The organism is Nonomuraea cavernae (assembly GCF_014646355.1).
Classification (GTDB): Bacteria; Actinomycetota; Actinomycetes; order Streptosporangiales; family Streptosporangiaceae; genus Nonomuraea; species Nonomuraea cavernae.
On the sequence record NZ_BMNH01000012.1, the window covers coordinates 1 to 113,399 of the forward strand.

106 protein-coding genes and 2 pseudogenes (1 of these 108 running past the window's edge) are annotated in these 113,399 nt (G+C 71.4%); 38 read left to right on the forward strand and 70 right to left on the reverse strand.

The window, feature by feature from the left end:
* Positions 1–758: 758 nt before the first annotated feature.
* On the reverse strand, positions 759–1,184 hold the full coding sequence (locus IEY82_RS19965; protein ID WP_189125685.1) for an HAD family hydrolase: 426 nt from the start codon (positions 1,182–1,184) through the stop codon (positions 759–761).
* Between the two features lie 154 nt (positions 1,185–1,338).
* Between IEY82_RS19965 and IEY82_RS19970 the strand changes: the two genes are divergently transcribed.
* Entirely contained in the window at positions 1,339–2,634 is a 1,296-nt protein-coding gene (locus IEY82_RS19970) for a glycosyltransferase family 39 protein (protein ID WP_225263402.1), read from the forward strand.
* A gap of 156 nt (positions 2,635–2,790) precedes the next feature.
* On the opposite strand, the gene tyrS is transcribed toward IEY82_RS19970, so the two are convergent.
* Positions 2,791–4,056, reverse strand: a complete 1,266-nt coding sequence (gene tyrS, locus IEY82_RS19975) for a tyrosine--tRNA ligase (RefSeq protein ID WP_189125687.1) — start codon at positions 4,054–4,056, stop codon at positions 2,791–2,793.
* 131 nt (positions 4,057–4,187) lie between these two features.
* Between tyrS and IEY82_RS19980 the strand changes: the two genes are divergently transcribed.
* Complete coding sequence (locus IEY82_RS19980) at positions 4,188–4,544, forward strand: PH domain-containing protein (RefSeq protein WP_229697621.1); 357 nt, start codon at positions 4,188–4,190, stop codon at positions 4,542–4,544.
* Here IEY82_RS19980 and IEY82_RS19985 read toward each other — a convergent pair.
* The 9 genes from IEY82_RS19985 to argC all read right to left on the reverse strand — a co-directional run bounded on the left by IEY82_RS19985 (position 4,481) and on the right by argC (position 13,655).
* Positions 4,481–5,182: a DNA-3-methyladenine glycosylase gene (locus IEY82_RS19985; RefSeq protein ID WP_189125689.1), complete on the reverse strand. Its 702-nt coding sequence runs from the start codon at positions 5,180–5,182 to the stop codon at positions 4,481–4,483. The two genes, IEY82_RS19980 and IEY82_RS19985, sit on opposite strands and share 64 nt — an antisense overlap.
* Positions 5,164–6,561 (reverse strand): argininosuccinate lyase, encoded by a 1,398-nt coding sequence (gene argH, locus IEY82_RS19990; protein ID WP_189125846.1) that lies wholly within the window; start codon positions 6,559–6,561, stop codon positions 5,164–5,166. The genes IEY82_RS19985 and argH overlap by 19 nt, the downstream gene beginning before the upstream one ends.
* A gap of 124 nt (positions 6,562–6,685) precedes the next feature.
* Positions 6,686–7,885: an argininosuccinate synthase gene (locus IEY82_RS19995; RefSeq protein ID WP_189125690.1), complete on the reverse strand. Its 1,200-nt coding sequence runs from the start codon at positions 7,883–7,885 to the stop codon at positions 6,686–6,688.
* A 52-nt stretch (positions 7,886–7,937) separates the two neighbouring features.
* Positions 7,938–8,507 carry an arginine repressor gene (locus IEY82_RS20000; protein ID WP_189125691.1) on the reverse strand — a complete coding sequence of 190 codons (570 nt, stop codon included), beginning with the start codon at positions 8,505–8,507 and terminating at the stop codon, positions 7,938–7,940.
* The gene (argF, locus tag IEY82_RS20005) at positions 8,504–9,427 is read right to left on the reverse strand and encodes an ornithine carbamoyltransferase (RefSeq protein ID WP_189125692.1); all 924 of its coding nucleotides are present in this window, start codon (positions 9,425–9,427) and stop codon (positions 8,504–8,506) included. Before argF ends, IEY82_RS20000 begins: the two co-directional genes overlap by 4 nt.
* The gene (locus IEY82_RS20010) at positions 9,424–10,602 is read right to left on the reverse strand and encodes an acetylornithine transaminase (RefSeq protein WP_189125693.1); all 1,179 of its coding nucleotides are present in this window, start codon (positions 10,600–10,602) and stop codon (positions 9,424–9,426) included. Before IEY82_RS20010 ends, argF begins: the two co-directional genes overlap by 4 nt.
* On the reverse strand, positions 10,595–11,473 hold the full coding sequence (argB, locus tag IEY82_RS20015; RefSeq protein WP_189125694.1) for an acetylglutamate kinase: 879 nt from the start codon (positions 11,471–11,473) through the stop codon (positions 10,595–10,597). Before argB ends, IEY82_RS20010 begins: the two co-directional genes overlap by 8 nt.
* Positions 11,470–12,621, reverse strand: coding sequence for a bifunctional glutamate N-acetyltransferase/amino-acid acetyltransferase ArgJ (argJ, locus tag IEY82_RS20020; RefSeq protein ID WP_189125695.1), 1,152 nt, complete (start codon positions 12,619–12,621; stop codon positions 11,470–11,472). Before argJ ends, argB begins: the two co-directional genes overlap by 4 nt.
* A complete protein-coding gene (gene argC / locus IEY82_RS20025) occupies positions 12,618–13,655 on the reverse strand; it encodes an N-acetyl-gamma-glutamyl-phosphate reductase (RefSeq protein ID WP_225263459.1) in 1,038 nt (345 codons plus the stop codon). The genes argJ and argC overlap by 4 nt, the downstream gene beginning before the upstream one ends.
* Before the next feature lie 212 nt (positions 13,656–13,867).
* Between argC and IEY82_RS20030 the strand changes: the two genes are divergently transcribed.
* From IEY82_RS20030 to IEY82_RS20045, 4 genes are all read left to right on the forward strand, one after another.
* The gene (locus IEY82_RS20030) at positions 13,868–15,529 is read left to right on the forward strand and encodes a class I adenylate-forming enzyme family protein (RefSeq protein ID WP_189125696.1); all 1,662 of its coding nucleotides are present in this window, start codon (positions 13,868–13,870) and stop codon (positions 15,527–15,529) included.
* Positions 15,530–15,710: 181 nt separating this feature from the next.
* On the forward strand, positions 15,711–16,112 hold the full coding sequence (locus tag IEY82_RS20035) for a hypothetical protein (protein ID WP_189125697.1): 402 nt from the start codon (positions 15,711–15,713) through the stop codon (positions 16,110–16,112).
* A gap of 50 nt (positions 16,113–16,162) precedes the next feature.
* The gene (locus tag IEY82_RS20040; RefSeq protein ID WP_189125698.1) at positions 16,163–16,522 is read left to right on the forward strand and encodes a nuclear transport factor 2 family protein; all 360 of its coding nucleotides are present in this window, start codon (positions 16,163–16,165) and stop codon (positions 16,520–16,522) included.
* A gap of 92 nt (positions 16,523–16,614) precedes the next feature.
* On the forward strand, positions 16,615–17,904 hold the full coding sequence (locus IEY82_RS20045; RefSeq protein ID WP_225263405.1) for an MFS transporter: 1,290 nt from the start codon (positions 16,615–16,617) through the stop codon (positions 17,902–17,904).
* Positions 17,905–17,994: 90 nt separating this feature from the next.
* Here the strand turns inward: IEY82_RS20045 and IEY82_RS20050 are convergent, their stop codons facing one another.
* The gene (locus tag IEY82_RS20050) at positions 17,995–18,228 is read right to left on the reverse strand and encodes a hypothetical protein (protein WP_189125699.1); all 234 of its coding nucleotides are present in this window, start codon (positions 18,226–18,228) and stop codon (positions 17,995–17,997) included.
* A 90-nt stretch (positions 18,229–18,318) separates the two neighbouring features.
* Between IEY82_RS20050 and IEY82_RS20055 the strand changes: the two are divergent.
* Positions 18,319–18,941 (forward strand): annotated as a pseudogene (locus tag IEY82_RS20055) (Uma2 family endonuclease).
* A 48-nt stretch (positions 18,942–18,989) separates the two neighbouring features.
* Here IEY82_RS20055 and IEY82_RS20060 read toward each other — a convergent pair.
* The 16 genes from IEY82_RS20060 to IEY82_RS20135 all read right to left on the reverse strand — a co-directional run bounded on the left by IEY82_RS20060 (position 18,990) and on the right by IEY82_RS20135 (position 35,670).
* Complete coding sequence (locus IEY82_RS20060; protein WP_189125700.1) at positions 18,990–21,545, reverse strand: phenylalanine--tRNA ligase subunit beta; 2,556 nt, start codon at positions 21,543–21,545, stop codon at positions 18,990–18,992.
* Entirely contained in the window at positions 21,545–22,585 is a 1,041-nt protein-coding gene (gene pheS, locus IEY82_RS20065; protein WP_225263462.1) for a phenylalanine--tRNA ligase subunit alpha, read from the reverse strand. The genes IEY82_RS20060 and pheS overlap by 1 nt, the downstream gene beginning before the upstream one ends.
* 127 nt (positions 22,586–22,712) lie before the next feature.
* Positions 22,713–23,792: a sensor histidine kinase gene (locus IEY82_RS20070; RefSeq protein ID WP_225263407.1), complete on the reverse strand. Its 1,080-nt coding sequence runs from the start codon at positions 23,790–23,792 to the stop codon at positions 22,713–22,715.
* A gap of 50 nt (positions 23,793–23,842) precedes the next feature.
* Entirely contained in the window at positions 23,843–24,646 is an 804-nt protein-coding gene (locus tag IEY82_RS20075; RefSeq protein ID WP_189125702.1) for a TrmH family RNA methyltransferase, read from the reverse strand.
* A 119-nt stretch (positions 24,647–24,765) separates the two neighbouring features.
* On the reverse strand, positions 24,766–25,149 hold the full coding sequence (gene rplT, locus IEY82_RS20080; RefSeq protein WP_189125703.1) for a 50S ribosomal protein L20: 384 nt from the start codon (positions 25,147–25,149) through the stop codon (positions 24,766–24,768).
* A 24-nt stretch (positions 25,150–25,173) separates the two neighbouring features.
* Complete coding sequence (rpmI, locus tag IEY82_RS20085; protein ID WP_189125704.1) at positions 25,174–25,368, reverse strand: 50S ribosomal protein L35; 195 nt, start codon at positions 25,366–25,368, stop codon at positions 25,174–25,176.
* 121 nt (positions 25,369–25,489) lie between these two features.
* Positions 25,490–26,161 (reverse strand): translation initiation factor IF-3, encoded by a 672-nt coding sequence (infC, locus tag IEY82_RS20090; RefSeq protein ID WP_229697622.1) that lies wholly within the window; start codon positions 26,159–26,161, stop codon positions 25,490–25,492.
* A 242-nt stretch (positions 26,162–26,403) separates the two neighbouring features.
* Positions 26,404–27,267: a shikimate dehydrogenase gene (locus IEY82_RS20095; RefSeq protein WP_189125851.1), complete on the reverse strand. Its 864-nt coding sequence runs from the start codon at positions 27,265–27,267 to the stop codon at positions 26,404–26,406.
* A gap of 67 nt (positions 27,268–27,334) precedes the next feature.
* Positions 27,335–28,492, reverse strand: coding sequence for an endolytic transglycosylase MltG (gene mltG, locus IEY82_RS20100; protein ID WP_225263409.1), 1,158 nt, complete (start codon positions 28,490–28,492; stop codon positions 27,335–27,337).
* Between the two features lie 247 nt (positions 28,493–28,739).
* Positions 28,740–29,807 carry an endolytic transglycosylase MltG gene (mltG, locus tag IEY82_RS20105; RefSeq protein ID WP_225263411.1) on the reverse strand — a complete coding sequence of 356 codons (1,068 nt, stop codon included), beginning with the start codon at positions 29,805–29,807 and terminating at the stop codon, positions 28,740–28,742.
* Between the two features lie 46 nt (positions 29,808–29,853).
* Positions 29,854–30,336: a Holliday junction resolvase RuvX gene (gene ruvX, locus IEY82_RS20110; RefSeq protein ID WP_189125706.1), complete on the reverse strand. Its 483-nt coding sequence runs from the start codon at positions 30,334–30,336 to the stop codon at positions 29,854–29,856.
* Position 30,337: 1 nt separating this feature from the next.
* Positions 30,338–33,010 carry an alanine--tRNA ligase gene (gene alaS / locus IEY82_RS20115; RefSeq protein WP_189125707.1) on the reverse strand — a complete coding sequence of 891 codons (2,673 nt, stop codon included), beginning with the start codon at positions 33,008–33,010 and terminating at the stop codon, positions 30,338–30,340.
* Positions 33,011–33,027: 17 nt separating this feature from the next.
* Positions 33,028–33,258 carry a hypothetical protein gene (locus IEY82_RS20120; RefSeq protein WP_189125708.1) on the reverse strand — a complete coding sequence of 77 codons (231 nt, stop codon included), beginning with the start codon at positions 33,256–33,258 and terminating at the stop codon, positions 33,028–33,030.
* Positions 33,255–33,629 carry a DUF948 domain-containing protein gene (locus IEY82_RS20125; protein ID WP_189125709.1) on the reverse strand — a complete coding sequence of 125 codons (375 nt, stop codon included), beginning with the start codon at positions 33,627–33,629 and terminating at the stop codon, positions 33,255–33,257. Before IEY82_RS20125 ends, IEY82_RS20120 begins: the two co-directional genes overlap by 4 nt.
* Before the next feature lie 238 nt (positions 33,630–33,867).
* Positions 33,868–35,121 (reverse strand): replication-associated recombination protein A, encoded by a 1,254-nt coding sequence (locus IEY82_RS20130; RefSeq protein WP_263648304.1) that lies wholly within the window; start codon positions 35,119–35,121, stop codon positions 33,868–33,870.
* A 69-nt stretch (positions 35,122–35,190) separates the two neighbouring features.
* A complete protein-coding gene (locus IEY82_RS20135; RefSeq protein WP_189125711.1) occupies positions 35,191–35,670 on the reverse strand; it encodes a DUF2231 domain-containing protein in 480 nt (159 codons plus the stop codon).
* Between the two features lie 186 nt (positions 35,671–35,856).
* Between IEY82_RS20135 and IEY82_RS20140 the strand changes: the two genes are divergently transcribed.
* The gene (locus IEY82_RS20140) at positions 35,857–36,735 is read left to right on the forward strand and encodes a peptidylprolyl isomerase (protein ID WP_189125712.1); all 879 of its coding nucleotides are present in this window, start codon (positions 35,857–35,859) and stop codon (positions 36,733–36,735) included.
* A 70-nt stretch (positions 36,736–36,805) separates the two neighbouring features.
* On the opposite strand, the gene aspS is transcribed toward IEY82_RS20140, so the two are convergent.
* The 3 genes from aspS to IEY82_RS20155 are packed head-to-tail and all read right to left on the reverse strand — an operon-like array spanning position 36,806 to position 40,475.
* The gene (gene aspS, locus IEY82_RS20145; RefSeq protein ID WP_189125713.1) at positions 36,806–38,539 is read right to left on the reverse strand and encodes an aspartate--tRNA ligase; all 1,734 of its coding nucleotides are present in this window, start codon (positions 38,537–38,539) and stop codon (positions 36,806–36,808) included.
* Positions 38,536–39,795 carry a histidine--tRNA ligase gene (gene hisS / locus IEY82_RS20150; protein ID WP_189125714.1) on the reverse strand — a complete coding sequence of 420 codons (1,260 nt, stop codon included), beginning with the start codon at positions 39,793–39,795 and terminating at the stop codon, positions 38,536–38,538. The genes aspS and hisS overlap by 4 nt, the downstream gene beginning before the upstream one ends.
* On the reverse strand, positions 39,795–40,475 hold the full coding sequence (locus IEY82_RS20155; protein WP_189125715.1) for an MBL fold metallo-hydrolase: 681 nt from the start codon (positions 40,473–40,475) through the stop codon (positions 39,795–39,797). Before IEY82_RS20155 ends, hisS begins: the two co-directional genes overlap by 1 nt.
* A gap of 139 nt (positions 40,476–40,614) precedes the next feature.
* Between IEY82_RS20155 and IEY82_RS20160 the strand changes: the two genes are divergently transcribed.
* The 3 genes from IEY82_RS20160 to IEY82_RS20170 all read left to right on the forward strand — a co-directional run bounded on the left by IEY82_RS20160 (position 40,615) and on the right by IEY82_RS20170 (position 43,298).
* Positions 40,615–41,481 carry a peptidylprolyl isomerase gene (locus IEY82_RS20160; protein ID WP_225263413.1) on the forward strand — a complete coding sequence of 289 codons (867 nt, stop codon included), beginning with the start codon at positions 40,615–40,617 and terminating at the stop codon, positions 41,479–41,481.
* A gap of 62 nt (positions 41,482–41,543) precedes the next feature.
* A complete protein-coding gene (locus IEY82_RS20165) occupies positions 41,544–42,773 on the forward strand; it encodes a DUF349 domain-containing protein (RefSeq protein ID WP_189125717.1) in 1,230 nt (409 codons plus the stop codon).
* Positions 42,774–42,911: 138 nt separating this feature from the next.
* Entirely contained in the window at positions 42,912–43,298 is a 387-nt protein-coding gene (locus IEY82_RS20170) for a hypothetical protein (protein ID WP_189125718.1), read from the forward strand.
* A 23-nt stretch (positions 43,299–43,321) separates the two neighbouring features.
* Here IEY82_RS20170 and IEY82_RS20175 read toward each other — a convergent pair whose 3' ends face one another.
* From IEY82_RS20175 to pgsA, 21 genes and pseudogenes are all read right to left on the reverse strand, one after another.
* A complete protein-coding gene (locus IEY82_RS20175; RefSeq protein ID WP_189125719.1) occupies positions 43,322–45,514 on the reverse strand; it encodes a RelA/SpoT family protein in 2,193 nt (730 codons plus the stop codon).
* Positions 45,515–45,688: 174 nt separating this feature from the next.
* Positions 45,689–46,207, reverse strand: coding sequence for an adenine phosphoribosyltransferase (locus IEY82_RS20180; RefSeq protein WP_189125720.1), 519 nt, complete (start codon positions 46,205–46,207; stop codon positions 45,689–45,691).
* 143 nt (positions 46,208–46,350) lie between these two features.
* On the reverse strand, positions 46,351–47,340 hold the full coding sequence (secF, locus tag IEY82_RS20185; protein WP_189125721.1) for a protein translocase subunit SecF: 990 nt from the start codon (positions 47,338–47,340) through the stop codon (positions 46,351–46,353).
* A gap of 1 nt (position 47,341) precedes the next feature.
* Positions 47,342–49,105, reverse strand: a complete 1,764-nt coding sequence (gene secD / locus IEY82_RS20190; RefSeq protein WP_225263415.1) for a protein translocase subunit SecD — start codon at positions 49,103–49,105, stop codon at positions 47,342–47,344.
* A gap of 42 nt (positions 49,106–49,147) precedes the next feature.
* Positions 49,148–49,507 carry a preprotein translocase subunit YajC gene (gene yajC, locus IEY82_RS20195; RefSeq protein WP_189125722.1) on the reverse strand — a complete coding sequence of 120 codons (360 nt, stop codon included), beginning with the start codon at positions 49,505–49,507 and terminating at the stop codon, positions 49,148–49,150.
* Positions 49,508–49,718: 211 nt separating this feature from the next.
* Positions 49,719–50,750: a Holliday junction branch migration DNA helicase RuvB gene (ruvB, locus tag IEY82_RS20200; protein ID WP_189125723.1), complete on the reverse strand. Its 1,032-nt coding sequence runs from the start codon at positions 50,748–50,750 to the stop codon at positions 49,719–49,721.
* Positions 50,751–50,808: 58 nt separating this feature from the next.
* Entirely contained in the window at positions 50,809–51,429 is a 621-nt protein-coding gene (ruvA, locus tag IEY82_RS20205) for a Holliday junction branch migration protein RuvA (protein WP_189125724.1), read from the reverse strand.
* Positions 51,426–51,968, reverse strand: a complete 543-nt coding sequence (ruvC, locus tag IEY82_RS20210; RefSeq protein ID WP_189125725.1) for a crossover junction endodeoxyribonuclease RuvC — start codon at positions 51,966–51,968, stop codon at positions 51,426–51,428. The genes ruvA and ruvC overlap by 4 nt, the downstream gene beginning before the upstream one ends.
* Before the next feature lie 180 nt (positions 51,969–52,148).
* Positions 52,149–53,300 (reverse strand): GNAT family N-acetyltransferase, encoded by a 1,152-nt coding sequence (locus tag IEY82_RS20215; RefSeq protein WP_225263416.1) that lies wholly within the window; start codon positions 53,298–53,300, stop codon positions 52,149–52,151.
* Between the two features lie 10 nt (positions 53,301–53,310).
* Complete coding sequence (locus IEY82_RS20220; protein ID WP_189125726.1) at positions 53,311–55,059, reverse strand: ABC transporter permease family protein; 1,749 nt, start codon at positions 55,057–55,059, stop codon at positions 53,311–53,313.
* A 71-nt stretch (positions 55,060–55,130) separates the two neighbouring features.
* Positions 55,131–55,883 (reverse strand): YebC/PmpR family DNA-binding transcriptional regulator, encoded by a 753-nt coding sequence (locus IEY82_RS20225; RefSeq protein ID WP_189125727.1) that lies wholly within the window; start codon positions 55,881–55,883, stop codon positions 55,131–55,133.
* A gap of 4 nt (positions 55,884–55,887) precedes the next feature.
* Positions 55,888–56,466, reverse strand: coding sequence for a pyridoxal 5'-phosphate synthase glutaminase subunit PdxT (gene pdxT / locus IEY82_RS20230; RefSeq protein WP_189125728.1), 579 nt, complete (start codon positions 56,464–56,466; stop codon positions 55,888–55,890).
* Between the two features lie 220 nt (positions 56,467–56,686).
* Positions 56,687–57,100 (reverse strand): alkaline phosphatase D family protein, encoded by a 414-nt coding sequence (locus IEY82_RS39230; RefSeq protein ID WP_225263417.1) that lies wholly within the window; start codon positions 57,098–57,100, stop codon positions 56,687–56,689.
* A 17-nt stretch (positions 57,101–57,117) separates the two neighbouring features.
* A complete protein-coding gene (locus tag IEY82_RS39235; protein WP_225263418.1) occupies positions 57,118–57,387 on the reverse strand; it encodes a PhoD-like phosphatase N-terminal domain-containing protein in 270 nt (89 codons plus the stop codon).
* 88 nt (positions 57,388–57,475) lie between these two features.
* Positions 57,476–57,592: pseudogene (locus tag IEY82_RS40540) on the reverse strand (hypothetical protein); the annotation flags it as partial.
* A 76-nt stretch (positions 57,593–57,668) separates the two neighbouring features.
* The gene (gene pdxS, locus IEY82_RS20240) at positions 57,669–58,598 is read right to left on the reverse strand and encodes a pyridoxal 5'-phosphate synthase lyase subunit PdxS (RefSeq protein ID WP_225263419.1); all 930 of its coding nucleotides are present in this window, start codon (positions 58,596–58,598) and stop codon (positions 57,669–57,671) included.
* Between the two features lie 95 nt (positions 58,599–58,693).
* The gene (locus tag IEY82_RS20245; protein ID WP_225263420.1) at positions 58,694–59,713 is read right to left on the reverse strand and encodes a DUF3048 domain-containing protein; all 1,020 of its coding nucleotides are present in this window, start codon (positions 59,711–59,713) and stop codon (positions 58,694–58,696) included.
* 61 nt (positions 59,714–59,774) lie between these two features.
* A complete protein-coding gene (locus IEY82_RS20250; protein ID WP_189125857.1) occupies positions 59,775–60,305 on the reverse strand; it encodes a LemA family protein in 531 nt (176 codons plus the stop codon).
* An 8-nt stretch (positions 60,306–60,313) separates the two neighbouring features.
* Complete coding sequence (locus IEY82_RS20255; protein ID WP_189125729.1) at positions 60,314–61,444, reverse strand: glycosyltransferase family 4 protein; 1,131 nt, start codon at positions 61,442–61,444, stop codon at positions 60,314–60,316.
* Positions 61,441–62,349: a phosphatidylinositol mannoside acyltransferase gene (locus IEY82_RS20260; RefSeq protein ID WP_189125730.1), complete on the reverse strand. Its 909-nt coding sequence runs from the start codon at positions 62,347–62,349 to the stop codon at positions 61,441–61,443. Before IEY82_RS20260 ends, IEY82_RS20255 begins: the two co-directional genes overlap by 4 nt.
* Positions 62,346–62,948 carry a phosphatidylinositol phosphate synthase gene (pgsA, locus tag IEY82_RS20265; protein WP_189125731.1) on the reverse strand — a complete coding sequence of 201 codons (603 nt, stop codon included), beginning with the start codon at positions 62,946–62,948 and terminating at the stop codon, positions 62,346–62,348. Before pgsA ends, IEY82_RS20260 begins: the two co-directional genes overlap by 4 nt.
* Before the next feature lie 244 nt (positions 62,949–63,192).
* Here pgsA and IEY82_RS20270 point away from each other — a divergent pair, with 244 nt between their 5' ends.
* From IEY82_RS20270 to IEY82_RS20280, 3 genes are all read left to right on the forward strand, one after another.
* Complete coding sequence (locus IEY82_RS20270) at positions 63,193–65,331, forward strand: elongation factor G-like protein EF-G2 (RefSeq protein WP_189125732.1); 2,139 nt, start codon at positions 63,193–63,195, stop codon at positions 65,329–65,331.
* A gap of 173 nt (positions 65,332–65,504) precedes the next feature.
* Positions 65,505–67,070, forward strand: a complete 1,566-nt coding sequence (locus IEY82_RS20275; RefSeq protein WP_189125733.1) for a glycoside hydrolase family 10-like protein — start codon at positions 65,505–65,507, stop codon at positions 67,068–67,070.
* A 92-nt stretch (positions 67,071–67,162) separates the two neighbouring features.
* On the forward strand, positions 67,163–68,056 hold the full coding sequence (locus tag IEY82_RS20280) for a hypothetical protein (protein WP_189125734.1): 894 nt from the start codon (positions 67,163–67,165) through the stop codon (positions 68,054–68,056).
* 42 nt (positions 68,057–68,098) lie between these two features.
* Here IEY82_RS20280 and IEY82_RS20285 read toward each other — a convergent pair whose 3' ends face one another.
* Positions 68,099–68,629 (reverse strand): HIT family protein, encoded by a 531-nt coding sequence (locus IEY82_RS20285; protein ID WP_225263422.1) that lies wholly within the window; start codon positions 68,627–68,629, stop codon positions 68,099–68,101.
* An 84-nt stretch (positions 68,630–68,713) separates the two neighbouring features.
* Between IEY82_RS20285 and IEY82_RS20290 the strand changes: the two genes are divergently transcribed.
* A complete protein-coding gene (locus IEY82_RS20290; protein ID WP_189125736.1) occupies positions 68,714–69,286 on the forward strand; it encodes an Asp23/Gls24 family envelope stress response protein in 573 nt (190 codons plus the stop codon).
* 41 nt (positions 69,287–69,327) lie between these two features.
* Here IEY82_RS20290 and IEY82_RS20295 read toward each other — a convergent pair whose 3' ends face one another.
* Complete coding sequence (locus IEY82_RS20295) at positions 69,328–71,781, reverse strand: tetratricopeptide repeat protein (protein ID WP_189125737.1); 2,454 nt, start codon at positions 71,779–71,781, stop codon at positions 69,328–69,330.
* A gap of 509 nt (positions 71,782–72,290) precedes the next feature.
* Here IEY82_RS20295 and IEY82_RS20300 point away from each other — a divergent pair.
* Positions 72,291–72,494 carry a TM2 domain-containing protein gene (locus tag IEY82_RS20300; protein WP_189125738.1) on the forward strand — a complete coding sequence of 68 codons (204 nt, stop codon included), beginning with the start codon at positions 72,291–72,293 and terminating at the stop codon, positions 72,492–72,494.
* A gap of 46 nt (positions 72,495–72,540) precedes the next feature.
* Here IEY82_RS20300 and thrS read toward each other — a convergent pair whose 3' ends face one another.
* Genes thrS through IEY82_RS20315 form a run of 3 tightly spaced genes read right to left on the reverse strand, consistent with a single transcriptional unit; the run spans position 72,541 to position 76,101 of the window.
* Positions 72,541–74,508, reverse strand: coding sequence for a threonine--tRNA ligase (thrS, locus tag IEY82_RS20305; protein WP_372459738.1), 1,968 nt, complete (start codon positions 74,506–74,508; stop codon positions 72,541–72,543).
* A gap of 43 nt (positions 74,509–74,551) precedes the next feature.
* Positions 74,552–75,148 (reverse strand): glycoside hydrolase family 25 protein, encoded by a 597-nt coding sequence (locus IEY82_RS20310; RefSeq protein ID WP_189125739.1) that lies wholly within the window; start codon positions 75,146–75,148, stop codon positions 74,552–74,554.
* 59 nt (positions 75,149–75,207) lie between these two features.
* Positions 75,208–76,101 carry a TIGR03564 family F420-dependent LLM class oxidoreductase gene (locus IEY82_RS20315; protein WP_189125859.1) on the reverse strand — a complete coding sequence of 298 codons (894 nt, stop codon included), beginning with the start codon at positions 76,099–76,101 and terminating at the stop codon, positions 75,208–75,210.
* Between the two features lie 124 nt (positions 76,102–76,225).
* Between IEY82_RS20315 and pgm the strand changes: the two genes are divergently transcribed.
* The 4 genes from pgm (at position 76,226) to IEY82_RS20335 (ending at position 80,565) form a co-directional block, all read left to right on the forward strand.
* Positions 76,226–77,854, forward strand: a complete 1,629-nt coding sequence (gene pgm / locus IEY82_RS20320) for a phosphoglucomutase (alpha-D-glucose-1,6-bisphosphate-dependent) (protein ID WP_189125740.1) — start codon at positions 76,226–76,228, stop codon at positions 77,852–77,854.
* Positions 77,855–77,978: 124 nt separating this feature from the next.
* Positions 77,979–79,220: a hypothetical protein gene (locus tag IEY82_RS20325; RefSeq protein ID WP_189125741.1), complete on the forward strand. Its 1,242-nt coding sequence runs from the start codon at positions 77,979–77,981 to the stop codon at positions 79,218–79,220.
* Positions 79,217–79,936, forward strand: a complete 720-nt coding sequence (locus IEY82_RS20330) for a DUF2786 domain-containing protein (protein ID WP_189125742.1) — start codon at positions 79,217–79,219, stop codon at positions 79,934–79,936. Before IEY82_RS20325 ends, IEY82_RS20330 begins: the two co-directional genes overlap by 4 nt.
* The gene (locus IEY82_RS20335) at positions 79,930–80,565 is read left to right on the forward strand and encodes an HD domain-containing protein (RefSeq protein WP_189125743.1); all 636 of its coding nucleotides are present in this window, start codon (positions 79,930–79,932) and stop codon (positions 80,563–80,565) included. Before IEY82_RS20330 ends, IEY82_RS20335 begins: the two co-directional genes overlap by 7 nt.
* On the opposite strand, the gene IEY82_RS20340 is transcribed toward IEY82_RS20335, so the two are convergent.
* From IEY82_RS20340 to IEY82_RS20350, 3 genes are read right to left on the reverse strand one after another with little or no spacing between them, the layout of a single operon-like run.
* On the reverse strand, positions 80,515–80,778 hold the full coding sequence (locus IEY82_RS20340) for a DUF4031 domain-containing protein (protein WP_189125744.1): 264 nt from the start codon (positions 80,776–80,778) through the stop codon (positions 80,515–80,517). The two genes, IEY82_RS20335 and IEY82_RS20340, sit on opposite strands and share 51 nt — an antisense overlap.
* Before the next feature lie 52 nt (positions 80,779–80,830).
* Positions 80,831–81,586, reverse strand: coding sequence for an HAD family hydrolase (locus IEY82_RS20345; protein WP_189125745.1), 756 nt, complete (start codon positions 81,584–81,586; stop codon positions 80,831–80,833).
* Positions 81,587–81,605: 19 nt separating this feature from the next.
* A complete protein-coding gene (locus IEY82_RS20350) occupies positions 81,606–82,775 on the reverse strand; it encodes a cytochrome P450 (protein ID WP_189125746.1) in 1,170 nt (389 codons plus the stop codon).
* 405 nt (positions 82,776–83,180) lie between these two features.
* Between IEY82_RS20350 and IEY82_RS20355 the strand changes: the two genes are divergently transcribed.
* The 9 genes from IEY82_RS20355 to mtnB all read left to right on the forward strand — a co-directional run bounded on the left by IEY82_RS20355 (position 83,181) and on the right by mtnB (position 92,027).
* Positions 83,181–83,876, forward strand: coding sequence for a DUF4142 domain-containing protein (locus IEY82_RS20355; protein WP_189125747.1), 696 nt, complete (start codon positions 83,181–83,183; stop codon positions 83,874–83,876).
* Between the two features lie 187 nt (positions 83,877–84,063).
* A complete protein-coding gene (locus tag IEY82_RS20360) occupies positions 84,064–85,101 on the forward strand; it encodes a BMP family lipoprotein (protein WP_189125748.1) in 1,038 nt (345 codons plus the stop codon).
* Between the two features lie 2 nt (positions 85,102–85,103).
* On the forward strand, positions 85,104–86,732 hold the full coding sequence (locus IEY82_RS20365; protein WP_189125749.1) for an ABC transporter ATP-binding protein: 1,629 nt from the start codon (positions 85,104–85,106) through the stop codon (positions 86,730–86,732).
* Positions 86,729–87,862, forward strand: coding sequence for an ABC transporter permease (locus tag IEY82_RS20370; protein ID WP_189125750.1), 1,134 nt, complete (start codon positions 86,729–86,731; stop codon positions 87,860–87,862). Before IEY82_RS20365 ends, IEY82_RS20370 begins: the two co-directional genes overlap by 4 nt.
* Complete coding sequence (locus tag IEY82_RS20375) at positions 87,859–88,749, forward strand: ABC transporter permease (protein WP_225263423.1); 891 nt, start codon at positions 87,859–87,861, stop codon at positions 88,747–88,749. The genes IEY82_RS20370 and IEY82_RS20375 overlap by 4 nt, the downstream gene beginning before the upstream one ends.
* The gene (locus IEY82_RS20380; RefSeq protein WP_189125751.1) at positions 88,746–89,774 is read left to right on the forward strand and encodes a s-methyl-5-thioribose-1-phosphate isomerase; all 1,029 of its coding nucleotides are present in this window, start codon (positions 88,746–88,748) and stop codon (positions 89,772–89,774) included. Before IEY82_RS20375 ends, IEY82_RS20380 begins: the two co-directional genes overlap by 4 nt.
* A complete protein-coding gene (locus IEY82_RS20385) occupies positions 89,771–90,727 on the forward strand; it encodes a nucleoside hydrolase (protein ID WP_189125752.1) in 957 nt (318 codons plus the stop codon). Before IEY82_RS20380 ends, IEY82_RS20385 begins: the two co-directional genes overlap by 4 nt.
* A complete protein-coding gene (gene mtnC / locus IEY82_RS20390; protein WP_189125753.1) occupies positions 90,724–91,410 on the forward strand; it encodes an acireductone synthase in 687 nt (228 codons plus the stop codon). The genes IEY82_RS20385 and mtnC overlap by 4 nt, the downstream gene beginning before the upstream one ends.
* Entirely contained in the window at positions 91,407–92,027 is a 621-nt protein-coding gene (mtnB, locus tag IEY82_RS20395; protein WP_225263425.1) for a methylthioribulose 1-phosphate dehydratase, read from the forward strand. Before mtnC ends, mtnB begins: the two co-directional genes overlap by 4 nt.
* Before the next feature lie 48 nt (positions 92,028–92,075).
* Here the strand turns inward: mtnB and mtnK are convergent, their stop codons facing one another.
* From mtnK to IEY82_RS20415, 4 genes are read right to left on the reverse strand one after another with little or no spacing between them, the layout of a single operon-like run.
* Positions 92,076–93,299, reverse strand: coding sequence for an S-methyl-5-thioribose kinase (mtnK, locus tag IEY82_RS20400; protein WP_225263466.1), 1,224 nt, complete (start codon positions 93,297–93,299; stop codon positions 92,076–92,078).
* Between the two features lie 5 nt (positions 93,300–93,304).
* A complete protein-coding gene (locus IEY82_RS20405) occupies positions 93,305–94,360 on the reverse strand; it encodes an ABC transporter permease (RefSeq protein ID WP_189125755.1) in 1,056 nt (351 codons plus the stop codon).
* Entirely contained in the window at positions 94,357–95,925 is a 1,569-nt protein-coding gene (locus tag IEY82_RS20410; RefSeq protein WP_189125756.1) for a sugar ABC transporter ATP-binding protein, read from the reverse strand. Before IEY82_RS20410 ends, IEY82_RS20405 begins: the two co-directional genes overlap by 4 nt.
* Positions 95,922–97,010 carry a substrate-binding domain-containing protein gene (locus tag IEY82_RS20415; protein ID WP_189125757.1) on the reverse strand — a complete coding sequence of 363 codons (1,089 nt, stop codon included), beginning with the start codon at positions 97,008–97,010 and terminating at the stop codon, positions 95,922–95,924. The genes IEY82_RS20410 and IEY82_RS20415 overlap by 4 nt, the downstream gene beginning before the upstream one ends.
* Positions 97,011–97,096: 86 nt before the next feature.
* Here IEY82_RS20415 and IEY82_RS20420 point away from each other — a divergent pair, with 86 nt between their 5' ends.
* The 3 genes from IEY82_RS20420 to IEY82_RS20430 all read left to right on the forward strand — a co-directional run bounded on the left by IEY82_RS20420 (position 97,097) and on the right by IEY82_RS20430 (position 101,233).
* On the forward strand, positions 97,097–97,675 hold the full coding sequence (locus IEY82_RS20420; protein ID WP_189125758.1) for a 1,2-dihydroxy-3-keto-5-methylthiopentene dioxygenase: 579 nt from the start codon (positions 97,097–97,099) through the stop codon (positions 97,673–97,675).
* Positions 97,676–97,801: 126 nt separating this feature from the next.
* Positions 97,802–98,758, forward strand: a complete 957-nt coding sequence (locus tag IEY82_RS20425) for a D-2-hydroxyacid dehydrogenase (RefSeq protein ID WP_189125759.1) — start codon at positions 97,802–97,804, stop codon at positions 98,756–98,758.
* Positions 98,759–98,761: 3 nt separating this feature from the next.
* Positions 98,762–101,233, forward strand: coding sequence for an alpha/beta fold hydrolase (locus IEY82_RS20430; RefSeq protein WP_189125760.1), 2,472 nt, complete (start codon positions 98,762–98,764; stop codon positions 101,231–101,233).
* Here the strand turns inward: IEY82_RS20430 and IEY82_RS20435 are convergent.
* On the reverse strand, positions 101,230–102,111 hold the full coding sequence (locus IEY82_RS20435; RefSeq protein ID WP_189125761.1) for a diacylglycerol/lipid kinase family protein: 882 nt from the start codon (positions 102,109–102,111) through the stop codon (positions 101,230–101,232). The two genes, IEY82_RS20430 and IEY82_RS20435, sit on opposite strands and share 4 nt — an antisense overlap.
* A 94-nt stretch (positions 102,112–102,205) precedes the next feature.
* Here IEY82_RS20435 and IEY82_RS20440 point away from each other — a divergent pair, with 94 nt between their 5' ends.
* Together IEY82_RS20440 and IEY82_RS20445 are read left to right on the forward strand one after the other, a co-directional pair.
* A complete protein-coding gene (locus tag IEY82_RS20440; protein ID WP_189125762.1) occupies positions 102,206–102,955 on the forward strand; it encodes a phosphatase PAP2 family protein in 750 nt (249 codons plus the stop codon).
* Entirely contained in the window at positions 102,942–103,643 is a 702-nt protein-coding gene (locus tag IEY82_RS20445) for a phosphatase PAP2 family protein (RefSeq protein WP_189125763.1), read from the forward strand. The genes IEY82_RS20440 and IEY82_RS20445 overlap by 14 nt, the downstream gene beginning before the upstream one ends.
* On the opposite strand, the gene IEY82_RS20450 is transcribed toward IEY82_RS20445, so the two are convergent.
* Positions 103,629–104,945: a wax ester/triacylglycerol synthase domain-containing protein gene (locus tag IEY82_RS20450; RefSeq protein ID WP_189125764.1), complete on the reverse strand. Its 1,317-nt coding sequence runs from the start codon at positions 104,943–104,945 to the stop codon at positions 103,629–103,631. The genes IEY82_RS20445 and IEY82_RS20450 overlap by 15 nt on opposite strands.
* Positions 104,946–105,237: 292 nt before the next feature.
* Between IEY82_RS20450 and IEY82_RS20455 the strand changes: the two genes are divergently transcribed.
* A complete protein-coding gene (locus tag IEY82_RS20455) occupies positions 105,238–106,896 on the forward strand; it encodes an AMP-binding protein (protein ID WP_225263427.1) in 1,659 nt (552 codons plus the stop codon).
* A gap of 54 nt (positions 106,897–106,950) precedes the next feature.
* On the opposite strand, the gene IEY82_RS20460 is transcribed toward IEY82_RS20455, so the two are convergent.
* Genes IEY82_RS20460 through IEY82_RS20470 form a run of 3 tightly spaced genes read right to left on the reverse strand, consistent with a single transcriptional unit; the run spans position 106,951 to position 109,583 of the window.
* Positions 106,951–108,108, reverse strand: coding sequence for an acetyl-CoA C-acetyltransferase (locus IEY82_RS20460; RefSeq protein WP_189125765.1), 1,158 nt, complete (start codon positions 108,106–108,108; stop codon positions 106,951–106,953).
* A 10-nt stretch (positions 108,109–108,118) separates the two neighbouring features.
* Positions 108,119–108,736, reverse strand: a complete 618-nt coding sequence (locus IEY82_RS20465; protein WP_189125766.1) for a TetR/AcrR family transcriptional regulator — start codon at positions 108,734–108,736, stop codon at positions 108,119–108,121.
* 31 nt (positions 108,737–108,767) lie between these two features.
* On the reverse strand, positions 108,768–109,583 hold the full coding sequence (locus IEY82_RS20470) for an SDR family oxidoreductase (protein WP_189125767.1): 816 nt from the start codon (positions 109,581–109,583) through the stop codon (positions 108,768–108,770).
* A gap of 46 nt (positions 109,584–109,629) precedes the next feature.
* Between IEY82_RS20470 and IEY82_RS20475 the strand changes: the two genes are divergently transcribed.
* The 3 genes from IEY82_RS20475 to IEY82_RS20485 are packed head-to-tail and all read left to right on the forward strand — an operon-like array spanning position 109,630 to position 112,701.
* A complete protein-coding gene (locus IEY82_RS20475; protein WP_189125768.1) occupies positions 109,630–110,469 on the forward strand; it encodes an enoyl-CoA hydratase in 840 nt (279 codons plus the stop codon).
* On the forward strand, positions 110,459–111,589 hold the full coding sequence (locus IEY82_RS20480) for an acyl-CoA dehydrogenase family protein (RefSeq protein WP_189125769.1): 1,131 nt from the start codon (positions 110,459–110,461) through the stop codon (positions 111,587–111,589). Before IEY82_RS20475 ends, IEY82_RS20480 begins: the two co-directional genes overlap by 11 nt.
* On the forward strand, positions 111,586–112,701 hold the full coding sequence (locus IEY82_RS20485) for an acyl-CoA dehydrogenase family protein (RefSeq protein ID WP_189125770.1): 1,116 nt from the start codon (positions 111,586–111,588) through the stop codon (positions 112,699–112,701). Before IEY82_RS20480 ends, IEY82_RS20485 begins: the two co-directional genes overlap by 4 nt.
* A 227-nt stretch (positions 112,702–112,928) precedes the next feature.
* On the opposite strand, the gene IEY82_RS20490 is transcribed toward IEY82_RS20485, so the two are convergent.
* On the reverse strand, positions 112,929–113,399 hold the 3' portion of the coding sequence (locus IEY82_RS20490) for an NAD(P)H-dependent flavin oxidoreductase (protein ID WP_263648319.1). 579 nt of this gene lie beyond the right edge of the window; the window shows 471 of its 1,050 coding nt (coding positions 580–1,050); its start codon lies beyond the right edge, outside the window — the gene reads right to left on this strand; it ends in the stop codon at positions 112,929–112,931.

Sequence of the window (113,399 nt, forward strand, 5' to 3'; positions counted from 1 at the left end):
TGCATCATGCACTGGCTTTTAACACACTGTTGAGTTCTCAAGAAACGGACGCGTACACCCTCACAAACCCGAAACCATTCAGGCCCGCTCAGAGGCGTTCACTTCGTGTTTCCAACTTTAACAGGAGCTTCATCTGTGTCAAATCCGGAGATTTGCAGGAGACAAATCGAACCTGTCTAGAATTTGACACCCCGTCTCCGGGGCAACCCTCTCAACTTACCGTGCCATCTTGAGCCTGTCGAATCAACCGATTTATCGGTGACCTGGACGTGCCCGCGACGGATCGGCCTGGACACGCGTTGGAGCGTCTCGACCGAGTGGTTCGTTTCTCAAGGGGCTTGCCCTGGGGCCCGTCCGCCAGTGGCGTCCGGCTCACTCCCGGGGCGAACTGAAAGAGTAGGTCGCGATCCGCCAGTCGTCAAATCGCGGCGGACGTCCAGCGCGCGCCGACCCGCGTACGTACGACTCCACCTGCGCAGATGGCCTGACGAGGCCCCGGCCTCGATCACTCGGCCATGACCACCGCATCCCGACGGGCCGCCCCGCGCCCCTGTCACGCGGCCGTCACTCCCCTGGATTGTCTCGGCTGCTTCGAGTGATGCCCCCAAGCATCACGGGCCACCATGGGGCCTGCCGTTTTCCGTAGAACGCACCGAATCTTCGGGCAACGCACCGACGCGTGCGGGAAACCCCTCACATCTGCGTCCGAAGCGGCCTCGTACTGCCGCAGCCGCCGGGCCAGCCGCTACGGCCAAGAGTCAGTCTCGTAGCGCGGGGGCACGGACCTGGGCGGGTGAGGTGAACAGCTCCGCCGCCATTCCCGCCTCCCGCGCCGCCAGGACATTGGCCTCGTTGTCGTCGACGAACAGCAGACCGAGCGTGCGTCCCTGGTCGGCCAGCTCGCACACCAGCGACACCATCTCGTCGTCGACCCGGCACCAACTGTCGAGATCGGCCTGCATCAGCGCCGGCACGTCCGGGAACGAGATGCCCAGGCGTTCCGCCACGGTGGCCCAGCAGGCGACGCCGTCCTGGCCCGCGTCGTAGGCCGGGCGGCAGAGCCAGTACGCCTGCCAGAAGCTGTCCCCCGGCACCCCGGCGAGGTCGACGAGACGGTGTTTCGCATCGTCCGTCTGGGTCCGGGCGATGACTCCGTACAGGTCGAACATGATCACTTCAGTCATGTCCCGCAGCTTATGCGCGTATTCTGCCCCGATGATCACTACCGTCGCGACAGCTTCGCCTGCACCATTGGCCGCATCGAGGCGTAGGCGGAGCCACTGGTGGACGGGACCGCTGGCGGCGGCTGTGGCGCTCAGCGGGTCGGGCTCGGCCTCGTTGAACGGCGATGAGCTGGCGACGCTCAGCGCCGCCTCCCGGTCGCTGTCCGGGCTCTGGGAGTTGGCCCGCCACATCGACGGACATTTCTTGCCTTATTACCTGTTCATGCACCTCTGGATGAAGGTGGGCACAGACGAGCTGTGGCTCCGGTTGCCGTCGGCGCTGGCGATCGGGCTGGCCGCGTGGCTGCTGTGCGATCTCGGCCGGCGGCTGCACAGCACCCGGGCGGGGATCACCGCGGCACTGGTGCTCGCGCTGCTGCCGTCGGTGTCGTACTACGGGGCCTATGCCCGTTCGTACGCCTTCGCGGCGGCGGCGGTCGTCCTGTCGTTCTGGGCCCTGCACCGGGCGGCGCGAGGCCGCGGCTGGGTGCTGTACGGAGTGTCGGTGGCGCTGGTGTGCTGCACACATCTGTTCGCGGTGCTGGTGCTGCCCGCGCAGCTGCTGGCCGCCGTGACCGGGCGGATGCCCTTGGCGCGGATGATTCCGGCGATGGCCCTCGGCGGCATTCCGGCGGTCGTCCTGGGGCTGGTCGGGTACGGCGAGCGGCATGCGGTCAGCTGGATCTCGCAGCGCGGGCCGGAGGTGCTGCTGAAGTTCCCCAAGATGCTGGCCGGAGCCGCCGAGGTGGGGGTGCCGCTGTTCGTGATGGCACTGGTGGCCGCGGTGCTCCTGCGTGACCGGGCGTGGGCGGGCGGGCTGCTGGGGTGGCTGGTGCTGCCGCCGCTGCTGTTGCTCGCCGTGTCCCACCTCGTCACGCCGGTCTACGTCGATCGCTACCTGTTCGTCGCCGCGCCCGCCCTGGCGCTGCTGGCGGGCATCGCCGCCGCGAGCGTCCCGCGGATGGCAGTCGTTCCCTGCTGCGTGCTGGTGGTCGGCGCCGGAGCCGCGGGGATCGCGCAGCAGGTGGAGGTACGCGACTTCAACGGGCGGTTCGAGGACTTTCCCGGCGCGGTTCGGAGGGTGGACACGCGGCCCGGGGACGCGATCGTGTTCGGGCAGAGCTCGGTCCGGGCGGGTTTCGACTACTACGCGAGCCCCGGCATGCCGGACGACGTGCTCCTCCTGAGCCGCGAGCCCGACCCCCGGGGCTTCGCCTATCCCGAGCGGCGGGACGTGGGCGAGGCGCTCGCCGACCGCGGCCGGGTCTGGGTCGTATGGCGCGGCACCAAGCAGGCGGGCCTGAAGCTGCCGAAGGTGAAGGCCGTCCAGGAGGCCGGCTTCGCGGTGGCCACGTCCTGGCACTCGGCGGAGTTGCCCGGCCTCACCGTGACGCTGTTCGCCAGGCGCTGACACGGGCCCAGCACCGACGCGCGAACCGGCGGCGACGCGAGCCCACCCGGCTGCGACACGACGGCCGGACGCGAGCCCACCCTGGCGCGACGCGAAAGCCGGAGGTGAGCCGGTGCTGAGCGGGCCTCTCCATCCTGGAAGAGGCCCGCTCGCCCGTCAGCCGACCTCGACGCCGCCGATCGCCTTCTTGCCGCGCCGCAGAACCATGAACCGCCCGTGCAGCAGGTCGTCGGCCACCGGTGCGTACGACTCGTCGGTGATCTTCACATTGTTGAGGTAGGCGCCGCCCTCCTTGACCGCCCGCCGGGCCGCCGACTTGGACTCCACCAGGCCGCTCTCGGCCATCAGATCCACGAACGGCGTGCCGAGCGCGGGCACGGCAGCCTTCGGGACCTCGGCCAGCGCCGCCTCCAGCGTCGAGGCGGGCAGCTCCTCCAGCGAGCCCTGTCCGAACAACGCCTTGGACGCGGCGACCACCGCCGCCAGCTCGCCGGCGCCGTGCACGAGCGTGGTCAGGTCCTCGGCCAGGGTGCGCTGCGCCACGCGGGCGAACGGCCGGTCGGCGACCGCCTTCTCCAGCTCCTCGATCTCCTCGCGACCGCGGAAGGTGAACACCTTGAGCAGCCGGATCACGTCGCGGTCGTCGGAGTTGAGGAAGTACTGGTAGAACGCGTAGGGCGAGGTCAGGGCCGGGTCGAGCCAGACCGCGCCGCCCGCCGTCTTGCCGAACTTGGTGCCGTCTGCCTTGGTGATCAGTTTGCCGGTGAGGGCGTGCACGTGGGCGCCCTCGACCCGGCGGATCAGGTCGACCCCGGCGGTGATGTTGCCCCACTGGTCGCTGCCGCCGACCTGGAGCGTGCAGCCGGTGCGCCGGTAGAGCTCGAGGTAGTCGTTGGCCTGCAGGATCTGGTAGCTGAACTCGGTGTAGCTCAGCCCGTCACCGCCGAGGCGGGCGGACACCGACTCGCGGGCGAGCATCCGGTTGACCGGGAAGTGCTTGCCGATGTCGCGCAGGAAGTCGATGGCCGACATCTCCGCCGTCCAGTCGAGGTTGCTGACCAGCGTCGCGGCGGTGGGCCCCGGGTCGAAGGAGAGGAACCTCTCCACCTGGACCCGGATCTTCGCCACCCATTCGGCCACGACGTCGGAGGTGTTGAGCACCCGTTCGGTGCTGCGCCCGCTGGGGTCTCCGATCAGGCCGGTCGCGCCGCCGACCAGGCCGATCGGCCGATGGCCGGCCCGCTGGAACCGGGTGAGGATCAGCAGCGTGGCGAGGTTGCCCATGTGCAGCGACGGGGCGGTCGGGTCGAAGCCGGCATAGACCGTGATCGGACCCTCCGACAGCGCCCTGCGCAGGGCGTCGGCGTCGGTGGTCTGCGCGAGGACGTCGCGCCATTCGAGCTCATCCAGAATGTCGGTCACGGTGCTGGCTTTCCGATAGACGTCAGTGGTTACAGCCTGCCTGATCGCGACTGATGACCGCTACTTGGATACTCTCGTGGTCCATGTGGAGGGTCCGTCGCGAGCTGGCCGTTTTCAAGATCTTAGGGGCTGTGGCCTGTGCCGGTCTCGCCGTGTTCTGGTACGTCGGCGACGACCCGCGCGGGGTGATCCTCGCCGTGCCCGCGGCCGTCCTGCTGGGCGGCATGGGGCTGCGCGATCTCCTCGTTCCGGTACGCCTGGCGGCCGACGAGAGCGGCATCACCGTGGTGCACGGCTTCGCCGGCAGGCGGCACGTGCCGTGGGAGCAGATCGAGGAGATCACGGTGGACGTACGCAGGAGGTACGGCGTGCGCAACGAGATGCTGGAGATCGACACCGGTGACGGCCTGCACATCTTCAGCGCTCACGACCTGGGCGGCGCCTCCCCCACCGAGGTGGCAGCCGCGTTGCGCCGGCGCGGCACGTGAGCGCGGTACGGCGACACGGTGGGGTCGCCGTCGATCCAGAATCTCCAGGGCGTGTCCTTGGCCGTCGAGATCCCGGTCCGCGGGCCCGACCTGATCGCTTCGGGGCCGGGCGGGCTGCCGTCGAGCACGACCGCCCCGCCGGCCAGGCGTCCGGCACTCCCGGCCGGGCCGCCGCCCACGGCGTCGATCCCGTTGTGCTCGCGCCGCAGGCCGAGCGCCACCGCCAGCCTGGCCGGGCCCCGGGCGAGATCGCGTTCGGCCACGGGCCTGGCACCGCCGGACCGGCGGGCACGGGCGACGTCGGCGCCGGCCACGACCTGACCGGCTCGTAAGAGGACGGCCGACCCGTGCCCCTCCGGCAGGCACACGAGGTTGGCGCAGAAGTGCATGCCGTAGGTGAAGTACACGTACAGGTGGCCCGGCGGCCCGAACATGACCGCGTTCCTCGGAGTCCTGCCCCGGTAGGTGTGGGCCGCGGGATCCTCGCCGGGGCCGCCGTACGCCTCGACCTCGGTGAGGCGCACCGCGACCGGGCCGTGCACGAGCACGCGCCCGAGCAGGTCGGGCGCCACCTCGGGCGACGGCCGGTCGAAGAAGCCGCGCGGCAGCGGCGCGGAGCTCAGGAGCCCGCCGCCCATGCCGCCTGGGCGTCGACCGCCTCACGCAGTGCCACGAGCTGGTCGCGGACGCGGTCGGGGGCGGTGCCGCCGTGGGCCTTGCGGGCGGCCAGCGCGCCCGGCACGTTGAGCACGTCGCGGACGTCGGGCGTCAGGTGCGGTGACACCTTGACCAGCTCGTCGTCGCTCAGGTCGCCCAGGTCCTTGTCGTTGACCTGGCACCACACCACCAGGTGACCGACCGCCTCGTGCGCGTCGCGGAAGGGCACCCCCCGGCGTACGAGCAGCTCGGCCAGGTCGGTGGCGAGCGCGAACCCGTCGGGGGCCGACGCCTGCAGCCGCGCGGTGTTGACCCGCATGGTCGCGACCAGGCCGGCCATCGCGGGCAGGACGAGCAGCAGCGTGTCGACGGTGTCGAACACCGGCTCCTTGTCCTCCTGCAGGTCGCGGTTGTAGGTGAGCGGCAGGCCCTTCAGCGTGGTGAGCATCGCCATGAGGTTGCCGATGAGCCGCCCGGACTTGCCGCGGGCCAGCTCGGCCACGTCGGGGTTCTTCTTCTGCGGCATGATCGACGAGCCGGTGGAGTAGGCGTCGTCCATCTCGATCCAGCGGAACTCCTGCGAGGCCCAGAGCACGATCTCCTCGCCGAGCCTCGACAGGTGCACGCCGATCAGGGCCGCGTCGAACAGGAACTCCGCCGCGAAGTCGCGGTCGGCCACGGCGTCCATCGAGTTGGGCGCGGCGCTGTCGAAGCCCAGCTCGGCGGCCACCGCCTGCGGGTCGAGCGGCAGCGACGAGCCGGCCAGCGCGCCGGCGCCGAGCGGCGAGACCGCCGCGCGCTTGTCCCAGTCGGTGAGCCGGTCGATGTCGCGGGCGAAGGCGTGCACGTGCGCGAGCAACTGGTGGCCGAAGGACACCGGCTGCGCGTGCTGCAGATGCGTCATGCCGGGCGCCGCCGTGTCAGCGTGCTGCTCGGCCTGGGCCATCAGCGCCGTCTCCAGCTCGACCAGCCGCGAGACGATCGTGCGGGCGTGGTCGCGCAGGTAGAGGCGGAGATCGGTGGCGATCTGGTCGTTGCGGCTCCGTCCGGCGCGCAGCTTGCCGCCGAGCGAGCCGAGCCGCTCCAGCAGGCCGCGTTCCAGCGCGGTGTGCACGTCCTCGTCGGCGACGGTCGGCCGGAACTCGCCCGCCTTGCAGGCGCGCTCCAGGTCGTCGAGCGCGCCGATCATGCGTCCGAGCTCGTCCTCGCTGAGCAGCCCCGCCTTGCGCAGCACGCGGGCGTGCGCGCGTGACGCCGCCAGGTCGTACGGCACCAGCCGCCAGTCGAAGTGCACGCTCACCGACAGCCGCGTCAGCGCGTCGGCCGGGCCTCCCTCGAACCGCCCGCCCCACAGCCTCATCGGCTTGCCATCACTCACCAGTGTCTCCTTCACGTCGGCTTTTCATGGTCGCGGCCACTCCGGTGCTCGTCGGCGTCGTGCGTCGCTCGCTTCTCCGAGTCCCCGGGCGCGACCTTAGTGCACATCACCCGCGCTTCGCGTCGCGGGCCGCGGCGATCTTGGCCGGCAGGCTGAACAGCTGGACGAAGCCTTTGGCCAGGGATTGGTCGAATGTGTCGCCGGTGTCGTAGGTGGCCAGGGAGAAGTCGTACAGCGACTCCTCGGAGCGGCGCCCGGTGACCGTGGCCTTCCCTCCGTGCAGCGTCATGCGGATGTCGCCGGAGACGTACCTCTGGGCGTCGGCGATGAGCGCGTCGAGGGCGTTCTTGAGCGGGGAGAACCACAGGCCGTCGTAGACGAGCTCGCTCCAGCGCTGGTCGACGCCGCGCTTGAAGCGGGCCAGGTCGCGCTCGACGGTGACGTTCTCCAGCTCCATGTGCGCGGTGATCAGCGCGATCGCGCCGGGTGCCTCGTACACCTCGCGTGACTTGATGCCGACCAGGCGGTCCTCGACCAGGTCGATCCGCCCGACGCCCTGCGCGCCGGCGCGCCGGTTGAGCTCCTCGATGACCTGGTACGGCGTGAGCGCCCGGCCGTCGAGCTTGACCGGGACGCCCCGCTCGAAGGTGATGACGATCTCGTCGGGCTCGCGGGGCACGGACGGGTCGGCGGTGTAGGAGTAGACGTCCTCGGTGGGGCCGTTCCAGATGTCCTCGAGGAAGCCGGTCTCGACGGCCCGGCCCCACAGGTTCTGGTCGATCGAGAACGGGTTCTTCTTCGTCGTCTCGATCGGCAGGCCCTTCCGCTCGGCGAAGTCGATCGCCTTGTCGCGGGTCCAGGCGAAGTCGCGGGCCGGGGCGACGACCTTCAGGTCGGGCGCGAGCGCCGCCAGGCCGGCCTCGAACCGCACCTGGTCGTTGCCCTTGCCGGTGCAGCCATGGGACACGACCGTGCCGCCGAATCGCTTGGCCGCCGTCACCAGGTGCTTGGCGATGAGCGGTCGCGACAGCGACGACAGCAGCGGGTAGCGGTCCATGTAGAGGGCGTTGGCCTGCAGGGCCGGCACGCAGAAGTCGGCGGCGAACTCCTCCTTGGCGTCGACGACGACGGACTCGGCGGCGCCGCAGTCCATCGCGCGCTTCTGGATCGCCTCCATGTCCTCGCCGCCCTGCCCCAGGTCGACGGCGACCGCGATCACCTCGGCGTTCATCTTCTCGGCGAGGAACGGGATGGCGACGGACGTGTCGAGCCCGCCGGAGAAGGCGAGAACCACTCTCTCGGTCATGTCATCATCTCCATTGCTGAGTCCGTGGCGGCGGGCCGGCCGTCCGGCGTGTTCAGATTGTCGTTGCCTCGTCCGGCGGCGCCGGGTTTCGCTCTCTGCCGCCGAGCTCCTGCGCCGCGCGCCGGTCGGCCGCCTTCAGCAGGGCATCGGCGACCATGGGACCTCCCTGCGGATCGCGGCTGATGACGAGAATGGTGTCGTCGCCGGCGACCGTGCCGAGGATCGACTCCCAACCGGCGTGGTCGATGGCCGAGGCGAGGAACTGCGCGGCTCCGGGCGGGGTCCGGGCGATGACGAGGTTGGCCGAGGCGTCCGCCGAGACCAGCAGCTCCTCCGCGATGCGGTGCAGCCGGGCGGCCGGCGACTCGCCGCCGATGCCGACCCGGGCCAGCGGGATCCGGCCGCCGCCTTCGCCGGGCAGCGCGTAGACGAGCGAGCCGTCCTCGGCCCGCAGCTTGAGCGCGCCCAGCTCGTCCAGGTCACGCGACAGCGTGGCCTGGGTGACCTCCACGCCGCTCTCGGCGAGCAGTTTGGCCAGCTCCGGCTGGGAGCGCACGGGCTGCCGCTGCAGCAGGTCGGTGATCTTCGCCTGCCGCGCGACCTTGGTCATGGGGATGGTCATGAGGACGTCACCAGCCACTGGAGCAGTGCCTTCTGGGCGTGCAGGCGGTTCTCGGCCTGGTCCCACACCGCGCTGCGCGGGCCGTCGAGCACCTCGGCGGTGATCTCGTGGCCGCGGTAGGCGGGCAGGCAGTGAAGCACGATCGCGTCGTCCGCGGCGTGCTCCATCAGCTCGGAGCAGACCTGGTACGGCAGCAGGGCCGCCACCCGCTCGTCCTTGCCGTCCTGGCCCATGGACACCCAGGTGTCGGTGGCGACGACGTGCGCGCCCCGGATCGCGGCGACCGGGTCGGACAGCGACACCACCGAGCCGCCGGTCCTCGCGGCGATCTCCGCGGCCCGGACCAGGATGGTCGCGTCCGGCTGGTAGCCGATCGGGGCGCCGATCCGCACGTGCATCCCGGCGGTGGCGCAGCCCAGCAGGTAGGAGTGGGCCATGTTGTTGGCGCCGTCGCCGAGGTAGGTCAGCGTCAATCCGGCGGTCTGACCGAGGCGTTCGCGCACGGTCTGCAGGTCGGCCAGGATCTGGCAGGGGTGGAACTCGTCGGTCAGCGCGTTGACCACGGGCACGGTGGTGCCCGCCGCCATGGCCTCGACGCGCTCCTGCCCGGCGGTGCGCCAGACGATGGCGGCCACCTGCCGTTCGAGCACCCGGGCGGTGTCCTCGATCGACTCACCCCGGCCGAGCTGCGACGACCCGCCGTCGACGATCAGCGGCAGCCCTCCCAGCTCGCCGACGCCGACGGCGAAGGACACCCTGGTCCTGGTGGAGGGCTTGTCGAAGAGCACCGCGACGGTCTTCGGCCCCTCGAGGGGGCGGTGGCCGTAGCGGTCCTTCTTCATCGCGTCGGCCAGGTCGAGCACCTCGGCCTGCTCGGCGGGCGAGAGGTCGTCGTCGCGCAGGAAGTGTCTGGTGGTCACTGGGCCGCCTCGGTGAGGATCGCCGGGAAGGCCGCCACCAGCGCGTCGATCTCGCCGTCCGTCACGACCAGCGGCGGCGCGAGCCGTACGGCGTCCGGTTGCAGGGCGTTGACCAGGAAGCCCGCGGCGGCGGCGGCCCGCTGGACCTCGGCCGAGCGCGGTTCGCTCAGCACGGTGGCCAGCCACAGGCCTCGGCCGCGCACCCCCTTGAGCAGCGGGTGGTCGATCGCCTCCAGGCCGGAGCGGAGCCGGGCTCCGGCCGCCTTGACGTGGTCGAGGTCGAGGTGGTCGAGCACGGCCAGCGCGGCGGCGCAGGCGACCGGGTTGCCGCCGAACGTCGAGCCGTGGTCGCCCTTGTCGAACAGGGTGCCCGCCTCGCCGAAGCCGATGCAGGCCCCGATCGGCAGGCCGCCACCGAGGCCCTTGGCCAGGGTGAGGATGTCGGGCAGGAAGCCGTCCGCCTGGTGGGCGAACCAGTGGCCGGTGCGGCCGATCGCCGACTGGATCTCGTCGGCGACCAGCAGCGCGCCGGTCGCGTCGCAGATCTCGCGAGCCGCCACGAGGTAGCCGTCGGGCGGCGGGACGACGCCTGCCTCGCCCTGAGTCGGCTCCAGGAAGACCGCGATGCAGTCGCCGGACACCGCCTCCTTGAGGGCGCTCGCGTCGCCGTAGGGGACAAATCGGACGTCCACCGGGAACGGGCCGAACTGGTCACGGATGGACTGCTTGCCGGTCAGCGACAGCGCGCCGATCGTGCGGCCGTGGAATCCGTTCTCGGCGGCGACGAAGTAGCCCCGTCCCTCGCGGCGGCCGTACTTGAGCGCGAGCTTGTAGGCGGCCTCGTTGGCCTCGGTGCCGGAGTTGGCCAGGAAGACGCGGCCGGGCGCGCCGAGCAGGCCGAGGAGCCGCTCGGCGAGCAGCACCTCGGGCTCGTGCAGGAACAGGTTGCTGGTGTGGGCGATCGTGGCGACCTGCCGGGAGACCGCCTCGACCAGGGCCGGGTGGGCGTGGCCGAGCGAGCTGACGGCGATGCCGCCGACGAAGTCGAGGTACTGGCGGCCGTCGACGTCCCACACCCGGGTGCCCTCGCCGCGGGCCAGCGCCACCGGCGGGACGCCGTAGTTGGGCATGAAGGCCTGTTCGAACCTGTGCCTGATGTCGTTGTTGTTACTCATTGGGCGTCACCATGGTTCCGATTCCCTCGTTGGTGAAGATCTCCAACAGCAGCGAGTGGGGCACCCGGCCGTCGATCACGTGCGCCCCCGGGACCCCGCCCTGGACCGCGGTCAGGCACGCCTCCATCTTGGGGACCATGCCGCTGGACAGGGTGGGCATCAACGCGGCCAGCGCGTCGGCGTCGAGGTGGTGGATCACGTCGGTGTCGGCGGGCCAGTTGGCGTACAGGCCCTCGACGTCGGTGAGCACGACCAGCTTCTGCGCCTGGAGCGCCACGGCGAGCGCGGCGGCCGCGGTGTCGGCGTTGACGTTGTAGATCTCCCCGTCCTCGCCGCGCGCGATGCCGGAGACGACGGGGATGCGGCCGTGCTCGATCAGGGTCCGCACGGAGCTCGCGTCGACCTTGACGATCTCGCCCACCTGGCCGATGTCGACCTGCTCGCCGTCGACCAGCGCGTGCTTGCGCTCGGCGGTGAACAGGTGGGCGTCCTCGCCCGACATGCCGACCGCGAACGGGCCGTGCCGGTTGATCAGGCCCACCACGTCGCGATTGACCTGGCCGACCAGCACCATCCGGACCACCTGCATGGCCTCGGGCGTGGTGACCCGCAGCCCCGCCGTGAACGTGGACTCGATGCCCAGCCTGTCGAGGTGCTCGTTGATCTGGGGTCCGCCGCCGTGCACGACGACCGGCCTGAGCCCGGCGTAGCGCAGGAAGACGATGTCCTCGGCGAAGCCCTCCTTGAGCGACTCCTCGGTCATCGCGTTGCCGCCGTACTTGATGACTACGGTGGCGCCGTGGAAGCGGGCCAGCCAGGGTAGCGCCTCGATCAGCGTGCCGGCCTTGGTGTGCGCGCTGGAGGCCCTCATGACGAGTACGCCGAGTTCTCGTGGACGTAGTCGGCCGTCAGGTCCGTGGTGTGGACGGTGGCCGAGGCGGCCCCCGCCGACAGGTCGATGGTGATCGTCACGTCGCGGGGACGCATGTCGACCTTGGACCGGTCGTCGCCGACCGCGCCGCCCCGGCAGACCCAGATGCCGTTGATGGCGACGTTGAGCCGCTCGGGCTCGAACTCCGCGTCGGTCGTGCCGACGGCGGACAGCACGCGGCCCCAGTTGGGGTCCTCGCCGTGGATGGCGCACTTGAGCAGGTTGGACCGGGCGACGGCGCGGCCGGCCTTGACCGCGTCGTCCTCCGACGCGGCGCCGACGACCTCGATCGCGATGGCCTTGGAGGCGCCCTCGGCGTCGACCAGCAGCTGCCGGGCCAGGTCGGCGCAGACCTCGGTGACCTTCTGCTCGAACTCCGCGAGATCGGGCGTCACCCCGGACGCGCCGCTGGCCAGCAGCAGGACCGTGTCGTTGGTCGACATGCAGCCGTCGGTGTCGAGCCGGTCGAACGTGCGGGAGGTCGCGGCGCGCAGCACCGTGTCGAGCTGCTCGGCGGTCAGGTCGGCGTCGGTGGTGAGCACGCACAGCATGGTCGCCATGGCCGGCGCCAGCATGCCCGCCCCCTTGGCCATCCCGCCCACCATGTACGCGTCACCGCGCTTGAAGGAGATCTTGGACACCGTGTCGGTGGTGCGGATGGCGTCGGCCGCCGCCAGGCCGCCGTCGCGGGCCAGCTGCGAGGCGGCCACCCGGACGCCGGGCAGCAGCAGGTCCATCGGCAGCCGCTCGCCGATCAGGCCGGTGGAGCAGACCGCGATCTCGCCCGCCGAGTCGCCGAGCGCGCCCGCCGCCTCCTCGGCGGTGGCGTGGGTGTCCTGGAAGCCTTCGGCGCCGGTGCAGGCGTTGGCCCCGCCGGAGTTGAGGACGACCGCCCGGACCCTTCCGCCGCGCAGGACCTGCTGTGACCACAGCACCGGAGCGGCCTTCACCCGGTTGGCGGTGAAGACCCCGGCGGCGGCGCGGCTTGGCCCGTCGTTGACGACGAGGGCGAGGTCGCGGGCGTCGCCGGCCTTGATCCCGGCGGCGATGCCCGCGGCCCTGAAGCCGAGGGGGGCGGTAACGCTCATGGAGAAACTCCTGTCAGGGGGAGGCCGAGCTCTTCCGGCAGGCCGAGGGCGAGGTTGGTGCTCTGGACGGCGCCTCCGGCGGTGCCCTTGGTCAGGTTGTCGATGGCGATGACGGCGATCAGGCGCCCGGCGCGTTCGTCGAGCGTCACCTGCACGGCGGCGGTGTTGGCGCCGTAGGTCATCGCGGTGGAGGGCCAGACGCCCTCGGGCAGCAGCCGCGTGAACGGCTCGGTGGCCAGCGCGCTCTCGTACGCCTCGCGGACGGCCGCCCTGGTCAGCCCGGGCACGGCGGGAGCGGTGCAGGTGGCGAGGATGCCGCGGCTCATCGGGGCCAGGGTCGGGGTGAACGACACCCGCACCGGCGTGCCGGCCACGGCCGAAAGCCCCTGCTCCATCTCGGGCGTGTGCCGGTGGACCCCGCCGACGCCGTAGGCGCTGACCGCGCCCATGACCTCGCTGCCGAGCAGGTGGGGCTTGAGCGACCGGCCGGCGCCGCTGGTGCCGCTGGCCGCCACGACGACCACGTCGGGCTCGGCCAGCCCGGCGGCGAACGCGGGCATCAGGGCGAGGAGGACGGAGGTCGGGTAGCAGCCGGGCACCGCGATGCGGCGGGCCTGCTTCAGCACCTCGCGCTGGCCGGGCAGCTCCGGCAGGCCGTACGGCCAGGTGCCGGCGTGCTCGCCGCCGTAGAACTCCTGCCAGGCGGCGGGGTCGGCGAGCCGGTGGTCGGCGCCGCAGTCGACCACGACGACGTCCGGCGCCAGCCCGGCGGCGACCGCGGCGGAGTGGCCGTGCGGCAACGCCAGGAAGACCACGTCGTGCCCGGACAGGGCCTCGGCGGTGGTGTCCTCGATGACCCGATCGGCGAGCTGGGGCAGGTGCGGCTGGTGGGCGCCGAGCCGGCTGCCCGCGCTGGAGGCTCCGGTGAGCGCGCCGATCTCGAACTCCGGGTGGCCGAGCAGCAGCCTGAGCAGCTCGCCTCCCGCGTAGCCGCTGGCTCCCGCCACCGCCGCTCTCATCCCGACCTCCTGCATGTTCATGCACTCACACTTATGAGTTTGCTTGTGAAGATGATGCACCGATCAGGATGGGTATGCAAGCCGGAAGCCCGGCGTGTCCGCTCGACGAGACAGGCTCATCGGGCCTGCACTGCATGGCCACGCACCCGGAACGTCGCTCTAGCGCGCGTACCGGCCGGTCGGTACTGTGATTTATCCAACAGCCGTCCACTTCGGGAGTTGTACGCATGACCGTCACTCATGCCGAGGTCCAGGCCCAGCTCACGGGACCGGGCCAGCTTTTCGAGATCGAAGAGATCGGCGACACCGGGGTGCGGACCTGGAAACACGCCCCCGGACACTTTCGCGCCCTGCTCGAAATGAGCCGCTTCCACGGCGACAAGGTCTTCCTCATCTACGAGGACGAGCACATCACCTTCGAGGAGCACTACCGCCGCGCCGCCACCCTGGCCAACCGGCTGGTCGACGAGTACGGCGTCGCCAAGGGCGACCGGGTGGCCGTGGCGATGCGCAACTACCCCGAATGGGTGATCTCCTTCTCGGCCGTGCTGGCCGCCGGAGGCGTCGCCGTCCCTCTCAACGCATGGTGGACGGAGCCCGAGCTGGCCTACGGCGTCGGCGACTCGGGCGCCAAGGTGCTGATCGCCGACGGCGAGCGGGCCGCCCGGCTGGCGGCGACGGGCGTGCCGCTCATCGTGGCCCGAGGTGAGGCGCCCGAGGGCGCGCGCGCGTTCGAGGACGTGCTGGGCGAGGTCGCCGCGGAGGTGACCCTGCCCGAGGTCGACCTGTCCCCCGAGGACCCGGCCACGATCTTCTACACCTCCGGCACGACCGGGCAGCCCAAGGGCGCGCTGGGCAGCCACCGCAACCTCGGCCAGTCGCCGATGACGGTCGCCTACGGCCTGATGCGCGCGGTGGCGATGGCGGGCAGGGACCCCGGCGAGGTGGCCGGCGTGCGGCGCGTGACGCTGCTGACCGTGCCGCTGTTCCACGTCACCGGCTGCTTCTCGGGGCTGACCACGACGATGTTCACCGGCGGCGGGCTGGCGCTCATGTACAAGTGGGACCCCGAGCAGGCGCTGCGCTTCATCGAGCGCGAGCGGATCACCACGATGATCGGCGTGCCGACCAACGCCTGGCAGCTCATGTCGCACCCCGACTTCGGCAAGTACGACCTGTCGTCGCTGACCACCCTCGGCTACGGCGGGGCGCCGGCTCCGCCCAAGCTGCTGGAGCGCATCACCCAGAACCTTCCCAACCGGGCGCCGTCCAACGGCTACGGCATGACCGAGACCACCGCGCTGGCCATCGGCAACGGCGGCGCCGACTACCACGCCAGGCCCGACAGCATCGGACTGCCCTCGGCGGTGGTCGACGTGCGGGTGGTCGATCCCATGGGGACAGAGCTACCCCCCGGCGAGGTGGGCGAACTATGCGTCCGGGGGCCGAACGTGATCCTCGGCTACTGGAACAAGCCGGAGGCGACCGCGCAGACGTTCATCGACGGCTGGCTGCACACCGGCGACCTGGCCAAGATCGACGAGGACGGCTTCGTCTACATCGTGGACCGGGCCAAGGACATGGTGATCAGGGGCGGCGAGAACGTCTACTGCGCCGAGGTCGAGGCCGCGCTGTTCGAGCATCCGGCGGTGGACGACGCGGCGGTGATCGGCGTGCCGCACGACGAGCTCGGCGAGGAGGTCGGAGCCGTCGTCCGCCTCGTCCCCGGAGCGTCGGTCACCCCCGCCGAGCTGCAGGAGTTCCTGGCCGGCCGGATCGCCAAGTTCAAGATCCCGGTGCACGTCTGGTTCCGCGACGGCGAGCTGCCGCGCAACCCCGGCGGCAAGATCCTCAAGACCCATCTGCGCAGGGAGATCCTGGGCTCCTAGCCCACTCCGCCCCGAGGCCGCCGGATCCGTCCGGCGGCCTTTTGGCTGCGCCCATCTCCCGGGAATCCTCCCAGGTCGAGCCAGACATAGCCGGGCTCATTACCTGGCGCGTAATCGCGCCGACGACCGGCGGGATGACACCTTCTCCTTTGTCGGAATTGCCGGTACAAGGAGCCCGAAGATGACCGATCTGACCGTCACCACTGACCGCACCCGGTTTCTGCGCCTGGCGCTGGGCCTCGACGCCGTCGTCACCGGGGTCAACGGCCTCGGCTACCTCGCCGGCGCGGCCCTGCTCAGCGACCTGCTCGGCCCGGGCACGGCCCCGCTGCGCGGGATCGGCGCCTTCCTGCTCGTGTACGCCCTGGGTGTCGGCCTGCTGGCCGCGCGCAAGGAGGTCAACCCGGCGGCCACCATGGCGGTGATCGTGCTGAACACCGCCTGGGCCATCGGCAGCGTGCTGGCCGTGGTGACCGGGCTGATCGGGTTCACCACGATCGGCGCGCTGTGGGCGGTGGCCCAGGCCCTGGTCGTGGGCCTGTTCGCCGCCGTACAGCTCGTCGGCCTGCGCAGGCTGCGCTGACAGCACCCCGTACCGATAGCCCGAGAATTCATTGCAAAGGACGGAACATCATGACTGACAACCTGGTCGAACGCTACGTCGCCGCCTGGAACGAGACCGACGCCGACGCCCGCGCCAAGCTCGTGGCCGAGCTGTGGACCGAGGAGGCCACCTACACCGACCCGCTGGCCGACGTCGCCGGCCATGCCGGGATCGCCGCCGTCATCGAGGGCGCGCAGGGCATGTTCCCCGGCTTCGTCTTCACCCCGGGCGAGGTGTACGACGCCCATCACCGGATCGCCAGGTTCACCTGGCATCTGGGCCCCGCGGGCGAGGAGGCGGTGGCCGTCGGGTTCGACGTGGTGGAGCTGGCCGAGGACGGCCGGATCGCCAGGGTGCTGGGCTTCCTGGACAAGCTCCCCACCGCCTGACCTCTCCACCGGGAAAGGGGCTCCGGACGGGGCCTCTTTCGCCGTGCGAAAAGCAGTTGCCCAGCCCCGTCTCACCCGGACAAGGTGAGCCCGTGCCCGAACGACTCAGACACCTGATCCGGCGCCTCGTGCCGGATCTGGGCCCGCTCCGCGACTCCCGTGACTACCGGCTACTGATGGTGTCGGGCGTCGTCACCATGTTCGGCACGTTCATCACCCTGGTGGCCGTGCCCTACCAGATGAAGGAGCTCACCGGCTCCTACGTCGCGGTCGGTCTGGTGAGCCTGGCCGAGTTCGTGCCGATGGTGGTCTGCGGCCTGTGGGGCGGCGCGATCGCCGACGCCGTCGACCGGCGCAAGGTCATCCTGCTGAGCGAGGTCGGCCTGGCCGTCACCTCGGCGATGCTGATGCTCAACTCACTGTCGCCCGCCCCCCAGGTCTGGGTCCTGTACGTGGTCGGCGCACTGGCCACGGGCATCGCCTGCCTGCAGCGGCCCAGCCTGGAGGCGATGATCCCGCAGGTCGTGCGGCACGACCAGCTCGCCGCCGCCGCCGTGCTCACCAGCCTGCGCTGGAACTTCGGCGCCATCGTCGCGCCCGCGCTCGGCGGCCTGCTCGTCGTGTCGTTCGGCACCGCCCTGGCCTACGGCCTCGACACGGTCAGCTTCCTGCTGTCGCTGGCGCTGCTCTGGCGGATGAGCTCGCTGCCGCCCGCCGACAACGCCGCGCCGGCGTCGCTGCGCTCACTGGTCGAGGGCGTGCGCTACGCCGTCGGGCGCCGCGACCTGATGGGCACCTACCTGGTCGACATCGCGGCCATGGTGTTCGCCATGTCGACGGCGCTCTTCCCGTTCCTGGCCGACCAGATGGGCGCGCCGCAGGCGCTCGGGCTGCTCTATTCGGCCGGCGCGGTCGGGGCCCTGCTGGCCTCGCTGACCGGCGGCTGGACCTCGCGGGTGCACCGCCAGGGGCTCGGCGTGATCGTCGCCGCCGTGCTGTGGGGCGTGTCGGTGGCGCTGGCCGCGCTGATGCCCACCATCTGGGGGGTGTTCGCGTGCCTGGCGCTCGCGGGCGCCGCCGACATGGTGAGCGGCATCTTCAGGATGACGATGTGGAACCAGACGATCCCCCACGAGCTGCGCGGCCGGCTGGCGGGCATCGAGCTGCTCTCCTACGCCAGCGGCCCGATGCTGGGCAACGCCCGAGCCGGGCTGATGGCGCAGGCCGGCGGGGCCAGGTTCTCGCTGGGCGTGGGCGGTCTGCTGTGCGTGGCGGCCGTCGCCGCGATGGCCGTGGCGCTGCCCGCGTTCAGGACCTATGACGCCCGCACCGACGAACACGCGCTGGCCGAGAAGGCTCGCCGCGCCGAGGCGACCGCCTGACTGCGCGGCGACGGTGACCGCTCCGTCTCGCCGCCGGCCCGCCCTGGTTGATGCTGGTTCGCGCCGTTTCGCCCCATGATGGCGCCGGGTTCAGCCCGGCTCCCGCCAGCCCGCGTAGCGCTCGACCAGCTCATCCACCTCGGGCAGGATCTCCTCATCGAGCCCCTCGGCCACGACCAGCCACTGCGCGTCCTCGGCGTCGTCCTCGCCCGCGAGCGTCTCCCGCACCACCCGCGGGACCCCGAGCGCCGGAAACAACTCGGCCAGCGTCTCCGCGACCTCCTGTGCGTCGTCCCGCTCGGCGAACACGAGTAGCTGCCTCATACCTCGCATTCTGCCAGCGCTCGCTGCCGCTAAAAGCCTGTACGTGCTCGTTCACAGAACGTGACTGCGGTAGCTTGCTACCGCAGAACCATGACGGCCGAAGCGGTGAGCCTGGATGAAACGGTGAGCCCGGATACGGAGCCATCTTCGCTACCCGACTGGATCTTTCCGCCACCTCAAGGTTTCACCGCGGAGGACCTCGATCGCATTCCGCAATTGCCTGCACACACAGAGTTGATTGATGGAAGCTTGGTCTTCGTGCGTCCTCAAGCTCCTTCCACACGCTCGCGGTGTCGCTGTTCGAGGCTGAGCTGCGCCGCATGCCGCCAACCGATGTGCGCGTGCGGCGGGAGATGAGTCTCATCCTCAATGAGAGCCAACGGCCGGAGCCCGACATCAGTGTCATCCGCGCCGACGCCGAGCACAGCCGCGAGCAGACCTTCCATCGGGCCAAGGATGTGACGCTCGTCGTCGAAGTCGTCTCGCCCGAATCAAGGACGCGCGACCGTAAACGGAAGCCGACTCTCTACGCCGAGGCCAGCATCCCCCACTTCTGGCGCGTCGAGAACAACTCCGGCCAGCCGGTCGTCTACGTGTACGAGCTCGACTCCGTCACCGCTACGTACGTGCCCACCGGGATCTTCCACGACCGGCTCAAGGTGACGGTGCCGTTCGACATCGACATCGACCTCACCGCGATCGACCGGCTCTGAGAACGACGAAAGGTCCGGTACGCCACGCGTACCGGACCTTTCGTATGCTCAGACGCCCCGCAGGTGGGCGCCCACCCGGTCGGCGGCCAGCGCCACGGCGGCGTCGCGGGCCGCGGTCGTCTCCTCGGCCGTCAACGTACGGTCGGCGGCGCGGAAACGCAGCGTGTAGGCGAGCGACTTGTTGCCCTCGCCCGCCTGCTCACCGGTGTAGACGTCGAACAGCCGGATCGACTCCAGCAGCTCACCGGCGCCGTCGCGGAGCGCCGCCTCCACATCGGCGACCGGCGTGAAGTCGGGCACGATGAGCGCCACGTCCTGCGTCGCGACCGGATAGGCCGACACCCTGGGCGCCTCGACCGGGCCCGGCATGGCGCGCTCGATCCTCGACAGCTCCAGCTCCATCGCCGAGGTGCGCGGCGGCAGGCCGTACGCCTCGATGACACGCGGGTGCAGCTCACCGGCGTGGCCGACGAGCGTGTCACCGGAGTAGAGGGCCGCGCACCGGCCGGGATGCCACGGCTCGTGCTGGTCGGCGGTGACGGACAGCTCGACACCCGCCTCGACGGCCACGAGCTGCGCGGCCCGCACCGCGTCGGCCCAGCACTCCTGCCGCCCCGGCCCCCACCAGCCGGACCGGTCGAACTCACCCGCGAGCACGACCGCCACGCGGTGCGGCTGGTCGGGCAGGGCCGCCTCGACCGAGGCCAGCTCGTCGGCGGTGGGCTCGCGCTCGACGCCGAGCACCGGCGCGGTGCGGGGGGCGCCCTCGCGCGGCCGGTAGACCGCGCCCGACTCGAACAGCGCCACGTCGGGGAAACCACGGCCGACGTTGCGGACCAGGGTCTTGAGCAGGCCCGGCAGCAGCGTGGTGCGCATCAGCGGCTCGTCCTCGGCCAGCGGGTTGGCCAGCCGCATCGCCCGGCGGCGAGCGTCGTCGGCGGGCAACTGCAGGTTGTCGAAGTCGGCTTCGCTGATGAACGGGTAGGCCAGCACCTCGACGTAGCCGGCGGCGGCCAGGGCCCGGCCGACGCGCCTGCGCAGCCGCTGCCCCTCGGTCAGCCCGGCCCCGGCCGGGGCCTTGGGCAGGACCGACGGCAGGCTCTCGTAGCCCTCCAGCCGGATGACCTCTTCGGCCAGGTCGTTGGGGTCGGTGAGGTCGGGCCGCCAGGACGGCGGCGTCACGGTGATCATGTCGTCACCGGTGACCGCCAGCCTGGCCGCCAGCTCGCCGCCCGTCACGACGCCGGTCGGGTCGACGCCGCCCGTGCGCACGGCGGGGTCGTCTCCGTCGGTCACCGTGCAGCCGACCTGCTCCAGCCGGTGGACGACGGTCTCCTTGGCGTAGGCGATGCCCGCGACGTCGCCCGGGTGGCTCGACGGGATCGCGATGCGGGCGGGGCGCACGCCTACCTCGGCGTGGGTGACGCCGGGCTGCACGGTCGCGCCGCCCAGCTCGGCCAGCAGTCGCACAGCCCGCCAGGAGGCGGCCAGCGGCAGCTCCCGGTCGACGCCGCGCTCGAACCGCTTGGACGCCTCGGACACCAGGTTGTGCCTGCGCGACTCACGGGAGATGCCGGTGGCCGAGAAGTGCGCGGCCTCGATGACGATGTCGGTCGAGGTGTCGGAGATCTCGGTCTCGAGCCCGCCCATCGTGCCGGCCATCGAGATCGGGCCCGACTGGTCGGTGATCAGGATGTCGTCGGGGTCGAGCTCGCGCACCACGTGGTCGAGCGTCTCAAGGGTCTCGCCCGGCCGGGCCCGGCGCACGACGATCTCACCGGTGAGCCTGCCGCGGTCGAAGGCGTGCAGCGGCTGGCCGAGCTCCAGCATCAGGTAGTTGGTGATGTCGACGGCCAGCGACACCGGCCGCATCCCGGCCCGCGTCAGTCGTACGCGCATCCACAACGGGCTCTGCGCGGACGGGTCGAAACCGCGGACCTCACGCAGCACGAACCTGTCGCAGGCGGTCGGGTCGGCGATCGACGCCGGCCACGCCTGCCCGGTCTCCTCGGGCAGCTCGACGTCGGCGGGGTCGTGGAACGGCACGCCGAACGCGGTCGCCGCCTCGCGCGCCACGCCCCTGATGGACAGCGCGTAGCCGATGTCCGGGGTGATCTCCAGCTCGATCACGTCGTCGCGCAGACCGAGCAACTCGACCACGTCGGCGCCGATCGGCGTGTCGGCCGGGAGCACCATGATGCCGTGGTGGTCGTCGCCCAGCCCTAGCTCGCGCTCGGAGCAGATCATGCCCTCGGACATGCGGCCGTAGGTCTTGCGCGCGCCCACCTCGAACCCGCCGGGCAGCACGCCGCCCGGCAGCACGACCGGCACGCGGTCACCCGCGGCGAAGTTGGTGGCGCCGCAGACGATCTCGCGTGGCGTGGCCTCGCCGACCTCGACCTTGCAGTGCCTGATCGGCTTCTTGAAGCCGGTGAGCTCCTCGACCTCGAGCACCTCGCCGACGACGACGTTCTTGACGTCGTGGCCATGCGAGGTGATCGACTCCAGCTTGAGCCCGGCCGCGGTGAGCCTGTCGGCCACCTCGTGCGCCGTGACCGCCGGGAGATCGACATACTCCCGCAGCCAGGAGAGCGGGACCCTCATCAGATCTCCATTCCGAACGGGAGCGTGAAGCGCACGTCTCCCTCGACCATGTCGCGCATGTCCTCGGCGTTGTGGCGGAACATCAGTGTCCGCTCGATGCCCATGCCGAAGGCGAAGCCCGAATATCTCGACGGGTCGACCCCGCAGGCGATCAGCACGCGCGGGTTGACCATCCCGCAGCCGCCCCACTCGATCCAGCCCTCCGACTTGCAGGTGCGGCAGGGCGGGTTGCCGGGGACCGCCGAGGCGCCGCGGCAGACGAAGCACTTGAGGTCCATCTCGGCCGACGGCTCGGTGAACGGGAAGTAGTTGGGCCGGAACCGAGTGGAGATGCCCTCGCCGAACATCACCTCGGCGAACCGGTCGAGCGTGCCCTTGAGATGGGCCATCGTCAGGCCCTCGTCGATGGCCAGCCCCTCGACCTGGTGGAACACCGGGGTGTGGGTGGCGTCGAGCTCGTCGGTGCGGAACACCTTGCCCGGGGAGATCACGTAGCACGGCACCCCGCGCTGCAGCAGCGCGCGGATCTGCACCGGCGAGGTCTGGGTGCGCAGCACCATGCCCGACTCGCCGGACTCGACGAAGAAGGTGTCGTGCTCGGAGCGGGCGGGGTGGTCCGTGGCGATGTTGAGGGCGTCGAAGTTGAACCACTCGCCTTCGAGCTCGGGCCCTTCGGCCACCTCGTAGCCCATCGCGACGAACGTGTCGGCGATGCGCTCCTGCATGGTGGTCAGCGGGTGGCGGGCGCCGCGCGGCCGACGGTCCCACGGCAGGGTGACGTCGACGGCCTCCTCCACGAGCACCCGGGCGTCACGCTCGGCCTCCAGCTCGCCCTGGCGGGCGGCGAGGGCCTCGTTGATCGCCCTGCGGACGGTGCCGACACGTTTGCCGGCCTCGGCGCGGGCGGCGGGCGGCAGGGCGCCGATCTCGCGGTTGGCCAGCGCGACGGGCGAGCGGTCGCCGGCGTGTGCCAGGCGCGCCTGCTTGAGTGCGTCGAGGGTGCCGGCCGCCTTGATCGCCGCCAGGGCGTCGGCCTCCATGCGGGACACCTCGTCGGCATGCAACGGTGTCACCTCGACGGGGTCGTAGTCAGACAAGAGTGAGCTCCGTATCCAGGGCTTGAGCGGTCAAAGTCTAACGGTGGACGCCCACCGGCCGACTCAGGCTTCAGGCGAAGTCGGGCGTGCCGGTGGGCACGGTAAATCGGAACTCCGCCCCACCCTCGGGCGCTCGCTGCACGGTGATCGTGCCGCCGTGTGCCTCGACCAGGCCCTTGACGATGAACAGGCCAAGCCCGGTGCCGCCGCGCCTGCGGCTGTTGCCGCGCCAGAACTGCCGGAAGACGCGCGGAGCCAGCTCGGGCTCGATGCCCTCGCCCTCGTCGCGCACCGACACGGCAGCTCCCCATCCGACGGATTGGATGTCGATCGTCACGGTGCCACGGCCGTGGCGTACCGCGTTCTCTATCAGGTTACCGAGGATCTGATCGACCTTGTCCTGGTCAAGCCACATCTCGGGCAGGTCGGGGCCGGCGACGAGGCGGAACCGGTCCTCCGGCTCACCGGCGGCCACGCGGCCCGCGATGACGCGGCGGGCTCGGGCGGGCACGTCGACGACCTGGCGGTGCAGCTCCAGCCGGCCGGACTCGATGCGGGACACGTCGAGCAACTCGGTGATCAGCCTGGTCACGCGGTCGGCGTCGTTGTTGACGGTCTCGAGCATGACGAGCTTCTGCTCGTCAGTGAAGCGGGGCCACCTGGCCAGCAGCGTCGCGGTGAAACCCTTGACACTGGTCAGCGGGGAGCGCAGCTCGTGGGCGACCGTGGAGACCAGATCGGCGCGGCTGCGCTCCAGGCGGGCGCGGGCTCCGCCGTCGCGCAACGTGATCGCCACCCGGGCGACGTCGCCGCCCCGGGCGGGCTCGCGGATCAGCCGGGCCGCGACGTAGACCTCCTGGCCGCCCGGCAGGTGGAGCGGCCGCTCCGGGACCCTGCTGCGGGTGCGCAGCCCGCCGTCGGGGTCGAGGGCCTTCCACCAGTCGCGGCCGTCGTGGTCGCGGAACGGGAACACCTCGTCCATGTCCTTGCCGACGGCTCGCTCGACGCTCACTCCGGTGAGCCGGACGGCGGCCCGGTTGACCGCCAGCACCCGGCCGAAACCATCGGTCACGATGAGGCCGTCGGGAAGCTCGTCGATGGGGATCACGCACACGGAGGTGCGCTCTCGACCATCGTCTGCGCCGTGCACGACCTCGCCTCCTCCGCCTACAGGGCCGACAATAGCGGGTTTCCCGCCGCCTAGGGCACTCGCTGGGACCTGGCGGAGGAGTAAAGACACACCGCCGCCGCGGTGGCCAGGTTGAGGCTTTCGGCCTGCCCGTAGATGGGCACCCTGACCACATCGTCGGCCTCGGCGAGCACCTCCTCCGGCAGACCCCAGGCCTCGTTTCCGAAGATCCACGCGGTGGGTCCCGACAGGTCGACGTCGTCGAGCGTGTGCTTGCCCGCGCCGTCGGCCGCCAGCACCCGCAGCCCGCGCTCCCTGAGGTGACGCGCGGCCACCGCCGCGGGTGTACCGATGACGACCGGAAGGTGAAAAAGACTACCGGCGCTGGCGCGCACGCACTTGCCGTTGTACGGATCCACCGAGGCGTCGGTGAAGACCACGGCGTCGGCTCCGGCCGCGTCGGCGGCGCGCATGACGGTGCCGGCGTTGCCCGGGTCGCGCACGTGCGCGAGCACCGCGACCAGGCGCGGCGTGGCGGGCACCGCCTCCTCCAGCGGCACGTGCACGAGCCGGCAGACCGCCAGGAGGCCCTGGGGGGTCACGGTCTGGGACAACTCGGCCAGGACCTCGCCACTGGCCCGGTGCACCGGGACGCCCTGGAGCGTCGCCTCGGTGACGAGCTCGGGGTGGCGCAGCTCGGCCTCGGCGGTGGTGAACAACTCCAGCGTCACGCCGTCGAGCTTGAGCGCCTCGCGCACCGCCTGCGGGCCCTCGGCCAGGAACTTGCGGTCCTGGTCTCTGAAGGCGCGCTTGGTGAGTCTCCGGGCGGCCTTCACCCGGGGCGACTTGAGGTTGGTCAGCTCGGATCCCGCCATGCTTCCCCCTGGTTCGCGGGTACGGCACGGCGTACCCCTGCTGCTCGCCGTACATACGGCAAAGGGCCCACCGTCAGGTGGGCCCCTCGGCTAGAGCCCGGCCGGGCTCCTCACGTGTTTCAGCCCGCGGCCGGCGCGTTCACGTCCGCCGGCAGCGCCTTCTTGGCGGCCTCGACGAGCGTGGCGAAGGTCTGGCTGTCGTGCACCGCGAGATCGGCCAGGATCTTGCGGTCGACCTCGATGTTGGCCAGCCGCAGCCCTTGGATCAGGCGGTTGTAGGTCATGCCGTTCTGACGGGCCGCGGCGTTGATCCGCTGGATCCACAGACGGCGGAACGTGCCCTTGCGGTCCTTGCGGTCCCGATAGGCGTACGTCATCGAGTGGAGCATCTGCTCCTTGGCCTTGCGGTACAGCCGCGACCGCTGGCCTCGGTAACCGGATGCCCGATCGAGGACGACCTTGCGCTTCTTCTTGGCGTTGAGCGCCCGCTTCACGCGTGCCATAGTTCTTCTCCCCGGGGGTTCGCGCTACTTGGCGAGCAGCTTCTTGATCTTCTTGGAATCTGCTTCGGACAGGACGACTTCATTCTTGAGACGGCGCGTCAGCGTGGACGACTTCCACTCGTTGTAGTGCGCGCGGTTGGCACGGCGACGCTTGATCTTGCCGGTGCCGGTGAGCCGGAACCGCTTCTTGGCACCGCTGTGCGTCTTCATCTTCGGCATTTCGCCGTCTCTCCTCAATTCGGTCGTGCCGGTGGCCGGGCCGGTGCTGGCCGGCCCGGACGCGGCGTCTTCGTCTGCCGGTGGCTGTTCGGGGTGGTGTAAGGCTAACCCGAACCGGGGGTCACGCTTCCTGCGCGGAAGGCTCCTCGCTGCCACGCTGCGCCTTGGCGGCGGCCTTCTCGGCCTTGGCCTCGGCCTTCTTCTTGTGCGGACCGATCACCATGATCATGTTACGGCCGTCCTGCTTCGGCTGGGATTCGACGAACCCGAGCTCCTGGACGTCCTCCGCCAGCCGCTGCAGCAGCCGGAAGCCGAGCTCCGGCCGGGACTGCTCGCGACCACGGAACATGATCGTGACTTTGACCTTGTCTCCCGCCTTGAGGAACCGCACCACGTGACCCTTCTTGGTCTCGTAGTCGTGCGGGTCGATCTTGGGCCGGAGCTTGATCTCCTTGATGATCGTGTGCGCCTGATTCTTGCGCGCCTCGCGCGCCTTCATCGCGGACTCGTACTTGAACTTGCCGTAGTCCATGAGCTTGCACACGGGCGGTCGAGCCGTCGCCGCGACCTCGACGAGGTCAAGGTCGGCTTCCTGGGCGAGCTTCAGCGCATCGTGAATCGACACGATGCCCACCTGCTCGCCGTTGGGGCCCACGAGGCGGACCTCGGGAACTCGGATACGCTCGTTGATGCGGGGCTCAGTGCTGATGGGGCCTCCTAGGTTGCGAATCCCTACGTGCTCGTCGTGCCGGGAAGCTCCGCGTGAAACGCGAAAGCCCCGCACGTCGCGCATGCGGGGCCACTGAGCTCTTCGGCATCGTGGCCTGAAGCTCCCCGGAGTAAGTCCGGCGTGATCCTGGACCCGGCCACCTCTCGGCGACTCAGGTGGGAGGAGACCTCCGCTTGCGCGTCCAGCAAGGCATGCCGGACCGATCAGAGAGCAACACTACCACAACCACGCGGGATCCCCGAATCTTCCCCGCCCCCCGGAGTGCTGGCCGCCGAGGTCGCCTAGAGGCTCGATCCGGCGCGGCGTCAGACCGAACGGACCGCATGGACCGCCCGCCGGACGATCTCGGCCTCGCCGGCCGCGCGCATGGCCTCGACCGGCACGTCGGCGCGGCCGGTCATCAGCTCCACCTGGCGCACCGCCTGGTGGAGCAGCATCGCGAAGCCGCCCACGACGGTGCCGCCCGCGGCCCGCACCGCCGTCGCCGCCGCGGTCGGCCACGGCGCGTAGACCACGTCGAACAGGGCGGGCACGGTGGCCAGTCGTTCGGCGTGCAGGTCGGCCGCGCCGCCGGGCAGGGTGGAGACGACCAGATCCACCTGGAGCCGGACGTCGAGCTTGTCGAACGTCTCCACCGCGAGCGCCAGCCCCAGCCGCTCGGCCACCTCGGCGGTCTCCCCCGCCCTCGCGGGATCGCGGACGAGCAGGGTGGCGGACGGAAGCCCCAGATCGCGCAGCGCCGCCAGCGCCGACGCGGCCGTGGCGCCACCACCCAGCACCGTAGCCGAGCGGGGCGCCGGCACCCCGGCCTCGGCCAGCGCCTGCTTGATGCCGTGAACGTCGGTGTTGTCACCGTGGGCGGCGCCGTCGCGGAACACCACCGTGTTGGCCCCGCCCACCTCCACGGCCAACTCGGAGACGGTGTCGAGCAGGGGCAGCACGGCCCGCTTGAGCGGCATGGTCAGCGACAGGCCCGCCCAGGCTCCCTCGTCACCGGAGATCTCGCCGCGCACCGGCCGGAGCCGCCCGAGCATGGCGGGCAGCCCGGCCTCGTCGCACTCGAACGCCTCATAGCTCCACCCGGCCAGGCCCATCGCCTCGTAGGCGGCCCGGTGCAGACAGGGCGACAGCGAATGCCCGATCGGCGAACCCATCACCGCGGCGCGCATGACCACCTGCTCTCCTTGACCAGCAGCACCCTACCGCCGCCCAGGTGCGGCTCACCCCGCGCCCGGGTCAGTCGCCGTTCTGGTACTTCGCCTCGTTGCGTGCGAACTCCGCCAGCAGCGCCTGGCGCTCGGCCTCGGTCGTGGCGAACTTGGTGACGTTGCTCTTGCGGTCGGGGGCCACGAAGTACAGCCAGGTGCCCTTGGCCGGGTTGAGCGCCGCCTCCAGTGCGTGTTCGCCGGGGTTGGCGATGGGGCCTGGCGGAAGCCCGGGCCAGCGGTAGGTGTTGTACTTCGACGGGATCTTGGTTTCCTCGATGGAGGCGTAGGTGCCGTACTTGCCGAGGGCGTACATGACCGTGCTGTCCATCGACAGGGTCATCGGCGGCTCCCGGTTGAGCCTGTTGTAGATGACCCGCGCGATCTTCGGCATGTCCTCCTGACGCCCCGCCTCGGCCTGGATGATGCTGGCGATCGTGATGATCTCGTGCGGTGTGTGACCGAGGCGTTTGGCGCCATCGACCAGACCGACCTTGTCCGCCGCCTGCTTGTACCGCTCGACCATCGTCGCCAGGATCTCGGCCGGCGTGGTCTTCGGCTGGAACTCGTACGTGGCAGGGAAGGCGTAGCCCTCAAGCTTGCCCTTGGCGTAGGACGGGAGGTCCAGCCCTCCGGTCTTCTTCGCCGCCGCCACGAAGTCCTTGCCGGGCTTGCCGGTCTTCTTCGCCAGCTGGGTCAGCATGTCGGACAGCCGCAGGCCCTCCTTGATGGTCACCTGGACGAGCATGCGGTTGCCGGAGTCGAGGAGCGTCACCGCGTTGGCGGCGGACATACCCTTGCGCATGGTGTACTGGCCGGGCTGGAGCGAGTCGCTCTTGCCCGCGTTGGTGATCGCGTTGGTGAAGGCTCTGGCGCTCGCGACGACGCCCTGGCGCTCGAGCTCCTGCGCGACGTCGGAGGCGTTCTGGCCCTCCTTGATCTCGATGACCACCTCGCCCTTGCCCTGACCGGCGAAGTCGTCGGGCACGAGGGCGCCGCTGATCCACTGGTAGCCGAAGTAGCCACCGCCGCCGATGATGCCGGCGAGGATGATGAACGCCAGCAGCGGGGCGATGAATCCACCCCGGTTGCGGCGTTTGCGCCGCCTGCGATTCCCCCGTCTGCCGGAACCGCGGGTACGCCGCTGGTCACGATTGTCGTCGTCCTCGGCGCCAAGCAGAAAGTCCATGTCGAGCTCGTTCATAGGTGCGGTGGCCAATCTCCCGGCACGGCACCGGCGGTGTCAGGTCCGGGAACCGAACCGCCGGAAGTAACCGAGTGGAATGGGGGGATCCGCCGGACATATACCCACGGCCAGCGGTGATCACTCAGAGTAATCATGACGAGAGTCGGCGAGAGGGCGCGCGCCCCACTACGGGGGCTCTGCCTGGGGATCGTCACGATCCCCTGCGGGATGGGGGGTCTCCCGGCGAGCATCAGTCAGTCCCGAGGTATCGGTTCAACTCTTCCCGGTATCTCACGAACTCGCTCTCTTTGTCGGTGAATTTGGTGATTCTATGCGCCGGATCCGTGGTAACAAACCAGTACCAATTGCCCTTTGCCGGGCGCAAGGCCGCCATCAGTGCCTTCTCTCCAGGACTGGAGACCGGTCCAGGTGGCAGCCCCTTGTGCAGGTAGGTGTTGTACGGCGAGTCGATCTTCGTGTCGCTCTCGGAGACCTTCAGCGTCCGCCTGCCCTGGGCGTACAGCACGGTCGTGTCGAGTTGGAGCGGCATGTTCGCGCCGAGCCTGTTGTAGATCACCCGGGCGATCTTCGGGTAGTCGGCGTCACGCCCGCCCTCTGCCTGCACGATGCTGGCCACGATCACGACCTCTCGCGGAGTCAGGTGCACCCGTGCCGCCCGCGCCTCCAGGTCGATCTCGGCCGCCGCCGCGCCGAACCGCTCGGTCATCGCGGCCAGCAGGTCCACGGCGGAGGCACCCGGCTCGACCTCGTACGTCGCCGGGAACAGGAATCCCTCCAGCCCCCGCGCGTAGGCGGGCAGGCCGACGAGAGCCGGGTCGGCCGAACGCAGCTCCTTCAGCGGCAGCCCGGACTGCGCGGCGACCCGCTCCAGCGTCTCGTCGACCCGCATGCCCTCGGGCACCATGACGCGCCTGACGATCCGGGAGCCCGGAGCGAGCAGCAGGTCCAGCGCCGCTCCCGCGGCCATGCCCCTGCGCAGGCGGTAGTGGCCGGGCTTGAGCCGGTCGGCCACCGCGCGGGCCACGGTCTCGTTGACGAAGGACCGGGCGCTGGCCACCACACCCGTCTCGGCCAGTTGCGCGCCGACGTCGCTCGCGCTGGCGCCGGGCGCGATCCGCACGGTCACCTTGCCTCTGCCGCGCCCGTCGAAATCATCGGGCACGACGTACGGTTGCAGCACCGCGTAGGCGGCCACCCCCAGCGCCACGACGGAGACGACCACACCGGAGACCAGCATCCCCGCCCTGCGCGGGGCCTTGCGCCGCCGGTCACCACGGGACGGGGAGTGTGCGGTCAAGCGACCACCCCTGGCGTGGTCCTGCCGTGACGGATGCCGCTCCCCGTCATGAGGCCGGTCCGCCGGCCGCCGCGGAGGGCGGTTCGACGGGCCTGCCCGGTGGTCTGTCGGTGGCTCGCTCGACGTCGAGTGCGTCCTGGAGCAACACGACCGCAGCCGCCTGGTCGACGACATCGCGCTGCTTGCGGGCACGTACGCCACTGGCGCGCAGCCCCTGCTGGGCCGCGACGGTGGTGAGCCGCTCGTCGAAGAGCCGCACCGGGGTGGGCGCGAGGCGGACGGCCAATGCCGAGGCGAACGTGCGCGCCAGCGCGGCCGCCTGCCCCTCACGGCCGGACAGCGAGGTGGGCAGGCCCACCACGACCTCGATCGCCTCGTGCTCCGCGACGATCACGGCGATGCGGTCGAGGTCGCCCTTGCCTCGCCTGACCGTCTCGACCGGCGTGGCCAGCATCCCCGAGGGGTCGCTGCGGGCCACGCCGATGCGGACGGATCCGACGTCGACACCGATCCGTGAACCGAACCGCATGTCAGCCGAGCTGCCCCTCAATGGCCTGCTCGACGAGCCGCAACGCGTCGCCGATCGCCTCCGGCCGGGTGCCGCCCCCCTGCGCGACATCGTCCTTGCCGCCACCGCCACCCCCAAGCGCCTTGGCGGCGACGCCGACCAGTCTCCCGGCCTTGAGCCCACGCTCGCGTCCCGCCTCGTTGACCGCGGCGACGACCACGGGCCGGTCGGCGGGAACACCGGCGATCACGATGATCGCGGGCCGGTCGGCCGGGAATCTGCCACGCACATCAAGCGCGAGCTTACGCAGGTCATCGGCGCCGGTGCCATCAGGCGCGCGGTGTGTCACCACCGAGACGCCCTGCTGGTCGCGGGCCTGGGAGGCCAGCTCTCCGGCCACCTGGAGCACCTGCGCGGAACGAAGTCGCTCCAGCTCCTTCTCGGCGGTGCGCAGCCGGCCGACGATGCCCTCGATGCGCTCGGGAAGCTCCTCGCGGCGGGCCTTGAGTTGCTCGGTGAGCTGGGCGACCAGCACGCTCTCGCGCGCCAGGAACCGGAACGCGTCGATGCCGACCAGCGCCTCGACCCGGCGCACGCCCGCGCCGACCGACTGCTCGCCCAGCACCTTGACCAGGCCGAGCTGGCCGGAACTGTGCACGTGCGTGCCGCCGCACAGCTCACGGGAGTAGTCGCCGATCTCGACCACGCGGACCTCGTCGCCGTACTTCTCGCCGAACATCGCCAGCGCGCCCATCGCCCGGGCCTCCGCCTGGGAGGTGTAGAAGGCGTTGACCTTGAGGTCGTTGATGAGCACGGCGTTGACCTCGTCCTCGACGTCACGCAGCACACTCGGCGGGACGGCGCCCGCGGCGGTGAAGTCGAAGCGGAAGCGGCCGGGCGAGTTCTCGGAGCCGGCCTGGGCCGCCGACTCGCCCAGCGCGTTCTTGAAGCCGCGGTGGACGAGGTGGGTGGCGCTGTGGCTGCGCGAGATCGCGCGGCGGCGCTCCAGGTCGATCGACGCCTGCGCCTCGTCGCCGGTCTTGAGCTCGCCGCTGCGGACGGTGCCGCGGTGCACGACGAGACCCGCGATCGGCGACTGCACGTCGAGGATCTCGACCTCGGCGCCGCCGGTGCGGATCACGCCCTGGTCGGCGAGCTGGCCGCCGCCCTCGGCGTAGAACGGGGTGCGGGCGAGCACGATCTCGACGCTGGCGCCCGCGCCCGCCGCCGGCACCGCGACGCCGTCGACGAGGATGCCGAGCACGGTGGTCTCGGCCTCGGTCTCGTCGTAGCCGAGGAACTCGACCTTGCCGGCCTGCTCCAGCAGCTGCCCGAAGACGGAGATGTCGGCGTTGCCGGTCTTCTTCGCCGCCGCGTCGGCCTTGGCCCGCTGGCGCTGCTCCTTCATCAGGCGGCGGAAGCCCTCTTCGTCGACCTTGAGCCCGTGCTCGGAGGCCATCTCGAGGGTGAGGTCGATGGGGAAGCCGTAGGTGTCGTGCAGCTGGAACGCCTGGTCGCCGGAGATGGTCGAGCCGGACTTGCGCTTGGTCTCCTCGACCGCGACGTCGAAGATGGCCGTGCCGGTGCGGAGCGTGCCGAGGAACGACGCCTCCTCGGCGTCGATGACCCCGTGGATCTGCGGCGCGTCGGCCTTGAGCTCGGGATACTGCTCGCCCATCACGTCGATCGCGACGTCGGTCAGCTCGTGCATGTAGCGCTCGTCGCCGGAGCCGAGCAGCCGCAGGTTGCGCACGCTGCGGCGCAGGATGCGGCGCAGCACGTAGCCGCGGCCCTCGTTGCCGGGCATGACACCGTCGGCCACGAGCATGGTGCCGGTGCGGACGTGGTCGGCGATGACGCGCAGGCTCACGTCGGCGCGCTCGTCACGGCCATAGCGGGTCCTGGTGAGCTCGGCCGCCCGGTCGAGGATCTTGTAGGTGGTGTCGATCTCGTAGATGTTGTCGACGCCCTGCAGGATCGCCGCCATGCGCTCCAGGCCCATGCCGGTGTCGATGTTCTTGTTCGGCAGCTCGCCGGCGATGTCGAAGTCGACCTTGCTGCGGACCTCGCTGAGCTGGTACTGCATGAACACGAGGTTCCAGACCTCGAGATAGCGGTCCTCGTCGGCGACCGGGCCGCCGTCGCGGCCGTACTCGGGGCCGCGGTCGTAGTAGATCTCCGAGCAGGGGCCGCCGGGGCCGGGCACGCCCATGTGCCAGTAGTTGTCCTCCAGGCCGCGGCGCTGGATGCGCTCGGCGGGCAACCCGACCTTGGTGTGCCAGATGTCGAACGCCTCGTCGTCCTCGAGGTAGACCGTCGCCCAGAGCCGGTCCTCGGGGAAGCCGAAGCCGCCCTCGGACTCGGGCTTGGTGAGCAGCTCCCAGGCGAACGGGATCACTTCGGCCTTGAAGTAGTCGCCGATGGAGAAGTTGCCGAGCATCTGGAAGAACGTGGCGTGCCGGGTCGTCTTGCCGACCTCGTCGATGTCGGGGGTTCGTACGCACTTCTGGGCGGTGGCCAGCCGTGACGCCGGAGGCTTGCGCTGCCCCAGGAAGTACGGCTTGAACGGCACCATACCCGCGTTGACCAGGAGAAGCGTAGGGTCCTCAGCGATCAGGCTGGCCGAGGGCACGATCTTGTGCCCACGCTCCTCGAAGAAGCGCAGGAAGCGGCGCGCTATCTCTGCCGACTCCATGGTGGCCATCCTTTGCGTTAGTCGTCGGTTTCAGCGTTGTCGAGCCCGAACCGGGCCCGCAACTCGATTTCGCGGTCGGCGGCCTCGCCGAGCGCGTCGGAAGTAAAGTCTCTCACCTGCGCGAGCATGCCCGCGGCGCCCTTGGCCGTGCGGCGGGCGACGTGCTGGGGGTGCAGGGCCTGCAGCCTGCGCACCACCCACAGGGTGAGCAACGCGCCGAGCGAGATGTAGAACAGCCGCCTGATCACGGACGCCGCCTGCCCCTGGGCTGCCTGCGGGCCTCGATGGCCCGGCGCACGCCGTAGCCGATCGACGACACCTTGATCAGCGGCCCGGTGAAGACGGTCTGGGTCACCGCGCTCAGCTTGGCCGCGTGCCCGCTGACCTGCTTGACGTCTCTGGCGATGGCCTCGACCGCGACGAGCTGTCTGTTGGTCTCGCTGACCGTGACGCCCATGTCGTCGAGCAGCGGCGTCATGCGGCTGGTCAGGTCGGAGACGGCCCTGGCCGTCTCGGTGAGCAGTCTCGCGAGCTTGATCAGCACCATGGTGAGCACGCAGACCAGGACTATCCAGCCCGTGGCCGCGATCAGCGCCGCGACCTCTCCAGCGGTAAGCATCCGCTCATCTCCCTCGTACGCCACGCCGGAACGGCAAGACCCTATCGCGTTCGAGCACCCAGGCTACTGGGCTCGAACACCCTGATCATGCCGCCACGTCGGCCACGGCCCTTCCCAGCCCGTCGTGAGCCCCCTCGATCCGTTCGCCCGCGGCTCCGCGACCACCGGCCGGCGCGGCTCCTCCGGGGTCCTCCCCTCCCGGGTCGTGCCCGATGAGCCCGCCGTGCCGGGGCCGGGGTCAGGAGCCGCGGAGGAAGTCGCGGATCCGGGCCCAGCGGTCGGCCACCGGGGCCTCGGCGCCGTGCTTGGTGGGCCGGTAGTAGCGCTGGCCGCGGATCTGCTCGGGGGCGTAGTCCTGGCGGACCAGGCCGTGGTCGAAGTCGTGGGGATACTGGTAGCCCTCGCCGTGGCCGAGCTTGGCGGCGCCAGGGTAGTGGCCGTCGCGCAGGTGGCCGGGCACCTGGCCGATGAGGCCGCGCCGCACGTCGCCGACTGCCTCGCCGATCGCCTTGACGACGGCGTTGGACTTGGGCGCCAGCGCGCAGTGGATGACCGCGTGGGCGAGGTTGATCTGCCCCTCGGGCAGGCCGATGAGCTGCACGGCCTGCGCCGCGGCGACGGCGGTCTGCAGGCAGGTGGGGTCGGCCATGCCGACGTCCTCGGAGGCGAAGATGACGATGCGCCGGGCGAGGAAGCGGGGATCCTCGCCGGCCTCGATCATGCGGGCGAGGTAGTGGAGCGCGGCGTCGGCGTCGGAGCCGCGCATCGACTTGATGAACGCGCTGATCACGTCGTAGTGCTGGTCGCCCTGCCGGTCGTAGCGGACGGCCGCCTTGTCGACGGCCTTCTCCACCATCTCGACGGTGATGGTGTCCTCGCCGGAGCCGGTCAGCAGCGCGGCGGCCTCGAGGTAGGTCAGGGAGCGGCGGGCGTCGCCGCCGGCCAGGCGTACGAGATGGTCGAGGGCCTGGGGGGCGACGGTGGCGCGGCCGCCGAGGCCGCGCTCGTCGGACGCCGCGCGCTCCAGGACGACGCGGACGTCGTCGTCGGACAGGGACTCCAGCGTGAGCAGCAGCGAGCGCGACAGCAGTGGGGAGATGACCGAGAAGAACGGGTTCTCGGTGGTGGCGCCGATGAAGGTGACCCAGCGGTTCTCGACGGCGGGCAGCAGCGCGTCCTGCTGGGCCTTGTTGAAGCGGTGCACCTCGTCGACGAAGAGCACCGTCTGGCGGCCGGTCATGCCCAGCTCGCGGCGGGCGGTGTCGATGGCGGCGCGGACGTCCTTGACCCCGGCCGAGACGGCGGAGATCTCGACGAAGCGGCGTTTGGTGACATTGGACACCACGTAGGCCAGCGTGGTCTTGCCGGTGCCGGGCGGCCCCCACAGGAAGAGCGACATCGGCGCCTCGCTCTCGACGAGCCGGCGCAGCGGGGTGCCGGGACCGAGCAGGTGGCGCTGGCCGATCACCTCGTCGAGCGTGCGCGGCCGCATCCGGACCGCCAGGGGCTGGGGTGTGGCCTCCTCAGCAGCCGAATCGAACAGACTCTCCACAACGCGAGATTACACGGCCCATACGGCTCTCGCTCCCGAGTCCCCGGCGCGGAAGACGTAGTAGCCGACGACCGCGGCCAGCGCCACGGTCACGGCCGACACGACGGTGGTGGCCGTGCGGCCGAACCTTTCGCCGACCGTGTCGCGCGCGGACGTGGTGCCGTAGACCAGCAGCAGCGCGGCGGCGGACAACCCGGCGACGGACAGCAGCAGCGGGGTGGCGAAGCTCTGGTGGCTCGCGATCCGCTCGCCCAGCAGGCCGTCCGCGGTGGCGAAGCGGGCCGCCTTCAGCGCCTCGCCGCTCTGCCTGGCCGTGAAGACCGCGACCGGCGCGGCCAGGGAGAGCAGCACCACCGCCCACGACAGCACCGGACGCCGGCGGGGCAGCAGCGCGTAGGCCACGGCGACGGCGGCGAGGAGGGGGGTCAGCACGACGGCGAAGTGGATGATCAGCGGATGGGCGGGCAGGCCGAGGATCTCGTCGAACATGCGCGGCTCCTTAGTTCTCATTTCAACTACGTCTGGCAGAACGATATGGTTCGCACCCACCCACTGCCATTCGCAGCCCGCCGGCACCCCTGATCGGTTTTCGTCACTTACGTCCAGCACATTCAAGGGCCGGTAGCATTCGCGGAGTTGTTTGGTCATGTGTAGGCAAAAATGGAGGACATACCCGTGAGCGCCGACGACCGCCAGAGCGAGCTGGCGCGCGAGCACAAGGAGCGGCAGGCGCAGCGTGCGGCCGAGCAGTCCGCCAAGTCCAAGCGGAACACCTTCATCGGCGCGGGACTGGCCGTCGTCGTGGTGGCCGGCGGCATCTTCGCCGCGACCACGCTGGTCGGCAAGGACACCGGCACCCCTGTGGCGTCCGAGAGCACGCCGTCGGCCTCGGCCCCGCCTGCGGAGTTGCCGACCGCCGCTCCCACCGCGACCGGCCCCGTCACCTGCACCTACAAGCGGGACACCGCCGACGTCCCGATGAAGTACGTGGGCATGCCGGGCTCCAAGCCCAACATGAAGCTGAAGACGATGACCATCGCCACCAACCACGGCGACATCGTCATCGACGTCGACCCGGCCGCGACGCCCTGCTCGGTCAACTCGATGGCCTTCCTGGCCAAGAAGAACTTCTACAACAACACCAAGTGCCACCGGCTGGTGACCCCTGAGGTGTCGGGGCTGTTCCTGCTGCAGTGCGGCGACCCCAAGGCCAAGGCCGACGGCAAGAACCCGACGGACGGCCAGGGCACGGCGGGCTACGTCTTCCAGGACGAGGCCGTCGGCGCGGTCCCCTACACGCGCGGCGTGGTGTTCCTCACGCAGCCGCAGGACGCGGCCGGCCAGAACAGCAGCCAGTTCGCCATCTCGCTGTCGGACGAGAACGCGCAGCTTGAGCCGCAGTTCTCGGTGCTCGGCATGGTGCGCTCGGGCCTGGAGATCATCGACAAGGTGGCCAAGGACGGCGTCATCGTCAACGACGACGACATCACCGGCGACGGCGGCTCCACCGCGCCGAAGAACCCCATCATCATCAAGAAGGTCACGGTCCGCTGACCTCCCTGGCAGGACGACGGCCGCCTCCCCCGCTGAAGGGAGGCGGCCGTCGTCGTGCCGGGAGCGGAGGCTAGACCGCCTTCGGCTGGGCGTCGATGCCCGCCTCCTTGCGCTGCTCGGCGGTGATGGGCGTCGGGGCGCCGGTGAGCGGGTCGAAGCCGGAGGCCGTCTTGGGGAAGGCGATCACGTCGCGGATCGACTCGCCGCCGCACAGCAGCATGCAGATGCGGTCCCAGCCGTAGGCGATGCCTCCGTGCGGGGGCGGGCCGAACTTGAACGCCTCCAGCAGGAAGCCGAACTTGCTCTCGGCCTCCTCCTTGGAGATGCCGAGCACGTCGAAGACGCGCTGCTGCATCTCGGCGCGGTGGATCCGGATCGAGCCGCCGCCGATCTCCATGCCGTTGCAGACCATGTCGTAGGCGTAGGCCAGGGCCTCGCCGGGGTGGTCCTGGAAGGTCTCGGCCCACTCGGGCTTGGGCCCGGTGAACGGGTGGTGCACGGCGGTCCAGCCGCCCTCGCCGTCCTCCTCGAACATGGGCGCGTCGACGATCCACAGGAACGACCACAGGGACTCGTCGATCAGCCCGCGGCGGCGGCCGATCTCCAGCCGGGCGGCTCCCAGCAACTCGCGGGAGGCGTGGCGGGCACCCGCGGCGAAGAAGACGGCGTCGCCCGGCTTCGCGCCCACGAACTCGGCCAGGCCGGACAGCTCCTGCTCCGACAGGTTCTTGGCGACCGGGCCGCCGAGGGTGCCGTCGTCCTGCACGAGCACGTAGGCCAGGCCCCTGGCGCCGCGTGAGCGGGCCCACTCCTGCCAGCCGTCGAGCTCCTTGCGGGTCTGCGAGGCCCCCTGGGGCATGACGACCGCGCCCACGTAGTCGGCCTGGAACACCCGGAACGAGGTGCCGGCGAAGTAGTCGGTCATCTCGACGAGCTCCTGGCCGAAGCGCAGGTCGGGCTTGTCGGAACCGTAGCGGGCCATCGCGTCGGCGTAGGTCATGCGCGGCAGCGGCATCGGGATCTCGACGCCGAGGATGTCGCGCCAGAGGCGTCCGATCAGCTTCTCGCCGACCGCGATGACGTCCTCCTGGTCGACGAACGACATCTCGACGTCGATCTGGGTGAACTCCGGCTGCCGGTCGGCGCGCAGGTCCTCGTCGCGGTAGCAGCGGGCCAGCTGGTAGTAGCGCTCCAGCCCGCCCACCTGCAGCAGCTGCTTGAACAGCTGCGGCGACTGCGGCAGGGCGTACCAGCTGCCGGGCTGCAGCCGCACCGGGACCAGGAAGTCACGGGCGCCCTCGGGCGTGGACCGGGTCATCGTCGGCGTGTCGACGTAGACGAAGCCGAGCTCGTCCATCACCTCGTTGGCCAGGAAGGTGGCCTTGGAGCGGATCCGCAGCGACTGGGCCACCTGCTGGCGGCGGATGTCGAGGTAGCGGTACTTGAGCCTGGCCTCCTCGGACACGCCCACGTTGCCCTCGATCGGGAACGGCAGCGGCGCCGACTCGCTGAGCACCTCGACCGTGTCGGCCACGACCTCGATCGCGCCGGTGGGCAGGTCGGGGTTGGCGTTGCCCTCGGGCCTGACCCTGACCTCGCCGATCACCTTCACGCAGTATTCGGCGCGCAGGTCGTGGGCGTGGTCCTCCTCGCGGAAGACCACCTGCGCCGAGCCCGAGGCGTCACGCAGGTCGATGAAGACCACGCCACCGTGATCACGGCGCCGGGCCACCCATCCCGCGAGCGTCACCTGCTGCCCGGCGTGCTCCTCTCGGAGCGACCCTGCCGTATGCGTGCGGATCACTGCACTTTCCCCTTCAGAATGTCGGCGACCTGGGCCAGCGGCACCTCGGTCTGCTCAGCGGTGGTCAGGTCCTTCAGTTGTACGGCCTGCGCGGCCAGGTCACGCTCACCGAGGATCAGCGCGAAGCGGGCGCCCGAGCGGTCGGCCCCCTTCATGCTGCCCTTCAGCCCCTTGCCGCCGAAGGCCATGTCGGCGCTGACGCCCGCCCGGCGCAGCTCGTCGACGAGCAGGAACATCCGCCGGCGCGCGTCGTCGCCCAGCGGGACACCGTACACCTGGACGTGCTCCTGCTCGGTGTCGGTGAGCAGTCCCTCGGCCTCCATGGCGAGGTAGGTGCGGTCGACTCCGAGCGCCCAGCCGACACTGGGCAGCGGCGGGCCGCCGAGCATCTCGCTCAGCCCGTCGTAGCGGCCTCCGCCGCCGACCGCGGACTGCGAGCCGAGGCCGTCGTGCACGAACTCGAACGTGGTGCGGGTGTAGTAGTCGAGCCCGCGCACCAGCCGGGGGTCGTCGTCGAACGCGACGCCCGCGGCGCCCAGCAGCGACCGGACCTCCTCGTGGTAGGCCTTGCAGGCCGGGCACAGGTGGTCGGCGACCAGGGGCGCGCCGGTCAGCTGCGCCCGCACCTCGGGCCGCTTGTCGTCGAGCACCCGCAGCGGGTTGATCTCGACCCGGGACCGGGTGTCCTCGTCGAGGTCGAGACCGCGCAGGAAGGCCTGCAGCGCGGCCCGGTAGGCGGGCCGGCACGTCTTGTCGCCGAGCGAGTTGACCAGTAGCCGGACGCCCGTCAGCCCGAGCGAGGAGTAGCCCCGCGCGCCGAGGACGATCAGCTCGGCGTCGAGCGCCGGGTCCTCGGCGCCGAGGGCCTCGGCGCCGACCTGCCAGAAGTGGCGATAGCGCCCCTTCTGCGAGCGTTCATAGCGGAACTGGCTGCCGGAATACCACACCTTCACCGGCAGCCGGCCGTTGTGCAGGCCGTGCTGCAGCACCGCGCGCACGACCGGGGCGGTGCCCTCGGGGCGCAGCGTCAGCGAGCGGCCCGCCTTGTCGGGGAAGGTGTACATCTCCTTGGAGACGATGTCGGTCGACTCGCCTACGCCCCTGGCGAACAGCTGGGTGTCCTCGAACACGGGCGTCTCGACATAGCCGTAGCCCGCCAGCCGCGCCGGGGCGGCGAGCGCCTCGCGGATCGCGAGAACCTGCTCGGAGCGGGGTGGCAGCCAGTCGAAGGTGCCCTTGGGTGCTTGGAAGCTCATTAGATCCCTCGTGTGGGACCGGCGTGCGGCGCGGCCTCCTTGAGATAAGGGTTGGTGGCGCGCTCGCGGCCGATCGTGGTCTGTGGTCCGTGGCCCGGCAGAACGACCGTATCGTCCGGCAGCGGCAGGCACTTGGAGGCCAGGCTGCGCAGGATCGTCGGATAGTCGCCGCCCGGGAGGTCGGTGCGGCCGATGGAGCCGGCGAACAACAGGTCACCCGAGAAGAGGATCTCGTCGCCGGGCGCCCGGAAGCTCACCGACCCCCTGGTATGGCCGGGTGTGTGGTCGACCACGAGCTCAAGGCCCGCCAGCCGCAGCTCGGCCCCGTCGGACAGCTCCCTGACGTCGTCGGGCTCGCTCAGTGTCAGGCCGCCGAACAGCTGCGTGGAGCCCGCCGACAGGCCCGCCGCCGGGTCGCTCAGCAGGTGGCGGTCGTCGGGGTGGATCCAGGCGGGCACGTCACGCGCGCCGCAGACCGGCGCCACCGACCAGACGTGGTCGAGGTGACCGTGGGTGAGCAGGACCGCGACCGGCTTCAGCCGGTGCTCGCGCAGCAGCTCGTCGACCCCGTCGACGGCGTCCTGACCAGGGTCGATGATCACGCATTCCTCGCCGGAGGCGGGCGCGACGACGTAACAATTGGTCTGGAAGGCCCCTGCGGGGAAGCCGGCGATGAGCATCTGCCTCAGCTGATCTCGTCAAAAAAGCCAATGGGAATGTAACCGAAGGGTACCGGTGCGGGTCGCCGGGCTGCGAATCATTACCCATTGGCCGATACGATTCGCCCACCTCAGTTGATTCACTATGGGAGGCAAAGCGGTGGCCACGGGGAAGGACCGGCAGAAGCAGCTGGCACGCGAGCACTACGAGCGGCAGCTGAAGAACCGTCGCGAGCGCGAGCAGCGTGCCAAGCGCACCGCGATCATCGGCTCCACCGTGGGAGTCGTGGTCGTCGTGGGCGGCATCGTGGCGGCGGTCGCGCTCATGGGCGGTGACCCCGGCACAGAGGCCGCGGCGACGCCCACGCAGCCGCCGACGGAGACGGCTCCGGCCTCACCCGCCGCGCAGCCCAAGCCGTACGACGCCAAGACCGGCACCTGCGGCTACGTCGCCGACGCGGCGGGCGGCAAGGTCAAGGACGTGGGCATGCCGCCGGCGGAGGTGAAGCTCACGCCCGCCACGAAGACCATGACGCTCAAGACCAACCTGGGCGACATCGTGGTCAAGCTCGACAACGCCAAGGCGCCCTGCACGGTCAACTCACTGGAGTTCCTGGCGGACAAGAAGTACTACGACGGCAGCAAGTGCCACCGGCTGGGCAGCGACAAGTTCCCGATGCTGCAGTGCGGCGACCCGTCCGCCAAGGCCGACGGCAAGAGCATGGACGGCTCGGGCGGCCCCGGCTACGTCATGGTCGAGGAGAATCTGGAGGGCGCGACCTACAAGCGCGGCGTGATGGCGATGGCCAAGACCCAGGCGCCGGGCAGCACGGGCAGCCAGTTCTTCCTGGTCTACGGCGACATCGGTCTCACCCCGGATTACACCCCGGTGGGTACGATCACCAAGGGACTCGACATCCTGGACAAGGTGAACAAGGCGGGCGTCCTAGGCGATGCGGGCGACGGCACCGGAGCACCCAAGGAAACCATCGAAATCAAAGACGTGACAATCGCGGGCAAGGGCTGACGTAATACAAACTAGGGACGAGTACGTCCCGAAGGGTCTGATGGAAAGTGCGGGAGGACACGGTGAGCACCGACCCGTGGGGCCGGGTAGACGACGACGGCACCGTCTACGTGCGTACGGCTGAGGGAGAGCGGGCCGTCGGCTCCTGGCAGGCCGGTGAACCCGAAGAGGCACTGGCATACTTCCATCGCAAGTTCGACGAGCTGGCCGGCCAGGTCACGCTGCTCGAGCAGCGGGTCAAGGGCACCGATCTGGCCCCGGCGCAGGCCGAGGCGAGCATCGCCAAGCTGCGCGAGGCGGTCGCCGACGCCCACGCCGTCGGCGATCTCGCCGCGCTGACCGCCCGCCTCGACGGGCTGTCGGAGCTGGTCGCGCACCGCCGCGAGGAGGTCAAGGCGGCCCGCGAGCAGGCACGCGCGGAGGCCAAGGCGATCAAGGAGCGCATCGTCGCCGAGGCCGAGCGCATCGCCGACGAGACCACCCACTGGAAGTCGGGCGGCGAACGCCTGCGCCAGCTGGTCGAGGAGTGGAAGGCCGCCGACCGCATCGACCGGGTCACCGAGGCCGGGCTGTGGAAGCGGCTGTCGGCCGCTCGCACCGCCTTCGCCAAGCGGCGCAAGGTCTACTTCGCGGGTCTCGACGAGCAGCGCGAGGGCGTGCGCGCGGCCAAGGAGCGCATCGTCGAGGAGGCCGAGGCGATCGCCGGCTCCACCGACTGGGGCGCCACGGCGGCCGTCTACCGCGATCTGATGCAGCGCTGGAAGAGCGCCGGCCGGGCCTCTCGCGAGGCCGAGGACGAGCTGTGGGCCCGTTTCAAGGGCGCCCAGGACCACTTCTTCCAGGCGCGGTCGGCGGTGTTCGCCGAGCGCGACGCCTCGCTCGCGGCCAACGCCGAGGCCAAGGAGCAGCTGCTGGCCGAGGCCGAGAAGATCCTGCCGGTCACCGACGTACGCACCGCCCGGTCGGCGTTGCGGCACATCGTCGAGCGCTGGGAGGCCGCCGGGCCGGTGCCTCGCGAGCAGCGCGACCGGCTCGAAGGCGGGCTGCGCAAGGTGGACGACGCCGTGCGCAAGGCCGAGGACAACGAGTGGAAGCGGTCCAACCCCGAGGCCCGCGCCCGCGCGCAGAGCACGGTCGACCAGCTGCGCACCTCCATCGAGCAGTTGGAGAAGCGCCTGGCCAAGGCCGAGGCCGCCGGCCGTGCCAAGGACGTCAAGGAGGCCGAGGAGGCCCTCACGGCCCGCCGCTCCTGGCTGGAGGAGGCCGAGCGCACCCTGGCTGAGTTCAGCTGACCACAGGCGCCTCAGGGCCGGTTCCGCGACAGGCGGGACCGGCCCCGTTCTTTCCTCGCCTGGCCACGCGGCGGGCGAACCTAGATCGCACATTCGGTATCTAAGCCCTCGAAGAACACATTTCTACGGGGAGACATCATGCGACACCTCAAGAACCTGCTCGTGCTGACCACCTCCGTGGCGGCCGTCGTCGCGCTGACGGCGCTGCCCGCCGAGGCCGCCGGCACCGCCGACCGCACCTGGGGAAAGTGCGGCTCCGGCAACACCTGCCTGTTCGACGGCCGCTACGGCAGGTACAAGTTCTGGACCGCGCCCGACTGCGGCTTCTACGACCTCAGCAAGATGAGGCCCCGGCTCGACGACCGGCTGAGCTCCATCCGCAACCGCAGCGACGCCCGGGTGGTGCTGTTCGACTGGGACAGCACCACCGGCTGGAACCACGTGCGCACGATCTCGCCGTGGAAGAAGGCGAACCTGCGCCCGCACGAGAACAACCGGGTCGACGCCATCGAGATCGACTGCTGAACTCCCGGCGTGAGCCGGGAGCGTCAGGCGCCGGCGCCGCTCACGCGGTAGACGTCGAAGACGCCCTGGATGCTGCGGACGGCCTTGAGCACGTGGCCGAGGTGTTTGGGGTCACCCATCTCGAAGGTGAACTTGCTGATCGCCACCCGGTCGCGTGAGGTGGTGACGGATGCGCTCAGGATGTTGACGTGCTGGTCGGACAGGGTGCGGGTGACGTCGGACAGCAGTCGGGGCCGATCGAGGGCCTCCACCTGGATGGCGACGAGGAACACCGAGTCGTCGCTCGGCGACCAGCTCACCTCGACCAGGCGGTCGGGCTGCTCCTTGAGCTGCTGGACGTTGGTGCAGTCGGCGCGGTGCACCGAGACGCCGTGGCCGCGCGTGACGAAGCCGACGATCTCGTCGCCGGGCACCGGAGTGCAGCATTTCGACAGGCGCACCCACACGTCGGCGTCGCCGGCCACCACCACGCCCGCGCCGCCACCGCCCCGGGGACGGCCCTTGAGGCGCGTGGGGAGCGACGTCTCGGCGATGTCCTCCTCGGCGCTGTCGACGCCGCCGATGGAGGCCACCAGCTTCTGCACGACCGACTGGGCGGCCACATGGCCCTCGCCGACGGCCGCGTAGAGGGCGGAGACGTCGGGGTAGCGCAGGTCGCGGGCGAGGGCCAGCAGCGACTCACCGGACATCAGGCGTTGCAGTGGCAGGCCCTGCTTGCGCATGGCCCGGCCGATGGCCTCCTTGCCCGCCTCGATCGCGGTCTCCCGGCGCTCCTTGGAGAACCACTGCCGGATCTTGTTGCGGGCGCGGCCGGACTTGACGAACTTCAGCCAGTCGCGGGAGGGACCGGCGTCGGGCGACTTGGAGGTGAAGATCTCCACCGTGTCACCGTTGCCGAGCCGCGACTCCAGCGGCACCAGCCGGCCGTTGACCCGGGCGCCGATGCAGCGATGGCCCACCTCGGTGTGGACGGCGTAGGCGAAGTCGACCGGGGTCGCGCCCTCGGGCAGGGCCACCACCTGACCGCGCGGCGTGAAGACGTAGACCTCGGACACCGACAGGTCGAAGCGCAACGACTCAAGGAACTCCCCCGGGTCGGCCGTCTCCTTCTGCCAGTCGAGGAGCTGGCGCAGCCAGGCCATGTCGCTGCCCGGCTTGACCTTGCCCACGGGGCCGGGCGCGCCGACCTCCTCCTTGTACTTCCAGTGGGCGGCCACGCCGTACTCGGCCCGGTGGTGCATCGCGTGGGTGCGGATCTGCAACTCCACCGGCTTGCCCTCGGGACCGATCACCGTCGTGTGCAGCGACTGGTACATGTTGAACTTGGGCATCGCGATGTAGTCCTTGAACCTGCCGGGCACGGGGTTCCATCGCGCGTGGATCGTTCCGAGAGCCGCATAGCAGTCGCGCACGCTGTCGACGAGGACCCGGATGCCCACCAGGTCGTAGATGTCGTCGAAGGCCACGTCGCGGGCGATCATCTTCTGGTAGACGGAGTAGTAGTGCTTCGGCCTTCCCTTGACGACCGCGCGGATCCTGGCCTCGCGCAGGTCGCCGGAGACCTTCTCGATGACCTCCTGCAGGAACAGGTCACGGCGCGGCGCCCGCTCCGACACCATGCGCGCGATCTCGTCGTAGCGCTTGGGGTAGAGCATGGCGAAGGCGAGGTCTTCGAGCTCCCACTTGATCGTGTTCATGCCCAGGCGGTGGGCCAGCGGCGCGAAGATCTCCAGAGTCTCGCGGGACTTCTGGTGGCGCTTGTGCTCGGGCAGATAGCGCATCGTGCGCATGTTGTGCAGCCGGTCGGCCAGCTTGATGATCAGCACCCGGATGTCGCGCGACATGGCGACCACCATCTTGCGCACGGTCTCGGCCTGGGCGGCGTCGCCGAACTTGACCTTGTCGAGCTTGGTGACGCCGTCGACCAGCGAGCCGATCGTGTCGCCGAAGTCGGCCCGGAGCTCGTCGAGGCTGTAGGCGGTGTCCTCGACCGTGTCGTGCAGCAGCGCGGCGCAGAGCGTCTCGTCATCGGTGCCGAGCTCGGCCAGGATCGTCGCCACGGCCAGCGGATGGGTGATGTAGGGGTCGCCGGACTTACGCTTCTGGTCACGGTGGTGGTAGGCGGCGACGTCGTAGGCGCGCTCGATCAGCCGCAGGTCGGCCTTGGGGTGAGTGGCGCGAACCGTGCGGAACAGCGGCTCCAGCACCGGATTCATGGCCCCACCCCCAAACCGCCGTCGGCGTGCCGAGGGCGCGCCGCCGGCAGGATCGGCGGTCCCGGCGTCGGTTACGTCAGGCACGACCACATCACGGGGCACTCAGACTCCTCACGTTCGAGTCCAGGTCCCCAGTGTATCCAGGTGAGAGACCCCGCTCGCCGTGGGCCCGGCTCAGACGATCACCAGGGAGTGCGCCTCCACTCCCACGAGGCGCTCACGCCCCTTCAGGAAAGCCAGCTCCATCAGCACGGCGACGCCGACGACGTCGGCTCCGGCCCTGCGCACCAACTCCACGGTCGCCTCGGCCGTGCCGCCCGTGGCCAGCACATCGTCGACGATGAGGACCCGGTCGCCCTCGGCGAAGGCGTCACAGTGCACCTCGATGGTCGCGGAGCCGTACTCCAGATCGTAGGACTCTTCGAGCGTCTGAGAGGGCAGTTTGCCCTTCTTGCGGACGGGAACGAAGCCGGCGCCGGCGTGGAGAGCGACGGGGGCGGCCAGAATGAACCCTCTGGCCTCGATCCCGACGATCTTGTCGACCTCGTGCAACCCGGCCAGCTCGCGCACCACGGCCGCGAACGCCTCGTGGTCGGCGAGCAGCGGGGTGATGTCCTTGAACAGCACACCCGGCTTGGGGTAGTCGGGCACGTCCCTGATGTGCTCGAGGATCAACTTCTGCAGGTCGCTCATCAAGCCACTCCTCCGATGGTCCCTGCCCACGACTGACGGCCTCCATGATGACGCATCCGGCGGCATATCCGGACCATGCGGACGGAGACCTGGCCGCACATGCCACAGGGCGGGCCGGTCGGCCCGCCCTGTGCGACACCCCCTCAGCCCTTGGCTACGGCCGTGCTTTTGGAACCCTTCGACCCCTTGCCTCCCGTGGAGGCGAGACGCCGGGCGATGGCCTGGTACTTCGGCTCCCGCTCCTTGAGCGTCACCAGCAGCGGTGTGGCCACGCACAGCGAGGAGTAGGTGCCGACGATCATGCCGACGAACAGGGCCAGCGACAGGTCCTTCAGCGTGCCCGCGCCGAGCAGCGTGGTGCCGATGAACAGGATCGCGGCCACCGGCAGGATCGCGACCAGCGAGGTGTTGAGCGACCGGATCAGCGTGTGGTTGAGCGCGTTGTTGGCCGCCATCGAGTAGGTCTGCTTGGACGTGGTGCCCAGCTTGGCCGTGACCTCCTTGATCATGTCGAACACCACGACCGCGTCGTAGAGCGAGTATCCGAGGATGGTCAGGAAGCCCAGCAGCGTCGCGGGCGTGACCTCGAAGCCCGACCAGGCGTAGACGCCCGCCGTGATGACCAGGTCGTGGATGAGCGCCACGATGGCGGCCAGCGCCATCTTGGGCTCGAACGCCATCGACAGGTAGAGGATGATCGCGAGCATGAACACGCCCAGGCCGACCCAGGCCTTCTGCGACACCTCACCGCCCCACGAGGCGCCGATCGACTGGATGTCGACCTGGTCGACCGGGACCCCGTAGTCCTTGGAGATCGCCGTCTGCACCTGGGTCATGGTGGACTCGGACAGGGTCTCGGTGGTGACCCGCCAGCGGTCGCCGGCCGTCTGCACGATCGGCTGGTGCACGCCCTCTTCGGTGAAGCCCTCGCGGACCTGTTCGATGGTGGCGGTCGGCGCCTTGAAGGAGAAGACCGAGCCGCCGGTGAACTCGACGCCCATGTTGAGGCCGTTGACCAGGATTCCGGCCAGGGACACGGCCAGCAGCAGGCCGGACAGGCTGTACCAGAGCTTCCAGCGGCCGACGAAGTCGACGTTGATCTCGCCACGGTAGAGGCGACTCGCGAGTCCCATCTCAGGCCTCCAGCGGGTTGTTCGGGCGGCCGGTGGTGCCGGTCGGGACGGCGCTCATGCGTTCGGCGTCGATCCCGGACAACGGATGTCCCTTGGCGAAGAACTTGAGCCTGGCCAGCAAGGCGATGAACGGCTTGGTGAACAGGAACACCACCACCACGTCGATCAGCGTGGTCAGGCCCATCGCGAAGGCGAACCCCGCCACACCGCCGACGGCCAGCAGGTAGAGCACGACCGCAGCGATGAACATGACGGCGTCGGCGATCAGGATCGTGCGCCGGGCGCGGACCCAGGCCACCTCGACGGCCGCGCGCAGCGAGCGCCGTCCTTCCTTCATCTCGTCGCGTATGCGTTCGAAGTAGACGATGAAGGAGTCGGCGGTGATGCCGATCGAGACCACCAGGCCGATGATGTGCGGCAGCGACAGCCGGAATCCGGCGTTGTGGCCGAGCACCACCACCGCGGTGTAGGTGAGGATCGAGGCGACGACGAGGCTCAGCACGGCGACGAGCCCGAGACCGCGGTAGTAGAACATCGAGTAGAGGACCACCAGCACGAGACCGATGAGGCCGGCGATCAGACCGCCTTCCAGCTGGTCCTGGCCCAGGGTCGAAGAGACCGTGTCGATCGAGCTGCGCTCGAACTTCAGCGGCAGCGCGCCGTACTTGAGCTGCTCGGCGAGTTCGGTGGCGCTCTGCTGGTTGAAACCGCCGGTGATCTCGGCGCGGCCGCCGGGGATCGGGCTGATGATGTTGGGGGCGGTGATCACCACACCGTCGAGGACGACGGCGACCTTGTTGCGCGGCTCCTGCGAGTTGTAGGCGGTGGAGGTGAGCTTGCTCCACTCGCCCGCGCCCTTGCTCTTGAAGTCGAGCTGGACGACCCACTCGGTCGTGCCCTGGCGGACGCCCGCGGAGGCGGTGTCGATGTCGGTGCCGACGACCTTGGCCACATCGAGGACGTACTTGTAGCTGCCGTCGCTCTCGCAGGCGGCGTACTGCTTGTTCGGGTCGTCCTGGACGCCCTGACCGCGGTTCTTCGGGTCGGCGCAGTCGAGGCTGTTGTACTGCTTCCAGGCGGCGGGTTCGATGCCCTGCGGGGGGGCGCCGGCCTTTTGGTCACTCTCCTGGGTGGGGCTCGGCGTCGGCGTGGCCTTCGCGTTCTGGCCGCTCCTGCGTTCGCGCGGGGTGGGAGAGGTCTCCGGCGTTGGACTGCGCGTCGGCGTTGTCAGGGCCGACGACAGGCCCTTGCCCGTCGGTGAAGGGGCGGGCGTCGACACCCCTGCCGACCGCGAGGCGGTCGGCTGGGGCTTGGCCGAGGGCTGCGTGGAGGAGGGCGACGAGCTCGGAGCCGCCGGCTCGGTGGCGAGCTCCTGCGGGAGCTGCGTGGCCTCCATGGTGAGCACCTGGCGGAAACGCAGCTCCGCGGTGGTCGCGACCAGCTTGATGGCCTCGCTCTGCCCGACGCCGGGGATGGAGATGATGATGTTGTCGCCTGACTTGGCGACCTCCGCGTCGGAGATACCGGTGCCGTTGACTCGGTCACGAATGATGTTGACCGCGCGGTCGAGGATCTCCTCGGGTGGAGCCGCACCGTTCTGCGTAACCGGAGATAGAGTCACGGTCGTGCCGCCGGCGAGGTCGAGTCCCAGCTTGGGCGTGAACGCCTTCTGCAAGAACATCGTCCCGCCCAGGGCGAGGATGAGCGCCACGAGCACCAGGAGCGTGCGCCCCGGCTTGCTGTGGCTGCTGGTCGGTCGGGCCACTGGTCGTCTGTCTTTCGGATAGGGGTTTGTCGCAGAGCCTGGTCAGGCCTGCTTCGAGTTGGAGTCCTGGCCGCCGTCGCGCTCCACGGGCTCGTCATGCGTGCTGACCTCGCCGTCGCTCGCGGGGGGAGCGTCACCGGGTGTCACGACGCGGCCGATGGCCGCCTTCACCCAGCGCGTCTCGATCCCGGGGGCGACCTCAAGGATCACGTCGTCATTGTCCACCGCGACCACGGTGCCGAACAGCCCGGTCGTGGTCATCACTCTGGCACCCGGCGCGAGGCTGTTCTGCATCTTGATCGCTTCCTGCTGACGCTTGCGCTGCGGGCGAATCAGCAGGAAGTAGAACACCACCACCAGCAGGATCAGCGGCAGGATGCTTCCGAGTTGTCCCATGTCCATAAGGGGCGACCTTCCATTGTCGTACAAGGAGTTGACACCGGCCTCGCGCCGGAAATTCCGTGCGTTGCTCCGGGCCGCGCCGCTCAGCCCGTCAGCCTACACAGCCAGCCAAGCCACGGAGTGTAGGCGGTTGTTGCGAAACGCGGCAACGAAGCAGCGTTTCGGCGCGCGGGGAAGTTCCCAATTCGAAACGGTTGCAACCGTTCTGTAATCAGTCGAAAAGCGTAGCTCCGAACGCATCTGGGGGTGGAGTCATACCCAGGTGGTGCCAGGCCGCGGCGGTGGCGACCCGGCCGCGTGGGGTCCTGGCCAGCAGGCCCTGGCGGACGAGGAACGGCTCGGCCACCACTTCGACGGTCTCGGGCTCCTCGCCCACGGCCACGGCCAGCGTGGACAACCCCACCGGACCGCCCCCGAACTTGCGCAGCAGCGCGTCGAGCACGGCGCGGTCGAGCCGGTCGAGCCCCTCGGCGTCGACCTCGTAGAGGTTGAGGGCGGCGGAGGCGATGTCGCGGTCGATGACGCCGCCGGCCCGCACGTCGGCGAAGTCGCGCACCCGGCGCAGCAGCCGGTTGGCGATGCGCGGCGTGCCGCGCGAGCGCCGGGCGATCTCGTGCGCGCCTTCGCCGGGCAGCGTCACCCCGAGCAGCCGGGCCGAGCGGTGGAGCACCTGCTCCAGCTCCTCTACCTGGTAGAAGTCCATGTGGGCGGTGAAGCCGAACCGGTCGCGCAGCGGCGCGGGCAGCAGCCCGGCCCTGGTGGTGGCGCCGACCAGCGTGAACGTCGCGATGTCGAGCGGGATGGCGGTGGCCCCGGGGCCCTTGCCGACCACGATGTCGACCCGGAAGTCCTCCATCGCGAGGTAGAGCATCTCCTCGGCGGGCCGCGCCATCCGGTGGATCTCGTCGATGAACAGCACCTCGCCCTCGGCCAGGGTGGACAGGATGGCCGCGAGGTCGCCCGCCCGTTCCAGGGCCGGCCCCGACGTGATGCGGAGCGGCGCGCTCAGCTCGGCTGCGATGATCATAGCCAGAGTCGTCTTGCCCAGACCGGGTGATCCGCTCATCAGCATGTGGTCGGGTGACCGGCCGCGCCGCAGCGCGCTCTCGAGCACCAGCGACAACTGCTCGCGCACGCGTGCCTGGCCGATGAACTCGCCTAGCCGCTTGGGCCGCAGGGCGGCCTCGATCTGCGACTCCTCGCCCTCGGCGTCAGGCGACACGAGGTCTCGCTCCAGGCTCACTGCCGCACCTCCCTGACGGGGCTCCCTGCGAGGGTAGGGCACCGGCCCGCCCACGATGTCATCGGACGCTCAGCGCCCGCAGCGCCGCCTTCAGCAGGGCGGCCACCTGCGGGGAGCGGCCGGCGGCCAGGTCGGCGTCGGCCTCCGGCTCGACGGCCGCGACGGCCTCGTCGGCGTCCTTGCTCGAATAACCCAGCCCCACGAGCCCGGAGTGCACCTGGTCGCGCCAGAGCGCGACGCGGCGGCCGCCGTTGAGCGCGGCGTCGAGGGTCGCCTCGGGGGTGCCGAGACGGTCCTTCAGCTCCAGGACGATGCGCTGGGCGCCCTTCTGGCCGATGCCCGGCACCTGGGTGAGCGCCTTGAGGTCGGCTCCGGCGACGGCGACCCGCAGCGCGTTGGGCGAATGGACGGCGAGCATGGCCAGCGCCAGCTTGGGGCCCACGCCGCTGGCCGTCTGGAGCAGCTCGAAGACGGCCCGCTCGTCGTCGGTGGCGAAGCCGTAGAGGGTGAGGGACTCCTCGCGCACCACCAGCGAGGTGGCCAGCCGGGCCTGCTCGCCCGGGTGGAGCGTGGCCAGGGTGCCGGGCGTGCAGTGGACCAGGACGCCGACGCCGCCGACCTCGATCACGGCGCCGTCGGGCGCGACGGCCGCCACCCGGCCGGCCACCGAGGCGATCACAGCTTCACGTCCCCGCGCGGCGCGCGGCTCCGCGCCCGCGCGACGGCCTCGGCGACGCGGTGCTGGGCGCCGCCGCGCCAGACATGGCAGATGGCCAGCGCGAGCGCGTCGGCGGCGTCGGCCGGCTTGGGCATCTCGGTGAGCCTCAGCAGCCGGGTCACCATGAGCCCGATCTGCTTCTTGTCGGCGCTGCCGCTGCCGGTGACGGCCGCCTTGACCTCGGAGGGCGTGTGCAGGGCGACGGGCAGCCCGCGCCTGGCCGCGCAGAGGACCGCGATGCCCGCGGCCTGGGCAGTGCCCATGACGGTGCGGACGTTGTGCTGGCTGAAGACCCGCTCGACCGCCACGGCGTCGGGACGCACCTCGTCGAGCCACTGCTCGATGCCGGCCTCGATGCCCACCAGCCGTGCGCCCAGCTCCTCGTCAGCGCCGGTGCGCACCACCCCGACGGCGACCAGGGACAGCGGCGCGCCGGGCCTGCCCTCGACCGCTCCCAGGCCGCACCGGGTCAGCCCCGGATCGACGCCCATCACCCGCACCGGCCTGCCTCCCCGCGCCGCCGAACACCTGTTCGGCACGAGACTCTACCCCGGCCGACGTGGCCGCGCACCGCGAAACGCCCGCCGGACGCCCGGCGGAACCGTGAGATCCGCCGGACGCCCGCCAGAACCGCTGGAGCCGTCAGATCCGCGGGCCGCCGGCCAGAGGCACTGGAACCGTCAGAAGTAGTCGAGCATGTACGGCCGGGCGGCGAAGGCCGCGTCGAGGGCGTCGTCGTGGCGGTCGTCGCCGGACATGAGCCCGGCATGGCGCAGCGTGGCGGTCGGAACCCCGGCGTAGAGGGCCGACAGGGCGTTGACCGTGAGCCGGGGCCCGTCTCCCGTCTCCACGCGGGTGGCCGTGCCGCGGCCCTCGGCGACCTCCAGCCGCCACCGGCCGGTGTTGCCGGGCCGCAGCGGATCGTCCACCTCGACGGCGGCGTTCATGGTCACCCCGGCCGGATAGCCGCGGCGTTCGACGGCCGCGGCCAGGTCGATCACCCGGAACATCCACCGGACCAGGGTGACCTTCTCCTTCGAGCGTTCGCGCAGCAGCCACAGCACGGGGTCGTCGGGCGCCACGGCGGCGGTGACGTGCTCGGCCACCGAGGAGGAGGTGCCCACCAGCGACCACAGCGCCCTGGCGGTCGCCTCGGATCCGGCGACCTGGTTCCCGACCAGGATGTTCTCGCCGTCCCAGCGGTAGATGACGAAGCCGTCGTCGGCGAGGTAGAGGAAGTCGTCGGGCTGGGCGAGCCAGAGCGCCCAGGTGCGCTCGTCCCACGAGATCGGGCCGGAGGCTCGGGCCGCGCCGTGCGCGCGGTGCAGCACGGCGACGACCTCGGCCGCGTCGGCCGGGCCCATCCGGCGCAGCTTGACCTCGCCGGACGGCCGGATCGTGCGCAGCGCCTCGGCCGGGATGGTGGCCAGGTGCTGGGCCCCGGCGTGCTCGTACCCGACGGAGCGGTAGAGAGGTGTCGTGGCCGGATAGAGCGCGGAGACGGCGTCGCCGAGCTCGGCCGCCCGGGCGACGATCGCGCGCATGATCTGCCCGCCCACTCCCCTGCCTCGATCCTCGGGGTTGACCGTGACGCCCGCGATGCCGGCCATCGGCTGCGGCCTGCCGTGCCACCACTGGGTGAAGCCGCGCAGCCGGGCCGCGGCCGTGAGCCTGGTGCCGTCGAACGCGCCCAGGTAGCGGCCCTCGGCCAGGATGGGCAGCACGGCCGCGCGCCAGCCTTCGCCCTGGGCGGCCGACAGCAGGCCGAAGGAGCGTTTGCGCATGTCGAACATGGCGTCGAGGTCTTCGGGGGTCAAGTAACGAATGTCCACGAGGCGCAACCTATGCGGCGGGTGTCTGGGAGCGCGAACCTTTTCCGGCGGTGACGGCCAGCCGGTCGAGGTAGAGCAACTGCGCCGCGACCAAGGCGAGGAGGGCGACGAGCACCATGGCGAGCGGCGTGGTGACCCCGGGGTCGGGGGCGGCCGCGCGGAGGTCGCTCAGCCGGTTCAGCAGGGCGACGGGGGCGGTGGCGAGGCCCGGATCGTGCGCGGTCAGCAGCGGCCAGAGCACTTCCTGGGCGTTGGTCAGGGCGACCGCGCCGGCCAGGATGCCCGCCATCGGCAGAGACGGCAGCACGACGCCGCCGAGGAAGTCGCCGCCCGCGCGCTCGGACAGCCCCTTGCAGAGCAGCGTCAGCAGCAGGAGCGCAGGCACAGACACCAAGAAAGGCGGAAATATCGCGATGAAAGTATCGATGAGGCCCATGTCAGTGACCGTCTGCCAGTCGGCGACGCTGAGCGGCCCGGTGCCGACGAACAACCACGGCCCGAACAGCAGCAGCAGCCACTCACTGCGCCGTCCCAGCGGACGCAGCCCGCCGATGCCGAGCGCCGCCAGGTAGGCGACGCCGACGGAGACCAGCGCCCCCACGACGGCGGGCACCCAGGTGTTCACCTGCGTCCGCGGCCCGGCGCCCGGCGCCTCGCCGCCCGCGAACAGGGCGGACAGCCACGGCCAGGCCCAGACCACCGCGACCAGGGTCACAAGGGCCAGCGCCACCGCGCCGATCACCCTGCCCGCCACGGACGCGCCCCGTGCGCGGCTCTGAGCGGCCCGCTGCGCGGCGCCTGACCCCAGGGCCTGCCCATGGCCACCCTCGGGCCGGTCGCCGCCCTGGCCGTACACGGGAGCCTGGTACGGGGCTTTCTGTCCGCTCGTGGACTCTGAGCGGAAATTGGGCCCATCTGTGGGCCCCGAGCGAGGTATGAGGGAGATACGCAGGTTCGTGGCCACCACGAGGACCGTCGCGACGAGCCCCAGCAGGCCGAGCAGGACGCCCACGATGGTCGCCAGCGAAGCGCCCAGTCCCGGCTTGAACAGCCGGAAGGCGTAGTCGTACTGCAGCGTCGCCAGCGTCTGCGCGGAACGCTCCGGCCCGCCCGCCAGCAGCGCCAGCCCCATCGAGAACGTCTGGAGGGCGGCGGCGATCATGGCCAGTGTGACGAGCCCGGCCACCACGAGCATGGCCGCCGTCACGGTGCCACCGCGCAACACGGGCAGGAACGCCATCACCGCCAGGGCGCACACCAGCCCGAACGTGGTGGCCGCGATGATCAGGCCGAGAGTCACCGGCGCGGTGGCCTGATCGCGCAGCCCCTCGGCCAGCGTGACCACGCCCGTGGCCCCGGAGCGCAGGCCCCACAGCCAGGCGGCGGCGACCCCGACCGGTGAGAAGGTGACGATCGCCAGCGACAGCACGACGCGGCCGGTGCGCCTGAGCGGCCCGCCCGCCCGGTCGAGCGCCAGCGCGAGCGACGGCCCCACCACCACGGCCACCAGGAGCGGCACCACCGCCAGCGAGAGCGTGAAGCCGAGCGCCCGCCAGAACACGTCGTCACCCAGGATGCCGGCGTAGTTGCCGAGCCCGACGAACTGGCTCGGCCCGGCGATCCGGCCCGACTCGAAGCCGAGCAGGATGGTCCTGATCGTCGGAAGGAGCAGCGAGATCGCGGTGCCGACCAGCGCGGGAAGCAGCAGCAGCCAGCCGAGCGCGGGAGAAGCCTGCTGGGAGGGGTTGGGGGAGGTCACGACGCGACACCCTACGCCGCCCCCGGGCACCGTGCCACGACGACGACGATCATCACCCCGGGCCGGCGGGGTCAGGCGTCGAGCTTCTCCATGATCTCGTCGGAGACGTCGAAGTTGGCGAACACGTTCTGCACGTCGTCGCTGTCCTCCAGCGCGTCGATGAGCCGGAACACCTTCTTGGCGCCCTCCTCGTCGAGTTGCACGCTCATCGTCGGCAGGAAACTGGACTCGGCGGAGTCGTAGTCGATGCCCGCGTCCTGCAGCGCCTTGCGCACCGGCACCAGGTCACCGGCCTCGGAGACGACCTCGAACGCCTCGCCCAGGTCGTTGACCTCCTCGGCTCCCGCGTCGAGCACGGCCATGAGCACCGTGTCCTCGTCGAGGCCGTTCTTGGGCACGATCACGACGCCCTTGCGGTTGAACATGTAGGACACCGACCCGGGGTCGGCCAGCGAGCCGCCGTTGCGGGTCAGCGCGACCCGCACCTCGGAGGCCGCTCGGTTGCGGTTGTCGGTGAGGCACTCGATGAGGATCGCGACGCCGCCCGGCGCGTAGCCCTCGTAGGTGATGGTCTGCCAGTCGGCGCCGCCGGCCTCCAGGCCGCCGCCCCGCTTGCGGGCCCGCTCGATGTTGTCGTTGGGCACCGAGTTCTTCTTCGCCTTGAAGATGGCGTCGAAGAGCGTGGGGTTGGCATCCGGGTCAGGCCCACCCGTCCGGGCCGCCACCTCGATGTTCTTGATGAGCTTCGCGAACAGCTTGCCGCGCTTGGCGTCGAGCGCGGCCTTCTTGTGCTTCGTCGTCGCCCATTTGGAGTGGCCGGACATCTACCTATAGCTCCCTCAGCATGTCTACGAAGTATCGGTGCACGCGAGTGTCCCCGGTCAGCTCGGGATGGAACGAGGTCGCGAGCAGCGGCCCTTGGCGGACCGCGACGATCCTATCCCCCGGTTCGGCCCGGCCCAGCACATGAACGTCGGGCCCGACCGATTCGACCCACGGCGCTCGGATGAACACGGCGTGCACCGGCTCGCCCGCGAAGTCGAGGTCGGCCTCGAACGAGTCGACCTGGCGGCCGAAGGCGTTGCGCCTGACCACCATGTCGATGCCGCCGACGGTGCGCTGCCCTTCGGCGCCGTCCTCGATCCGGTCGGCCAGCATGATCATGCCGGCGCAGGAGCCGTAGGCGGGCATGCCGTCCTTGACCCGCAGCTGGAGGGGTTCGAGCAGGTCGAAGGTCTCGGCGAGCTTCCACATGGTGGTGGACTCGCCGCCGGGGATCACCAGCCCGTCGACCGCCTCCAGCTCGGCGGGCCGGCGCACGGACATGGCCGAGGCGCCCGCCTCCTGGAGCATGCGCACATGCTCGCGCACGTCTCCCTGCAGAGCGAGTACACCGATCGTGGGCACGGGCGTCCTTCCCTCGGGGTCGTGGGTCCGGTTGATTCAACACCAAGCCCGTCCGACATCTTCCTACAGGGCGGTCAAAAGCAGGGTGGTCACAAGGAAGGCGGCACCCGCGCGGATGCCGCCTCTCTCCCGCGGTCAGGGACGTTCGGTCTCCAGGCGGGCGTCCGCACCCGCGGCACGACCTTGAAGTCCGCGGCGAGCAGGTCGCGCTCGATCTTCGTCAGCACGTAGCCGCGCTGGTTGTTGTAGACCTCAGGTGCGGGTTGATCGCCAGGAACGGGTGGGCCGCCGGGTCCGAGTCGGCCCGTCGCCGCCGGTGGAGATCGAGGAGGCGACCAGCTCCGAGCCGACCGAGGGGGCCGGTGGGGTCGTCGTAGTCGAGTTTGAGGTCGGCTGCCCAGTGGGCGTGCACGTCACCGGTGAGCACGACCGGATTGCGCACCTCGGCGTCGATCCAGCCCTGGGTGACGCGCCGGCGGGAGGCGACGTAGCCGTCCCAGGCGTCCTGGCTGGTCACCTTGCCGGGACAGTCGCGGTGGCCGTCGCCACAGCCCTGGTCGTCGCGGTACTGACGGGTGTCGAGCATGTGGAAGGTGGCCATCCTGCCCCACCGGACCCGGCGGTAGAGCCGCATGTCGATGTCGCGCGGGATTAGGAGGTGAAGTAGCCGTGCTCGTACTGCGCGCAGGAGACGAACGCCATCGCCAGCGCGCCGCCGTACACCAGGGGGTGCGGCGCGGTCCCGGCCCGGCCGAGGGCCGAGACGTAGGGGCCGACGCGGAAGCGATACCGGTAGTCCCGGTCGGAGCTCAGGCCGTCGAGTTCGACGTGCACGCTGTGGCCCCATTCGGGGGCGGCGACGGCCACCCCGGAGCGCACCAGGCGGCGGGCCCGCTCGTCGCCGTAGACCTGCCAGTGCACGGGGAACGGTCCGCCGCGGCATGCCGCCGAATCCGTCCTCGGCCATGGGCTCCTGCGCCAGCCTGGTCCACAGCACGAAGCCGCCGTGGTCGGGGTCCCCCGAGGCGACGCCCAGGGTGAACGGGTCGGTGCGCAGGCCGCGCGAGGCCAGACTCAGCGCGGTCTCGGCGGCGGGGCCGGGTCGGCGTGGGCGGCGGTCGCCCACGAATAAGGCGACATCCTTCGCGGATATCGCCTTATTCGGAAGTCAGCGCCACGCCCCGGTCCTTACGGGGCGGTGTTCACCAGCCGCGCTCGGCCAGGCGGTGCGGCTGCGGGATCTCCTCGACGTTGATGCCGACCATGGCCTCGCCCAGGCCACGGGAGACCTTGGCGATGACGTCGGGGTCGTCGTAGAACGTGGTGGCCTTGACGATCGCGGCGGCGCGCCTGGCCGGGTCGCCCGACTTGAAGATGCCCGAGCCGACGAACACGCCCTCGGCGCCGAGCTGCATCATCATCGCGGCGTCGGCCGGGGTGGCGATGCCGCCCGCGGTGAAGAGCACGACCGGCAGCTTGCCCGCCCTGGCGACCTCGGCCACCAGCTCGTACGGCGCCTGCAGCTCCTTGGCGGCGACGTACAGCTCGTCCTCGGGCAGCGAGCCGAGGCGCTTGATCTCGCCCCGGATCGTGCGCATGTGGGTGACCGCGTTGGAGACGTCGCCGGTGCCGGCCTCGCCCTTGGAGCGGATCATCGCGGCGCCCTCGGTGATGCGGCGCAGCGCCTCGCCCAGGTTGGTCGCCCCGCACACGAACGGCACGGTGAACTGCCACTTGTCGATGTGGTTGGCGTAGTCGGCCGGGGTGAGCACCTCGGACTCGTCGACGTAGTCGACACCGAGCGCCTGCAGCACGCGGGCCTCGGTGAAGTGGCCGATGCGGGCCTTGGCCATGACGGGAATCGACACGGCGGCGATGATGCCGTCGATCATGTCGGGGTCGCTCATCCGCGACACACCGCCCTGAGCGCGGATGTCGGCGGGCACACGCTCCAGGGCCATCACGGCGACCGCCCCGGCGTCCTCGGCGATCTTCGCCTGCTCCGGGGTGACGACGTCCATGATGACGCCGCCCTTGAGCATCTCGGCCATGCCGCGCTTCACACGGGCGGTGCCGGTGACGGGGCCAGGGGTGGACAGGGCTTCGGGCGTGCTGGACACGGTCTTCCTCACAAAGGCGAACGGTAAGTTATCAAGCCCATGGTAGGTCCTTAACCGTCTTTTCCCCGACCCACCATCATGTCAAGACTTGCGGTGGTTCTTGTACGTCAAGGAGTCACGGGCTTGCGGCTGGCGAGCGCCACCCAGACCTGACCTGGGGCGAAGTTCATCGGCTCGCCGCTCTCCGTGGTGAACGTCGTACCCCCCTCCTCGGATTCCCGTTCCCAGCGAGCCTTGTACGCCTTGCCGTCGCGCAGCACGATCGCCGACCCCTTGCCGACGCTGTGCACGAGCGGCGTGTAGCTCTGGTTCTTGTCGTGGAACTGGGAGCGTTCGGTCTTGGTGTACTGGACGACGATCGTCGGAGCACCGAGCTGGCCGCCCTCGGCCGCCATGTCCTTCTTGCCGTCCTGCCAGATCAGCCACTGCTTCCTGGCCTCGGACCAGGCGAAGGTGAAGCGCGCCGCGGGCCATTTGACCGTGTAGGACGTGCGGTCCACGCCGCCTTCGGCGGGAGCGTCGCCGAAGGTGAAGCCGATGTCCTTCGCCTTGCTCGCCTTGGGGGCACTGGCCAGCAACTGCTTGGAGGTGGCGAACAGGTTGTAGGGGGCGTAGCGGCCGGGCTGGCGGAAGTAGGCCCCGGGGGCCCGGCTGTCGGAGACGTCGAACAGGGACGCCTCGGCGATGAACGGCAGCATCTTGGTCTGCGCGCCCGAGTAGGCGAACGCGGGCTTGCCGAACTGCGGCACGATGTGCAGGTCGGAGATGCGGGCGCTGCGGACGGGGCCGACCTTGGCCGGGAGCTTCGACGAGAAGATCGCCATCAGCCGGGTCAGACCGGCCTCGACCTGCTCGACGTAGACGATGTCGGCGCTCTTCAGACCCATCTGGGGCTTGCCCGCGGCGGTGTTCTCGATCTTCACCGCGAGCACCGGCTTGAGCGCCTGGGTGGGCTTCCCGGTGAACGGGTGGGTCTTGCCGGCGTCGGGCGTCTCCTCCTCGGCGGGCGTGGTGACCGTCGCCTCCGGCGCCTGCCCCGCGGCGGGCTCATCCGACGAGCACGCCGCGACGGGCAGCAGGACCGCCGCTCCGGCCAGCGTCACGGTGATCATCCGGAATAGCCGCACCTGTACACTCCTCCGCTTTGCCTCAAAACCGGAAGAAGCTTACCGGCCCTACAGAATCAGGTCATTCAGTTGCCATTGCCTCAGGCGGATTGTCATCAATTTCGAAGAATTGGGGGTATTCGGTGTGTCCGGCCAGCCGGAGAACCCTGGCCAGCCAGCGCCGCTGGGCGGTGCGCGTGACGCCGACGGCGTTGTTGTAGAAGCGGCGGGAGTAGACGACCTTGGCCACGGCCGCCTCCAGCTCCTCGAGGAGCGCCTGCCCTCCCGGCGACTCCGCCAGCTTCTCGCCGAACCGCTCCTGGTCGACGACGGCCCGCAGGGTGCGCGACAGGTCGCTCTCGGCGCGCTCGCGTTCGTCGGGCCCGGCCATCCTGGCCTCGTGCGCCGAGGCCGCGAGCACCAGCGAGGTCGCCGGGTCGAGCAGCCGGGAGCCCGCCAGCTCCAGCGCCACGGCCCGGCGTCGCATGAGCGCGGCCGACAGCGACTCGCCGGCCAGTTCGAGCCGGATGTGCAGCCGGTCGAGCCGGCCCGCCCGCCAGGAGATGTAGACGGCCGCGAGCACCACCACGATGCCCACGATCAGCACGACCATGATCGATGTCACAGGTCTTCCTCCACCCGGCCCGCGCCGCCGGTGGTGACGGTCTCGTAGACCCTGACCACGTCCCGCGCCACCGTCGACCAGTCGTACTTGTGGACCGCCACCAGCGCCTCGGCCGCCAGCTTGGCCCGCCGTTCGGGCGCGTCGAGTAACGCCGCGGCCTCCCGGGCGAGCGAGGCCGGGTCGCCGTTGGCGAACAGCGCGCCCGCCTGCCCCTCGCCCAGCACCTTGCGGAACGCCGGGATGTCGCTGGCCAGCACCGTCGCGCCGGAGGCCATGGCCTCGGCCAGCACGATGCCGAAGCTCTCACCCCGGGTGTTGGGCGCGCAGAACACGTCGACCGAGTGGTAGGCGCGGATCTTGTCGGCCTCGCTCACCATGCCCAGCACGGTGACCCGGTCATGGAACGCCCTGGTCACCCGGTCGTAGACGTCCTTGGCGTCGCCGGGGCCGGCGATCAGCAGCTTGAGCTCCGGCCGCTCCCCGGCCAGCAGGTTGAAGGCGTCGAGCAGGATGGCCAGGCCCTTGCGTTCCTCGTCCATCCGCCCGAGGAAGCCGATCGTCGCGCCGTCGGGCCCCCACCCGTCGAGCGGCTCGGCCTCGGCGTAGCGGGCCACGGTCACCCCGTTGGGGATCAGCACGGTGTCGCCGCCGAACTGCTCGACCAGGCTCTTGCGGGCGGCGTCGGAGACCGCGATGCGGCCGCTCAGCTTCTCCAGGGCGCTGCGCAGCAGCGGCTCGGCCACCGCGATCGCGCGCGAGCGCACCCACGAGGCGTGGAAGGTGGCCACGATCGGCCCCTTGGCCGCCCAGCAGGCCAGCACCCCCAGGCTCGGCACCAGCGGCTCGTGGATGTGCAGCACGTCGAAGTCGCCGTCGCCGATCCAGCGCCGCACCCGCGCCGCCGACAGGAACCCGAACGACATCCTGGCCACCGACCCGTTGTAGGGGACGGGGATCGCGCGGCCCGCGCCGACCACGTAGGGCGGCAGGTCGTCGTCGTCGGCCGCCGGCGCGATCACCGAGACGTCGTGCCCCTGCGCGATCAGGGCCTGGGCCAGGTCGTCGATGTGCTGTTTGACCCCGCCGGGCATGTCCCAGGAATAGGGGCAGACGATGCCGACCTTCATCGCCGCAGGTCCTCCAGCCACAGACGCTGCAGCATGTGCCAGTCTTCGGGATGCTCGGCGATGCCCTTCTCGAAGACATGGCTGAGACTCTGCGCCACCGCCGCGACCTTCTCCTGACGGGTGCCCTCCTCGGGCACCGGGATCTCCTCGTGGATGTCGATGCCCCAGTCGTCGCCCGCGAAGTAGACCGTGGCCGGCAGCAGCGCGGCGCCCGTCTGCACGGCCAGCAGCGGCGGCCCCGCCGGCACCTTGGTCGTCGAGCCGAAGAACTCGACCTCGACGCCGCTCTTGGTGAGGTCGCGCTCGGCGGGCAGGCAGACCACCCCGCCCTTGCGCACGCGCATCGCCAGGGCGGCGAAGTTGTGGCCGTCGCCGCCGGTGAGCGGCAGCACCTCCATGCCGAGCCCCTCGCGGAAGGCGACGTAGCGGCGGAACAGCGACTCGGGCCGCAGCCGCTCGGCCACCGTGGTGAAGGGATGGCCGACGCCGACCAGCCAGGCGCCCGCCTGGTCCCAGTTGCCCATGTGGGGCAGCGCGAGCACCACGCCGCGCCCGGCGGCGACGGTGTCGTGGATGTGCTCGGCGCCGGTCACGTGGGTGCGCCGGACGATCTCGTCGCGCGACATGGACGGCAGCCGGAAGATCTCCTCGAAGTAGCGGAAGTAGGAGCGCATGCCCGCCCGGCCGAGCGCGCGCAGCTCGGGGCTGCCGGGGGGGAGCCCGGTCACCCTGGCCAGGTTGGACTCCAGGCGGCGTACGGACGTGCCCTGGCCGCGCCACAGCCGGTCGGCGGCGTAGCGGAAGGCCCCGGCGGTGAGCCGCTTGGGCAGCAGCGGCACGACCGTCCAGCCCGCCGCGAACCCCGCGGCGACGACGCGATCGGTGACGGACGGCTTCTCGCTCATCTCTCCCTCGTCTGCCGGTGGACGTGAACCACTCGCTGCACCACCGTGGCAGCGCTCGCGCCCGCGAGCAACCACATGCCGGCGGGCAGCAGGTAGGGGACGCCGAGCCCGGCGAAGAAGGTGGCCACCAGCACCACCACCAGCCGCTCGGGCCGCTCGGCCAGGCCCACGTCACAGGTGAGCCCGAGCCCCTCGGCCCTGGCCTTGGCATAGGACACCACGGCCCCGGCCACCAGGCAGAACAGCGTGACGCCCACCATCAGCGGGTCGTCCTGGGAGGCGAAGTAGAGGACCAGCCCGCAGAAGATGGCGGCGTCGGCCACCCGGTCGAGCGTGGAGTCGAGGAAGGCCCCCCAGGTGCTGCCCCCTCCCCCGCCGAGCCGGGCCACCACGCCGTCGAGCAGGTCGAACAGCACGAAAACGGTGATCACCAGGGCCCCCACGCTGAGCATCCCCGCGGGGAAGAGGACCAGGGCGGCGGCCACCGTGCCGAGGGTGCCGATCGCCGTGACGGCGTTGGGGCCGATCCCCCGGCGGACCAGGGCCCTGCCCAACGGGGTGAGTATCCGGGTCATGGCCGGGCGCAGGAGTTTGAGCATCGCGCTCCGATCGTAGGCCATCACGGGAGCGGCGACTTTCTTTGCCTCACCCCCCTTGTGATATCCGCCACACGGGTATTTGGTGAACACACCGCGTCCATGCGGTCCTGCCACCCCCCGCACGGGCGCGGCGTTGCGAACCTCAACCGAACGACACGGGAGAGGAAGCCGAGCCGGACACCTGGCGTCGCGATGCCGGGCGTTCGACGGCGAGGCCGCCTCGTCCCAGGAGACCGGAGGCGATGTGGCGGAGAAGAACCCCGGAGGGGCCTTGGGAGCCGCGGGCAGGGCACCAGCGGCCGACAGGGCGGACGCGATACGCAATGTCGTGCTGGTCGGCCACTCAGGAGCGGGCAAGACGACCCTCGTGGAGCAGCTGCTGGCGACGACCGGCACGATCCAGCGGACCGGCCGGGTGGAGGACGGCAACACGGTCAGCGACTTCGACGAGGTCGAGGTGCGGCAGCAGCGCTCGGTCAATCTGGCGCTCGCGCCGTTGACGCACAACGGAATCAAGATCAATCTTCTCGACACCCCCGGTTACGCCGACTTCACGGGCGACCTGAGGGCCGGTCTGCGGGCCGCCGACGCCGCGCTCTTCGTCGTGTCGGCCGCGGAGGGCGTCGACGGGCTGACCCAGCTGCTGTGGGAGGAGTGCGCCCAGGTCGCGATGCCCAGGGCGGTGGTGATCACCAAGATCGACCACCAGCGGGCCGACTTCGACGAGGTGCTCACGAGCTGCCAGGAGATCTTCGGCGACGGCGTCGCCCCGCTCTACCTTCCGGTGATCACCAACGGTCACGTCAACGGCCTGATCGGGCTGCTGACCCAGAAGTTCTACAACTACGCCACCGGCGGCCGCACCGAGAAGGAGCCCGGCGCCGAGTACGAGGCGCAGATCGACCAGTACCGCGACACCCTGATCGAGAGCATCATCCAGGAGAGCGAGGACGAGTCGCTCATGGAGCGCTACCTCGCCGGCGACGCGATCGACACCAAGGTGCTCATCGACGACCTGGAGAAGGCGGTGGCCCGGGGCAGCTTCTTCCCGGTGCTCTGCTCCGGGCTCGGCGTCGGCGCGACCGAGGTGCTGGAGCTGATCACGCAGGGCTTCCCGTCGCCGCTCGAACACCCGATGCCCGAGATCACCACGCTCGACGGCAAACCGGTCAAGGGCATCACCTGCGACCCCGACGGGCCCCTGGTGGCCGAGGTCGTCAAGACCACCAGCGACCCCTACGTCGGCCGCATCAGCCTGGTCCGCGTCTTCTCCGGCACCCTGCGCCCCGACATGACCGTGCACGTCTCCGGGCACGGCCTGGCCGACCGCGGCCACGAGGACCACGACGTCGACGAGCGCATCGGCACCCTGACCAGCCCGCTGGGCAAGCACCAGCGCGGCACCGCCAAGGGCATCGCGGGCGACATCCTCGCGGTGGCCAAGCTGTCACGGGCCGAGACGGGCGACACGCTGTCCGAGGTCGACAGGCCGCTGCTGATGACGGCGTGGCAGATGCCCGACCCGCTGCTGCCGGTGGCGATCCAGGCCAAGTCCAAGGCCGACGAGGACAAACTGTCGCAGGCGCTGGCCCGCCTGGTGGCCGAGGACCCGACGCTGCGGCTGGAGAACAACGCCGAGACCCGGCAGCTCGTGCTGTGGTGCATGGGCGAGGCCCACACCGACGTGCTGCTCGACCGGCTGTCCAAGCGCCACGGCGTCGAGGTGGAGCGCATCGAGCTGCGGGTGCCGCTGCGCGAGACGTTCGGCGGCAAATGCCAGGCGATGGGCCGCAACGTCAAGCAGACCGGCGGTCACGGCCAGTACGCCATCTGCCACCTCGAGGTGGAGCCGCTGCCGTCCGGCGGCGGGTTCGAGTTCGTGGACAAGATCGTCGGCGGTGTCGTGCCCCGGCAGTTCATCCCGTCGGTGGAGAAGGGCGTGCGCGCCCAGATGGAGCGGGGGGTGGTCGCCGGCTATCCGATGGTGGACGTGCGGGTCACGCTCTACGACGGCAAGGCGCACTCCGTCGACTCCTCCGACATGGCCTTCCAGATCGCCGGGCAGCTGGCGCTGAAGGAGGCCGCCTCGAAGGTGCCGACCCTGCTGCTGGAGCCGGTGGACGAGCTGTCGGTGCTGGTGGCCGACGACTATGTGGGCTCGGTGATGTCCGACCTGTCGGCACGGCGCGGGCGGGTGCTCGGCACCGAGCCGGTGGGCACCGGGCGCACGCTGGTGAAGGCCGAGGTGCCCGAGCTGGAGATCACCAGGTACGCGATCGACCTGCGATCCATGTCACACGGCACCGGCAGCTTCCACCGCGCGTTCCTGCGCTACGAGCCGTTGCCGTCGCACCTGGCGGGCAAGGTCGCGGCGAGCGGCTGAGCTCAGGTCAAGGCGGGCCGAGGCCCAGGTCGAGACCGGATCGAGACCGTGGAACGCCGGGAGGGACACCATCCCTCCCGGCCCATCGGTTTACTCTCGCCGCAAATACATCACGAATTCATTTCTTTTCTTCGGGACTAAGCGGGTGTGCCCCGATGCCACACTGGGGCATTATGCGAACCGGACGACCTCTCGCCGCAGCCGCCGCCCTGGCCGCCGTCACCACCGGCGCCGCCTACCTCTTCGGCCCCGGAGCCGGGGCGAGCCCATCGGCCGGCACCGAGAAGAAGACCCCTGGCACGGCCACGGTCGCGGCCGCCGACTGCACTCCCGACGCCCGCTATCCCAAGCGCCAGATGCGCGGCGTCTGGATCGCCACGGTCCAGAACATCGACTGGCCCTCCCGCGCCGGGCTCAGTGCCGACAAGCAACGGGCCGAGTACGTCAGGCTCCTCGACGCCGCCGCCAAGCTCAATTTCAACGCCGTCTTCGTCCAGGTTCGCCCCGCCGCCGACGCGATCTACAAGTCGCCGCTGGAGCCGTGGTCCCGCTTCCTGACCGGCACTCCGGGCAAGGACCCGGGCTGGGACCCGATGCCGTTCCTGGTGAGCGAGGCCCACAAGCGGGGCCTGGAGTTCCACGCGTGGTTCAACCCCTACCGCGCGTCCTATGACGGCGACGTGTCCAAGCTGCCGGCCGATCATCTGGCCCGCCGCCACCCCGGCTGGACGGTCAAGTACGGCGACCGTCTCTACTTCAACCCCGGCCTGCCGCAGGTGCGCGATCACGTGACGGCGGTCGTCACCGACGTGGTGAAGCGCTATGACATCGACGGGGTGCACTTCGACGACTACTTCTACCCCTACCCGAGCGGCAACGCCACGTTCAACGACGCCGCCACCTTTACAAAGTACGGCAAGGGCAAGCGGCTGGCCGACTGGCGGCGCGACAACGTCAACACGCTGATCGCCCAGGTCGACAAGGCCGTCCACGAGATCAAGCCGTACATCAAGTTCGGCATCAGCCCGTTCGGCATCTGGCGCAACACGTCCAACGACCCGACCGGCTCGCGCACGGCGGGGATGTCGGCCTACGACTCGATCTACGCCGACGCCCGGGCCTGGATCAAGGCGGGCACCGTCGACTATGTGCTCCCGCAGCTCTACTGGCCGCGTGGGTTCAAGGCCGCCGACTACAACGTCCTGGTGCCGTGGTGGGCCAACGAGGTCAAGGGCACCGGCGTCGACCTCTACATCGGCCAGGCCCTCTACCGGGTCGGCACCACCGACGACAAGGCGTGGACCAGGCCGGGCGAGCTGTCCGCGCACCTGACGTTCAACCGCAAGTACAAGCAGGTCGAGGGCGACGTCTTCTTCAGCGCCAAGCAGCTGCTGACCAACCCGCTGGGCGCCCTCGACCGCGTCTTCAAGGACCACTACAGCCGGCCGGCCCTGCTCCCCCTGATCAAGAGCCTCGGCGGCGAGGCCCCGCCCGCGCCCGCGGGCGTCAAGGCCGCGGGGAGGTCGCTGTCATGGGAGCCGTCGCCGGGCGCCCGCTCCTACGCCGTCTACAAGCTGCCGAAGTCGGGCGAGGACTGCCACACGACCGACGCCCGCGACCTGGTCGCCGTGGTCGAGCGGCCGGCGTACACCGCCCCCTCCGCCGGCACCTACCTGGTGACGGCGCTGGACCGGCTGGACCACGAGAGCAAGGCCATCAGGGCCGAGGTCACGAACTAGCCGCCGGGGCCGGCCGATGAACTTATGACCGGTCTATGACGGCCGTGTGGACACTGAGGGTTCCGAGCGGACCTGAGCCCTCAGGAGGCCTCATGAAGCGTGTTCTCCTCACCCTCGGCCTGATCGTCGCCTTCGCCGCGGTCCCCGCGCCCGGCGCGGGGGCCGCCCCGGCGGCCGCGGCCGCGGCCGTGACACCTCCCGTCATCACGGTGCGGGCGCCCGCGGGGGCCGCGCCGAAGGCGATCCCGCTGGCGGTGACGGCCAAGATCCACCACTACAACATCTGCAACGCGGCCGACGGCGACCCCTGCACCAGAGCGCAGGCCGACACGGCGGAGTCGATCCTGGTCTGGAACGCCGTGGCCGACGGCGCCTGGTTCGTCTCGGTGAACGAGATCTGCCAGGACGCGTTCGCCCGGCTCACCACGGCGCTGAAGAGCGACGGCACCATGGTGATCAGCAAGCGGCAGGAGGCCGACTGCGGCGGCAAGGGCTACGGCAACGCGATCATCCACCCCGGCGGCGTCAAGGTGGACGGCAAGGCGTGGTACTTCCCCACCCAGGAGGTGGGCAAGGACTGTTCCCAGGCCACGACCGAGTGCCGCACCGGCCTGTGCCTGAAGCTCACCACGTACGCGGGCCCGATGGCGCAGTGCACCGCCCATCTGGGAGCCGGTTCCACGGAGCGCACCGTCACCGAGTCGGCCGAGTACCTGTGGATCGCCCGGTCCTACGTGGAGCCGGGCCGCAGGATGTCGCTCGCGGGAGACTTCAACCTGACGCCCGGCCAGCTGCACCCCGCGTACGACGAGCTGGCCGATCTGGTACTCGGGTTCACCCACGACACCCGCGACGGGCTGAACAGGCAGATCGACTACATCTTCGTCGAGCGGGTGGGCTCGTGGACCGCGCGCCCGGCCTTCTGCACGGACCTCGCCAAGCAGGCCAGCGACCACTGCGCCACCAGCGGCGAGTGGCACCTGTGATCCACCGGCGGCCGGGCGACCGGCCGGACCGGCGTGGCCGGGTCAGGACCAGGCGTCGGCGAGCGCCTGGCGGGTGTCGCGCAGCAGCTCCGGCAGCACCTTGGTGCGCGCGACCACCGGCATGAAGTTGGTGTCGCCGCCCCATCTGGGCACCACGTGCTGGTGCAGATGGGCGGCGATGCCCGCGCCCGCCACGTGGCCGAGGTTCATGCCGACGTTGAACCCCTGCGCGCCGCCGGCCTTGCGCAGCGCCCGCAGCGAACGCTGGGTGAACTGGCTCAGCTCCACGAGCTCCGCGGGGTCGAGCTCGTCGTAGTCGGACACGTGGCGGTAGGGCACGACCATCAGGTGACCGGAGTTGTAGGGGTAGAGGTTGAGCACGGCGTACACGACCTCGCCCCTGGCGACGATGAGGCCCTCCTCGTCGCTCATCTTGGGGATGGCGTCGAACGGGCAACCGTCATCGGGGCCCGTCCCCGTTGGCTTGTTCTCGCCTTTGATGTAGGCCATGCGATGCGGGGTCCAGAGCCGCTGGAAGTTGTCGGGCTCCCCCGCTCCTGCCTGATCGTGCATATCTAGCAGCATAGGGCCCCGGCTTTCCGGACAAACGGGGTGCCTGTCCGGCACAATGCTCGGCACCGCCACGAGGAGGCAGCGATGTCCGACACCGTAGCCGAGCACTCCGCGCCAGCCGACGCGAACGCCCCCGACGCCCCCCACACGGCCGGCGGTGACGACGCGACGACCGGCTCCCACGACCAGCCCGCCCCGGCCGCCCCGGCCGCCTTCCCGCTCTCCGCCGAGCCGTCCGCCGCCGCCCCACTCGTGAAGGGGCGGATCAAGGTGGCCGACGAGGTGGTGGAGAAGGTGGCCGCGCTCGCCGCGCTGGAGGTGGCCGGGGTCGCGGACATGGGCGGCGACCTGGCTCGCGTCTTCGAAGCCGTGCGCGACCGCATCGGCGTCGGCTCCCGGCGCGGCACCCAGGGCGTGAGCGCCGACATCCAGGACGGCCAGGTGGCCGTGGACCTCACCATCGTGGTCGAGTACGGCCACGTGGTCATGGAGGTGGCCTCGGAGGTCAAGACCAACGTGGCCAGGAGCGTCAGCCGCATGCTGGGCATGCGGGTCACCGAGGTCAACGTCACGGTCGACGACGTCCGCCTGCCCGGCGAGGCCCGTCCCGGCGAGGCCCGTCCCGCTGCGGACCCGCCCGAGCAGGACCCCTTCTAGAGGCGACGCCGGCAAGCTACGGCTTGTCGCTCTGCGAGCCCCTACTGAACGGCGTCGGCTCCGCCGAGCTTCCTGAGCAGGCGCCGGGCGTCTGCGGCGTATTCCGGATGCCCGGTCGCGACAGCGCGCTTGAGAAGCGCCCGTGCCTTCGCCACGCGTCCCTGCCGCAGTTCCAGGAAGGCCAGCGAGATCATCGCCACAGGTCCCTGCTCGCGGTGTCCGGTGTCGATCGCACGTGTCAACCAGTGGCGCGCCTGATCGGGCCGCTGCTCCTCCTCCAGCTTCCCCAGACTCACCATCGCGGTAGGTGCGTGGTTGCGATGGCCGGACTCGACGACCTGGTGATACAGGCGCCGCGCCTCGGGGAGGTTTCCCCAGGTCGCCTCAACGAGAGCGAGGTTGCTCATCGCCGCCGGGACCTCGTCGGGATGACCGGTGGCCAGCGCTCTCTCCCAAAGGGCGGCCGCTTCGCTGACGCGACCGCTGGAGTGCAGCATGATGCCCAGATTCACCATCGCCGCCGGCCCCATGTCGGGGTCGTCGCTGTCCACTATCGTCCTCAACAGCCGTTCCGCGTGGTGCGGCTGGCCCGTTTCGTAGTATGCGCGCGCCAGGTGCAGGGTGGCCCGCACGCCGTACCGGGGGTGGCCCGTCGCCGACGCGTCCTTGAGCCACCGTATGGCCTTTGGGTAGCGACGCTCCTCCATCTCCATGCGGCCGAACTCCACCATCGCACGCGGGCGGTGGTCAGGATGTTCGGTGCTGAACGCGGCCCGCAGCCAGCGCCGCGCTTCCCAGCCCTTTCCATCCGACTCCTCCAGTAAGGCAAGCTCGATCATCCCGGCGGGGCCGTGATCGGGATGGCCGGACTCCGCGACCCGGGTCAACCACCTTCGCGCGCCTGTGATGTCGCCCTCGTCACGGTCCAGTTGGCCGAGCTTGCCCGCGGCGAGAACCGCCACCTCGGGGTGGACGGAGTCGGCCGCGCGCTCGAACCAGTGCCGCGCCTCGGGCATCCGCTGCCGCCCGGCCTCGAGCTCGCCGATGCGGAACATCGCCCTGCACGCGCGGTCCGCGTCCTCCGTGTCGAGTACCCTCTTGTACCACCCGATCGCCTCGCCGGTCTCGGTGAGTGCCTCGGCGATCCGGAACGAAACCTCTGCCGGGAGATCCGTGAGGGGGGCGTCGGCCAGCAGGTCCGCCGCCACTGCCGGGTGACCCTGGTCAAGGGCGGTGTAGGCGAGCTTGCGCAAGTCGTCGGGGGTGAAATGGCCCCTGGCATAGTCCCATAGTGGCGCCCCGATGGCCCAGCCGTCCCGCCCGGTCTCCGCGGCGATGATCTCCAGCAGGGGATGGGGCCGGTAGATCCGGTCGAGGGACAGGAGCTGGGGCCTTGCCGCGCCCCCTGGGGCCAGCGCCCACGCCAGAGCGCGGTCGAAGGCGCCGGCCGGTAATCGCGTGCGGGGCGACAGCTCGCCGAGGTGCAGCCGGTAGCCCCTCCAGAGCTGCTGTAATGCCTTCTTGGTGAGCCTGGCCGGCATCTGCGCCCGATACCAGTCGGTCGCCGCCCGCAGCACCGCGACCCGGTCGGCCGCCTGCTCGGCGGTGCCGAGTGCGAGCGCCTGCCGTACTTTGTCCAAAGAGATCATCAACCGGCCGATGAGAAGGTCGGCCGACTGATCCGCCAGTGCCGGCCGGAGCGCCCTGTAGGCGGGCTCGGCTGCGATCCGGTCGCGTTCCTCCCTGGTCAACAGGCCCAGGGTCAGGTGGACGGCACATGCGCGCAGCAAGCCGGGCACGTGCGAGGCCAGGCGGGCGGCGGGGTCGCCGTCGGCGTTGACGACATCCTCGGTGTGCAGGGTGGCGGTCACCACCAGCCGCGGCGGTAGCTCCGCCAGCAGGGAAGGGGTGAACTCGGCGAGCCGATCCGGGCGAACCGCGTCCAGCCACACCACCACCCCCGCCTTGGGAGTGAGCCAGGCTGCGGCTTGGCCGAGCAGGTCAGGCAGGGCAGCCCGAGGGTCGTCCACGAAACAGGCCAACCGCCAGTCCGGCAGCCGGCCGCGTACGGCATGGGCCAGGGCATGGGTCGAGCCGGCCAGACGTTCGCCCTGGACCACGATCAACCGCGCCCCTGTCCCAGCCGCCGCGTCGTCGAGCGCGTCAACCAGCTCAGCGTCGAACGCCCGAGCGATGTGCGGAGCCTCTCCATCCGCGGCGAACCGCGATTCGCTCATGCCCCAACACCAACCGGGCACCTCACTGACAGGCAGCGGGCGCCCCTTGGAGTCAGCCACGAGCAGCCTGCCGATCGGTCCGGGACGCCCTCTCCACCGCTCCCAGCCGACGTACCCCAGAGCGGCGACCAGCGCGGCCGCCAGCCAGCCCCAGTGCCAGGCCGTGCCGTCCGTGCCCTCGTTGATCGCGACACCCACAGCGACGCTGAAGATGGCCGCACCGCCCGCGCCGACCCAGAGCCGCATCCTCACCTTCATGCACCATCCTCTTTCGGGAAGGCCTCCCGCCATGGCATCGATCCGTCAGCGGGGATCACCAGGGCTGCCCGCGCATGGCCAGACCCTCGACCCTCCGGACCCGCGCGGTGACCATCCTCGGGGGTGCGGCCCTCGGCGGCAAGACAGTAGCGTTCCCCCGCCTCCATCGCCGGGCGAGCCGGGTCTTGGCGCCGCATCGGCCAGGTAGGCCGCCACTGCGGCGGGCAGTGGCGGTGATCCGCAGCGCTCCTACCGGACGCGAGCACCAACGGATCTCATGACGGCTTCCAGGGAGGACACAGCTGACAGAGGTCGCAATTCGCCCACCTGGCCCCTGAGGTCGCATTTGGCGTTATTGGACGCATTGTCCAGACATAGCGCCGATTCGCTGACGAGTCGGCCGGTGGCTGCTAGGTTCAGGCGCTGCGGTGATCATCCCCGCGGTCCAAGCCGGCCGGGCGGCCCATGTGTGCCACCCGGCCCACCTCCTGAAATCGAAGGGACATTCCATGGCCAAGTCGTGGCTCGTGGCCGTCTTGCTCTGCTTCTTCCTGGGCGCGCTCGGCGTGCACCGGTTCTACGTGGGCAAGATCGGCACCGGCATCCTGATGATCGTCACCCTGGGCGGCCTCGGCGTCTGGGTGCTGATCGACTTCATCATGATCCTGATCGGCAAGTTCAACGACAAGCAGGGACAACCCCTGGCGAAGTGACGCGAGGTGCGGCGGAGCGGATCCCCGCTCCGCCGCACGCGAAAGATCAGACCTGCGTGCGGCGCTCGACCGCGTCGACGATCTCGGAGATCGCCTGGTCGACCGGCACACCGTTCTTCTGCTCGCCGCTGCGGTAGCGGAAGGACACCGCGCCGTTGGCGATGTCGTCGTCTCCGGCCAGCAGCATGAACGGGACCTTGGACTTCTGCGCGTTGCGGATCTTCTTCTGCATGCGGTCGTCGGCGGTGTCGACCTCGACCCTGATGCCGCGCTCGCGCAGCCGCTTGGCCACGTCCTGCAGATAGGGGGCATGTGCGTCGGCGATCGGGATGCCGACCACCTGCACCGGGGCCAGCCAGGGCGGGAAGGCGCCGGCGTAGTGCTCGGTGAGCACCCCGAGGAAGCGCTCGATCGAGCCGAACAGCGCCCGGTGGATCATGACGGGCGTCTGACGGCTGCCGTCGGCCGCCTGGTATTCGAGCTCGAACCGCCTGGGCTGGTTGAGGTCGAGCTGAATGGTGGACAGCTGCCAGGTGCGGCCGATGGCGTCCTTGGCCTGGACCGAGATCTTCGGCCCGTAGAAGGCGGCGCCGCCCGGGTCGTGCACCAGCTCGAGCCCGGACTCCTCGGCCGCCTGGCGCAGCGCCTCGGTGGCCTCGTCCCAGTCTGCCGGGTCGCCGATGAACTTCTCGGACTCGTCGCGGGTGGACAGCTCCAGGTAGAACTCCGACAGGCCGAAGTCGCGCAGCACGCTCAGCACGAAGGCGAGCAGGCTCTTCAGCTCGCCGCCCATCTGCTCCCTGGTGCAGTAGATGTGCGAGTCGTCCTGCGTCATGCCGCGCACCCGGGTCAGGCCGTGCACCACGCCGGACTTCTCGTAACGGTAGACGGAGCCGAACTCGCACAGCCGCAGCGGCAGCTCGCGATAGGAGCGCCCGCGCGCCCGGAAGATCAGGTTGTGCATCGGGCAGTTCATCGGCTTGACGCGGTATTCGACGCCCTCCAGCTCGAAGGGCGGGAACATGTCCTCGGCGTACCACGGCAGGTGCCCGGAGGTCTCGAACAGCTGCGACTTGGTGATGTGCGGGGTGTTGACGAACTCGTAGCCCGCCTCGCCCTGCCGGCGGCGCATGTAGTCTTCCATCTCCTTGCGGATGATCCCGCCCTTGGGATGGAAGACCGGCAGCCCGCTGCCCAGCTCGGGCGGGAAGCTGAACAGGTCGAGCTCGGCGCCCAGCTTGCGGTGGTCGCGCTTCTCGGCCTCCTCCAGCAGCTTGAGGTATTCGTCCTGCTTGTCGCGTGACTCCCAGGCGGTGCCGTAGATGCGCTGCAGCTGGGGGTTCTTCTCGCTGCCGCGCCAGTAGGCGCCGCCGGTGCGCATCAGCTTGAACGCCGGGATGGACCGGGTGGACGGCACGTGCGGGCCGCGGCACAGGTCCTTCCAGCACAGCTCGCCGGACTTGGGGTCGAGGTTGTCGTAGATGGTCAGCTGACCCTCGCCGACCTCCACGCTCTCCTCGGCGTCGGCGCCGCCGCCCTTGAGCCCGATCAGCTCCAGTTTGTACGGCTCGCCGGCCAGCTCCTCGCGGGCCTCGTCGTCGGTGACGGCCCGGCGGGAGAACAGCTGCCCCTGCTTGACGATCTCGCGCATGCGCTTCTCGACGCGCTTGAGGTCGTCGGGGTGGAACGGCTGCGCCACGTCGAAGTCGTAGTAGAAGCCGTTGTCGACCGGCGGGCCGATGCCCAGCCTGGCCTCGGGGAACAGCTCCTGCACCGCCTGCGCCATGACGTGGGCGGTGGAGTGGCGGACGATCGCCCTGCCCTCGTCGCTGGAGACCTCGATCGGCTCGACCGCGTCGCCGTCGGCGAGCGGGGCGGCCAGGTCGCGCGGCTCGCCGTTGACCCGGGCCGCGATGACGGAGCGACCGTCCGCCTGGAGCGCGTCACCGGCCGTCGTGCCGGCCGCGACCACACGCTCGGCTCCGGCGAGGGTGATGCGTAGCTCGGCTGACACGGTGACTCCCTGGGGTCGGATTCGTCGATGGTGGTTATCGATGCTATCGCTTGTGAAACCCCAACCTGGTCAGCGCTTGGCGGGTGCCGTCGAAGACGTTGCGGTCGACGGGGCTGTTGGAATATTGGTGGATCGTCCACTCGGTCCACGGCCCCGGCACCATGGGCTCGCCGCGCGGCTGGTCGGGGCTCGCGATCCACAGCGGATACTCGCCGAGGCCGGCGCAGGCGCCCGAGCGGGCGAAGGACTGGTAGGTGTAGACGAGCGGCCGCACCCCGCCGTGCCGCTCGACGTAGTGGCACCAGCGGCGGGCGTGCCGGGCGACCTGTTCGGGCCGCAGCCCGTCGGTCGTCTCCAGGTCGATCGCGACCAGGTCGCCGCGGCGCAGCCCGCCGGCCAGGGTGATCGTGCGCAGGAAGCTGCGCGCTCCCTCGACGGGGTCTCCCTTGGGGCGGGCGAAGTGGTAGGCGCCGCAGACGATCCAGTTCTCCCGCATGCCCTCCCAGTTGCGGGCGAAGAAGCGATCGACGTAGTCGCCGCCCTCGGTCGCCTTGGCGAAGGCGAAGGCGACCCCGGCGCGGGCGTGCGCGGACCAGTCAACGGAGCCCTGCCAGTTGGACACGTCTATGCCTTGCAGCAAGCGCTTCACCTTGCGGGAGTTTATTCGGATGCCTCCCGATCAGGCCCCCGACGCGCCGGTCAGAGCAGTTGCTTCAGCAGCTCCCTGGTGCGCTCCCGCTTGGAGTAGGGGGCGGCCACGAAGTCGGTGACGCCGGCCTTGGCCAGCGTGTCGATCTGGGCGCGCACGCTCTCCTCGTCGCCGACGATCGCCACGTCCCCGGGGCCGGCCGCGCCCTCGCGGTCGAGCATGGCCCGGTAGGAGGGCAGCTGCCCGTACATCGCGAAGACCTCCGCGGCGCGCGCCCTGGCGGCGGCCGGATCGTCCGTGACGCAGATCGGCAGTGTGCAGACGATGCGCGGCCGGCCGCGGCCGGCCTCCTCGGCGGCGGCGGTGATGGCGGGCGCGATGTGCTCGGCGACCGTCCTGGGGCCGGTCATCCAGAGGATGGTGCCGTCGGCCCTGGCGCCGGCCAGCTTGAGCATGCGCGGAGCCAGGGCGGCGAGCAGCACCTGCGGGCCGGCTCCGGGCGTGCTGAGCCGGATGTCGGCCTTGAGGGTCTCGCCCTCGGCTCGCACGTGCTCGCCGCGGATCGCGGGCAGCAGGATGTCGAGGTACTCCTTCATGTGCCTGGCGGGCCGGTCGAAGCTGTAGCCGAACATGTTCTCGATCACGATCTGGTGGGACAGGCCGATGCCGAGCGTGAGCCGGCCGCCGAGCGCCGCGTTGACCGTCATCGCCTGCTGGGCGAGCGCGGCCGGGTGGCGCGGGTAGGTCGGGACGACGCCGGTGCCGAGCTCCATCCCCGGCGCCTGGCTGCCCGCGACGGCCAGCGCGGTGAGGGCGTCGAGGCCGAAGATGTGCGACATCCAGCCGGACGCGAAACCGTCGGCGTGCGCGGCGGCGATGGCGTCGCGCAGTTCGCCGAACGGCTCGGAGCCCGTGGGCTCGTTGAGCAGCAGTCCGATTCGCATGTCCACCGAACTCCATTCTAGTTTTGGGGTCACGGCGAGTCTAACCCCGGCCGAGCCGGCGGCCCCGGCCCGACACGGCGATCTCCGGCGGGCCTCGCCGAACGCGCTTTGTAGGGTGGGACCCATGAGTCACGAGCGCGCTGGACAGCCGGCCGGGCCGGCCGACCTGGTCGACGTCCCCAGGCTGGTCACGGCCTACTACGCGCTCCACCCCGATCCGGGCGAGGTGGGCCAGCGGGTGGCGTTCGGCACCTCCGGGCACCGGGGGTCGTCGCTCGACACCGCGTTCAACGAGGACCACATCCTGGCCACGAGCCAGGCGATCTGCGAATACCGCGCCGCGCGGGGCACCGACGGGCCGCTGTTCCTGGGCGCCGACACGCACGCGCTGTCCGAGCCCGCCCGCGTGTCGGCGCTGGAGGTGTTCGCGGCCAACGACGTGAGCGTGGTCGTCGACTCGCGTGACGGCTACACGCCCACCCCGGCCGTCTCGCACGCCATCCTCGCCCACAACCGCGGCCGCGAGTCCGGGATGGCCGACGGCGTGGTGGTCACGCCCTCGCACAACCCGCCGAGTGACGGGGGCTTCAAGTACAACCCGCCGGACGGCGGGCCGGCCGGCACCGAGGCCACGACGTGGATCCAGGACCGCGCCAACGAGCTGCTGGCGGCCGGCCTCGCGGGGGTGCGCCGCGTCCCCTACGCCAGGGCGCTGCGGGCGGCGGGCCGCCACGACTTCCTCGGCAGCTACGTCGACGACCTGCCCTCGGTGGTCGACCTCGACGCGATCCGGTCGGCCGGGGTGCGCATCGGGGCCGACCCGCTGGGCGGTGCCTCCGTGGCCTACTGGGGGGAGATCGCCGAGCGGCACCGGCTCGACCTGACCGTGGTCAACCCCCTGGTGGACCCGACATGGCGGTTCATGACGCTCGACTGGGACGGCAGGATCCGGATGGACTGCTCGTCGCCGTACGCGATGGCCTCCCTGATCGCCGGCCGCGACACCTACGACATCGCAACGGGCAACGACGCCGACTCCGATCGGCACGGCATCGTGACGCCCGACGGGCTGATGAACCCCAACCACTACCTCGCCGTGGCGATCTCCTACCTCTACGCGCACCGTGACGGCTGGCCCGCGGGCGCCGGGGTGGGCAAGACGATGGTCAGCAGCCGGATCATCGACCTGGTCACCGAGTCGCTGGACCGCCGGCTGTACGAGGTGCCGGTGGGGTTCAAGTGGTTCGTGCCCGGCCTGCTCGACGGCTCGCTGGGGTTCGGCGGCGAGGAGAGCGCCGGGGCGTCGTTCCTGCGCCGCGACGGCTCGGTGTGGACCACCGACAAGGACGGCATCATCCTGGCGCTGCTGGCCTCGGAGATCCTGGCCGTCACGGGCGAGTCGCCGAGCGCCCGCTACCGCGAGCTGACGGCCCGCTTCGGCGAGCCCGCCTACGCCCGGGTCGACGCGCCGGCCGGTCGCGAGGAGAAGGCGGTGCTCGCGCGGCTGTCGGCCGAGCAGGTGACCGCGACCAGCCTGGCCGGCGAGCCGATCACCTCGGTGCTGACGTCGGCTCCGGGCAACGGGGCTCCGCTGGGCGGGGTCAGGGTGTCCACGCGGAGCGCCTGGTTCGCGGCCCGGCCGTCGGGGACCGAGGACGTGTACAAGATCTACGCCGAGTCGTTCCGGGGGCCGGAGCACCTGGCGAAGGTCCAGGAGGAGGCGCGTTCCCTCGTTTCAGCCGCCTTGGGATGAAAAACGAGTGCGATGAAGCTGGGCAAAACGGGGCTGGAGCGGCTGTTTGGCATACAAGATGCCAACAGTCTGCAATGATCTCGTCGTTATACAGCCGGAGTTCGATCCTCACGGATAGTGACTGATGCCCACATTCGACGAGATAGCCGCCTTCGTCACCGAGAAGCCGTTCGCCACCGCTGTCATCGCCCTGCTGGGCCTGGCCTCGCTCGTGCTCGCGTTCCTGTTGCTCAGGATCACCTGGCGGGCCGGGGCCTTCCTGTTCACCCGCTACGTCGCACCCCGTCCCATCGAGGACGTGCTCACCATCGTGGCCGCCTCCATCGCGACGGGCGTGTCCGCGCAGGGCATGTGGCGCTTCTCCGGCGACGTTCTCGGGCTCGACGGCCCGCTGCGGCTGCTGCTGTTCGCGTTCATCGAGGTCGCGATCATCACCTCGGCCGTACGCGCCCGCCGCAACATGCGGGAGAACTTCTCCGCCGGCATCGACGGCATCGCCGTGTGGGCGCTGACCTGCCTGACCGCGGTGCTGTCCAGCATGGACGCGCGCAGCCTGCCCGAGGCGCTGTTCCGGCTCGCGGCGCCGCTCGTGGCCGCCTGGCTGTGGGAGCGCGGCATGGCCATCGAGCGCCACCGCATCAGGGGCACCGGCCGCATCAACTGGCGGCTCACCCCCGAGCGGCTGATGGTGCGGATGGGCCTGGCCGAGGTGAGCGACCGCACCGCGAGCGAGGTCGACGCGCACCGGCGGCTCACCCGCGTCGCGCTGGCCGCCAAGAAGGCCAAGGCGCTGCGCGAGGGCGGCGCCCCCGAACGCAAGATGCGCGCCGCGCTGGCCCGGCTGGACAAGGCCATGGACCAGGCGGTCGAGCACACCGGCCTGGCCGTCGACCCGGGCCGCCAGGAGGCGCTGCTGGCCCAGATCGCCGCCCTCTACAACACCTCCGCGCTCATCGACGCCGACCCGCGCGTGCCCTGGGAGCCCACCGCCGACCACCACCCGGTGCCGGCCCGCCCGGCGCTGCCCCCGGCGCTCGCCGAGCTGGTGGACGACGAGGACGAGGACGTCGAGGTGCTCGACCGGGCCCCGCAGGTCGTGGACACCGCCCAGCGGGCGGCGCTCATGCGGGCGGCGCGCGACTACTGGGACCGGCAGATCGCCAAGGGCATCGTGCCGCGCACGGTCGACATCGCCCAGGAGATCGGCCTCTCGCTGTCCACCGCCCGCGAGTACCGCGCGCTGTGGAAGCTGGAACCCGCCGCCCACGCCCTCATCGAGGCCCTGTACCACCAGCACGGCATCGTCGACACCGGCGCCTTCCCGGCCATCGCCGACGACGGGCGGGTGCTGACCAAGTCCCGATGAGGGAGCGCACGCTCGAACGGGTCAGGAAACTGCTGGCCAAGGCCGAGCGCACCGACAACGAGCATGAGCGGGCCACGTTCATGGCGGCGGCGTCCGCCCTGATGGCCAAGCACGGCATCGACACCCTCGCCCCCGGCCCCGGCCCCGGCTCGGGCCGTCGGGTCCCCGGCGACCGGATCGTGACGCTGAGCGCTCCCTGGGCCAGGGAGAAGGCCCGGCTGGTCAGCCTGGTGGCGCAGGCGGTGCGCTGCCGCCCGCTGCTCATCGGCGCGTCCGCCGCGGACTGCGGCGGGCAGCGGGTGCACGTCTTCGGCTTCGCCGCCGACCTGGAACGCGCCGACGTGCTGGCGACGTCACTGCTGCTGCAGATGGCCTCCGGACTGGCCGGGGTACGCCCGCCGCGGGACGCGGTCTCGGCCCGGGCCTACCGCCGGTCGTGGCTGCTCGGCTTCGCGGACGAGGTGTACCGGCTGCTGTGCGAGGCGGAGAGGCGGGCGGAGGCCGAGGCGCCCGCGGCGGGCACCGCGCTGGTGCTGGCCGACCGGCGGGCGGAGGTGGAGCGGGCGGTGGCGGCCCGCTACCCGAGGGTGCGGATGAGCGTCCCGCGCACCAGCGGCACCGGCTACCGGGACGGCGCGGCCGCGGGACGGCGGGCCGACCTCGGGCGCCCCCGGATGGGCGGGCGCGTCGCGGCTCTATCGTGGGAGCCATGCTGACGAGCTGGCGCGCGGTGGCGGGGCGGTCGCGGGCGGCCGAGGCGGTCGGGGCCGAGCTGGTCGCCCGGTGGTCGGAGCCGCATCGGCGTTACCACACGCTGGAGCACCTGGCCGCCGTGCTCACCGCGATCGACCGGCTGGCCGGCGCCGCCGAGGACCCGGCGGCGGTGCGGCTGGCCGCCTGGTTCCACGACGCCGTCTACGACGGCCGGCCCGGCCGCGACGAGGAGCGCAGCGCCCAGCTGGCCGAGTCGAGACTCCCCCGCTGCGGCGTGCCGGCCGCCCGGGTCACCGAGGTCGCCCGGCTGGTGCGGCTGACGGCCGCGCACGACCGGCTGGTCCCGGGCGACCGCGACGGCGAGGTGCTGTGCGACGCCGACCTGGCGGTGCTGGCCGGGCCCGGCTACGACGACTACGCGGCCAGGATCCGGCAGGAGTACGCGCACGTGCCCGCCGGGCCGTTCAGGCAGGGGCGGGCCGAGGTGCTGCGCCGGCTGCTGGCCACGCCTCGGCTCTACCGCACCCCCGAGGCGTACGCGCTGTGGGAGGCGGCGGCCCGGGCCAACCTGGGCGGCGAGCTAGCGGCGCTTGCGGCGGCGCAGCCCGGCGTCGATCAGGCGGTGCAGTAGCTCGCGCGAGCTGACCGCCTCGGCTCCCAGGTCGACCGCCATCCGGTGGACGGTCTCGGGCACGTCGTAGTGGTCGCGGTCGAAGGCCCGCACCGGCATGCCGAGCCGCCCGGCGAAGGCGTGCAGCTCGTCCAGGGAGTGGTCGCTGACCAGGTGCGACCACATGAGGCCGCGCGGCCCCGGCCAGTGCGGAGGATCGATGAGCACCGTCACGACCTCAAGGTTAGGACGTCAAGGTCAAAACGTCAGGGTCAGGACGTTCGGGTCACGACCTCATGGGCAGGACCCTGCCGCGCACGGCGAGCTCGCCGAGATCGGTCACCACCAGGTCGGCGCCGTGTTCGCGCAGCTCCGCGGCGGCGCCGTCCTTGTCGACGGCGATCACCAGGCCGAATCCGCCCTTCCGGCCGGCCTCGATGCCCGGCAGGGCCGCCTCCACCACGGCCGCCCTGGCCGCGGGCAGGCCCAGCCGGCGGACGGCCTCCAGGAACAGCGCCGGGTCGGGTTTGCCCGGCAGGTGCATCAGTGCCGCGTCGTTGCCGTCGACCAGCAGGTCGAACAGGTGGGCCACGCCCGCCGAGGTGACCAGCCTGCGGGCGTGCAGGCTGGCCGAGACGCCCGCGACACGCGCGCCCCGGCGGCGCAGCTCGTGCAGGAGCGCCACGGTGGACGGGAACGCCGCCACGCCGTACTTGTCCACCTGGGCCAGGAAGAGGTGGTCCTTGGCCAGGCCGAGCCCGTGGACGGTGGGCGCGCCCGGCTCGTCGTCGGGGCCGCCCTCGGGCAGGTCGATGCCGCGTGAGGCCAGGAAGGTGCGGACGCCGTCGAGGCGTGGCCGCCCGTCGACATGCTGGAGGTAGTCGGCCCGGATGTCGAAAGGGGCCGCCGAGCGGCCGCGTAGGAAGGCGTCGAACACGTGTTTCCAGGCGGCCGCGTGCCCTCGGGCGGTGTCGGTCACCACGCCGTCGGTGTCGAACACGACGGCGCTGATCGCGGTCAGGTCGATGGCGGGCTCGTTCACACTTGTGAACGTAGCTGGATTACCACGCGACCGGTAGCTTCTCCACGCCGTAGACGATCGAGAGCGGCCGGAACGGCACCTCGCCCGCGACGTGCAGGTCAGGGAAGCGGCGCAGCAGCGCGGGGAAGGCGATGCGCATCTCCATCTGGGCCAGCGGCGCGCCGACACACCGGTGGATCCCGTGGCCGAACGACAGGTGCGAGCCCACCGTGGCGCGATAGGGCTTGACCTCGTCCATGTCGTCGCCGAGGCTGGGGTCGCGGTTGGCGCCGATCAGCGAGCAGAGCACCAACTCGCCCTTCTTGATGGGCTGTCCCTCCAGCTCCAGGTCCTCGCGGGCGAAGCGCGGGAAGGCCACCTGCACGACCGTCATGTAGCGCAGCAGCTCCTCGACCACCTCGACGACGTAGCCGTCGACCTCGCGGACCTTGGCCGCCTGCTCGGGGTTCTCCATCATCCAGAGGGTGCCGAGCGCGAGCATGCTGGTGCTGGTGTCGTGGCCGCCGGTCAGGATGCCGTCGGCCATGCTGGCCAGGGTCCGGTCGTCGAGCTCGTCACCGTGGTCGCGCAGCAGCTGGCCGAGCAGCCCGTCGCCGGGGTTCAGCCGCTCGCGGGCGACGAGGTCGATGAGGTAGGCCATCGCGTCGTTGATCGCCTGCAGCGACGCCTCGGGCCCGGCCGTGAAGTCGAAGCGGTCGACGCTGAGCTTCATGAAGTCGGCCCGCTCCTCGTACGGCACGCCGAGCAGTTCGCAGACCACGAGCGACGGGATGGGCAGCGCGAACGACTCCACCAGGTCGGCCGGGGAGCCCTTGGCCTCCATCTTGTCCAGGTACTCCTCGACCATGGCCTCGATGCGCGGCTCCAGCCGGCGCAGCCGGCGCATGGTGAACTCGGGGGTGAGGTACTTGCGCAGCCTGGTGTGCTCGGGCGGGTCGCGGAAGCCGAGGCCGCCCGGGTCCTCCTGGTTGGAGCCCAGCCCGATCACGTTGCCGAAGTCGTTGCTGAAGCGCTCGTGGTCGCCGAGCACGTTCCGCACGTCGTGGTAGCGGGTGACCAGATAGACCGTCTGGCCTCCGGGGATCGACATGGGGAAGATCGGCTGCTCGGTTCGGATGCGAGCGAGCTCCGCCACCGGGTCGAAGCCCTCCCGCATGAACTGGACGAGGGGGAACTCTGAATCTGACATCACAATCCGTCCTGCTGAGGCACTACACCTAACGGGATAAATCCCTCCACGATGGTCCCATCTGGACGGACGAGCTCTGGCCAGAGCCGGCCGGGCATGGGCGTCCTGGTCACCTCGCCGGGCGGCGGGACCGTGGGGCTCTCCCGGGCCGAGGCCGGGGGCCGGCCGATGGTGAGCGTGCGTCGCCCGCGCGATCGCTTGCTCACAGGAGCCTCCTAGGCCGACCGGGTCCATTGTGCGCCACCACGGCCTCCGCCGCGATGCCTCACGGACACCGAATCCCTCGGCGCCCGGCCGGCGGCGTCGGCGGGCCGCCGTGAACCGCTCCGCCCGGCGCCGCGTATCTCCTGGTGACCACCAGTGGCTGGCTGGCCGCATCCGACCATCCGGAAGGGGCTGACGGCAGTGCGACCTCCACGTGGCCGTCCCGTTCTCATCGCCGCCTGCGCCGCCCTCGTGGCCGTCGGCGCCTGCGGGCTCCGTCCTCAGCCCACCGGCACGACGAACGTCGTCACCGTGGGGACCGCCCCGCCCGCGACCAGCCTCCCGGACCTGGACCTCGACCCTCCCGCGGAGTCGGCGACGCCCACGGCCGGCGCCGAGGCCGACGACAGCACCTGGCAGACCAAGTGGGGCCCGCTGTCGGCCGCCGACCGTGACCTGGTCAAGAAGGTACGGCTGGCCACCCTGTGGGAGATGACCATCGCCCAGCAGGCCATGCAACGGGGCGACAGCGCCCGGATCAGGACGATCAGCGAGGAGATCGCCGAGCAGCACCACGGGCTGGACGAGCAGGCCCGCGCCCTGGCCACCAAGCTGGAGATCCAGCTGCCGGTCCGGCCGACCGACACCCAGCAGGAATGGATGGCCGACATCTCCGGCCGGTCGGGCAGGTCGTACGACGTCACCTACGTGAAGTGGCTGCGCCTGGCGCACGGGCAGATCTTCGCGCTGATCGGCGCGGTGCGCGGCAGCACCCAGAACACGCTGATCCGGCGCTTCGCCGAAGCCTGCAACGCGGCAGTGCTGAACCACCAGCGTCTCCTGGAGAGCACCGGCCTGGCCGGTCCCGAGGCCTTCCCCACGCCCCCCAAGACATAGCGGGGTGGTTCGCCGCGTCCCGCAGCCGAGGCCCGAGGGACATAGGCCCTGTCACGGACCGTACGATATGGACGTCCGAAAAGTGACAAACCAGGTTGTTCCTGTCGGAAATATGGAGATATACTCGCCCACCAGGATGGACAGCCCCGGTGGTACACGCCCCCTCCGGCAGACAGAACCAGGAACCATGCGAATCTCCCCAGCGCTCACCACTGCCGCCGCGCTCCTCACCCTCGCCGCGTGCGGCGGTCAGGGTGCGGACGGCTCAGGCGGTTCCGCCGCCCCCGCCTCCTCCGACAAGTCGATCATCCTGATCACGCCCAACCCGGTGGGCACCAACAGCTTCCTCCAGCTCGGCGTCAAGGGCGCCGAGGCTGCCGCCAAGGAGATCGGCGCGTCCTTCAAGCTCTACGAGAGCAAGGACCCGACCAGCATCGCGCAGAACGTCGACGCGGCGGTCCGCGCCAAGCCGACCGTCATCGTGGGCATCAGCTTCTCCTTCGACGACGTCTTCAACACCGTGCCCAAGCAGCACCCGGAGCAGCAGTTCCTGCAGGTCGACTCCTGCGCCAAGGACCAGGCGGCCAACCTGGCGTGCGTGTCGTTCAAGGAGCACGAGGCGGCCTACCTGGCCGGCATCGAGGCCGGGCTGCTCACCAAGAGCGACAAGATCGGCGTCGTGGCGGCCATCGACTCGCCGTTCGTGCACCGGTGGATCGACCCGTTCTTCGCCGGCGCCACCTCGGTCAAGGCGGGCGTCACCGGCACCCCGCTCTACGTGGGCGGCAACAACCCCTTCAGCGACCCGGCGCGGGCCAAGTCGCAGACGCAGACGCTCACCGGGCGCGGCGCCGACATCGTCTCGGCCGCGGCCTCGGGCGGCAACCAGGGGGTCTTCGAGGCGGTCGCGGCCTCGGGCGCGAAGGCGTTCGGCGTGGACGTCAACCAGTGCGCGTCGAGCGCGGGCAACATCATCGACAACGTGCTCAAGCACGTGGACGTGGCCACCGTCGCCGCGATCAAGGAGATCGCCGAGGGCAAGAACGGCGGCGTCAAGGTCTACGGCCTGGCCGAGGGCGGCGTGGGCGTCAACGCGCTGGAGGACGACGTGGCCTCCTCGGGCTGCACCATCGCCGACAGCCCCGAGGTGATCGCCAAGGTCAAGCAGGCGCGCGACGACATCGTGGCCGGCAAGATCACCGTGGCCGACCCGCTCAAGGGCTAGCCGTGAGCGTCGCCGCCACCGGTGACGGCTCAGCGGCGCCCGCCGCCGAGCTCGTCGGCGTCACCAAACGGTTCGGTCCCGTGCTCGCCAACGACGGGATCGACCTGGCGGTCGCCCGAGGAGAGATCCACGCCGTCGTCGGCGAGAACGGCGCCGGCAAGTCCACCCTGATGTCCGTGCTCTACGGCCTGCATCGGCCGGACGCCGGTCACGTGCTGCGCGACGGGAAACGCATCCGGCTGCGCTCCCCCGCCGACGCCATCGCGCACGGACTCGGCATGGTGCACCAGCGTTTCCGGCTGTTCCCCGAGCTGACCGTGGCGGAGAACGTCGTGCTCGGCGCGGAACCCGTCCATCGCGGCGCGGTCGACCGGGCCGCGGCCCGGCGCGCGGTGGAGGAGCTGGGCGAACGGTACGGTCTGCGGGCCGATCCGGCGGCCCAGGTCGGCACGCTGCCGGTCGGCGTACGGCAGCGGGTGGAGATCCTCAGGGCGCTCTACCGGGGCGCCGAGGTGCTGATCCTGGACGAGCCGACCTCCGTGCTCACCCCCGGCGAGGCCACCCGGCTGTTCGAGGTCCTGCGCACGGTGACCGCCACCGGCGCGTCCGTGCTGCTCGTGACGCACAAGCTCAGCGAGGTGCTGACCGCCGGTGACCGCGTCACCGTCCTTCGCCAGGGCCGCGTCACGGGGCGGTTCGACACGGCCGGCACCACCGCCGCCGAACTCGTCCAGGCGATGATCGGCCGCACCCTCGGCTCCGCCGGACCCGCCCGGTCCACGACCGGGCCCCGCGAGGCGGCGTACGCGCTGGAGGTGCGCGACCTCAGCCTGAGCGACCGCGACGGCGTGGCGCGGCTGTCGGGCGTGTCGTTCGGCGTGCGGCCCGGCGAGATCGTCGGCATCGCCGGCGTGGCCGGCAGCGGTCAGCGCGAGCTGATCGACGCGGTGACCGGGCTGAACGTCCCCGGGCCGCGTGATTCCGGGCAGGTCCTGCTCGGCGACGCGCCCGTGAGACGCGGCAGGGACCCCGAGGTCGCCTATGTGCCCGAAGACCGCCACGGGCGGGGCACCGCGTCCGAGATGTCACTGGCGGAGAACCTCCTCATGGGCGACCAGCGCCGGCCGGGCTCCCACACCGGACGGCTCGGCCTGTCCAGGGCGGCCGTCCGGGCCAGGGCACGCGACCTGGTCGAGAGGTTCTCGATCAGCGCGGCGTCGGTGGACGTGCCCATCGGCGCGCTGTCCGGCGGCAACGCGCAGAAGGCGGTGCTGGCCCGCGAGCTGTCCCGGCGCACTCCCGTGATCGTGGTCGAGGAGCCGACGCAGGGCGTGGACGTGGGCGCGCAGGAACGGATCCACGCGCTGCTGGCCGAGGCCCGCGACCGCGGTCAGGCGGTGCTGGTGCAGTCGAGCGAGCTGTCGGAGCTGCGCGCGTTGTCGGACCGGATCCTGGTGATGTTCGAGGGCCGGGTGGTCGCCGAGTTCAGCGGCGACGAGGCCACCGAGGCACTCCTCGGCCAGGCGATGACCGGAGCCACGACCGGAGCCACGACCGGAGCCACGCCTGAAGCCACGCCTGAAGCGACGCCCGGAGCCACGCCCGTGGCCACGAGTGGAGACCCGGCATGACCACGCCCGCGCCCGGCACGCCCGCGCCCGACACGACCGCCGCCCCGGGCGGAGAGCCGCGAGACGGCGGGCCGTCGCCGGGGGCGCGCGTCCTCGGATGGGCGCGCCGGATCGTCCTGTCGACGCCGGTGCTCGCCATCGGCGGCGCGCTGGTGCTGACCACGCTGGTGATGCTGGCGGTCGGGGTGGACCCGTCGCTCGCCTATCCGGCCTTGCTGCGGGGCGCCCTGGCCGACGGCAACCTGGAATACACCATCGCCGCGTTCGTGCCGACGCTCGGCATGGCGCTGGCGTTCGCGATCCCGCTGCGGGCCTGTGAGTTCAACCTCGGCGGCGACGGCCAGATGGCGATCGGCGGCGTCACGGCCGCCGCGATCGCGCTGCACCTGCCGATGGTGGCCGGGGTCGCGGTCGTGCTGCCGCTGGCCGCCGCCGCGCTGGCCGGCGGGCTGGTCGCGGGGCTGTCCGCGCCGCTGCGCACCCGGCTCGGCATTCCCGCCATCGTGACCACGCTGCTGATCAGCACCCCGGCCGTGGCGTTCGCCTCCTACCTGGTCCGCTTCCCGCTGGGCGAGCAGGGCACCGGCATCGCCCAGACCCCGCCGCTGCCCGACGCGACCCACCTGCCCGCGCTGGCCGGCAGCTCCTACGTCACGATCGGGCTGCCGCTCATCGCGCTGCTCACCGTCGCCTGGCTGTACGCCGACTCGCGGACCGTTCTCGGCTACGAGATCCGCGCGACCGGGCAGAACCGCGACTTCGCCCGCTACGGCGGCGTGGCCGTCAACCGCCTGGCCGCCGTGACCCTGGCCGGCGGCGGCGCGTTCGCCGGCCTGGTGGGCGCGCTGATCGTGCTCGGCCCGCCCTACAGGTACGTCGACGGCGCGCTCACCGCGCCCGGCTACACCTTCACCGCCGTGGCCGCGGTGCTGCTGGCGACCGCGCGGCCGATCGCCGTGCCGTTCGCCGTGGCGCTGCTGACCGTGCTGCAGGTGGGCGGCCAGGGAATGGAACGCGAGGCCGGGGTGCCCAGCCAGCTCACGCAGATCGTACAGGGGCTGATCATCGTGATCGTCGCCGTGTTCGCGACCGTCCGGCACCTGAGGGCGCGGCGGGGGGCGGGCGCGTGAACATCTTCGAGGCGTCGTTCCTGGCCGCCGTGCTCACCGCCACGACGCCGGTCGTGCTGGCCGCGCTCGGCGGGCTGATCTGCCAGGTGGCCGGCGTGTTCAACATCGCGCTGGAGGGCCAGCTGCTGTGGGGCGCGTTCACCGCGGTCGTCTTCAGCCACCTGACCGGCAGCGCCTGGGCGGGCGTCGTGGGCGCGATGATCGTCACCCTGGTCTACGCGGCGGTGCTCTCGCTCGCCTCGGTGACCTTCCGGGCCGACCCGATCGTGGTGGCCGTGGGCACCAACCTGCTGGCCCTGGGGCTGACCGCGTTCCTGATGCGGCAGATCTTCGGCAGCGGCGGCACCTACAGCTCGCCCGACCTTGCCGGGCTGCCGACCCTCGCCGAGCTGGGGCTCGACGTGCCGGTGCTCGGATCGCAGTCGCCGCTGGTGCTGCTCGCGTTCGTGCTGGTGGCCGTCGTCGGGTGGTGGCTGCGCCGGACCCGTTCCGGGCTGCGGCTGCGCGGCATCGGCCAGCACCAGGCGGCCGCCGCCGCGCTCGGCCTGAAGGTCGGCGGCTACCGGCACGGCGTCGTGCTGGCGGCCGGCGCGCTGTGCGGGCTGGCCGGCGCGCAGCTCGCGCTCGGCAACGTGACGCTGTTCAGCGAGGGCATGAGCGCGGGGCGCGGCTGGGTGGCGGTGGTCGCCGTCATGCTGGGCGGCGTGCTCCCCTGGCGGGTGCTGCTCGCCTGCCTGCTGTTCGGCGTCGCCGAGGCCGTGGGCTTCCGGCTCCAGGGGGTGGGGCTGCCGCAGCAGGCGGCCGACTCCGCACCGTACGTGATCACATTGTTCGCGCTGATCCTGGCCGGTGTGGCGGCCAGGCGGCGCCCGAAGGAGATCTCTTGACCGGATCCGGGACGGGAACCCCCGCGCTGGCCCACTCCGTCCGCTTCGCGGGCGACGCGGTGGAGATCCTCGACCGCCGCGTCTACCCGTTCGAGCGGCGCTGGGTGCGCTGCGCGACCAGCGAGGACGTCGCGGTGGCCATCGAGCGGATGGTCACGCAGAGCTCGGGCCCGCTGTACGCGACCACGGCCGGCATGGTCCTGGCCGCCCGGGAGGCGCGGCACGAGCCGCCCGGCGCGGCGGCCGAGCGGCTGCGGGCGGCGGGCGCCCGGCTGATCGCGACCCGGCCGACGAACAACCACATCCGTGACGCCGTGCGCGCGATCCTGGACGACACGGCCGACGGGCCGCTCGCGCAGGCGTCCGGCGAGGAGCTGGCCGGCGCCGTCGAGGTGGCGGCGGCCGGGCACGACGCGGCCTACCGGGCACGCAGCGCGGCGCTCGGCCGGCACGCCGCGGGCCTGCTCCACGACGGCGCTCGGGTGCTGACCCACTGCTGGGCCGACGCCTACCTGATCGCGACCGTCGAGGCGGCCCGCGAGGCGGGCAAGCGGCTGGAGTTCGTCTGCACCGAGACCCGCCCCTACCTGCAGGGCGCCAGGCTCACGGCGGCGACGCTGGTGGAGATGGGCTACCGGCCCACGCTGATCACCGACGGCATGGTCGCCGCCGCCCTGGCCGACGGGCTCGCCGACGTGGCGCTGGTCGCCGCCGACCGGGTGACGCTCGACGGGCACGTGGTCAACAAGGTCGGCACGCTGGGCGTGGCGCTCGCCGCGCGGGAGTTCGGGGTGCCGTTCTACGTGCTGGTGCAGGCGCCCGACCCGCTCGCGCCCGGCGCGGCCGACGTCGAGATCGAGCACCGCGACGGCGACGAGGTGCTGAGCGTGCTCGGCGCCCGCACCGCCGCCGAGGGCGTCGCCGGCTACTACCCCGCCTTCGACACCACCCCGCCGCGCCTGGTCACCCGCATCGTGACCGAACGCGGCGTCTACCGTCCCGAACACGTAAAAGAGGCAGTATGACCGAGACGCGACGGATTGTCGTGGACACCGACACCGGCATCGACGACGCCCACACCCTGCTCTACCTCGCCGGGCGGCGCGACGCCGAGATCGTCGCGGTCACCTCGGTGTTCGGCAACTGCGTCGAGGAGGACGCGGTGCGCAACATCGGCTACGTGAACGGGCTGCTCGGCCTGGACGTGCCGGTGGCGCGCGGCGCGGCCGAGCCGCTGGCCGGAGTCGCGCGCATCGCCGGCTACGTGCACGGCAAGGACGGCCTCGGTGACCTCGGCTACGACCGGCCGCTGCCCGAGGTCACCGGCGAGAGCGCCGCCGAGCTGCTGGTACGGCTGGCGGCCGAGCAGCCGGGCGAGCTGGACCTGCTGGCCCTCGGGCCGCTGACCAACCTGGGTGAGGCGCTGCGCATCGACCCGGACCTGCTCACGAGGTATCGGTCGGTGGTGCTGATGGGCGGGTCGGGGCCGTACGCTCCGCCCGGCACGGTGCTGATGGTCGACGCGAACATCGCCAACGACCCGGTCGCGGCCGCCGCGGTCTTCGCCGCGCCGCGCGCCGAGCTGGTGATGGTCGGCGTCAACGTCACCGGGACGACCATCCTGCACGAGCGGGCCATCGCCGCGCTGCGGGCCACGGACACGCCGAAGGCGAGGTTCGCCGTGGCGATCCTGGACTCCTACATGGACTTCTACCAGAACGAGTGGGGCCGCCGGATCATCCCGCTGCACGACCCGCTGGCCGCCGGCATCCTGCTGGACCGGGGCTTCGCCACCGCCTGGGCCGACGGGCCTGTCAACATCATGAGTGACGGCTTCATGTCGAGGGCGCGGCTGATGCGCACCCACGACGGCCTGCCGCCGTCCTTCCCGTACGAGCCGGCGCCCGACACGCGGGTGATCACCGCGGTCGACGCGCCGCGCTTCGTCGCCGATTTCGTGGAGGTGCTGACCCGATGAGCAACCCGCCCAGCTGGATCGTGCTGGACATCGAGGGCACGACGAGCTCGACCGAGTCCGTCCACGTGGGGCTCTACGCCTATGCCCGTCCCCGGCTCGGCCCGTGGATCGACGCGCACCGCGACGACCCCGACGTGACCGCGGCCGTGGCGGAGACCGGCGGCGCCACGGCGGAGGAGACCGTGGCGATCCTGCACGGCTGGATGGACGGCGACGTCAAGGCGACGCCGCTGAAGACGCTGCAGGGGCAGATCTGGGCCGCCGGGTTCGCCGCCGGGGAGCTCACCGCGCACTTCTTCCCCGACGTGCCGCCCGTCCTGCGCCGGTGGCACGAGGAGGGGCGCCGGCTCGCGGTGTTCTCCTCCGGATCGGTCGCGAGCCAGCGGCCGTGGTTCAGGCACACGACGGCCGGCGACCTGTCGGTGCTGGTCGAGCGGCACTTCGACACGGTCAACGCGGGGCCGAAGCGGGAGCCGGGCTCCTATCTGAAGATCGCTGAGGCGCTCGGGACGCCGCCGGGCGACCTGCTGTTCCTGTCGGACGTGCCGGCCGAGCTGGACGCCGCGGCGGCGGCCGGCTGGCGGACGACCGGCGTGCGCCGGCCGGGAGAGCCGAGCGAGGCGGCCGGCTTCGGCGCCCATCCCGTGGTCGCGTCATTCGAGGAGATCGAGGAGATCAAGTGAACGTCCCCACCACGCAGGGAGTGCTCGACGCGGGCGCCCGGCTCGCCGTCGAGGCCGCCCGCTTCACCTCGTTCGGCTGGATGCGCGGCACGTCGGGCAACCTGTCGGAGGTGGTGACCCGCGATCCGCTGCGGCTCGCGGTCACCGCCAGCGGCCTGGACAAGGGTGAGCTCACCGCCTCCGACGTCGCCGTGGTCGGGCCGGACGGCGGTCCGGTCGAGGTCGGCGGCATCGCCCCGCTGACGCCCTCCGCCGAGGCCGGGCTGCACGCCCGGATCGCCGGAGTGAGCGGCGCCGACGCGATCGTGCACGTGCACGCGCTGAACGCGGTGCTGGCCGGCCACCACTGGCCGGCGGGCGTGCGGCTGCGCGACGTCGAGACCCTCAAGGGCATCGGCCGCCTCGCCCACGACGACGAGGTGGTCATCCCGGTGATCACCAACAGCCAGGACATGACGGAGCTGGGCGACCGCTTCGAGGCCGCCTACGACCCGCGCACGCCCGCCGTGATCGTCGCCGACCACGGCCTCTACACCTGGGCGCCGACGCTGAAGCGGGCCCGCCACATCACCGAGTGCGTGGAGTGGCTGCTGGCCTACGCCATCGCCATCCGCTGACCCCGGCCCAGGTCCCGGCCGGGCGGCCGGAGCCTGGGCCGAGCGTGCTCAGGACGCCGCGGCGGACAGGAGGGCGCCGACGCGGTCGAACAACGGCTCCGGCCGGTCGGCGGGCCGGGTGAGCAGGTGGCGGGCGGCGTGCAGGACGCCGCGGATCGCCTTGACGCGCCGCTCCTCCGGGAGCGTCTCGATGTCGGTGACGCGGGAGAAGCCGATCACCCGGCGGGCCGCCTTGGCCGCGCCGAACGCCGCCGCGTCGGCGTGGACCTTGGCGAGGTAGGCGGCGAGGACGCCGTCGCCGTAGACGCGCGGATCGGCGCGCTCCGGCCACAGGGCGGTGAACTCCGCCTCGAACGCCTCCCAGGTCCGCGTGGCCAGCCCGAGCGCCCACGCCGCGTGCTCCTCGTCGCCGAGCGCGAAACCGCGCGCCGCGGCCAGCACGTAGTTGCCCCACAGCGCCCCGATGTCGAACCCGACCGGACCGTAGAAGGCGAACTCGACGTCGAACGCGCGCGTCGAGCGGGCGACGCCGGGTCCCTCGGCGCGGACGAGGACGGACCCGGTGTGCAGGTCGCCGTGGATGAGCGCCTCGGCGTGCGTCATGAACGCCAGCTTGGCCAGCCCGATGGCGGTGCGCACCCCGGGGTCGCCCGCGTAGGCCGCCACGTCCGGCTCGTTGGCGGGCAGGATCCGGTTGTGCTCGTGCTCGATGTACGGCTCGGTGAAGACGAGGTCCTCGGTGATCTCGCACAGCTCCGGATTGACCGACGCGGCCAGCCCCGCCTTGTGCGCCTCGGCGCCCAGACCGAACACCGACGTGCCGAAGCCCACCCGGGCCACGTAGCGCCCGAGGTCGCCGGCCACTCCCTCGTCGCGCAGGCCCTCGTTGAGCCGTCCCCGCCACACCTGGTGGTCGGACAGGTTCTCCAGGGCCACCACGTGCCTGGTCTCGTCGACGTCGTACAGCGCGGGCACCAGGCCGGGCGCCGCCGCGCCGTGCGCCGCGAGCACGGTCGCCTCGATCCGGTTGCGGTCGGGGGTGATGGGCCAGTCGGGGTCGACGCGCACGTACGGCATCGACTGCTTGAGCACCACGCCCGGCCCGTCCTCGGCCTCGACGGCGAACACGAGGTTCATGTTGCCGTCGCCTACCTCGCGGACCCGCGTGATGCGCGCGGGGTCGACGAGCCGGGCCAGCGCGGGCCGGCCGGCGATGTAGGCGGGCACGTTCTCGACGTTGAGCAGTTCGTACGACTGCCCCGCGTCCGCCACCAGGGTCAACGGAGGCTCCTCTCTCCACGTCCGGGCGTCAGGGTGTAGCTGACGACGAGCGCGCCCACGAGCAGCGCTCCCTGGACGAAGGTCTGTGCGTAGTAGGGGGCGTTGAGCATCGTCATGCCGTTGATCATCACCCCGATGAACAACGCCCCCACGACGGTACCCAGCGCGTTGGGCCGGTTGGCGCCCAGCACGGCGAAGCCGATGAGCGCCGCGGCCACCGACTGGAGCAGGTACGGGTCGCCCGCTCCCACGTCTCCCCGGCCCAGCCGGGCGGACAGCATGATCCCGGCGACCGCCGCGCACAGTCCGGACACGACGTAGGCGAGCGCCCGGTAGCGGGCGACCCGGATGCCGGCGAGCCTGGCCGCCTCGGCGTTGCCGCCGATCGCGTAGAGCGCCCGGCCCCAGCGGGTGTGGTTGAGCAGCACGTACACGGCGACGGCGAGCAGCGCGAAGATCACCACGGGCACCGGGACGGGCCCGATCCTGCCGCCGCCGAGCCAGGCGAACCCCTCGGTGTAGCGGCCGGGCGCCGGCGTGCCGTCCACGGTCATGCCCGCCGAGACCGACTGGCCGGAGGTGAGGATCAGCGCGAGCCCCTGGAAGAGGAACATCGTGCCGAGCGTGGCCACCAGGTCGGGCACCCGCGCCACCACCGTGAGCAGCGCGTTGACCCCGGCCACGAGCAGCCCCGTCACCAGGCCGGCGACGATCGCGGTGGCGCCGGTGAGGTTGAACCTGACCATGGCGAGCGCGGTCACCATCACGACCGCGCCGACGCAGGCTCCGGCGGACAGGTCGAAGCCGCCGGTGGTCATCGAGACGGTGACGCCGAGCGCGACCACGCCGACGACCGCCACCGACTGCAGCACGATGAGCGCGTTGGCGAAGGTGCCGAACGCGGGCCGGAGCACCGCGAAGATCACCAGCATCGCCACGAGCACCACGACCAGCCCGTACCGGTAGGCGAGCGAGGCCGCCTTCGCGCCCCGCGCGCCGGTCGGGCGGGCGCCGCCGTCGACGTCCGCGGTCCGCTGTCCGGCCGCCGTCATGCCGCTCCTCCCGTCGGCGCCTCGGCCGCCGGCATGGTCGCCGACGTCCCGGTCCCCGACATGAGGGCCGCCAGGCGCTCGGCGGTGGCCTCCGCGACGGCCAGCTCGCCGGTCGGCGTGCCGTCGTGCAGCACCAGGACCCGGTCGGCCAGCTCGACGATCTCCTGCGGGTCGGACGAGGCGACCACCACCGCCATGCCGGCGGCCTCGCGGACCACCCGGCCGATGTCGGCGCGCGCGCCGACGTCCACGCCCCGGAACGGCTCGTCGAGCAGCAGGACGCGCGGCGCCGCCTCCAGCCAGCGGCCGACCACGACCTTCTGCTGGTTGCCGCCGGACAGGGTCTCGATGGGCGCCTCCGTCCCGGAACCGCGAACGCCGAAGCGATCGGTGACGCGGCGGGCCGCGGCGGCCTCCGAGCGGCGGTGGAGCAGGCCGCCGCGGCTGTGCGCGCGGAGCATGGGCAGCGACACGTGCGCCCGCACGGACCAGCCGGGCACGATGGCCTGGGCGGCGCGCTCCTCGGCGGCGAACGCGACACCGGCCGCGATCGCCGCGTGCGGATCCCCGGGCCGGTACGGCGCGCCGTCGAGCCGCAGCTCGCCGGAGACGAGCGGCCGGGCGCCGCCGAGCTGTTCGAGCAGCTCGGTCTTGCCCGCTCCGACCAGCCCGGTGACGCCGAGCACCTCGCCCTCGCGAACCTCCAGGTCGAACGCCTCCCGGCCGGGGGCGATCCGGATCCCGGTGGCGGTCAGCACGACCGCTCCCCTGTCGCCCGGCGTGGCGGCCTCGGTGGCGGTGGCGGAAGCCGTGGCCAAGGCTGTGGCGGGCGCGGCGAACTCGCCGAGCATGGCCCCGACGATGGCCGCGCGGGTGAGCGGGGCGGTGAAGGTCCGGCTCACCCGGCCGTCGCGCAGGACGATCACGCGGTCGCACAGCGACTCGATCTCGGCCAGGCGGTGCGACACGTACAGGACGGCGACCCCCGACGCGGCGGCCTCGCGCACCTTGACGGCCAGGGCGTCGGCCTCCCTCGTGGAGAGCGTCGAGGTGGGCTCGTCCAGGATGAGCAGGCGCGCCTGGCGTGACAGGGCGCGGGCGAGCACGATCTGCTGGCGCGCGCTGGCGGGCAGCGTCTCGACCGGCGCGTCGAGCGGCAGCGAGAGCCGGGCCGCCTCGGCGATCGACCGGGCCCGCGTCACGATGGAGCGGCGCGTGGTGAACCAGCCGCCGCTCCGGGCGATGGAGTCGAGGGTGAGGTTCTCGGCCACCGTGGTGCCGAAGACGACGCCGTCGTCGATGTTCTGGTGCACGGTCTGCACGCCGGCCGCCTGGGCGTCGAGCGGGCTGCCCGGCGCGAAGCGGCGCCCGCCGAGCGTGAGCGTGCCCGCGCTCGGCCGGGTGGCTCCGGAGAGCACCTTGATCAGGGTGGACTTGCCCGCGCCGTTGGTGCCGATCAGCCCGGCGATCTCGCCGGGCCGCACGTCCAGCGTGACCCCGTCGAGGGCCCGGGTCGCGCCGTAGGTCTTGGACAGCCCGGACACCGCGATCGCGGGCTCGGTCACGACGCTGCCCAGGGGACGCGGGCCACGTCCGGCGTGTTCAGGGCGGGGATGGCCTGGGTGAGCTGCTCGATGTTGGTGATCGCGCCGTCGCGCAGTTGCCGCTGCGTGACCAGGGCCGGCGGCACCTTCAGCTCGGGGCCGACCTTCTCCCCGGCGACGAGCAGGGCGGCGGCGCGGACGGCGACTCGGCCGACGTTGGACGGGTCGGTCGTGGAGGTGGCCACCCACGGGCTGTTCGGCTCGGTCATGACGCCGATGTCGGCGGTCGAGATGTCCGCGCCGTAGACCTTGATCTTGTCCTGGAGGCCGAGTTCCTTGATCGCGAGCGTGGCGCCCTTGGCGAACTCGTCGTACGGGGCGAAGATCGCCTTCACGTCCGGGTTGGCCTGGAGGGCGGCCTTGGCCTGGTCGGCGACGGCGGACGCGGTGGAGCTGTTGACCACGCCGATCTGCGCGACCTGCTTGATGCCCGGGTTGTCCTTCTTGAACTGGGTCCAGGTCTCGTCGCGCCGGTCGAGCGGGGCGAACCCGGCCACGTACACGTAGACGACCTCGCCGCTGCCGCCGGTGTCGGCCTTGAGCGCTCCGAGCGCCTGCTCGGCGATCTGGTGGTCGTCCTGGGAGAGCACGACGGCCTTGGGGGTGCCGGGGTCGACGTCGAAGGCGACCAGCGGGATGCCGGCGTCGGCGGCCTTCTTGACGGCGGGCTGCACCGTCTGGGCGAAGCCGTGGTCGACGATGATCGCGTCGGCCTTCTGGTTGACGGCCTGCTCCAGGTTGAGGGCCTGCTTGTCGTTGTTGCCGTCGCCGCTGGAGATCTCCAGCCGTACGTTCAGCGCCTTGGCCTCGGCTTCGGCTCCGGCCAGCCACTGCTCGAAGTAGTCGCCTGAGGAGAGCTGCCGGACCAGCGCGATCCGTACGTCGCCGGACGCGAACTCGGTGGGCACGGCGGCCGTCGGCGCCGACTGAGGGCTCGGCGGGGGCGCGGAGGTGGCGGGGGCGGCAGCGGTCGTTCCCTGGGAGCAGCCGGCGAGCGCGAGAACGCTCAGCGCGAAAGCGGCTCCGATATGTCTTGCACGGATCACATGGGGATGCTAAGCGCAGGTCACCGCAATTGTCTACTTTTCCTGTAGGATTTGTACCACTGTCCGGTTGGTAGCACAATCAGGGTATGACATACCTGACCGTGTACACGGACGCCGACGCCCCCGAGACCCTGCTGCGCACCGAGGACCCGGCGGAGGTCGCCGCCGCCCTCAAGGAGATCGACGTTCGGCTGCGCCACTGGCCGGTCGTCGACGGCCTCGCCGATGACGCCGGGCAGGACGAGATCCTCGAGGCCTACCGCGACCAGGTGGCCAAGGTCGTCGCCGAGGAGGGCTACACCTTCGTCGACGTCGCCCAGCTCCACCCCGACGACACCCCCGACTGGGCCGAGCGCGCCGCCGCGGCCCGCGCCAAGTTCCTCAACGAGCACACCCACGACGACGACGAGGTGCGCTTCTTCGTCAGCGGCTCCGGCATCTTCTACCTGCACGTCGGCGGCAAGGTGCACGCCGTGCTGTGCGAGCCCGGCGACCTGCTCAGCGTGCCCGCGAAGACCACGCACTGGTTCGACATGGGCACCACGCCCGACTTCACCGCGATCCGGTTCTTCCACGACGACGACGGCTGGGTCGGCGACTTCACCGGCGACTCCATCGCCTCGCGCATCCCCGACTACGACACCATCGCCGCCGGCCGCTCCTGATCCGGCCATCGCGCGGCCCGTGACGGGTTCCCGGCCACGGGGCGCCGAGCGAGGTTGATCTCGCTAACTTTTATATAATAGTATTGATGGCGTCACAGATCATCGACTTTCGGCGGGAACGGATCGATGCGCGTCGGCGGGATCGAGAGGGTGCACTGCTACGGCGGGTTCGCCATCGATGCGCTGGCGGCCGCGAAGGACGCCCTCGGCGGTCGCGAGGTGGTGGCCTGCCGGACGGCGCCGGAGTTCGCCGCCGAACTCCACCGCGTCGAGGCCGTCCTCGGCTTCGACATGCCGGTGGAGGACTGGTCCGTGGCCGGGCGGCTCCGGCTCGTCCATCTCATCGGCTCGGGCGTCGACAGCCTGCTCCCGGCGAAGGGCCTGTCGCCGGACGTGCGGGTGGCCAACGCGCGGGGCCTGTCCGCGCCGGCCATGGCCGAGTTCGCGATCGCGACGCTCCTCGCCCTGGCGAAGCGGGTGCCCGACGCGCTGGCCAGCCAGCGGGCCCGCGAGTGGCGGCGGCACCCGCCGATGCCGGTCTCGGGCACGACCCTCCTCGTGGTGGGCGCCGGACCGGTGGGGCGCGAGGTGGCCAAGCGCGGCAGGGCGCTCGGCATGCGGGTGATCGGGGTCCGCCGGACCACGGGCCCGGTCGCGGAGTTCGACGAGACGCACGGCGCCGACCGCTTCGCGGAGCTGGCCGCGCGGGCCGACGCCATCGTCATGGCGGTCCCCGCGACGGCGCGGACGCGGCGGCTGCTGGACGCCGCCGTCCTCGACGGATGCCGTCCCGGCTGCCTGATCGTCAACGTCTCGCGCGGCGAGGTCGTCGACGAGGACGCGCTGGCCGTCAGGCTGCGCGCGGGCTCCCTCGGCGGCGCCGCGCTCGACGTGTTCGAAAGCGAGCCGCTGCCGGTCACCAGCCCGCTGTGGGGCGCGCCCAACACCATCCTCACGCCGCACGTGTCGTGGCGCTCCCCGGACTACCCGGCGCGCCTGGCCCATCTGTTCGCCGAGAACGTCCGGCGCGTCGAGTCCGGCGAACCGGTCGTCAATCCCGTCGACCCCGCACAGGGGTACTAGGTCATGCGCACTGTTCCCTCCTGGTTCCGCGAAGCGCTGGCGTGTCCGGCCGACGAGGGCGACGTGGTCGTCGCCGGGACCCGGATCCGTTACCGGGCCTGGGGCCGGAAGGGCCGGCCGGGCATCGTGTTCGTGCACGGCGGGGCCGCCCACGCGCGGTGGTGGGACCACGTCGCCCCCCAGTTCGCCGGCGAGCACCGCGTCGTGGCGCTGGATCTGTCCGGACACGGCGACAGCGACCACGCCGAGCGCTACAGCCACGAGAGCTGGGCCGAGCAGGTTCGCCACGTCGCGGGCGACGCGGGGATCGCCGGCCGCCCGATCCTCGTCGGCCACAGCATGGGCGGTCTGGTCTCGCTGCGGGCGGCGCTCTCGTTCGGCGAGCGACTCGCCGGGGTCGTCTGCGTCGACTCCGCGGTGCGCGACGTCACGAATGAGGAGATGTTCATCCGGCGGCAGCGGGCCCTGCGGCAGCCTCGGCTCTACCCGACCCGCGAGGCGGCGATGGCGAGGTTCCACCCCATCCCCGAGGTCGGCCGGGCTCTCCAGTACGTCGTGGACCACCTCGCCGAGACGTCCGTACGGGAGACCGAGGCGGGCTGGACCTGGAAGTTCGACCCCGGTCTCTTCGGCCAGAGCTCCCTGACCCCCGCTCAGCTGTTCCCGCCGCGGTGCGAGGTGGCGTTCATCCGCGCCGAGCACGGCCTGCCGAGCGCCGCGGCGGTCCGCCTGATGCACGAGCGGGTGGGCAGCTCGCTGCCGGTCATCGAGATCGCCGACTCGGGACACCACGTCATGCTCGACCAGCCGCTCCCGCTCGTCGCCGCGCTGCGCTCGGTGTTCGAGCGCTGGGACGCGCCTGTCGCGCTGAAGAACGACGCGTTCGCGAAGGAGGCCTCAGCGCGGGAAGGCTCAGCACGGGAGGAAGGGCGCATGTCCGGTGGGAACGGCGCGGCGGACTTCGACCTGCCGGCACGGCTGAGAGCCGTCCTGGCGGTCGATCCCACGGCCCCGGCGCTCGAACTGGACGGCCGGTGGCACACGTGGGGCGACCTGTCCGCGACCGCCGGCGCGGTCGAGACGCACCTGCGGCGCGCCGGGGCTCCCGAGGGCGCCAAGGTGGGCGTCGTGATGCGGAACCGGCCCGGCGTGGTCGGCGCGGTGACGGGCGCGCTGATGTCGCGCCGCGGCATCGTCTCGCTCAGCCACCTGCAGCCGGCGGCCGCCCTGGCCCGGGACGTCGCGACCCTCGACCTGGTGGCCGTGGTGGCCGACGAGGAGGACTGGGCGGACGAGGGCCTGCGGGCCGCGGCCCGCGCGGCCGGCGTGCTCGGGCTGTCGGTGCGATCGGATGATCCGCGCCAGGTCGAGGTGGTCACCGAATGCTCGCTGACGCCCGCCGAGATCGGCGCGCGGGCGCAGCCGGGAGTCGCGGTGAGCATGCTGACCAGCGGCACGACCGGCCCGCCGAAGCGCGTCCCGGTCGGCTTCCGCAACCTGGAGGCCAGCTTCGCCGGCGCGGCGCACTACGAGTCGGGGCGGCCGTGGCAGGCGCGGCTCCGCTCCGGGGTCGCGATCCTGGTGGCGCCCCTCCTGCACACCAGCGGGCTGTTCCGGCTGCTGCTCAACCTGCTCGACGGCCGCGCCGTGGCGATGCTGGAGAAGTTCACGGTCGACGGGCTCGTACGGCTGGTCAGCGCGTACGACGCGCACGTGCTGGCCCTCACCCCGGCGTCGCTGGCGATGATCCTGGACGCGGACGTCGCCCCGGAGGTGTTCACGCACGTGCGCGTCGTGGTCTGCGGGACCGCGCCGCTCAGCCCGGACATGGCCGAGCGGTTCGAGGAGAGGTACGACGTCGCGGTCCTGGTCGTGTACGGCGCGACCGAGTTCGCCGGCGGGATCGCGGGGTGGACGCTCAAGGACCGGCAGGAGTTCCGTGAGGCGAAGCGCGGCAGCGTCGGACGGGTGCACCCGGGCGTCGAGGTCCGGGTCAGGCACCAGGAGAGCGGTGAGCTCCTGCCGCCCGGCGAGGTCGGCCGGCTGGACGTCCGCTCCGCGCAGTCGGGCGCGGAGCCCGGCACCTGGCAGGAGACGACCGACCTCGCGCGCGTCGACGGCGACGGCTTCGTCTGGGTCGTCGGCCGGACCGACGACGTCATCATCCGCGGCGGGTTCAAGATCTCGACCGGGATGGTCGCCGAGGTCGTCAAGGAGCATCCGTCGGTGCGTGACGCGGCGGTCGTCGGCCTGCCGGATCGGCGGCTCGGCGAGGTGCCCGTGGCGGCGGTGGAGGTCGCCCGCGGGGCGGCGCTCGACCCCGAGTCGCTGACCGCGTGGGTTCGCGGCCGGCTGCCCGCCTACCAGGTGCCGACGGCGTTCGTCGTGGTCGACGCCCTGCCCCGGACGCCGTCGCTCAAGGTGAGCCAGGACCGCCTCAAGGCCCTGCTCGCCGCCGAACTCGGCGGCGCCTAGGTCAGGGGCAGGCAGACGGTCAGCCCGCCCGGCACGGCTCTGGCCTTGAGTCGGTCGGTGGCCTCGCGCTCGCCGCCGTCGAGTTCGTACAGCAGCGGCCTGCCGAAGCGGGCGGAGACCTTGCGGGCGCGGGTGATCCGGACCAGCGGCGAGTCCTCGGAGCGGCCGGTCGCCATGCGGCCGAGCACCCGGGCCCACTGGACCGGCCCCTGGGCGGTGGAGACGCCCACCTCCAGCCAGCCGTCGTCGGGCCGGGCGTCGTCGAACGCCTCGACGCCGCCGGCGATCGTGCCCACGTTGCCCAGCAGCAGGCAGCTCGCCTCGCCGTCGAACCAGGGCTCCCCGTCGACCTTGATCCGCATCGGCACCAGCGGCCCGCCCACGTGCCGGATGGCCGCCTTGACGTAACTCAGCTTGCCGAGCCGGCTCTTGGCCTGCCCGTCGGCGTCGGCGATCATCTCGGCCTCGAACCCGGCCCCGGCCATCACCGCGAAGTGCTCGCCGTTCACCACCCCGAGGTCAAGCCGCTCGCGCCGGCCCTCGAAGCCGATGCGGACCGCCTCCTCCAGGTCGGCGGGGATGCCGAGGTTGGTGGCGAACAGGTTGCCGGTGCCCGCGGGAAGGATCGCCATCGGCACGCCGGAGCCGGCCAGCACGTCGGAGCACCGCTGCACCATGCCGTCACCGCCCCAGACGAACACCAGCTCGGCGCCCTCCTTCAGCGCCCTGCGAACCTTCTTCGGCGCCTTCTTGCTCTTGGGCACCTCGTACCAGAGCAGGTCACCGACGTCCTGCTCACTGATCAGGACGCGCAGCCTGTCCAGGCCCGCGCCGAGGGTCTTCTTGCGATGCGCGACGACCGCGATGGTGGGAGACATGCACCGGGACTACCCTCCGGCGCGGTTTTCACCGGATCTTCTTCGGCGCGTCGGAGGAGGACTCACCGGCGTCCTTCCGGGTAGCGATGAGCGAATGCGGAACGAGGACCGGTCTCCATCAGACATCAGAGCCGACCGCGGCCTGGGAGTGCGCCTGGGAGTCGCGAGCGTCGCGATCGTGCTGGCCATGATCCCGTTCACGCTGCTGCTCGTCGTCGCCAAGATGCCGCTCAACCGGCTGGACGCCCAGGTCGCCGAGAACCTGCACGCGTACGCGCTCGACCATCCCGTGATGACCAATGCGCTCATCGTGTGGACCGACCTGTTCGGGCCCTGGCCGTGGCGCATCGCCGTCGCTGTCTACGCCGGCTGGCTGTTCTACCGGGGCGCCCCGAGGGTGGCCCTGTGGGCGGTCACCACGCTGACCGTGGGCGGCCTGCTCGGCCTCGCCCTCAAGGTCATCGTCGCGCGGTCCCGGCCGCACCTGCCCGATCCGGTGGCACTGGCGCCCGGTGACTCCTTCCCCTCGGGCCACGCGGTGAACGTGACCCTGGGCGTGGGAGTGATCATGCTGCTCGTCCTGCCCTCGCTGCCCCGGTGGGGGCGGCGCGTCGCCTGGGCCGTCGGCGCCTTCGTGGTGCTCTCGGTCGGCTACACCCGGATCGCCCTCGGCGTGCACTGGGTGAGCGACGTGGTCGCGGGGATCGTGCTGGGCGTGGTCGTGGTGGCCGCCACGGCGGTGGCGTTCGAGACGTGGCGGCGCGAGCAGGGCCGCAGGCCCGTGAAACCAATGACCGAAGGAGTGGAACCCGAATCCGTGAAGGTGACCCATGAGCAGAACTGAGCACGTGAAGTACTACGCGCTGACCATCGTCTTACCGCTGCTGCTGATGCTCGGCGTGACGTACGGGATGGGCAGGCTGATCCTCGCGCTGCGCACCGGTGAGGCGTCCGCCAACCGCGACCTGGCCGCCGAGCGCACCTCGCTGTGGAACACCCTGACCGACTTCGGCAGCAGCCTGTCCGACACCCCGTACATCGTGGGGTTGACCGCGATCGCCGCGATCGTCTTCAGGCTCGTCTATCACCGCTGGCGAGAGTCGATCTTCCTGATCGTGGCCGTCTGGAGCCAGTCGCTCATCTTCCTCGCCACCACCGTGCTCGTCGAACGGAGCCGCCCGCCGGTGCCGCATCTCGACCCCGCCCCGCCCACCTCGAGTTTCCCCTCGGGTCACACCAGCGCCGCCGTGGCCTTCTACTGCGGGCTCGCGCTCGTCCTGGCCACGCACCTGCGTAACCGGACGCTCCGGGTGGCGATCTGGACGCTCGGCCTCGCCGCGCCGCTCATGGTCGCCGTCTCCCGCCTGTACCGGGGCATGCACTTCCCCACCGACGTCGCCTGGGGCCTGCTGCTGGGCGCCGTCTGCGTCCTCGTGGCCGCCCGCTCCATCCTGTTCCGCGGCGACGAGGGCCGGCTCCGGCCGGCGTCACGCGGCAGGCCGAAGCGGGTCGCGTCGTCAGGCGGCGCCTGAGGCCGTGAGACGGGCGAGCTCATCGCCCAGCCGGGCGGTGAGCTCGTCCAGGTCGGGCACCCCGTCGGGATCGGCGATGAGGCTGATCGCGAGCGTGCCCGCGTAGGACAGGATCTCGAAGGTCACCGTCACGTTGCCGTTCTCGGCGACCGCCACGGGGATCACCTGGCTGATGGTCGCGCCGGCGAAGGCCAACGGCTGCTCGGGCCCGCGCACGTTGCTGACCAGGGTGTGGATGCGCCGCTGGCGGCGGAGATACCAGCGGTAGAGGCCGATCGCGGCCAGCAGCCGGAACATCGGGCCGAACAGGCCGGCCGCGAAGCCGTCGACGGCCGGCTTCCTGCGCTCCGCCAGCAGGGCGGCGTTCTTCACCAGCCGTTCCTCGGCGGTGCCGGTGACGGGCAGGCGGGCGATCAGCACACCGAACCGGTTGCCGAGGTCGGTGGAGGTGGCACTGCGCCGGACGGACACCGGCACCGAGACCGACAGCGCGCCGACGTGCTCGCCCCGCCGTTGCAGCAGGCTGTGGAGCGCTCCGGTGACCGCCGTCAGCAGAACGTCGTTCACGGTGCACCCGTGACGGTGCGCCGCGGAGCGCACCGCCGCCAGGTCCGCTCGTACGACGGCGAGCCTGCGCCGTCCGCCGGTCGGCCGCAGCAACGAGCACCGCGCGACGGGCTCCGGCCGCATCCCGCCCGTCGCGGCGGTGGCGGCCCTGGCCCCCCGCCAGAAGGCGCGCGGCCGCGCGAGGGCCCGCAGGCGCTCGGCGAGCGCGTCGGCGGCGAGGCGCCGCAGGGGTGGCGGGCGCCGGGGGAAGCCCGCTGGAGCGGGCCGTTCGGCCTGGTCGACGAGCGCCGCGAGCAGAGCGAGTCCGCCGATCCCGTCGGCCAGCACATGGTCGAGGACCACGATCAGCGCGACCGCGCCGTCCTCCAGCCCGGTGACGAAGGTCGCCGTCCACCGCGAGGGCGGCAGGGGGCCGGTCAGCACGGCGGCGGCCACGTCCAGCAACGCCCGCTCGTCCCCCGGCGAGGGGCAGGTGAGCCGCCGCACGTGCAGACCGATGTCGAATCGGGGGTCGTCCACCCACACCGGGCGGCCGCAGCCGAAGGGCAGGGGCACCAGTCGCCGCCTCAGCCGCGGCACCGACCGGATCCGGTCGGCGAGCGACGCCATCGCCTCGGCCACCTCGAACTCCGGTCCCGCCTCCAGCACCAGGACCGCGCCGGCCCGCTGGGACAGCGACGGGCCCGACCCCATGGCCAGCATGGCCACGTCCGACGGGCTGGCGCGGTCGATCATCGGCCCCTCCTCCGGCGGCATCGGCTCGCCGCCGACGTGTGGTCAGTGGTGGGAGTCGGTCGCCGGCCGGCTGATCTCGTCCCGCGTCCACCGTGCCGCTCCTGGCTCGCGTCCGGCAGTGCCGTAGGTCGTCGAAGCGAGAGGACCTTCGTCCTGACTCCCCGCCGGCGTCCGGCGTTCCGGTGCCGGCGGGATCCCGGTGAGCGGGATCGAGGTCGAGGGGGCCCGCCCCGGCTTGCTCTGCTGTCCAGCGAGGCGGCGGCGTGCGCCCCGCGACCGCGAGGAGAGGACCGTGCCAGAGGTGAGCAGCCGTGAGGATTCCGTGGGCGCGCTGGCGGACGACCGTCCGGCGGGCCAGGTCACGTTCGCGGAGCTGATCGAGGCGCGGGCGGAGGACGACCGGGCCGGGCTGAGATTCGAGGACCGGTGCTGGACCTGGCGGGAGGTCGTGGCGCAGGCGCGGTCGCGGGCCGGGCTCGCCCGCGACCTGCGCCGGCCCGGCCCCTGGCACGTCGGGCTGCTCCTGGACAACACCCCCGAGCACCTGTTCTGGCTGCTCGGGGCGGCGCTGGCGGGGGCGGGCGTGGTCGGGATCAACCCGACCCGCCGGGGCGCCGAGCTGGCCGCCGACATCGACTTCACCGACTGCGGGCTGATCGTCACCGAGCCCGCGCGGCGGCCGCTGCTGGACGGGCTCGACCTGGACCGCCCGCCCGGCCGGGTGCTGGTCACCGGCACCGAGGAGTACGCGCGGGCGCTCGCGGACGCCTCTCCCCTGGGCTCCGGCGACCCTCGGCCCGAGCCCGGCACGATCTTCTCGCTGGTCTTCACCTCCGGCACCACCTCCGCGCCCAAGGCGGTGATCTGCAGCCAGGGCCGGCTCGGCCGGATCGCCGTGCAGCAGCGCGAGCGCAGGTGCCTCGGCCGCGACGACGTCTTCTACGTCGTGATGCCGATGTTCCACTCGAACGCGATCATGGCGGGCATCGCCCCCGCCGTCAGCTCCGGCGGCTGCGTGGTGCTGCGCCGCAGGTTCTCCGCCTCGGCGTTCCTGCCCGACGTACGCCGCCACGGCGTGACCTTCTTCAACTACGTCGGCAAGCCGCTGCACTACATCCTGGCCGTGCCGGAACGGGAGGACGACGCCGACAACCCGCTGCGGATCGCGTTCGGCAACGAGGCGTCCGAGCGCGACATCGCGGAGTTCGGCCGGCGGTTCGGCTGCGCCGTCATCGACTCGTACGGCTCCAGCGAGGGCGAGATCCGGATCAGCCGGGTGCCGGGGACACCGCCCGGCTCGCTGGGCGTCGCCGAGGAGGGCACGGTCGTGGTGAACCCGGAGACGATGCAGGAGTGCCCGCGCGCGGTGTTCGACGAGCACGGCGCACTGCTCAACGCCGACGAGGCCATCGGGGAGATCGTCAACAAGGCGGGGGCGGCGGTGTTCGAGGGCTACTACCGCAATCCGGAGGCGACGGCGCGGCGGATCCGGGGCGGCTGGTCGTGGTCGGGTGACCTCGCCTACCGCGACGCCGCGGGTTTCTGGTACTTCGCCGGCCGCGACAGCGACTGGCTGCGGGTGGACGGGGAGAACTTCGCCGCCGCGCCGGTCGAGCGGCTGCTGTCGCGGTTCGGGGCGTTCGCCGACGTGGCGGTCTACGCGGTGCCGGATCCGGACGTCGGCGACCAGGTGATGGCGGCGGTGGTGCTGGCGGAGGGGCGGGAGTTCGACCCGGGCGCCTTCGGCGAGTTCCTGGCCGGTCAGCCGGATCTCGGCACGAAGTGGCCGCCGAGGTACGTCCGGGTCACCGCCGAGCTGCCCCGCACGGCCACGAGCAAGGTGGTCAAGCGCTCGCTGCGGGAGGCGGCCTGGCACACCGCCGATCCCGTGTTCGTCCGGCCCGGCACGGCTCTCACGTACGAACCGCTCACCCCCGGCCCGACAGCCTGAGGGGGTGCGCGAGCCGTACGGGCGGGTGGCCCGGACGGCTCGCGGGAACGAGGGTCAGAGGCGCTCGATGACGGTGACGTTGGCCTGGCCGCCGCCCTCGCACATGGTCTGCAGGCCGTAACGGCCGCCGGTGCGCTCCAGCTCGTGCAGCAGGGTGATCATCAGGCGGGCGCCGGTGGCGCCGAGCGGGTGGCCGAGCGCGATGGCGCCGCCGTTCGGGTTGACCTTCGCCGGGTCGGCCCCGGTCTCCTTCAGCCAGGCCAGCACGACCGAGGCGAACGCCTCGTTGATCTCCACCGCCGCCATGTCGTCGATGGACATGCCGCTCTTCTTCAGCGCGTACGCCGTGGCGGGGATCGGGGCGGACAGCATCCGGATGGGGTCCTCGCCGCGCGCGGACAGGTGGTGGACGCGGGCCCGGGGGCGCAGGCCGTGCGCCTTCACCGCGGCCTCGGAGGCGATCAGCAGGGCGGCGGCGCCGTCGGAGATCTGCGAGGCGACGGCGGCGGTGAGCCGGCCGCCCTCCTCCAGGGTCTTCAGCTTCGCCATCTTCTCCAGGGAGGTGTCGCGGCGCGGCCCCTCGTCGGTGGTGACGCCTTCGAACGGGGCGATCTCCCGGTCGAAGCGGCCCTCGTCGATCGCGCGGACGGCGCGCTGGTGCGACTCGAAGGCGAACGCCTCCATGTCCTCGCGGGAGATGTCCCAGTCGCGGGCGATCATCTCGGCGCCGCGGAACTGGGAGACGTCCTGGCCGCCGTAGCGGGCCTGCCAGCCGCGCGAGCCGGCGTACGGGCCCTCGGTGAGGCCGAGCGCGTCGGTGGCGCCGCGCGAGGCGTAGGCGATCGGGATCATCGACATGTTCTGCACGCCGCCGGCCACCACGAGGTCGCTGGTGCCCGACATCACGGCCTGGGCGGCGAAGTGCAGCGCCTGCTGGGAGGAGCCGCACTGCCGGTCGACGGTGACGCCCGGCACCTCCTCGGGCAGCCCGGCCGCCAGCCAGCAGGTGCGGGCGATGTCACCGGCCTGCGGGCCGACCGCGTCGAGGCAGCCGAACACGACGTCCTCGACCGCCGCCGGATCGACTCCGGAGCGGGACATCAGCTGGGTCAGCGCGTGCGCGCCGAGGTCGGCCGGGTGCACGCCGGAAAGCCCGCCGCCGCGCCTGCCCACAGGGGTGCGCACCGCTTCGACGATGTATGCCTCCGCCATCGGAAACTCCTCAGGTTGTCAGGATCCCTTCCAGGACCATCGCTATGTACTGCCTGGCGATCTCTTCGGCGGGCAGTGGGCCGTCGGTTCGGTACCAGCTCGCGGCCACCCACACGGTGTCGCGGATGAAGCGGTAGATCAGTCCGGTGTCGAGGTCGGCGCGCAGGATCCCGTCCGTGACCCCCCGGTCGAGCACCGAGAGCCACATCTCGCGGAACCGCTGCTGCGAGTCGACCAAGTACGAGAAACGCGGATTTGTCGCCAGATGCTTGGATTCGTTCTGATAGATCACCACGGCCGGCCGGTAGCGCTCGATGCACCGGAACGACTCGGTGATCAGCGCCTCGAACGTCTCCCGAGCGCCCAGGCCGGAGGCGATCACCTTGTCGTAGGCGGACCACATGTCGGCGAGGAAGACGGACAGGATCTCGTCGACCATCGCCTCCTTGGAGTCGAAGTGGTAGTAGAGGCTGCCCCCGAGGATGTCGGCGGCGTCGGCCACCTCGCGAACCGTCGTGGCCGCGTATCCCCGTGACGCGAACACCTCGGCGGCGGTCGCGAGCAACTCCGCCCGCCGCCCGGCCCGGGCGGCGGCGGTGGTCTGGGAATCTCGGCGTCGTGCGCTCATCGGAAGGCGGACCTCTCAGGGATGCTGACTCTCAGGGATGCTGGCTGGAGACCGAGACGACCTCTCCGGTCATGTAGGAGGAGTAGTCGCTCGCGAGGAAGACGATAACGTTGGCGACCTCCCACGGCTCCGCGTAGCGGCCGAACGCCTCCCTGCCGGTGAGCTCGGCCAGCAACTCCTCGGTCGTGACCTTGGCCAGGTGCGGGTGCATGGCCAGCGAGGGGGCCACCGCGTTGATCCGCACACCGTACGGCGCGGCCTCGATCGCCGCGCACCGGGTCAGCGCCATGACGCCGGCCTTGGCCGCGGCGTAGTGGGCCTGGCCCTCCTGCGCCCGCCAGCCGATCACCGACGCGTTGTTGACGATCACGCCGCGGCCTCGCGGCTGCATGCGCGCCAGCGCGGCCCGGGTGCAGCGCATCGTGCCGCCCAGGGTCACGTCCAGCACGCGGCCCCACTGCTCGTCGGTCATCTCGACGAGTTTGGCCGTGCCGCCGAGGCCGGCGTTGTTGACCACCACGTCGACCGGGCCGAATCTCTCCTCGGCGGTCGCGAACAGGTGCTGGACCTGCTCCTCGGAGGTGACGTCGCACGGGACCGCGGTCACCGCCGCGCCGTACTCGCCCTCCAGGACCGCCAGGCTCTCCCCGAGCCGGCGCTCGTGGGCGTCGCTGATCACCACCCGCGCGCCCTCCTCCAGCAGGCGGCGCGCGCACGCGCCGCCGATGCCGGTGCCGGCGGCGGCCGTCACCACGGCCACCCGGCCGCGCAGCAGGCCGTGACCGGGAACGTAGGCCGGCGGACCGGCAGGGACCCGCGCCGGGTCCTCCTCCTCGCTGAGCTTCACGTGGTTTACTCTACCAAATAGTTGTTAGAAAGAATGCGAGGGCCCCATGACCGTGGTGCGCTACGAACGGCGCGGACCCGTGGCGGTGGTCACCATGAACCGCCCCGACTACCGCAACGCCCAGAACTCGGCGATGACCTACGCCCTCGACGAGGCCTTCTACCAGGCCGCCGCCGACGACGAGGTCAAGGTGATCGTGCTGGCCGGAGCGGGCAAGCACTTCTCCGCCGGCCACGACATCGGCACCCCCGAGCGCGACGCGCACGTCTCGTTCGAACGTAAGGCGGGACTGTGGTGGGACCACGTGGGCAAGGACGGCGCGGAGAGCCGGTTCGCCCGCGAGTCGGAGGTCTATCTCGGGATGTGCCGGCGGTGGCGGGAGATCCCCAAACCGACGATCGCGATGGTGCAGGGCGCGTGCATCGCGGGCGGGCTCATGCTGGCCTGGGTGTGCGACCTGATCGTCGCCTCGGACGACGCGTTCTTCGCCGACCCGGTGGTGCGGATGGGCATCCCGGGCGTCGAGTACTTCGCGCACCCGTGGGCGATGCCGCCGCGGATCGCCAAGGAGTTCCTCTACACCGGCGACCGGATGCCCGCGCGGCGCGCGTACGAGGTGGGGATGGTCAACCGGCTGGTGCCCCGCGAGGAGCTGGAGGCGCAGACGCTGGCGCTGGCCGAGCGGATCGCGGCCATGCCGCGGATGGGCCTCGCGCTCACCAAGAAGGCGGTCAACCAGGCCGAGGACCTGCAGGGCATGCACGCCGGCATGGACTCCGTCTTCGGCCTGCACCATCTCGCCCACGCGCACAACGCCGAGACCGCCGCCGACTCCCTGGCCGGGATGGACCCCAAGAGCATGAAGGCGGCCGCCGATGGATCTTGACCTGTCGTCCGTGGAACCGTTCCGCGCCGAGGTGCGCGCGTGGCTGCGCGCCCACGTGCCCGCCGCGCCCCTGCCGTCGCTGGAGACGAAGGAGGGCTTCGCCGCCCACCGCGCCTGGGAGCGCCGGCTGCACGAGGCCCGCCTGTCGGTGGTGTCCTGGCCGGAGGAGTACGGCGGCCGGGACGCGACGCCGCTGGAGTGGCTGGTCTTCGAGGAGGAGTACTACGCGGCCGGGGCTCCGGGCCGGGTCGGCCAGAACGGCATCAACCTGCTCGCGCCCACCCTCTTCCAGCACGGCACCCCCGAACAGCTCGCCCGCGTGCTGCCGCCGATGGCCTCGGGCGAGGTCATCTGGGCGCAGGCCTGGTCGGAGCCCGGCGCGGGCAGCGACCTGGCGTCCCTGCGGGCCACCGCCACCCGGGTCGCCGGCGGCTGGCGGCTGAACGGCCAGAAGACGTGGAGCTCGCGCGCCGCCTTCGCCGACCGGGGCTTCGGCCCGTTCCGCTCCGACCCCGAGGCCGGGCGGCACCACGGCCTGACGTACCTGATGTTCGCGCTGGACGCCGAGGGCGTCACCCGCAGGCCGATCGGCCGCATCGACGGCAAGCCCGCCTTCGCCGAGCTCTTCTTCGACGACGTGTTCGTGCCCGACCACGACGTCATCGGCGAGCCGGGCTCGGGCTGGCGGGTCGCGATGAGCACCACGGGCAACGAGCGCGGGCTCACTCTGCGCAGCCCGGGGCGGTTCCTGGCCGCCGCCGACCGGCTGGTGGAGCTCTGGCAGGCGCACGGCGACCCCGCCGACACCGCGCTGCGCGACCGGGTGGCCGACGCGTGGATCAGGGCCCGCGCCTACCGGCTCAAGGGGTTCGAGACGATCTCCCGCACCGAGGACGTGGGCGCGGAGTCCAGCGTCAACAAGATCTTCTGGTCGGAGCTGGACGTGGCGCTGCACGAGACGGCCCTCGACCTGCTCGGCCCGGACGGCGAGCTGGCGGGCGAGTGGCTGGAGGGCTACGTCTTCTCCCTGGCCGGCCCGATCTACGCGGGGACCAACGAGATTCAGCGCAACGTCATCGCCGAGCGCGTGCTCGGCCTGCCGAGAGCGGGGCGGCCGTGAAGTTCATCCTCGACGCCGAGCAGCGGCTGTTCGGCGAGACCCTGGACAAGTTGCTGGCCCAGGCGGGCACCCCCGCCGTGGCCCGCGACTGGGCGGCCGGCCGGCCGGAGCCGGGCCTGGCCCTGTGGCGGTCGCTGGCGGAGGCCGGGCTGTTCGCGGTCGCCGTGCCCGAGCGGGCGGGCGGCGCGGGCGTGCTGCCCGTGGAGCTGGTGACCGCGTTCCACGAGCTCGGCAGGCACGGCGTGCCCGGCCCCTACGCCGAGACCGTCGCCGCTGCGGTGCTGCTCGACCGGCTGTCCATCCTCGCCGAAGGTCCCGCCGAAGGCGCCGCCGCCGTCCGGAGGTCCGGCGCCGCCGAGGGTACGCCCGACGCCCCGTCGTCCATCGTCGCTGAGGGAACGGCCGACGCCCCGTCGTCCTTCCTCGCCGAGGGAAGGGCCGAGGCGTGGCTGCCCGGTATCGCCGAAGGCACGGTCGTGGCGTCGCTCGCGCTGCCTCCGCTCGTGCCGTACGCGCTGGACGCGGACGTCGCGAGCGTGGTGCTGACCGTCGAGGGCGACGAGCTGCGGACCGCCGCTCCGGGCCAGGTCCGGGAGTCGCTGGACCCGGCCCGGCGGCTGTTCCCGGTCGTGCCGGGCGACGTGCTGGCCGCGGGGCCCGAGGTGGCGTCGGCCGCCGGGGAGGCACGCGACCTGGGCACGCTGGCCTGCGCCGCCCAGCTCGTCGGCGTCGGGCGCCGGCTGCTGGAGGTGTCGGTGGACTACGCCGGGACCAGGCGGCAGTTCGGGCGGCCGATCGGCGAGTTCCAGGCGGTCAAGCATCATCTGGCGAACGCGCTGGTCGAGCTGGAGTACGCCCGGCCGCTGGTGCACGGCGCGGCCCTCGCGTACGGGTCGCCGGACTTCTCCCATGAGGTGTCGGCCGCCAAGGCGATGGCGTCGGACGCGGCGTACGGGGCGGCCCGGATCGCGCTGCAGGTGCACGGCGCGATCGGCTACACCGACGAGTACGACCCGAGCCTGCTGATCCGCAAGGCCCGGGCGTTGCGCGCGGCCTGGGGCTCCCCCGCCGACCATCGCGCCCGCGTGATGTCGGCCCTCACCGGCCCCTGACCCGACCCGGCCGGAGTGACCCGGCCGGATCCAGGGCCGACCGGCGTGCCCCGACGACCGCCCCGGCCGGCCCCGATGTGGGGGCGGCCAGGGCGGAGGCTTCGGCCCGTTCGGCCGTGGAGCCGTCGCGGTCCGGGACGGTCAGCCCGCCAGACCGGCCGTGGTCCGGAGCGGTCCGGGACGGTCAGCCCGCCAGGCCGGCCGTGGTCCGGAGCGGTCCGGGACGGTCAGCCGGCCAGGTTGGCGTCGAGGCCGCGGATCACGCCGGCGGCCTGGGCGACGATCCCGTCGATCAGTTCCGCGCAGGAGGGCAGGTCGTCGATGAGCGCCACCACCTGGCCGGAGGCGAGCACGCCGAGGTCAGGGCGGCCGTCCACCATGGCCGCCTTCAGCAGCATCGGGGTGTTGGCCGCCATCAGGACCTGCGACCAGGTGAGCTCCTTGCCGTGCTTCATGGCCAGGCCGTCGCGGATCATCGCGGGCCACGACATCCCGGAGATCTTCTTGAACCGCGCCGCGTTGCGCACCGCGCGGACCATCCCGGACACCGTGCCCGACCGTTCCAGCCCGTCGACCAGCTTGGTCCGCAGCACCCGGTGCGGCATGCCGTCCACCTGGCGGGTGACCACGGTCTCGGACATGCCGAGGTAGGTCCGCTTGACCGCGTCGGGCACCGAGCTGTCGGAGGTGAGCAGGAA

Bases quoted from the DNA above. Each gene is read 5' to 3' on its own strand.
- IEY82_RS20295 (WP_189125737.1), bottom strand. From the start codon at position 71,781: ATGAAGGTGAGGATGCGGCTCTGGGTCGGCGCGGGCGGTGCGGCCATC.
- hisS (WP_189125714.1), bottom strand. From the start codon at position 39,795: ATGAGCTTCCAAGCACCCAAGGGCACCTTCGACTGGCTGCCACCCCGC.
- IEY82_RS20260 (WP_189125730.1), bottom strand. From the start codon at position 62,349: ATGAGCGAGAAGCCGTCCGTCACCGATCGCGTCGTCGCCGCGGGGTTC.
- rpmI (WP_189125704.1), bottom strand. From the start codon at position 25,368: ATGCCGAAGATGAAGACGCACAGCGGTGCCAAGAAGCGGTTCCGGCTC.
- IEY82_RS20385 (WP_189125752.1), top strand. From the start codon at position 89,771: ATGACCGAGACGCGACGGATTGTCGTGGACACCGACACCGGCATCGAC.
- IEY82_RS20350 (WP_189125746.1), bottom strand. From the start codon at position 82,775: ATGTCAGATTCAGAGTTCCCCCTCGTCCAGTTCATGCGGGAGGGCTTC.
- IEY82_RS20035 (WP_189125697.1), top strand. From the start codon at position 15,711: ATGACCGATCTGACCGTCACCACTGACCGCACCCGGTTTCTGCGCCTG.
- IEY82_RS39230 (WP_225263417.1), bottom strand. From the start codon at position 57,100: ATGCGGCTCTACCGCCGGGTCCGGTGGGGCAGGATGGCCACCTTCCAC.
- IEY82_RS20440 (WP_189125762.1), top strand. From the start codon at position 102,206: ATGCGGAACGAGGACCGGTCTCCATCAGACATCAGAGCCGACCGCGGC.
- IEY82_RS20325 (WP_189125741.1), top strand. From the start codon at position 77,979: ATGCCCACATTCGACGAGATAGCCGCCTTCGTCACCGAGAAGCCGTTC.
- IEY82_RS20170 (WP_189125718.1), top strand. From the start codon at position 42,912: ATGCGACACCTCAAGAACCTGCTCGTGCTGACCACCTCCGTGGCGGCC.
- mltG (WP_225263409.1), bottom strand. From the start codon at position 28,492: ATGGACTTTCTGCTTGGCGCCGAGGACGACGACAATCGTGACCAGCGG.
- IEY82_RS20040 (WP_189125698.1), top strand. From the start codon at position 16,163: ATGACTGACAACCTGGTCGAACGCTACGTCGCCGCCTGGAACGAGACC.
- IEY82_RS20010 (WP_189125693.1), bottom strand. From the start codon at position 10,602: ATGAGTAACAACAACGACATCAGGCACAGGTTCGAACAGGCCTTCATG.
- IEY82_RS20050 (WP_189125699.1), bottom strand. From the start codon at position 18,228: ATGAGGCAGCTACTCGTGTTCGCCGAGCGGGACGACGCACAGGAGGTC.
- infC (WP_229697622.1), bottom strand. From the start codon at position 26,161: ATGCGCGACGTGCGGGGCTTTCGCGTTTCACGCGGAGCTTCCCGGCAC.
- IEY82_RS20225 (WP_189125727.1), bottom strand. From the start codon at position 55,883: ATGTCCGGCCACTCCAAATGGGCGACGACGAAGCACAAGAAGGCCGCG.
- argB (WP_189125694.1), bottom strand. From the start codon at position 11,473: ATGAGGGCCTCCAGCGCGCACACCAAGGCCGGCACGCTGATCGAGGCG.
- IEY82_RS20315 (WP_189125859.1), bottom strand. From the start codon at position 76,101: ATGCGAATCGGACTGCTGCTCAACGAGCCCACGGGCTCCGAGCCGTTC.
- IEY82_RS20370 (WP_189125750.1), top strand. From the start codon at position 86,729: ATGACCACGCCCGCGCCCGGCACGCCCGCGCCCGACACGACCGCCGCC.
- argJ (WP_189125695.1), bottom strand. From the start codon at position 12,621: ATGAGCGTTACCGCCCCCCTCGGCTTCAGGGCCGCGGGCATCGCCGCC.
- IEY82_RS20425 (WP_189125759.1), top strand. From the start codon at position 97,802: ATGCGCGTCGGCGGGATCGAGAGGGTGCACTGCTACGGCGGGTTCGCC.
- IEY82_RS20135 (WP_189125711.1), bottom strand. From the start codon at position 35,670: ATGTTCGACGAGATCCTCGGCCTGCCCGCCCATCCGCTGATCATCCAC.
- ruvX (WP_189125706.1), bottom strand. From the start codon at position 30,336: ATGCGGTTCGGTTCACGGATCGGTGTCGACGTCGGATCCGTCCGCATC.
- IEY82_RS20420 (WP_189125758.1), top strand. From the start codon at position 97,097: ATGACATACCTGACCGTGTACACGGACGCCGACGCCCCCGAGACCCTG.
- IEY82_RS20285 (WP_225263422.1), bottom strand. From the start codon at position 68,629: ATGCACGATCAGGCAGGAGCGGGGGAGCCCGACAACTTCCAGCGGCTC.
- pgm (WP_189125740.1), top strand. From the start codon at position 76,226: ATGAGTCACGAGCGCGCTGGACAGCCGGCCGGGCCGGCCGACCTGGTC.
- IEY82_RS20465 (WP_189125766.1), bottom strand. From the start codon at position 108,736: ATGAGCGCACGACGCCGAGATTCCCAGACCACCGCCGCCGCCCGGGCC.
- IEY82_RS20430 (WP_189125760.1), top strand. From the start codon at position 98,762: ATGCGCACTGTTCCCTCCTGGTTCCGCGAAGCGCTGGCGTGTCCGGCC.
- IEY82_RS20435 (WP_189125761.1), bottom strand. From the start codon at position 102,111: ATGTCTCCCACCATCGCGGTCGTCGCGCATCGCAAGAAGACCCTCGGC.
- mtnC (WP_189125753.1), top strand. From the start codon at position 90,724: ATGAGCAACCCGCCCAGCTGGATCGTGCTGGACATCGAGGGCACGACG.
- IEY82_RS20460 (WP_189125765.1), bottom strand. From the start codon at position 108,108: ATGGCGGAGGCATACATCGTCGAAGCGGTGCGCACCCCTGTGGGCAGG.
- secF (WP_189125721.1), bottom strand. From the start codon at position 47,340: ATGGGACTCGCGAGTCGCCTCTACCGTGGCGAGATCAACGTCGACTTC.
- yajC (WP_189125722.1), bottom strand. From the start codon at position 49,507: ATGGACATGGGACAACTCGGAAGCATCCTGCCGCTGATCCTGCTGGTG.
- IEY82_RS20445 (WP_189125763.1), top strand. From the start codon at position 102,942: ATGAGCAGAACTGAGCACGTGAAGTACTACGCGCTGACCATCGTCTTA.
- IEY82_RS20300 (WP_189125738.1), top strand. From the start codon at position 72,291: ATGGCCAAGTCGTGGCTCGTGGCCGTCTTGCTCTGCTTCTTCCTGGGC.
- IEY82_RS20125 (WP_189125709.1), bottom strand. From the start codon at position 33,629: ATGCTTACCGCTGGAGAGGTCGCGGCGCTGATCGCGGCCACGGGCTGG.
- IEY82_RS20405 (WP_189125755.1), bottom strand. From the start codon at position 94,360: ATGACGGCGGCCGGACAGCGGACCGCGGACGTCGACGGCGGCGCCCGC.
- alaS (WP_189125707.1), bottom strand. From the start codon at position 33,010: ATGGAGTCGGCAGAGATAGCGCGCCGCTTCCTGCGCTTCTTCGAGGAG.
- IEY82_RS20130 (WP_263648304.1), bottom strand. From the start codon at position 35,121: ATGCGGCCGCGCACGCTCGACGAGGTGATCGGCCAGCGCCACCTGCTC.
- IEY82_RS20155 (WP_189125715.1), bottom strand. From the start codon at position 40,475: ATGCTCATCGCCGGCTTCCCCGCAGGGGCCTTCCAGACCAATTGTTAC.
- IEY82_RS20275 (WP_189125733.1), top strand. From the start codon at position 65,505: ATGCGAACCGGACGACCTCTCGCCGCAGCCGCCGCCCTGGCCGCCGTC.
- IEY82_RS20290 (WP_189125736.1), top strand. From the start codon at position 68,714: ATGTCCGACACCGTAGCCGAGCACTCCGCGCCAGCCGACGCGAACGCC.
- IEY82_RS19995 (WP_189125690.1), bottom strand. From the start codon at position 7,885: ATGACCGAGAGAGTGGTTCTCGCCTTCTCCGGCGGGCTCGACACGTCC.
- IEY82_RS19965 (WP_189125685.1), bottom strand. From the start codon at position 1,184: ATGACTGAAGTGATCATGTTCGACCTGTACGGAGTCATCGCCCGGACC.
- argC (WP_225263459.1), bottom strand. From the start codon at position 13,655: ATGCAGGAGGTCGGGATGAGAGCGGCGGTGGCGGGAGCCAGCGGCTAC.
- IEY82_RS20280 (WP_189125734.1), top strand. From the start codon at position 67,163: ATGAAGCGTGTTCTCCTCACCCTCGGCCTGATCGTCGCCTTCGCCGCG.
- IEY82_RS20095 (WP_189125851.1), bottom strand. From the start codon at position 27,267: ATGCGCGCCGCGGTGATGGGTTCGCCGATCGGGCATTCGCTGTCGCCC.
- IEY82_RS20480 (WP_189125769.1), top strand. From the start codon at position 110,459: ATGGATCTTGACCTGTCGTCCGTGGAACCGTTCCGCGCCGAGGTGCGC.
- IEY82_RS20475 (WP_189125768.1), top strand. From the start codon at position 109,630: ATGACCGTGGTGCGCTACGAACGGCGCGGACCCGTGGCGGTGGTCACC.
- IEY82_RS20180 (WP_189125720.1), bottom strand. From the start codon at position 46,207: ATGAGCGACCTGCAGAAGTTGATCCTCGAGCACATCAGGGACGTGCCC.
- IEY82_RS20175 (WP_189125719.1), bottom strand. From the start codon at position 45,514: ATGAATCCGGTGCTGGAGCCGCTGTTCCGCACGGTTCGCGCCACTCAC.
- IEY82_RS20335 (WP_189125743.1), top strand. From the start codon at position 79,930: ATGCTGACGAGCTGGCGCGCGGTGGCGGGGCGGTCGCGGGCGGCCGAG.
- IEY82_RS20000 (WP_189125691.1), bottom strand. From the start codon at position 8,507: ATGACCATCCCCATGACCAAGGTCGCGCGGCAGGCGAAGATCACCGAC.
- IEY82_RS20330 (WP_189125742.1), top strand. From the start codon at position 79,217: ATGAGGGAGCGCACGCTCGAACGGGTCAGGAAACTGCTGGCCAAGGCC.
- IEY82_RS19985 (WP_189125689.1), bottom strand. From the start codon at position 5,182: ATGGGCGGCGGGCTCCTGAGCTCCGCGCCGCTGCCGCGCGGCTTCTTC.
- IEY82_RS20360 (WP_189125748.1), top strand. From the start codon at position 84,064: ATGCGAATCTCCCCAGCGCTCACCACTGCCGCCGCGCTCCTCACCCTC.
- rplT (WP_189125703.1), bottom strand. From the start codon at position 25,149: ATGGCACGCGTGAAGCGGGCGCTCAACGCCAAGAAGAAGCGCAAGGTC.
- IEY82_RS20075 (WP_189125702.1), bottom strand. From the start codon at position 24,646: ATGGCGGGATCCGAGCTGACCAACCTCAAGTCGCCCCGGGTGAAGGCC.
- argH (WP_189125846.1), bottom strand. From the start codon at position 6,561: ATGAGGCTGTGGGGCGGGCGGTTCGAGGGAGGCCCGGCCGACGCGCTG.
- IEY82_RS20255 (WP_189125729.1), bottom strand. From the start codon at position 61,444: ATGAAGGTCGGCATCGTCTGCCCCTATTCCTGGGACATGCCCGGCGGG.
- IEY82_RS20060 (WP_189125700.1), bottom strand. From the start codon at position 21,545: ATGAGGGTCCCGCTCTCCTGGCTGCGGGAGTATGTCGATCTCCCGGCG.
- IEY82_RS20030 (WP_189125696.1), top strand. From the start codon at position 13,868: ATGACCGTCACTCATGCCGAGGTCCAGGCCCAGCTCACGGGACCGGGC.
- pheS (WP_225263462.1), bottom strand. From the start codon at position 22,585: ATGGAGGCCGACGCCCTGGCGGCGATCAAGGCGGCCGGCACCCTCGAC.
- pgsA (WP_189125731.1), bottom strand. From the start codon at position 62,948: ATGCTCAAACTCCTGCGCCCGGCCATGACCCGGATACTCACCCCGTTG.
- IEY82_RS20450 (WP_189125764.1), bottom strand. From the start codon at position 104,945: ATGATCGACCGCGCCAGCCCGTCGGACGTGGCCATGCTGGCCATGGGG.
- IEY82_RS20250 (WP_189125857.1), bottom strand. From the start codon at position 60,305: ATGGTCGTGCTGATCGTGGGCATCGTGGTGGTGCTCGCGGCCGTCTAC.